This window comes from Burkholderia sp. BC1 (assembly GCF_052683555.1).
In genome coordinates this window covers 1-112,435 of record NZ_JBQYLP010000006.1, presented here as the reverse complement: position 1 = coordinate 112,435, position 112,435 = coordinate 1, and the positions used below count along the sequence as shown (strand labels likewise).

104 protein-coding genes, 1 tRNA gene, 1 rRNA gene and 1 pseudogene are annotated in these 112,435 nt (G+C 67.1%); 65 read left to right on the top strand and 42 right to left on the bottom strand.

Translation table 11 applies throughout. The annotated features are described in order from the left end of the window. Positions 1–137 precede the first annotated feature (137 nt). Positions 138–1,310 carry a lactonase family protein gene (locus ACSHSS_RS05135; protein WP_006398714.1) on the top strand — a complete coding sequence of 391 codons (1,173 nt, stop codon included), beginning with the start codon at positions 138–140 and terminating at the stop codon, positions 1,308–1,310. A gap of 94 nt (positions 1,311–1,404) precedes the next feature. Here ACSHSS_RS05135 and ACSHSS_RS05130 read toward each other — a convergent pair whose 3' ends face one another. Then, complete coding sequence (locus tag ACSHSS_RS05130) at positions 1,405–5,448, bottom strand: DNA translocase FtsK (RefSeq protein ID WP_445544632.1); 4,044 nt, start codon at positions 5,446–5,448, stop codon at positions 1,405–1,407. A gap of 247 nt (positions 5,449–5,695) precedes the next feature. On the opposite strand from ACSHSS_RS05130, the gene ACSHSS_RS05125 reads away from it, so the two are divergent. Further along, complete coding sequence (locus ACSHSS_RS05125) at positions 5,696–5,887, top strand: hypothetical protein (protein WP_181159559.1); 192 nt, start codon at positions 5,696–5,698, stop codon at positions 5,885–5,887. A 35-nt stretch (positions 5,888–5,922) separates the two neighbouring features. Further along, entirely contained in the window at positions 5,923–6,567 is a 645-nt protein-coding gene (locus tag ACSHSS_RS05120) for a hypothetical protein (protein ID WP_445544633.1), read from the top strand. Here the strand turns inward: ACSHSS_RS05120 and ACSHSS_RS05115 are convergent. Continuing rightward, complete coding sequence (locus ACSHSS_RS05115) at positions 6,561–7,106, bottom strand: META domain-containing protein (RefSeq protein WP_105835992.1); 546 nt, start codon at positions 7,104–7,106, stop codon at positions 6,561–6,563. The genes ACSHSS_RS05120 and ACSHSS_RS05115 overlap by 7 nt on opposite strands. Positions 7,107–7,307: 201 nt before the next feature. Here ACSHSS_RS05115 and purT point away from each other — a divergent pair, with 201 nt between their 5' ends. The 4 genes from purT (at position 7,308) to ACSHSS_RS05095 (ending at position 11,044) form a co-directional block, all read left to right on the top strand. Further along, complete coding sequence (gene purT / locus ACSHSS_RS05110; protein ID WP_006398718.1) at positions 7,308–8,522, top strand: formate-dependent phosphoribosylglycinamide formyltransferase; 1,215 nt, start codon at positions 7,308–7,310, stop codon at positions 8,520–8,522. Positions 8,523–8,539: 17 nt separating this feature from the next. Continuing rightward, complete coding sequence (locus tag ACSHSS_RS05105) at positions 8,540–8,725, top strand: DUF6726 family protein (RefSeq protein ID WP_217262822.1); 186 nt, start codon at positions 8,540–8,542, stop codon at positions 8,723–8,725. Between the two features lie 91 nt (positions 8,726–8,816). Then, on the top strand, positions 8,817–9,200 hold the full coding sequence (locus ACSHSS_RS05100; RefSeq protein WP_006415292.1) for an MliC family protein: 384 nt from the start codon (positions 8,817–8,819) through the stop codon (positions 9,198–9,200). Positions 9,201–9,580: 380 nt separating this feature from the next. After that, positions 9,581–11,044, top strand: coding sequence for a DEAD/DEAH box helicase (locus tag ACSHSS_RS05095; RefSeq protein WP_054315670.1), 1,464 nt, complete (start codon positions 9,581–9,583; stop codon positions 11,042–11,044). A 220-nt stretch (positions 11,045–11,264) separates the two neighbouring features. On the opposite strand, the gene gluQRS is transcribed toward ACSHSS_RS05095, so the two are convergent. Continuing rightward, positions 11,265–12,161 carry a tRNA glutamyl-Q(34) synthetase GluQRS gene (gluQRS, locus tag ACSHSS_RS05090; RefSeq protein WP_060182481.1) on the bottom strand — a complete coding sequence of 299 codons (897 nt, stop codon included), beginning with the start codon at positions 12,159–12,161 and terminating at the stop codon, positions 11,265–11,267. A 22-nt stretch (positions 12,162–12,183) separates the two neighbouring features. Beyond that, on the bottom strand, positions 12,184–13,041 hold the full coding sequence (locus ACSHSS_RS05085; RefSeq protein WP_445544630.1) for a sulfurtransferase: 858 nt from the start codon (positions 13,039–13,041) through the stop codon (positions 12,184–12,186). Positions 13,042–13,270: 229 nt separating this feature from the next. Between ACSHSS_RS05085 and dnaE the strand changes: the two genes are divergently transcribed. Both dnaE and ACSHSS_RS05075 read left to right on the top strand, forming a co-directional pair. Continuing rightward, on the top strand, positions 13,271–16,810 hold the full coding sequence (dnaE, locus tag ACSHSS_RS05080) for a DNA polymerase III subunit alpha (RefSeq protein ID WP_048805901.1): 3,540 nt from the start codon (positions 13,271–13,273) through the stop codon (positions 16,808–16,810). A 172-nt stretch (positions 16,811–16,982) separates the two neighbouring features. Beyond that, positions 16,983–18,161, top strand: a complete 1,179-nt coding sequence (locus ACSHSS_RS05075; protein WP_164677961.1) for a glycosyltransferase family 9 protein — start codon at positions 16,983–16,985, stop codon at positions 18,159–18,161. A gap of 106 nt (positions 18,162–18,267) precedes the next feature. Here ACSHSS_RS05075 and ACSHSS_RS05070 read toward each other — a convergent pair whose 3' ends face one another. From ACSHSS_RS05070 to ACSHSS_RS05060, 3 genes are all read right to left on the bottom strand, one after another. Next, positions 18,268–19,548 (bottom strand): O-antigen ligase family protein, encoded by a 1,281-nt coding sequence (locus ACSHSS_RS05070; RefSeq protein ID WP_445544629.1) that lies wholly within the window; start codon positions 19,546–19,548, stop codon positions 18,268–18,270. A gap of 103 nt (positions 19,549–19,651) precedes the next feature. After that, complete coding sequence (locus tag ACSHSS_RS05065; RefSeq protein WP_039219452.1) at positions 19,652–20,494, bottom strand: glycosyltransferase family 2 protein; 843 nt, start codon at positions 20,492–20,494, stop codon at positions 19,652–19,654. 113 nt (positions 20,495–20,607) lie between these two features. Then, entirely contained in the window at positions 20,608–21,360 is a 753-nt protein-coding gene (locus tag ACSHSS_RS05060) for a glycosyltransferase family 2 protein (protein WP_035488749.1), read from the bottom strand. Between the two features lie 224 nt (positions 21,361–21,584). On the opposite strand from ACSHSS_RS05060, the gene msbA reads away from it, so the two are divergent. Together msbA and ACSHSS_RS05050 are read left to right on the top strand one after the other, a co-directional pair. Then, complete coding sequence (gene msbA, locus ACSHSS_RS05055; protein ID WP_233621202.1) at positions 21,585–23,336, top strand: lipid A export permease/ATP-binding protein MsbA; 1,752 nt, start codon at positions 21,585–21,587, stop codon at positions 23,334–23,336. A gap of 89 nt (positions 23,337–23,425) precedes the next feature. Continuing rightward, positions 23,426–23,821 carry an RcnB family protein gene (locus ACSHSS_RS05050; RefSeq protein WP_006398732.1) on the top strand — a complete coding sequence of 132 codons (396 nt, stop codon included), beginning with the start codon at positions 23,426–23,428 and terminating at the stop codon, positions 23,819–23,821. Between the two features lie 46 nt (positions 23,822–23,867). Here the strand turns inward: ACSHSS_RS05050 and ACSHSS_RS05045 are convergent, their stop codons facing one another. The 13 genes from ACSHSS_RS05045 to upp form a co-directional block, all read right to left on the bottom strand. Then, positions 23,868–24,437 (bottom strand): FUSC family protein, encoded by a 570-nt coding sequence (locus tag ACSHSS_RS05045; RefSeq protein WP_006398733.1) that lies wholly within the window; start codon positions 24,435–24,437, stop codon positions 23,868–23,870. A 40-nt stretch (positions 24,438–24,477) separates the two neighbouring features. Then, complete coding sequence (locus tag ACSHSS_RS05040) at positions 24,478–25,740, bottom strand: MFS transporter (protein ID WP_155824468.1); 1,263 nt, start codon at positions 25,738–25,740, stop codon at positions 24,478–24,480. Next, positions 25,737–26,699, bottom strand: a complete 963-nt coding sequence (locus tag ACSHSS_RS05035; RefSeq protein ID WP_445544628.1) for a PRC-barrel domain-containing protein — start codon at positions 26,697–26,699, stop codon at positions 25,737–25,739. The genes ACSHSS_RS05040 and ACSHSS_RS05035 overlap by 4 nt, the downstream gene beginning before the upstream one ends. A 323-nt stretch (positions 26,700–27,022) precedes the next feature. Then, entirely contained in the window at positions 27,023–27,358 is a 336-nt protein-coding gene (locus tag ACSHSS_RS05030) for a YggL 50S ribosome-binding family protein (protein ID WP_006398736.1), read from the bottom strand. 92 nt (positions 27,359–27,450) lie between these two features. Further along, positions 27,451–28,923 carry a ribonuclease G gene (rng, locus tag ACSHSS_RS05025; RefSeq protein ID WP_006398737.1) on the bottom strand — a complete coding sequence of 491 codons (1,473 nt, stop codon included), beginning with the start codon at positions 28,921–28,923 and terminating at the stop codon, positions 27,451–27,453. A gap of 8 nt (positions 28,924–28,931) precedes the next feature. Next, positions 28,932–29,564: a Maf family protein gene (locus ACSHSS_RS05020; protein WP_006398738.1), complete on the bottom strand. Its 633-nt coding sequence runs from the start codon at positions 29,562–29,564 to the stop codon at positions 28,932–28,934. Between the two features lie 51 nt (positions 29,565–29,615). After that, complete coding sequence (rlmH, locus tag ACSHSS_RS05015; protein WP_006415290.1) at positions 29,616–30,086, bottom strand: 23S rRNA (pseudouridine(1915)-N(3))-methyltransferase RlmH; 471 nt, start codon at positions 30,084–30,086, stop codon at positions 29,616–29,618. 9 nt (positions 30,087–30,095) lie between these two features. Beyond that, positions 30,096–30,545, bottom strand: a complete 450-nt coding sequence (gene rsfS, locus ACSHSS_RS05010) for a ribosome silencing factor (protein WP_006398740.1) — start codon at positions 30,543–30,545, stop codon at positions 30,096–30,098. Between the two features lie 4 nt (positions 30,546–30,549). Further along, positions 30,550–31,263, bottom strand: coding sequence for a nicotinate-nucleotide adenylyltransferase (locus ACSHSS_RS05005; protein ID WP_217098901.1), 714 nt, complete (start codon positions 31,261–31,263; stop codon positions 30,550–30,552). 37 nt (positions 31,264–31,300) lie between these two features. Continuing rightward, positions 31,301–32,224, bottom strand: coding sequence for an oxygen-dependent coproporphyrinogen oxidase (gene hemF, locus ACSHSS_RS05000; RefSeq protein ID WP_445544627.1), 924 nt, complete (start codon positions 32,222–32,224; stop codon positions 31,301–31,303). 118 nt (positions 32,225–32,342) lie between these two features. Continuing rightward, complete coding sequence (purD, locus tag ACSHSS_RS04995) at positions 32,343–33,620, bottom strand: phosphoribosylamine--glycine ligase (protein ID WP_105854743.1); 1,278 nt, start codon at positions 33,618–33,620, stop codon at positions 32,343–32,345. Positions 33,621–33,724: 104 nt separating this feature from the next. Beyond that, a complete protein-coding gene (locus ACSHSS_RS04990) occupies positions 33,725–34,453 on the bottom strand; it encodes a YebC/PmpR family DNA-binding transcriptional regulator (RefSeq protein WP_006398745.1) in 729 nt (242 codons plus the stop codon). A 217-nt stretch (positions 34,454–34,670) separates the two neighbouring features. Beyond that, positions 34,671–35,321, bottom strand: a complete 651-nt coding sequence (upp, locus tag ACSHSS_RS04985) for a uracil phosphoribosyltransferase (RefSeq protein ID WP_006398746.1) — start codon at positions 35,319–35,321, stop codon at positions 34,671–34,673. Positions 35,322–35,537: 216 nt separating this feature from the next. Here upp and ACSHSS_RS04980 point away from each other — a divergent pair. The 16 genes and pseudogenes from ACSHSS_RS04980 to ACSHSS_RS04905 all read left to right on the top strand — a co-directional run bounded on the left by ACSHSS_RS04980 (position 35,538) and on the right by ACSHSS_RS04905 (position 52,930). Continuing rightward, positions 35,538–36,318: pseudogene (locus ACSHSS_RS04980) on the top strand (SDR family oxidoreductase). Between the two features lie 70 nt (positions 36,319–36,388). Next, entirely contained in the window at positions 36,389–36,781 is a 393-nt protein-coding gene (locus ACSHSS_RS04975; protein ID WP_006398748.1) for a methylglyoxal synthase, read from the top strand. Positions 36,782–37,106: 325 nt separating this feature from the next. Further along, positions 37,107–38,081, top strand: a complete 975-nt coding sequence (locus ACSHSS_RS04970; RefSeq protein ID WP_217060925.1) for a quinone oxidoreductase family protein — start codon at positions 37,107–37,109, stop codon at positions 38,079–38,081. A gap of 343 nt (positions 38,082–38,424) precedes the next feature. Continuing rightward, positions 38,425–38,517 (top strand): K(+)-transporting ATPase subunit F, encoded by a 93-nt coding sequence (gene kdpF / locus ACSHSS_RS04965; protein WP_012212987.1) that lies wholly within the window; start codon positions 38,425–38,427, stop codon positions 38,515–38,517. Further along, positions 38,514–40,319 carry a potassium-transporting ATPase subunit KdpA gene (kdpA, locus tag ACSHSS_RS04960; protein WP_445544626.1) on the top strand — a complete coding sequence of 602 codons (1,806 nt, stop codon included), beginning with the start codon at positions 38,514–38,516 and terminating at the stop codon, positions 40,317–40,319. Before kdpF ends, kdpA begins: the two co-directional genes overlap by 4 nt. A 37-nt stretch (positions 40,320–40,356) precedes the next feature. Continuing rightward, positions 40,357–42,441 carry a potassium-transporting ATPase subunit KdpB gene (kdpB, locus tag ACSHSS_RS04955; RefSeq protein WP_445544625.1) on the top strand — a complete coding sequence of 695 codons (2,085 nt, stop codon included), beginning with the start codon at positions 40,357–40,359 and terminating at the stop codon, positions 42,439–42,441. Positions 42,442–42,463: 22 nt separating this feature from the next. Next, positions 42,464–43,045 carry a potassium-transporting ATPase subunit KdpC gene (kdpC, locus tag ACSHSS_RS04950; protein ID WP_105854740.1) on the top strand — a complete coding sequence of 194 codons (582 nt, stop codon included), beginning with the start codon at positions 42,464–42,466 and terminating at the stop codon, positions 43,043–43,045. Positions 43,046–43,196: 151 nt separating this feature from the next. Continuing rightward, entirely contained in the window at positions 43,197–46,052 is a 2,856-nt protein-coding gene (locus ACSHSS_RS04945) for a DUF4118 domain-containing protein (protein ID WP_445544624.1), read from the top strand. Next, the gene (gene kdpE, locus ACSHSS_RS04940) at positions 46,045–46,743 is read left to right on the top strand and encodes a two-component system response regulator KdpE (protein ID WP_006398756.1); all 699 of its coding nucleotides are present in this window, start codon (positions 46,045–46,047) and stop codon (positions 46,741–46,743) included. Before ACSHSS_RS04945 ends, kdpE begins: the two co-directional genes overlap by 8 nt. A 145-nt stretch (positions 46,744–46,888) precedes the next feature. After that, positions 46,889–47,176, top strand: a complete 288-nt coding sequence (locus tag ACSHSS_RS04935; RefSeq protein WP_006413175.1) for a putative hemolysin — start codon at positions 46,889–46,891, stop codon at positions 47,174–47,176. Positions 47,177–47,287: 111 nt separating this feature from the next. Further along, complete coding sequence (gene sugE / locus ACSHSS_RS04930; RefSeq protein ID WP_006398760.1) at positions 47,288–47,608, top strand: quaternary ammonium compound efflux SMR transporter SugE; 321 nt, start codon at positions 47,288–47,290, stop codon at positions 47,606–47,608. 214 nt (positions 47,609–47,822) lie between these two features. Then, positions 47,823–48,440 (top strand): DUF4126 domain-containing protein, encoded by a 618-nt coding sequence (locus ACSHSS_RS04925; RefSeq protein WP_006398763.1) that lies wholly within the window; start codon positions 47,823–47,825, stop codon positions 48,438–48,440. 92 nt (positions 48,441–48,532) lie between these two features. Next, a complete protein-coding gene (locus tag ACSHSS_RS04920; RefSeq protein ID WP_445544631.1) occupies positions 48,533–51,028 on the top strand; it encodes an ABC transporter permease in 2,496 nt (831 codons plus the stop codon). Between the two features lie 43 nt (positions 51,029–51,071). Further along, entirely contained in the window at positions 51,072–51,482 is a 411-nt protein-coding gene (locus ACSHSS_RS04915) for a group II truncated hemoglobin (protein WP_006398765.1), read from the top strand. A gap of 102 nt (positions 51,483–51,584) precedes the next feature. After that, positions 51,585–52,316: an alanyl-tRNA editing protein gene (locus ACSHSS_RS04910; RefSeq protein ID WP_006398766.1), complete on the top strand. Its 732-nt coding sequence runs from the start codon at positions 51,585–51,587 to the stop codon at positions 52,314–52,316. Further along, positions 52,313–52,930, top strand: coding sequence for a DUF924 family protein (locus ACSHSS_RS04905; protein WP_059787196.1), 618 nt, complete (start codon positions 52,313–52,315; stop codon positions 52,928–52,930). The genes ACSHSS_RS04910 and ACSHSS_RS04905 overlap by 4 nt, the downstream gene beginning before the upstream one ends. Before the next feature lie 22 nt (positions 52,931–52,952). Here ACSHSS_RS04905 and ACSHSS_RS04900 read toward each other — a convergent pair whose 3' ends face one another. The 11 genes from ACSHSS_RS04900 to ACSHSS_RS04850 all read right to left on the bottom strand — a co-directional run bounded on the left by ACSHSS_RS04900 (position 52,953) and on the right by ACSHSS_RS04850 (position 62,430). Then, positions 52,953–54,848, bottom strand: a complete 1,896-nt coding sequence (locus tag ACSHSS_RS04900) for an ArnT family glycosyltransferase (protein ID WP_445544623.1) — start codon at positions 54,846–54,848, stop codon at positions 52,953–52,955. A 243-nt stretch (positions 54,849–55,091) separates the two neighbouring features. Continuing rightward, positions 55,092–55,853 carry an SDR family oxidoreductase gene (locus tag ACSHSS_RS04895; RefSeq protein ID WP_006398770.1) on the bottom strand — a complete coding sequence of 254 codons (762 nt, stop codon included), beginning with the start codon at positions 55,851–55,853 and terminating at the stop codon, positions 55,092–55,094. A gap of 25 nt (positions 55,854–55,878) precedes the next feature. Further along, entirely contained in the window at positions 55,879–56,460 is a 582-nt protein-coding gene (locus ACSHSS_RS04890) for an LOG family protein (protein WP_445544622.1), read from the bottom strand. Beyond that, on the bottom strand, positions 56,457–57,191 hold the full coding sequence (locus tag ACSHSS_RS04885; RefSeq protein ID WP_012212998.1) for a TetR/AcrR family transcriptional regulator: 735 nt from the start codon (positions 57,189–57,191) through the stop codon (positions 56,457–56,459). Before ACSHSS_RS04885 ends, ACSHSS_RS04890 begins: the two co-directional genes overlap by 4 nt. Positions 57,192–57,379: 188 nt before the next feature. Further along, complete coding sequence (locus tag ACSHSS_RS04880) at positions 57,380–57,916, bottom strand: diacylglycerol kinase (RefSeq protein WP_006398773.1); 537 nt, start codon at positions 57,914–57,916, stop codon at positions 57,380–57,382. After that, positions 57,913–58,947, bottom strand: a complete 1,035-nt coding sequence (locus ACSHSS_RS04875) for a glycosyltransferase family 4 protein (RefSeq protein ID WP_054315690.1) — start codon at positions 58,945–58,947, stop codon at positions 57,913–57,915. The genes ACSHSS_RS04880 and ACSHSS_RS04875 overlap by 4 nt, the downstream gene beginning before the upstream one ends. A gap of 29 nt (positions 58,948–58,976) precedes the next feature. Further along, positions 58,977–59,915 carry a UDP-2,3-diacylglucosamine diphosphatase gene (locus ACSHSS_RS04870; protein ID WP_006412635.1) on the bottom strand — a complete coding sequence of 313 codons (939 nt, stop codon included), beginning with the start codon at positions 59,913–59,915 and terminating at the stop codon, positions 58,977–58,979. Between the two features lie 222 nt (positions 59,916–60,137). Continuing rightward, positions 60,138–60,644, bottom strand: coding sequence for an RDD family protein (locus ACSHSS_RS04865; protein WP_006398776.1), 507 nt, complete (start codon positions 60,642–60,644; stop codon positions 60,138–60,140). A gap of 6 nt (positions 60,645–60,650) precedes the next feature. Beyond that, the gene (locus tag ACSHSS_RS04860) at positions 60,651–61,418 is read right to left on the bottom strand and encodes a DUF3106 domain-containing protein (RefSeq protein ID WP_445544621.1); all 768 of its coding nucleotides are present in this window, start codon (positions 61,416–61,418) and stop codon (positions 60,651–60,653) included. Positions 61,419–61,444: 26 nt separating this feature from the next. Continuing rightward, the gene (locus tag ACSHSS_RS04855) at positions 61,445–61,870 is read right to left on the bottom strand and encodes a DUF3619 family protein (RefSeq protein ID WP_006398778.1); all 426 of its coding nucleotides are present in this window, start codon (positions 61,868–61,870) and stop codon (positions 61,445–61,447) included. Then, positions 61,867–62,430 carry an RNA polymerase sigma factor gene (locus tag ACSHSS_RS04850; RefSeq protein WP_012213003.1) on the bottom strand — a complete coding sequence of 188 codons (564 nt, stop codon included), beginning with the start codon at positions 62,428–62,430 and terminating at the stop codon, positions 61,867–61,869. The genes ACSHSS_RS04855 and ACSHSS_RS04850 overlap by 4 nt, the downstream gene beginning before the upstream one ends. Positions 62,431–62,784: 354 nt before the next feature. On the opposite strand from ACSHSS_RS04850, the gene ACSHSS_RS04845 reads away from it, so the two are divergent. The 6 genes from ACSHSS_RS04845 to ACSHSS_RS04820 all read left to right on the top strand — a co-directional run bounded on the left by ACSHSS_RS04845 (position 62,785) and on the right by ACSHSS_RS04820 (position 69,792). Further along, a complete protein-coding gene (locus tag ACSHSS_RS04845; protein WP_035488715.1) occupies positions 62,785–64,548 on the top strand; it encodes an acetolactate synthase 3 catalytic subunit in 1,764 nt (587 codons plus the stop codon). 111 nt (positions 64,549–64,659) lie between these two features. Further along, a complete protein-coding gene (gene ilvN, locus ACSHSS_RS04840) occupies positions 64,660–65,151 on the top strand; it encodes an acetolactate synthase small subunit (protein WP_006398781.1) in 492 nt (163 codons plus the stop codon). Positions 65,152–65,257: 106 nt separating this feature from the next. Continuing rightward, positions 65,258–66,274 carry a ketol-acid reductoisomerase gene (ilvC, locus tag ACSHSS_RS04835; RefSeq protein ID WP_006398782.1) on the top strand — a complete coding sequence of 339 codons (1,017 nt, stop codon included), beginning with the start codon at positions 65,258–65,260 and terminating at the stop codon, positions 66,272–66,274. A 127-nt stretch (positions 66,275–66,401) separates the two neighbouring features. Then, entirely contained in the window at positions 66,402–67,046 is a 645-nt protein-coding gene (locus tag ACSHSS_RS04830) for a phosphatidylserine decarboxylase (protein WP_006398783.1), read from the top strand. Between the two features lie 15 nt (positions 67,047–67,061). Further along, positions 67,062–67,934, top strand: coding sequence for a CDP-diacylglycerol--serine O-phosphatidyltransferase (pssA, locus tag ACSHSS_RS04825; RefSeq protein WP_006398784.1), 873 nt, complete (start codon positions 67,062–67,064; stop codon positions 67,932–67,934). A gap of 313 nt (positions 67,935–68,247) precedes the next feature. Further along, entirely contained in the window at positions 68,248–69,792 is a 1,545-nt protein-coding gene (locus ACSHSS_RS04820; protein ID WP_006398785.1) for a 2-isopropylmalate synthase, read from the top strand. A gap of 70 nt (positions 69,793–69,862) precedes the next feature. Here ACSHSS_RS04820 and ACSHSS_RS04815 read toward each other — a convergent pair whose 3' ends face one another. The 3 genes from ACSHSS_RS04815 to ACSHSS_RS04805 form a co-directional block, all read right to left on the bottom strand. Further along, complete coding sequence (locus ACSHSS_RS04815; protein ID WP_088925537.1) at positions 69,863–71,413, bottom strand: SulP family inorganic anion transporter; 1,551 nt, start codon at positions 71,411–71,413, stop codon at positions 69,863–69,865. A 32-nt stretch (positions 71,414–71,445) separates the two neighbouring features. Beyond that, the gene (locus tag ACSHSS_RS04810; protein ID WP_039219380.1) at positions 71,446–72,087 is read right to left on the bottom strand and encodes a carbonic anhydrase; all 642 of its coding nucleotides are present in this window, start codon (positions 72,085–72,087) and stop codon (positions 71,446–71,448) included. Positions 72,088–72,467: 380 nt separating this feature from the next. Further along, positions 72,468–72,980, bottom strand: coding sequence for a hypothetical protein (locus ACSHSS_RS04805; RefSeq protein WP_006398789.1), 513 nt, complete (start codon positions 72,978–72,980; stop codon positions 72,468–72,470). 175 nt (positions 72,981–73,155) lie between these two features. On the opposite strand from ACSHSS_RS04805, the gene ACSHSS_RS04800 reads away from it, so the two are divergent. From ACSHSS_RS04800 to ACSHSS_RS04665, 28 genes are all read left to right on the top strand, one after another. Then, positions 73,156–74,415 (top strand): branched-chain amino acid ABC transporter substrate-binding protein, encoded by a 1,260-nt coding sequence (locus tag ACSHSS_RS04800; protein WP_445544620.1) that lies wholly within the window; start codon positions 73,156–73,158, stop codon positions 74,413–74,415. A gap of 108 nt (positions 74,416–74,523) precedes the next feature. Then, the gene (gene rpsO / locus ACSHSS_RS04795; protein WP_006398792.1) at positions 74,524–74,793 is read left to right on the top strand and encodes a 30S ribosomal protein S15; all 270 of its coding nucleotides are present in this window, start codon (positions 74,524–74,526) and stop codon (positions 74,791–74,793) included. A gap of 292 nt (positions 74,794–75,085) precedes the next feature. Further along, entirely contained in the window at positions 75,086–77,233 is a 2,148-nt protein-coding gene (pnp, locus tag ACSHSS_RS04790; RefSeq protein ID WP_006410113.1) for a polyribonucleotide nucleotidyltransferase, read from the top strand. 142 nt (positions 77,234–77,375) lie between these two features. After that, positions 77,376–78,395 carry an NAD(P)H-quinone oxidoreductase gene (locus ACSHSS_RS04785; protein ID WP_012213010.1) on the top strand — a complete coding sequence of 340 codons (1,020 nt, stop codon included), beginning with the start codon at positions 77,376–77,378 and terminating at the stop codon, positions 78,393–78,395. A 132-nt stretch (positions 78,396–78,527) separates the two neighbouring features. Next, positions 78,528–79,283, top strand: coding sequence for a triose-phosphate isomerase (tpiA, locus tag ACSHSS_RS04780; RefSeq protein WP_006398796.1), 756 nt, complete (start codon positions 78,528–78,530; stop codon positions 79,281–79,283). A gap of 72 nt (positions 79,284–79,355) precedes the next feature. Continuing rightward, on the top strand, positions 79,356–79,733 hold the full coding sequence (secG, locus tag ACSHSS_RS04775) for a preprotein translocase subunit SecG (protein ID WP_006398797.1): 378 nt from the start codon (positions 79,356–79,358) through the stop codon (positions 79,731–79,733). A 110-nt stretch (positions 79,734–79,843) separates the two neighbouring features. Continuing rightward, a tRNA-Leu gene (locus ACSHSS_RS04770) sits at positions 79,844–79,928 on the top strand. A gap of 154 nt (positions 79,929–80,082) precedes the next feature. Further along, on the top strand, positions 80,083–80,442 hold the full coding sequence (locus ACSHSS_RS04765) for an NADH-quinone oxidoreductase subunit A (protein ID WP_006398798.1): 360 nt from the start codon (positions 80,083–80,085) through the stop codon (positions 80,440–80,442). A gap of 62 nt (positions 80,443–80,504) precedes the next feature. Beyond that, on the top strand, positions 80,505–80,984 hold the full coding sequence (locus tag ACSHSS_RS04760) for a NuoB/complex I 20 kDa subunit family protein (protein ID WP_006398799.1): 480 nt from the start codon (positions 80,505–80,507) through the stop codon (positions 80,982–80,984). Between the two features lie 19 nt (positions 80,985–81,003). Beyond that, positions 81,004–81,606, top strand: a complete 603-nt coding sequence (locus ACSHSS_RS04755; protein WP_006398800.1) for an NADH-quinone oxidoreductase subunit C — start codon at positions 81,004–81,006, stop codon at positions 81,604–81,606. A gap of 9 nt (positions 81,607–81,615) precedes the next feature. After that, complete coding sequence (locus ACSHSS_RS04750) at positions 81,616–82,869, top strand: NADH-quinone oxidoreductase subunit D (protein ID WP_059787173.1); 1,254 nt, start codon at positions 81,616–81,618, stop codon at positions 82,867–82,869. A 167-nt stretch (positions 82,870–83,036) separates the two neighbouring features. Further along, the gene (gene nuoE, locus ACSHSS_RS04745; RefSeq protein ID WP_006398802.1) at positions 83,037–83,522 is read left to right on the top strand and encodes an NADH-quinone oxidoreductase subunit NuoE; all 486 of its coding nucleotides are present in this window, start codon (positions 83,037–83,039) and stop codon (positions 83,520–83,522) included. Then, the gene (nuoF, locus tag ACSHSS_RS04740) at positions 83,519–84,829 is read left to right on the top strand and encodes an NADH-quinone oxidoreductase subunit NuoF (protein WP_006398803.1); all 1,311 of its coding nucleotides are present in this window, start codon (positions 83,519–83,521) and stop codon (positions 84,827–84,829) included. The genes nuoE and nuoF overlap by 4 nt, the downstream gene beginning before the upstream one ends. An 82-nt stretch (positions 84,830–84,911) precedes the next feature. After that, a complete protein-coding gene (nuoG, locus tag ACSHSS_RS04735; RefSeq protein ID WP_445544619.1) occupies positions 84,912–87,242 on the top strand; it encodes an NADH-quinone oxidoreductase subunit NuoG in 2,331 nt (776 codons plus the stop codon). After that, positions 87,243–88,310 (top strand): NADH-quinone oxidoreductase subunit NuoH, encoded by a 1,068-nt coding sequence (gene nuoH / locus ACSHSS_RS04730; RefSeq protein ID WP_006398805.1) that lies wholly within the window; start codon positions 87,243–87,245, stop codon positions 88,308–88,310. Positions 88,311–88,322: 12 nt separating this feature from the next. Beyond that, positions 88,323–88,811: an NADH-quinone oxidoreductase subunit NuoI gene (gene nuoI / locus ACSHSS_RS04725; protein WP_006398806.1), complete on the top strand. Its 489-nt coding sequence runs from the start codon at positions 88,323–88,325 to the stop codon at positions 88,809–88,811. A 122-nt stretch (positions 88,812–88,933) separates the two neighbouring features. Continuing rightward, positions 88,934–89,584, top strand: a complete 651-nt coding sequence (locus tag ACSHSS_RS04720; protein WP_006398807.1) for an NADH-quinone oxidoreductase subunit J — start codon at positions 88,934–88,936, stop codon at positions 89,582–89,584. Positions 89,585–89,602: 18 nt separating this feature from the next. Then, on the top strand, positions 89,603–89,908 hold the full coding sequence (gene nuoK / locus ACSHSS_RS04715; protein ID WP_004185739.1) for an NADH-quinone oxidoreductase subunit NuoK: 306 nt from the start codon (positions 89,603–89,605) through the stop codon (positions 89,906–89,908). Positions 89,909–89,925: 17 nt separating this feature from the next. Next, positions 89,926–91,968, top strand: a complete 2,043-nt coding sequence (nuoL, locus tag ACSHSS_RS04710; RefSeq protein ID WP_217060912.1) for an NADH-quinone oxidoreductase subunit L — start codon at positions 89,926–89,928, stop codon at positions 91,966–91,968. 16 nt (positions 91,969–91,984) lie between these two features. Beyond that, complete coding sequence (locus ACSHSS_RS04705; protein WP_006398809.1) at positions 91,985–93,475, top strand: NADH-quinone oxidoreductase subunit M; 1,491 nt, start codon at positions 91,985–91,987, stop codon at positions 93,473–93,475. A 36-nt stretch (positions 93,476–93,511) separates the two neighbouring features. Then, on the top strand, positions 93,512–94,975 hold the full coding sequence (gene nuoN / locus ACSHSS_RS04700; RefSeq protein ID WP_175687098.1) for an NADH-quinone oxidoreductase subunit NuoN: 1,464 nt from the start codon (positions 93,512–93,514) through the stop codon (positions 94,973–94,975). Beyond that, positions 94,975–95,271 (top strand): DUF2818 family protein, encoded by a 297-nt coding sequence (locus tag ACSHSS_RS04695; protein WP_006398811.1) that lies wholly within the window; start codon positions 94,975–94,977, stop codon positions 95,269–95,271. The genes nuoN and ACSHSS_RS04695 overlap by 1 nt, the downstream gene beginning before the upstream one ends. 142 nt (positions 95,272–95,413) lie before the next feature. After that, a complete protein-coding gene (locus ACSHSS_RS04690) occupies positions 95,414–96,004 on the top strand; it encodes an NUDIX domain-containing protein (RefSeq protein ID WP_006398812.1) in 591 nt (196 codons plus the stop codon). Between the two features lie 136 nt (positions 96,005–96,140). Further along, the gene (locus ACSHSS_RS04685) at positions 96,141–96,563 is read left to right on the top strand and encodes a DUF1178 family protein (RefSeq protein ID WP_006398813.1); all 423 of its coding nucleotides are present in this window, start codon (positions 96,141–96,143) and stop codon (positions 96,561–96,563) included. Positions 96,564–96,714: 151 nt separating this feature from the next. Beyond that, positions 96,715–97,911 carry an acyl-CoA dehydrogenase family protein gene (locus ACSHSS_RS04680; RefSeq protein ID WP_060041091.1) on the top strand — a complete coding sequence of 399 codons (1,197 nt, stop codon included), beginning with the start codon at positions 96,715–96,717 and terminating at the stop codon, positions 97,909–97,911. A 27-nt stretch (positions 97,912–97,938) separates the two neighbouring features. Then, positions 97,939–99,072, top strand: a complete 1,134-nt coding sequence (locus ACSHSS_RS04675; RefSeq protein ID WP_445544618.1) for an acyl-CoA dehydrogenase family protein — start codon at positions 97,939–97,941, stop codon at positions 99,070–99,072. Between the two features lie 40 nt (positions 99,073–99,112). After that, positions 99,113–99,574, top strand: a complete 462-nt coding sequence (locus ACSHSS_RS04670; RefSeq protein ID WP_445544617.1) for a MaoC family dehydratase — start codon at positions 99,113–99,115, stop codon at positions 99,572–99,574. Continuing rightward, a complete protein-coding gene (locus tag ACSHSS_RS04665; protein ID WP_445544616.1) occupies positions 99,571–100,047 on the top strand; it encodes a MaoC family dehydratase in 477 nt (158 codons plus the stop codon). The genes ACSHSS_RS04670 and ACSHSS_RS04665 overlap by 4 nt, the downstream gene beginning before the upstream one ends. 48 nt (positions 100,048–100,095) lie before the next feature. Here the strand turns inward: ACSHSS_RS04665 and ACSHSS_RS04660 are convergent, their stop codons facing one another. After that, positions 100,096–100,788, bottom strand: coding sequence for a glutathione binding-like protein (locus ACSHSS_RS04660; RefSeq protein WP_006415576.1), 693 nt, complete (start codon positions 100,786–100,788; stop codon positions 100,096–100,098). A 140-nt stretch (positions 100,789–100,928) separates the two neighbouring features. Further along, positions 100,929–101,720, bottom strand: a complete 792-nt coding sequence (locus ACSHSS_RS04655; protein WP_253604956.1) for an oxepin-CoA hydrolase, alternative type — start codon at positions 101,718–101,720, stop codon at positions 100,929–100,931. 197 nt (positions 101,721–101,917) lie between these two features. Here ACSHSS_RS04655 and ACSHSS_RS04650 point away from each other — a divergent pair, with 197 nt between their 5' ends. Beyond that, on the top strand, positions 101,918–102,574 hold the full coding sequence (locus ACSHSS_RS04650) for a glutathione S-transferase family protein (RefSeq protein ID WP_054316045.1): 657 nt from the start codon (positions 101,918–101,920) through the stop codon (positions 102,572–102,574). 92 nt (positions 102,575–102,666) lie between these two features. Here the strand turns inward: ACSHSS_RS04650 and ACSHSS_RS04645 are convergent, their stop codons facing one another. Together ACSHSS_RS04645 and ACSHSS_RS04640 are read right to left on the bottom strand one after the other, a co-directional pair. After that, positions 102,667–103,839: a pyridoxal phosphate-dependent aminotransferase gene (locus tag ACSHSS_RS04645; protein ID WP_069220085.1), complete on the bottom strand. Its 1,173-nt coding sequence runs from the start codon at positions 103,837–103,839 to the stop codon at positions 102,667–102,669. 31 nt (positions 103,840–103,870) lie between these two features. Beyond that, on the bottom strand, positions 103,871–104,368 hold the full coding sequence (locus ACSHSS_RS04640) for a putative toxin-antitoxin system toxin component, PIN family (protein WP_060095452.1): 498 nt from the start codon (positions 104,366–104,368) through the stop codon (positions 103,871–103,873). Positions 104,369–104,425: 57 nt separating this feature from the next. Here ACSHSS_RS04640 and yaaA point away from each other — a divergent pair, with 57 nt between their 5' ends. Continuing rightward, a complete protein-coding gene (gene yaaA, locus ACSHSS_RS04635) occupies positions 104,426–105,208 on the top strand; it encodes a peroxide stress protein YaaA (RefSeq protein WP_006410116.1) in 783 nt (260 codons plus the stop codon). Positions 105,209–105,296: 88 nt separating this feature from the next. Beyond that, positions 105,297–106,451 (top strand): M14 family metallopeptidase, encoded by a 1,155-nt coding sequence (locus ACSHSS_RS04630; RefSeq protein ID WP_445544615.1) that lies wholly within the window; start codon positions 105,297–105,299, stop codon positions 106,449–106,451. Positions 106,452–106,532: 81 nt separating this feature from the next. Here ACSHSS_RS04630 and ACSHSS_RS04625 read toward each other — a convergent pair whose 3' ends face one another. The 4 genes from ACSHSS_RS04625 to ACSHSS_RS04610 all read right to left on the bottom strand — a co-directional run bounded on the left by ACSHSS_RS04625 (position 106,533) and on the right by ACSHSS_RS04610 (position 110,333). Next, on the bottom strand, positions 106,533–107,183 hold the full coding sequence (locus ACSHSS_RS04625; protein ID WP_217104295.1) for a BspC domain-containing protein: 651 nt from the start codon (positions 107,181–107,183) through the stop codon (positions 106,533–106,535). Between the two features lie 128 nt (positions 107,184–107,311). Next, complete coding sequence (locus ACSHSS_RS04620; protein WP_006398826.1) at positions 107,312–107,986, bottom strand: energy-coupling factor ABC transporter permease; 675 nt, start codon at positions 107,984–107,986, stop codon at positions 107,312–107,314. Positions 107,987–108,061: 75 nt separating this feature from the next. Further along, positions 108,062–108,898 (bottom strand): LuxR C-terminal-related transcriptional regulator, encoded by an 837-nt coding sequence (locus tag ACSHSS_RS04615; protein WP_006398827.1) that lies wholly within the window; start codon positions 108,896–108,898, stop codon positions 108,062–108,064. A 217-nt stretch (positions 108,899–109,115) separates the two neighbouring features. Continuing rightward, a complete protein-coding gene (locus ACSHSS_RS04610) occupies positions 109,116–110,333 on the bottom strand; it encodes a DUF2863 family protein (RefSeq protein ID WP_006398828.1) in 1,218 nt (405 codons plus the stop codon). A gap of 568 nt (positions 110,334–110,901) precedes the next feature. Between ACSHSS_RS04610 and ACSHSS_RS04605 the strand changes: the two genes are divergently transcribed. Then, positions 110,902–112,434: ribosomal RNA gene (locus ACSHSS_RS04605) — 16S ribosomal RNA — on the top strand. The last annotated feature ends 1 nt before the right edge of the window (position 112,435 follow it).

The window sequence follows — 112,435 nt, the reverse complement described above, 5'->3', positions numbered from 1 at the left end:
GCGCATGACGGCCGGCGTTTCGTCCTATCTCAACACTTGAAGCGACTCGATGCAAGGAGGATTCAATGCCCAACCGTTTACGCGAGCGTGACGCACACGCTTCGACACGAGGGTTCCCGCTTAGGCTCGCTCACTGGATGAAAGGTTTCGCGTTCGTGCTTTCCTTGTCCGCGACCCATGCATTCGCGCAGCAATCGCCGGCACCGGCCGACGGCGTCTACAACCTGCTCGTCGGCACCTATACCGACACCGGCAGCGACGGCATCTATGTGTACCGCTTCGATACGAGCACCGGTAGTGTCGCACCGGTATCGTCGGCGAAGACGGTGAACCCGTCGTATCTGTTGCCGAGCCGCGACGGTCGCGTCGTGTATGCGGTCAACGAACTGCCCGGCGACAACGGGCCCGCGACGCAGCGCGGCGGCATCAGCGCGTTCCGTTTCGATGCGAAGACGGGTGCGCTCACGTTCATCGATCGCGTATCGTCAGAGGGGAACGATCCTTGCTATTTGAGCCTGTCGCCTGACGGCAAGTATCTGGTGACGGCCAACTATTCGGTCGCGGCCGATCCGGGCGGCAGCTTCGCGCTGTTTCCGGTCCGCGACGACGGCGGTGTCGCACCGGCCGTGCTCAGCGTGCACCACGAAGGGAAGGGGCCCGTCAGAGGGCGGCAGGACAACGCGCACGTCCACTCGACGGTGTTCTCGCCCGACGGCCGCTATCTGTTCGTGCAGGATCTCGGTCTCGACAAGATCTACGGCTATCGCTACACGGTCGACGGCAGCCGCGGGCTGATCAGCCCGACCGACACGCGCTATACGCCGGTGAAGGCCGGCGCGGGGCCGCGCCATCTCGTGTTCAGTGCCGACGGCCGGTTCGCCTACGTGACGAGCGAGCTGAACGCGTCGGTCGAGGTGTTCGGCTATCACGACGGGAAGCTCACGCCGATCGAGACCGTGTCGATGATCGCGCCCGGCTTCAAGGGCAAGGTCGGCGGCGGCGCGATCCACCTGTCGCCTGACGGCCGCTTCCTGTACGTGAGTAACCGCGGCGACGCGAACGAGATCGTGATCTATGCGGTGAACCAGGCCGACGGCAGGCTGAAGACCGTCGGCCGGCAATCGAGCCTCGGCCGGACGCCGCGCGAATTCCTGATCGATCCGACCGGCAAATGGCTGATCGTCGGCAACCAGGACAGCGACACGTTCTACGTGTTCGGCCGCGACGTCGGCAGCGGGCAACTCGCTGCGAATCCGCGCAAGGTGGCGGTCGGCAAGCCGGTCGATTTCAAGCTCGTACCGGTGCAGTAACAACGAACAAGGGCGCTCGCGGCGCCCTTGTTGCTTTCGTGCGGCCGGCCGCGTATGAACCACGCGGCGCGGCCTGCGGTTGCGGCCGAAACGATCAGTCGGCCGCGGCCGGCACCAGTACCTCGCGGCTGCCGTTGATGCCCATCGCCGACACGAGCCCGGCCGCTTCCATCTGCTCGACGAGCCGCGCCGCGCGGTTGTAGCCGATGCGCAGCTGACGCTGCACCGACGAGATCGACGCGCGCCGCGTGCGCACGACGAACGCGACCGCTTCGTCGTAGAGCGGATCGGCTTCCGCGTCGGGCGCTTCGCCGAACAGGTCCTGCGTCGCGCCGTCGGCGGCCGGGCCGTCGAGAATCCCTTCCTCGTACTGCGGCTCGCCGAACTGCTTCAGATATTCGACGATCCGGTGCACTTCCTCGTCGGCGACGAACGCGCCGTGCACGCGTTGCGGATAGCCGGTGCCGGGCGGCAGGAACAGCATGTCGCCCTGACCGAGCAGCGATTCGGCGCCCATCTGGTCGAGAATCGTGCGCGAGTCGATCTTCGACGAGACCTGGAACGCGACGCGCGTCGGGATGTTCGCCTTGATCAGCCCGGTGATCACGTCGACGGACGGACGCTGCGTCGCGAGGATCAGGTGAATGCCGGCCGCGCGCGCCTTCTGCGCGAGACGCGCGATCAGCTCCTCGATCTTCTTGCCGGCCACCATCATCAGGTCGGCCAGCTCGTCGATCACGACGACGATCAGCGGCAGCGTCGACAACGGCTCGGGATCGTCCGGCGTCAGCGAGAACGGGTTGCCGATCTTCTTTTCCTTCGCCTCGGCGTCGCGGATCTTCTGGTTGAAGCCCGCGAGATTGCGCACGCCGACCGCCGACATCAGCCGATAGCGCTTCTCCATTTCGCCGACGCACCAGTTCAGCGCGTTCGCGGCGAGCTTCATGTCGGTGACGACCGGCGCGAGCAGATGCGGGATGCCTTCGTAGACCGACAGTTCGAGCATCTTCGGATCGATCATGATCAGCCGCACGTCGTCGGGTGTCGCCTTGTACAGCAGCGACAGGATCATCGCGTTGATCGCGACCGACTTGCCCGAACCGGTGGTGCCCGCAACGAGCATGTGCGGCGCCTTCGCGAGATCGGTGACGACCGGATGGCCGGTGATGTCCTTGCCCATCGCGATCGTCAGCTGCGACGTCGAGTGCTGGTACTGGCGCGACTCGAGAATCTCGGACAGGCGGATCATCTGGCGCTTCGCGTTCGGCAGTTCGAGACCCATGCAGGTCTTGCCGGGGATCGTCTCGACGACGCGGATCGACGTCAGGCCGAGGCCGCGCGACAGATCCTTCATCAGGCCGACGATCTGGCTGCCGCGCACGCCGAGCGCGGGCTCGATCTCGAAGCGCGTGATGACCGGGCCCGCCGACGCGCCGACGACCGTGACCGGCACCTTGAATTCCTGCAGCCGCTGTTCGATCACCTGGCCGGTCTGCGCGAGATGTTCGTCGGTGATCGGTTCGATCTCGTCGGATGCCGGTTCGAGCAGGTCGAGCGTCGGCAGTTCGACGTTGAACGACGCCGGGGCGTGGAATTCGAACGCGTTCGGACGCGGCTGGCGGGCGGGCGCGGTCGTAGCCGGTTGCGCGGCGGTGTCGGCGGCCGGGGCGGCCGGTTCTGCGGCGGGCGCGGCGACGGATGCGGGCGACGATGGCGGCGCGGTGGCGACGCTCGGCGGGACCGTGGCGATGCCGGAAAGCGTCGCGGCCGGTGCGGTTGCGGTCGGCTGCTGTGACGTCGAGGACGGTGCGGACGACGGAACCGCGGTGTTCGTGGCGGTCCAGTTCGTCTGGGGCGTCGGATTCGTCGTGGCCGGCGGGTTCGTCGGGTTCGGCGACGGCGCAGTTACGCCGACCGTGGTCGCGAACGTCGTCGGTGCAGACGGTGCCGTGACGGTGGCAAGCGTCGGCGTTGCCGGGGCGGTTGCCGGCGCATTCGCGGCAAACGCGGCGAATGCAGCGGTCGCGGGCGGTGCGGCGGTGGTGGCAGCAGAAGACGGACTCGACACGGCCGGCGTGCTCGGCGATGCCGGTTCGGCGGTGCTCGCGGCAGCGCCGCCGGCAGCAGCGCGCGCGTCGCGAATACCGAAAGCGGGTGCGGGCGTCGGAGCGGACTGGCTCGCCGTAGTTGTTACCGATGCGGCAGCGCCGGACGACATAGGCGACGCAGACGTCGGAGCGGACGGGCTCGCCGTCGTCGTCACCGATGCGGCAGCGCCGGATGGCGTAGCCGACACAGGCGTCGAAACGGACGAGCTCGCCGTAGTCGTCAACGATGCGGTGGCGCCGGACGGCATAACCGACGCAGGCGTCGCAGTGGACGGGCTCCCCGTAGTCATCGCCGATGCAGTCGTGGCGGACGGCATAGCCGAAACGGGCACCGGAGCGGAAGGGCTCGCCGTAGTGGTCACCGGTGCGGCAGCGCCGGACAGCATAGCCGAAGCAGCCGTGGGTGCGACGGACGGCGTGCCCGCGACGGCAGCCGTTGTTGCCGCGGGTGCCGGTGTCGTCGTGACGGCGACCGGCACGTCGAAGCAGCTGCTCGACGGTGCGGTCGCGGCCGGTGAGGCGGTCGGACTCTGCGGAGCGGCTGCGGCCGATGCGGTGCTGCCCGACTGCTCGCTCTGCGATGCGGTAGCGACACGCGGCAACGACTGCGTGATGGACGGTTGAGATGCGGTCGGGCTCGACGTTGCGGGCGTTGTCGATGTCGCAGACGGTGCCGACACCGCGGACGACGCGAACGGCTTCATCGGCGTCGATGCAAGCGGCGCGCTCGCAACCGGTTGAGCGGCGGTTGCCGAGCCGATCTGTGCAGGTACCGGCGCCGACGTCCGCGCAACCGCATCTTCCGCATCGACCGCCGTGCCGGTCACGGCCTCGAGGTCGTTCAATGCCGAATTCGCGACGACGGCAGAAGCGGCCGGTTGCGCGTCATCGCGCGGACCGACGACCGGTGCGGACGCAACGGGCGCGGCGCTGGGCACGATATCGCCAGACGGCGGCAACGAAGCGGATGCAGGCGTTGCCGCCGCGTTCGACACAGGTTTCGCCGCGACGGGTGCCGCTGCCTCCCACGGAGCGCTTGCGCGCCCGACCGTCGAAGCGGCTGCCGTTGCCGGCACGGTCGCGGCGACCGATCGTGGATCGAGCGTCACCCGCGGCGATGCTGTATTGCTCGCGGAAGCGGGAAGGGGAGTGGTCGGTTCGGCATCATGCTGCGCGGCAGCGGTGCTCGACGGCGCGATTGATGCTTGCACCGCGCCAACTTGCGCTCCGGACTGCGTTTCGGCCGTGCTCTCGTCGTCGATCGGCGAAGTCGATGCAGAGACCGTATCGACGCGCGCCGTATCGCTTGCCGGCGCGGCGGCCCGCGCCGATGTCTGCGGCTCGGTCGCGGCGATTGTGCCGATCCCGTCTGCGACGCCGGGCGCCAGAGCCCCCGAGCTGCCGATCGACGTACCGACGGCCGCAGCCCGCTGCGCAACGAAATCTTCCCACGGCGCGAGTTCGATCGGCGCGCCTTCCGACGGGGCGGACGCGCTGGCGATTGCCGAAGCGGCCTGCGCGGCTTCGATCTGCGGCGTTTCATCGTCCGCACGCGGCGCGAACGCATGAGCGTCGCGAGTGTGATTTGCCGACGCGTCGTACCCGGCTTTTACGCGCGCTTCGACGTCGGTATCGTCCGTGGAAGCGAGGGGAGCCGGCGCGACATCGACAAACGCGGGGATCGGCGCGTTGTCGTCGTGTGCGGTTGCCGCCGTGTCGTGCTCGATGGCAGGGTCGACCATCGGCGCGACGTCGTCCGTCATCGTCGATGTCACGGCACCCGATGCGGCCGACGGCGCAGCAACGCCCGCGGCCGCGCTTGCGTCGCCAAGGCCAATCACTCCCGCTGCACTCGCCGTCGCGCGCGCAGCATCGACCGACGCAGCGGCGCCGGCCAGCGCCGCCCACTGCGCGGTGCTGGCTTCGATCGAGCGCAGCGTTTCATGCACGCTCGGAGCCGGCGTGATCGGCGCGGCCGGCTTGTCGGCCCACGCATAGAGCGGCGCGCGCTTCTGCGGCGGTGCCGCCACGCGACGGCGCGACGCATCCACGGACGCGCCGATGCCCGCGGTTCCGCCGGCGGGGCGCGCGAGCGGACGCGCCGGCGCGGGCGCCGCAGCGCGCGGCGCGACGGTTGCACGCGGCGCGGCCGGTTGACGGAGTGCGGCGGCCGGGCGCACGGCCGTCGGACGCGGCCGCATCGGCTCGAAGCCGGCCGGCAGCGGTGCCGGGTCGGGGCGCGGCTGCGCATTCGCGGCGGCGCGCGCGAGGCTCGCGGTGCTGCCGATCGTCGGCGGCGGCATTGCGCCGGTCGCCGGCGGCGCGGGCGGCACGGGCATCCGCGTGCCGGACGCGGGCTTCAGCCAGCCCGACGGCGCGACGGGCTCCACCGGCGGACGCGGCGCGGGCTTGCTGCGCGGTTTCGGCCGCGCCTGCGGGTCGGGCTTCCACAGCGTCGGACGCGCATAGCGGCCGTTCTGCCGCGGCGCCATCGGATTGACGGTATGCGCGGTGGTCGGCTGCACGATGTCGTCGTCGCGATACAGCGCGCTGCGCGGCAGGTCCGCGATGCCGTGCGCATCGTCGTCGGCGGTATCGCGCGCCAGCTTCACGCCGAACGACGTGTCGACCCAGGCGGCGAACCGCCGCCAGCCGATACCGGTGAACCACGGCAGCCCGGCGAACAGCAGCACGACCATCGCGACCGGCGTGCCGATCGGGCCGAGCACGTGCGCGAAGCCGCCCGCGAATGCATGGCCGAGCGCGTTCGTGTCGGGACCGGACAGCGCGCTCGTCAGCGTGCAGCTCGCGACGAATACGGCCGCAAAGCCGAGCCACAGGCGAATCGAGCCGGGGCCGGCGAGGCCGCCGCCGCCGGGCAGCATCGCCTGCACGAGACGCCAGAAGAGGAGGAGGAACCAGACGGCGGAGATGCCGAACCAGCCGAAAACAACCGTGTGCATGCTTTGAAACGAAGTAAGGCGGGGAGCGCGATGCGCGACCCGCCGAGTTTAACCGGCCGACAACCCGGACAAGGACCAACAGGACACCCGGACAGCGCGGCGCGAATCCGCCGCGCGACCGGTCATGCGGACGATGCGCGCGGAGAAAGGCGGCCGGTCGGCCATCTCCGCGCGCATCGTCATTGACCGCGGCGCGTGAACGTCAGCGTGTCGCCGGCTTCGGTCACGATCTGCAACTGCTGCGGCGCGCGCATCAGCACGCCGGTCTTCGCGATGTGCGCGAGCGCATCGAGGTACGCGCGTTCGAGCTGTCCGCCGAGCGTGTTCGGACATGCCATCCGCGTACCGGCCAGCGGCCCGAAGCTCAGCAGCCCGTTCTTCACGTTGTACGGACCCATGTAGCGGTTGCAGCCCGAAAACCCGCTCGCGTGCCGGACGCCCGACTGCGTCGACAGCTGAAGCTTGATCGGCTCGCCGTTGTCGCCGTGCGGAATCGTGCGCGGCGTGCCGTCCGCGTTCTGCCAGCGCGTCAGCTCCCAGCTCGTATCGTCGAGCAACTGGACCGCGGCGGGGTTGTACGGATCGGGTGCGGGGGCGGCGGAATCGGGGTGGATCGGCATCGCGCAGGCGGCGAGAAGCGTGGCAAGGGTCAACGCGCAGAGCGGCGCGCGCAGCGGGCGAAGCAGGCCGGCGCGTGCGCGTGCGGTGGCGGACGGGTGGAACATGGGCCTCGTGCCTCATCGGATTCTGAACAAGGCGTAAGAGTAACGCACCCGCGCCGCGCGAGGCGAGCCGACACGCGGCGCGCGAAAACGTTCGCGGCCCGGCCGCGCGCCGCGTGCGACGGCGGCGAAGCGCGCGAAACGGCCCGGCCCGCGTGTTAACATCGGAGCCGTTTTCGTCCTCCACCAGAAGCGGGAAATCACATGCAGATCGGTCAGCGGCTCGGTACGCCGCTTTCGCCGTCGGCCACGCGCGTCATGCTGCTCGGCGCCGGCGAGCTCGGCAAGGAAGTCGTCATCGCGTTGCAGCGACTCGGCGTCGAAGTCATCGCGGTCGACCGTTACCCGGATGCGCCGGGCCATCAGGTCGCGCACCGCGCCCACGTGATCGACATGACGGACGGCGCCGCGCTGCGCGCGCTCGTCGAGGCCGAGCGTCCGCACCTGATCGTGCCGGAGATCGAGGCGATCGCGACCGACGCGCTCGCGCAGATCGAGGCGGCCGGGCTTGCCGAAGTGATCCCGACCGCGCGCGCGACGCAATTGACGATGAATCGCGAAGGCATTCGCCGGCTCGCGGCCGAAACGCTCGGGCTGCCGACGTCGCCGTATGCGTTCGCCGAGTCGTTCGACGAGTTCGCGGCCGCGGTCGCGCAGATCGGCATGCCGTGCGTCGTGAAGCCCGTGATGTCGTCGTCGGGCAAGGGGCAGTCGGTCGTGCGGACCGAAGCCGACGTGAAGCCCGCGTGGGACTACGCGATGGCGGGCGGCCGCGTGAATCACGGGCGCGTGATCGTCGAGGGCTTCATCGATTTCGAGTACGAGATCACGCAGCTGACCGTGCGCGCGATCGATCCTGCCACGCTCGACACGCGTACGTGGTTCTGCGAGCCGATCGGGCATGTGCAGGTCGCGGGCGATTACGTCGAATCGTGGCAGCCGCAGCCGATGCGCGCGGCGGCGCTCGAGAAATCGCGCGAGATCGCGCACAAGGTCACCGAGGCGCTCGGCGGGCGCGGGCTGTTCGGCGTCGAGCTGTTCGTGCGCGGCGACGAAGTGTGGTTCTCGGAAGTGAGCCCGCGGCCGCACGATACGGGGCTCGTCACGCTCGCATCGCAGCGCCAGTCGGAGTTCGAATTGCACGCGCGCGCGATTCTCGGGCTGCCGGTCGACCCGACGCTCGGCTCGCCGGCCGCATCGGCCGTGATCTACGGCGGGCTCGACGCGCGCGGCATCGCATTCGAAGGCGTGCGCGACGCGCTCGCGGTGCCGGGCGCCGATCTGCGGCTGTTCGGCAAGCCGGAAAGCTTCGCGAAACGGCGCATGGGCGTCGCGCTCGCAACCGGCGCGAACGTCGACGAAGCGCGCGAGCGCGCCAAACGTGCGGCCGCGGCCGTCCGGCCCGTCGCGGGCAGCTGATCAACCGGGAGTGCGCCATGGCGCCGATCTGGATGCGTATTGCAAAACTGGTCGCCGCAGCGGCGCTTGCGGCGGGCCTTGCGGGCTGCGGGCTGGCCGCCGCGCCGTGCCGCATCGCGTCGGCCGGGCTCAAGATCGTGCCGGTCGTCGGCCACGTCGCCGCGGCGCCGACCGACGCATGCGCCGACGTGATCGATCCGTGACGTGAACGGACAGCGCACTGCCCATAACCGACAACGACAAGCCGCGCGCCGGCCGGGCGCGCATTTTCACTCGTCTTCCGAGAGGACCTGCATGATTCGTCAAACCGTCGCCGCGCTCGCGCTGGCCGGCCTCACCGTTTCCGTCGCGCATGCGGCGCAGCTGACCATCGAGGAAATCGACGCCGATGCGCGCCAGACGGTCGCGTATCAGTGCGCGAACCAGCCGCAGCCGGTGCGCGTGTCGTACTGGCTCGCGGGCAACGGCCAGAGCTTCGCGCTCGTGCCCGTGAACGGGCAGCGGCTGCTGTTCGTCGATACCGTGTCGGCGTCGGGCGTGCGCTATCAGGCCGGTCGTTATACGTGGTGGACGAAGGGCAAGGAAGGGACGCTGCGCGACGAAATCGCCGACGAGAAAGCGCCGCCGCTGCTTGCGGACTGCGTGCAGATCGACAAGAAGAAAAAGCGCAAGGGTTGAGCGGCGGCCGAGCGGCGCGAAAGCGCGCCGGGCCCGGTCGGATCGCGACTTAATCAGGGCTCGAACGCTGCGCCGGACGCGGGTCGCCCTCCGCCTGCGAAGCCGCCGCAGGCATGCGGCGAACCGCCGTGGCGGCCGTTCGCGGCGTTGTCACGGACAGACGGCCGCACGGTGCTACAATACGGCCCTTTCCGCCGGCATTCGCGCCGAACGGAGTCCGCACGGCCTGGCGTCCGACGTTCGCATCGAACCGGTCCCAAGCGCCAGAGCGGCGCCGCGCGGCGCGCCGCGGCTCCGTCTACTTCCGAAATGTGATGAGCGCAGGCCCGGCCGGCCTGACGCGCGATGTCCCCGCCGCGCCTTTTGAGCGAAACGCCACCATGTCCGATTCTGTCGCCAAGCCTGTCGACGCCACCTTCGATCAATTCGGCCTTGCCGCCGATATCCTGAAAGCCATTGCGGAGCAGGGCTATACGACGCCGACGCCGATCCAGGCGCAGGCCATTCCGGTCGTGCTCGCCGGCCGCGACGTCATGGGCGCCGCGCAAACGGGCACCGGCAAGACCGCGAGCTTCTCGCTGCCGATCATCCAGCGGCTGCTGCCGCAGGCGAACACGAGCGCATCGCCCGCGCGTCACCCCGTGCGCGCGCTGATCCTTACGCCGACGCGCGAACTCGCCGACCAGGTCGCCGCGAACGTGCACGCGTATGCGAAGCACACGCCGCTGCGCAGCGCGGTCGTGTTCGGCGGCGTCGACATGAATCCGCAGATGGCGGAACTGCGCCGCGGCGTCGAAATCCTGATCGCGACGCCGGGCCGTCTGCTCGACCACGTGCAGCAAAAGACCGCGAACCTCGGCCAGGTACAGATCCTCGTGCTCGACGAAGCGGACCGGATGCTCGACATGGGCTTTCTGCCCGACCTGCAGCGCATCCTGAACCTGCTGCCGAAGGAGCGTCAGACGCTGCTGTTCTCGGCGACGTTCTCGCCCGAAATCAAGAAGCTCGCGTCGACGTACCTCCGCAACCCGCAGACGATCGAAGTCGCGCGCAGCAACTCGACGAACGCGAACGTCACGCAGATCGTCTACGACGTCGCCGAAGGTGACAAGCAGGCGGCGGTCGTGCAACTGCTGCGCGATCGCGGCCTCAAGCAGGTGATCGTATTCTGCAACAGCAAGATCGGCGCGAGCCGGCTCGCGCGTCAGCTCGAACGCGACGGCGTGGTCGCATCGGCGATCCACGGCGACAAGTCGCAGCTCGAGCGGATGCAGGCACTCGACGCGTTCAAGCGTGGCGAGATCGAGGCGCTCGTCGCGACCGACGTGGCCGCGCGCGGCCTCGACATCGCGGAACTGCCGGCCGTGATCAACTTCGATCTGCCGTTCAACGCCGAAGACTACGTGCACCGGATCGGCCGCACGGGCCGTGCGGGCGCGACCGGCGACGCGTTGTCGCTGTGCAGCCCGAACGAGCGCAAGCAGCTCGCCGATATCGAGAAGCTGATCAAGCGTCCGCTCGAGATGCAGACGCTCGTGCTCGACAAGCCGGCGCGCCATCGTCATGACGAGCGCGGCGGTGAACGCGGCGGCGAGCGTGGCCCGCGGCGCGATCGCGACGAGCATCGCGGCGCGTCGGGCCGCCGTTCGCCCGGTGCGGAGCGTGGGCATCATCGCCGCCACGAGCCGCCGGTCGACGATTTCTTCCTGAAGCCGTACGAGCCGTCGGCGCCGACCAAGCAGGCCGAAGACACGAAGCCGGCGCAGCCGGAGAAGAAGACGCCGAAGCGTCAGGTTGCCGCGTTGCTCGGCGGGTTCGGCATGCCGCGCAAGCCGACGAGCTGAAGCGGTGCGCCGGTCGCGGATCGGCGCAGCGTGTGGAACGGAACCCAGGCGGGCGCGTGCGACATGGCATGCGCCCGTTTTTGTTGGACGTTCGGGGCTGGAGCGGCACGCGCGGCGGTGCGATGCCGTGCCGCGTGGTGCGTGCTTGCGCTGGCGCGTCGCAAGCGCGAGAAGCGGTGTGTTGCGAAGCGCGCCGGGCGCTCGCTCGGCGTGGCGGCCGTTATTGCGCGTGCGGCCCGAAGCGGCGCGCCCATGCGTCGGTCGCTGCTGCGTAGAACGCATCGAGCGTCGTACCGGGCAGCGGGCGGTCGGGCGTGCTGAGTCCAAGATGTGCGGCAGCCGCCTGCAGCGCCGGCAGCGGATCGTCGCGTTCGAGCGCCGCAGCGCCCGTTTGCTTGCTGAGCTTTTCGCCGTTCGCGTCGACGACGACCGGAACATGCAGGTACGCGGGTGTCGGCACGCCGAGACAGCGCTGCAGATAGATCTGCCGGGCCGTCGAGTCGAGCAGGTCGGCGCCGCGCACGACATGCGTGATGCCGGCGTCGGCATCGTCGACGACGACTGCCAGCTGATACGCCCATTGCCCGTCCGCGCGCTTCAGCACGAAATCGCCGACTTCGGTCGCGAGATTCTGCGATTGCGCACGTTGCCAGCGATCGTCGAACGCGACGATCGCGGCATCGCCGTCCGGCACGCGCAGGCGCCAGGCGCGCGCCGGCTTGCCGTGCAGGCCCGTGCGGCACGTACCGGGATACGCGAGCGTCGTGTGGCGCTCGTGCGCGGCGCGCAGCGAATCGGCGATTTCCTTGCGCGTGCAGCCGCACGGATAGACGAGGCCGGCGGCGACGAGCCGCTCGAGCGCGGCCGCATACGCGGCTTCGCGCGTGCTCTGCCACACGGGCGGCTCGTCCGGCGTCATCCCGAAATGCGCGAGCGTCGCGAGGATGTCGTCGGCCGCGCCGGGGACCGTGCGCGGCCCGTCGATGTCCTCGATCCGCACGAGCCACGCGCCGCCGTGTGCGCGCGCATCGAGCCAGCTCGCGAGCGCACCGACGAGCGAGCCGAAATGCAGCGGACCGGTGGGCGACGGCGCGAAGCGGCCGCGATAGCCGTTCATCGGCAGTGCGCGTGGCGCGCGCTTACGTCGCCGCGTCGGCCGTGTGCGCGCAGGCCGGGCACGACTTGCCGGGCACGTAGCTCGGCGACTGCTGCGCCTCGGGCGTGACGACGGCGCGGCACGCGAAACAGGTGACGTCGCCGGCCGGCTGCAGTTCCGGCGTCAGCGCGGTGCGATAGTCGAACACGAAGCAGTCGCCGTGATAGTGCGCGCCGCCGACTTCCTCGAAGTACTTCAGGATGCCGCCTTCGAGCTGATACACGTTGTCGATGCCGATTTCCTTCATGTGGATCGCGGCCTTCTCGCAACGGATGCCGCCGGTGCAGAACGACACGACCGTCTTGCCTTCGAGGTCGGCGCGATGCGCGTCGATCACGTCGGGAAACTCGCTGAACTTGCCGATCCGGTAGTCGAGCGCGCCGTCGAACGTGCCGACGTCGACTTCGAACGCGTTGCGCGTGTCGAGCATCACGACCGGCCGGCCGTTGTCGTCGTGACCGCGATCGAGCCACGTCTTCAGCGTGCGCGCGTCGACCGACGGCGCGCGGCCGAGCTCCGGCTTGATCGCGGGCTTCTTCATCGTGATGATTTCGCGCTTCAGGCGCACGAGCATCCGGCGGAACGGCTGCGAGTCGGACAGGCTTTCCTTGAACTGCAGCGTCGCGAACTTCCCTTCGAACAGCGGATCGTGGCGGATGTAGTCGATGAACGCGTCGGTCGCTTCGCGCGTGCCGGCGACGAACAGGTTGATGCCCTCCGGGGCGAGCAGGATCGTGCCGCGCAGGCCGAGTTCGTTGCAGCGCGCGGTGACGAGCGGACGCCATTGCTCGTTCGCGTCGAGCGACACGAAATGATAGGCGGCGAGGTTGACGATGGTCATGGTGTTCGGACGGTAAAACGGCCGCGGCCGTGCGAGCGCACGGCGGCCCGCAAAAAAGGGTGCGAAGCCGGGCGGAGATTCGAAAACCCGTATTATCCCGCAAACCGCGTCGTCGCCGACACCCGGCCGAACGGCCAGGCCGCGACGGCGCGCCGCCGGCATCGGCCGAACGGCCGGCACGGGGGATTTTTTGGGCAGCCTGCGCGGCGACGCGGATACAATAGCGCCCATGTCAGATCCTCGCTTCGTCCATCTCCGCGTTCACTCCGAATTCTCGATTGCCGACGGCATCGTGCGTCTCGACGACATCGTCAAGGCGGCGGCCGCCGACGGTCAGGGCGCGCTCGCGCTGACCGATCTCGGCAACGCATTCGGTCTCGTCCGTTTTTACAAGGAAGCCCGCAGCAAGGGCGTGAAGCCGATTGCCGGCTGCGACGTCTGGATCACGAATCCCGACGATCGCGACAAACCGTCGCGCCTGCTGCTGCTCGTGAAGAACAAGCGCGGCTACCTGAATCTGTGCGAGCTGCTGTCGAAGGCGTGGCTCACGAACCAGTACCGCGGCCGCGCGGAGCTCGACGCGAGCTGGCTCGAGGGCGAGCTGTCCGAAGGGCTGCTCGCGCTGTCGGGCGCGCAGCAGGGCGACATCGGCCTCGCGCTCGCGGCCGGCAACGAGGAAGCCGCGCGCCGCCATGCGCAGCGCTGGGCGAAGGTGTTCCCCGGCGGCTTCTATATCGAGCTGCAGCGCTACGGGCAGCCGGGCGCGGAGGCGTACATCCAGCAGGCCGCGACGCTCGCCGCGTCGCTGAAGCTGCCGGTCGTCGCGACGCATCCGACGCAGTTCATGACCGACGACGATTTCACCGCGCACGAGGCGCGCGTGTGCATTTCGGAAGGCGACATCCTCGCGAACCCGCGCCGCCAGAAGCGTTTCACGACCGAGCAGTATTTCCGCACGCAGGACGAAATGGTCGCGCTGTTCGCCGATCTGCCGTCCGCGATCGCGAACACGGTCGAAATCGCGAAGCGCTGCAACCTGACGCTCGAGCTCGGCAAGCCGAAGCTGCCGCTGTTCCCGACGCCGGACGGCATGTCGCTCGACGACTACCTGATCCAGCTGTCGAAGGAGGGGCTCGAAAAGCGCCTCGTGCAGCTGTATCCGGACGAGGCCGAGCGCGACGCGCAGCGCGACACGTATTACAAGCGGCTCGAATTCGAGTGCGGGACCATCACGAAGATGGGCTTTCCCGGCTACTTCCTGATCGTTGCGGACTTCATCAACTGGGCGAAGAACAACGGCGTGCCGGTCGGCCCCGGCCGCGGTTCGGGCGCCGGTTCGCTGGTGGCCTACGCGCTCGGCATTACCGATCTCGATCCGCTGCGCTACAACCTGCTGTTCGAGCGCTTCCTGAACCCCGAGCGCGTGTCGATGCCCGACTTCGACATCGACTTCTGCCAGCACGGCCGCGATCGCGTGATCCAGTACGTGAAGGACAAGTACGGCGCGGACGCCGTGTCGCAGATCGCCACCTTCGGCACGATGGCCGCGAAGGCGGCCGTGCGCGACATCGGCCGCGTGCTCGACCTCGGCTACATGTTCACCGACGGCGTCGCGAAGCTGATTCCGTTCAAGCCCGGCAAGCACGTGACGATTGCCGACGCGATGAAGGAAGAGCCGCAGCTGCAGGAGCGCTACGACAACGAGGACGAGGTGCACCAGCTGCTCGACCTCGCGCAGCGCGTCGAGGGCCTGACGCGCAACGTCGGGATGCACGCGGGCGGCGTGCTGATCGCGCCCGGCAAGCTGACCGATTTCTGTCCGCTCTACACGCAGGGCGACGACGGCGGCGTCGTGAGCCAGTACGACAAGGACGACGTCGAAGCCGTCGGCCTCGTGAAGTTCGACTTTCTGGGCCTCACCACGCTGACGATTCTCGACTGGGCCGAGCGCTACATCCGCCGTCTCGACCCGTCGAAGGCCGACTGGTCGCTGTCGCAGGTGCCGCTCGACGATCCCGCTTCGTTCCAGATCCTCAAGAAGGCGAACACGGTCGCCGTGTTCCAGCTGGAAAGCCGCGGCATGCAGGGGATGCTGAAGGATGCGCAGCCCGACCGCTTCGAGGACATCATCGCGCTCGTGTCGTTGTACCGTCCGGGCCCGATGGATCTGATTCCGAGCTTCTGCGCGCGCAAGCACGGGCGCGAGAAGGTCGACTATCCGGATCCGCGCGTCGAACCCGTCCTGAAAGAGACCTACGGGATCATGGTCTATCAGGAGCAGGTGATGCAGATGGCGCAGATCATCGGCGGCTACTCGCTCGGCGGCGCGGACTTGCTGCGTCGTGCGATGGGCAAGAAGAAGCCCGAGGAGATGGTCAAGCACCGCGAGATCTTCGCCGAAGGTGCGGCGAAGAACGGGCTGTCGCGCGAGAAGTCCGACGAGATCTTCGACCTGATGGAGAAGTTCGCGGGCTACGGCTTCAACAAGTCGCACGCCGCCGCGTACGCGCTGCTCGCGTATTACACCGCGTGGCTGAAGGCGCACCATCCGGCCGAATTCATGGCGGCCAACATGACGCTCGCGATGGACGACACCGACAAGGTGAAGATCCTGTTCGACGACTGCATCATGAACAACCTGGTCGTGCTGCCGCCCGACATCAACCAGTCGCATTACCGGTTCGAGCCCGTCGCGGAGCCTGACGGCAAGCGTTCGCGCACGATCCGCTACGGTCTCGGCGCGGTGAAGGGCAGCGGCCAGAACGCGATCGAGGAGATTCTGCGTGCGCGCGAAGAAAAGCCGTTTACCGACCTGTTCGATTTCTGCGAGCGCATCGATCGCCGGATCGTGAACCGTCGCACGGTCGAGGCGCTGATCCGCGCGGGTGCGTTCGATTCGCTGAACGCGAATCGCGCGCAGCTGCTCGCGTCGGTGCCGCTTGCGATGGAAGCCGCCGAACAGGCCGAGGCGAACGCGCTGCAGGCCGGGCTGTTCGACATGGGCGCCGAATCGCCGCACGCGCACGCGCTCGTCGACGAGCCCGCATGGGACGACAAGCGCCGGCTGCAGGAAGAAAAGGGCGCGCTTGGCTTCTATCTGTCCGGCCACCTGTTCGATGCGTATCGCGACGAGGTGCGCCGCTTCGTGCGGCAGAAGATCGGCGAGCTGAAGGAAGGGCGCGACAAGCTCGTCGCTGGCATCATCGCGTCGCTGCGCACGCAGATGACGCAGCGCGGCAAGATGCTGATCGCACTGCTCGACGACGGCACGGGCCAGTGCGAAATCACGATCTTCAACGAGCAGTTCGAAGCGAACAAGGCGCTGTTCAAGGAAGACGAGCTGCTGATCGTGCAGGGGCAGGCGCGCAACGACGCGTTCACCGGCGGAATCCGCTTTACGGCCGATACGGTGATGGATCTCGAACGCGCGCGCAGCCGCTATGCGCAGGCCGTGCGGCTGACGATGAACGGCAATGCCGACGCGGCCGCGCTGCGCCGCGTGCTGGAGCCGCATGTGTCGAAGCACGACCCGGCGGCCGCGAACGCGATCGACGCGCCTGCGCCGTCGCGCGGCGGCCGCGATCGAGAAGGCGGGCGTCGCCAGCCGGCGCCGCTGCCGAACGGGCTTGCGGTGCAGATCCACTACAGCAACGCGCGCGCGCAGGGTGAGATGCGGCTCGGCGATGCGTGGCGCGTGAAGCCGAGTGATGCGCTGCTCGCGGAACTGCGCGCGACGTTCGGCGGCGGCGCGGTCGAGATCGCGTACTGACCGCGATTCCTGACGATCGTCGCGACGTGCGGCCCGCGTATCGCAGCGTGCGGTACGACGGGCCGTGTTTGTATGGGCTGCCGCTTGCGTCGCACGACCGGTAAACACGCCGGCTGCAGCAAAATCCTGTACATTGCCAGCCTTGTTTAGCCAGCCAGACGGACCGATTGACGTGGCCCTGTTTTCCTCTGCCCGACCGCCCAGAAACATTCTCGTCGCCGCGCCGCGCCGGATCGGCGACGTGCTGCTGACGACGCCGCTCGTGCGTTCGCTGAAGGCCCGCTGGCCGGACGCGCAGATCGACATGCTGGTGTTTCGCGGGACCGAAGGCGTGCTCGAGCACAATCCCGACGTCCGGCGCGTGATCGTCGTCGCGCAGCGGGCCGGATTTCGCGAGCGGCTGCGCGACGCGATGTCGATGTGGCGCCGCTACGATCTCGCCTGTGCGGCGCTGAGCTCCGATCGGCCGCGCTTTTACAGCTGGTTCGCGGGCCGCAAGCGCGTCGGGCTCGTCGATCCCGAGCGCCTCACGTGGCTCACGCGGCTGATGCTGAACGGCATCGCGATCAATCATCACCAGTCCGCGCATACGGTCGTCAGCACGCTCGCGCTCGCGCCCGTCATCGGCATCGATCCGGTGTCCGAGGTCGTGGCGCCGGGTATCGGCGACGATCCCGAGCGTCGCGCGCGTTTCGACGCATGGCTCGCCGAATCGCCGGCCGTGCGCGCAGGCAAGCCGCTCGTCGTACTGCATCCGTATCCGATGTTCCGCTACAAACAATGGCGGCTCGACGGCTGGGTCGAGATGATCGGCTGGCTGCGCGATCGCGGTTTCGCGGTCGCGTTGTCGGGCGGTCCCGCCGATCGCGAGCGCGAGTACGCCGAGCAGGTCGCCGCCGAAGCGGGCGGCGATGTGCTGAATCTCGTCGGGCGGTTGACGTTCGGGGAAAGCGCCGAACTCGTGCGGCGCGCACGGCTCTTCATCGGGCCCGACACGGGCGCCACGCACGTCGCGGCCGCGACCGGCACCGATACGATCGCGCTGTTCGGGCCGTCCGACCCGGTGCGCTGGGGGCCCTGGCCGCAGCACTGGCCGGCCACCGAGAACCCGTGGCCGCTGCGCGGCTCGGGGCGGCACGGTAACGTGTGGCTGCTGCAGGGCGACGGCGATTGCGTGCCGTGTCGGCACGAGGGCTGCGACCGCCACGTCGACAGCCGTAGCGACTGTCTGGAGAATCTCGACGCGCAGCGCGTGAAGAGGGCGGCCGCGGAGATGCTCGGCCTCGAGCGCCCGGACCCGACCGAAGCGGTCGTCGATACGTCACGGTTGCATCGCGCGGGCCGCGCCTGATCCGCGCCGCCGCACGCTCCTTTCACGATTCACGAACGCGCGACGGCCGCTCGAATCACACGGCGGCGCGGGCCATCTCGCGCGAAGGAACGCGCGTGTACCCGAATTACGCGCTGTGCCGAATCGCCGACGTCTCGCGCGGCGGCGCTTCCTTGCGCTCGCGACAGCCGAGCAGAATGCCGGCGAGCAGCATCGTCAGATGCCCTTCGGCGAAATCGAGCAACAGCGAATTGGCGAGACTGCCGATCGTGAAGATCACCAGCCAGCCGAGCAGCAAATGACGCGAGCGCGGGTCGAGCGTGGCGCTGCCGCGGGCGATCTGTACGATCAGGTTCACCAGCAGCAGCACGCCGACCGTGCCGAGCTGCACGGCCATCAGCATGTATTCGTTGTGCGGGTTCGATGTCAGCTGGCCTTCGGCGGCCGTCTTGCCGGCCGCGAGCTTCTGGAATTCGAACTCGAGGCCGCCGGCGCCATAGCCGATGGCCGGGCGCGCCAGATACAGCTGTAGTCCCTTCTTGTACCACTCGAGGCGCAGGCCGGCCGACGTCACCGCGTCGCTTTGCCGATACTGCTGAACTTCGGACACGATCTGCGCGAGGCGGCCGCCGTGGATCGTGGAGGCCGCAACCACGAGCGCCGCAGCCGCGAGCAACAGCGCACCGGCGGCCAACCCCGCCCGCAACGCCGACTGCCGGCGCAGCAGCAGGACGAAACGCACGGCGACGACGAGCATCAGCAGCAGCGCGACGATCTGACCGGTGCGCCCCTGCAGCATCACGAACACGTTGACGAGCGCCCACGCGGCGACGGCCGCATAAGCCGTGCGCGACAGCGCGGTGCGCGCGGCCAGCGCAAGATCGGCTGCCTGGTAGAACAGTAGCGCGCCGAACATGCCGGCCGCGATATGGTTCTTGAATACCCACGCGCGCGACACCGGCAACGAAAACGCATGGGCCGGGCCGATCGCCGTCAAGCCGAGATAATTCGTCGTCGACAGCAACAGGATCACGCACAGCGTGCCGAACCAGCAGCGCCGCACGATCAGGGCCCAGCACGAATGACGAAACGCGAGCATCGTGAACGGCAGCAGCAGCAGCTTGTCGTATTTCGCGACCCAGTTCCACGCCTTGTCGTGCGGCGCGACCGTGTACGTGACGCTCAACGCGAGCGCGGCCAGGATCAGCAGTGCGGCGAGCGACGCGGGTTCGGTGACGAGCGTGCGCAGGTTGCGCCAGAATTCGGGCGAGACGATCAGCGCGACGGCGAACAGCGCGCAGAACACGTTGGTCAGCGCGGTCGACACGGGCACCATGCACAGTGCGATGACGGCGAAGGCGCGGGCCGCGGTCAGGCGTCGCGAGGCGGGGGTGGAGAACGAAAGCATCGGAACCTGTCGATTGGGGCGAAGGCAGCGTCGAGCGCGGTGACCCGAAGCGCGCAGTATACGCGAACCGGTTCCCCCGTCCCGTCCAGTCGCCTGGCGCGGATCAGCTGAACGCCCGTTTGATCCGCGAGCGCAGCAGCGCGCGCTTGAGACGCCCTTCGACGGCCGGCGTGTCGAGCGCGAGGCGCGTGCCGGCCGGTTCGCCGCGATGCAGGTAGTAGCGGTCGAACGTTGCCTGCGTCATGCCCCATTTGTTCAGGAACTGGCGGCGTCCGTCGTTCTTGACGATCTTGCCGGTGCTCTTCTGCTGGAAGTGATAGACGAGACTGTCGCCGACGCCGAGGAAGATCCGGCAGCCGGCGTCCCAGAATTTCATCGAGAAGTCGTTGTCGCTGCTCATCCCGGGCGACAGTTCGCTGCTGTAGCCGCCGATCCGGTTCCACCAGTCGCGGTGCACGAGCGTCGGCGGCCACGTGGAGCCGAGCCAGTCCGCGCGCGCGAGCCGCGGTGCGGCGGCGACGAGCGCAGCCGCGTCGAAGTGTTCGGCATCGCGGCCGAAGTCCGCGACGACGACGCACGGATTGCGCGTATCGACCGGCTCGACCATCGTGCCCGACAGCATGAACAGATCGGTCGGCATCTGCGCGATGCGCCGTGCCAGCGCGGCATCCCAGCCGGGACAGCAGAACATGTCGTCGTTCATGTAGACGACGTAGTCGCGCGTCGCGCGCGCCGCCGCGAGATTCACCGCGTGGCAGATGCCGATGTTGCCGGGCGACGCCGTATGCTCGAGACGCTCGCTGCGCACCCAGTCGAGCGAGCCGTCCGAGCCGTCGTTCACGTGCACGATGATCTGATGCTCGTAGGCGGAATGGCGGCGCAGGCTGTCGACGACGAGCTTGAGGTACGGCAGGTTGTTCCAGGTGGGGATGATGATGGAGAACATGGCGGTCGGATTCGGTGGTCGTCGTGTCGGACGGACGGCGTTGCGCTGGGGCCCGCAGGGCGCGGCCGCGCGGGGCAGCCCGGCATTGTAACGCTGCGGGCGGCGGCGGCCGATCAGCGGGCCGGCGGGTGGCCGAGTTTCAGGAAGCGGTAATAGACGGTTTCCGCGTTGAAGACGGCGATCATGAAGCCCGCGCGGCCGTCGAGAAACCCGCGCCGCAGCACGTAAGTGCGGACGAACGCCCAGGCGCCGCGTGCGAGCGCCTTGCCGAAGCCTCCGCGCTGGCCGGCCGCGCGGCGCTGGCGCGCGCCGGCCGTCGAATAGGCGTCGAGCTTGCGCACGACCGTTTCGAAGTCCTCGTAGGAGTAGTGCATCAGCTTGCCGGACAGCCGCTGTGCCGGCGTGTCGAACACGAGGCGTTCGTGCACGAGATCGTCGGAGAAGCGCGCGGTCCCGCGCCGGAACAGGCGCGGCACCCAGTCCGGATACCAGCCGCTGTGGTGGATCCAGCGTCCGCAGAAGCTCGACAGCCGGTCGAGCGCATAGACGTCGGCGGCCGGCGTGCGGATCGCGTCGCGGATCGACTGCGCAAGTTCGGGGCTGACCACTTCGTCGGTGTCGAGCGACAGGATCCAGTCGGTATCGAGCGCGTCGAGCGCGCGGTTCTTCTGCGGGCCGAAGCCCGGCCAGTCGCGCTCGACGATTACGCGCGCACCGTGCGCCTGCGCGATCGCGACCGTGTCGTCGGTGCTGCCGCCGTCGATGACGACGATGTCGTCGGCGAACGTCAGCGCATCGAGGCACTGCGCGAGCCGCGCGGACGCATTGAGGGCGATGAGAGCGACGCCGAGGGTGGGTTCAGCCATGAAAATCGTCGGAAAGGCGGAGAAAACGTGAGCGGCAGTATACCTGCCGGCCCGCATCGTGCCCGCGGCATCGGCCGCGGGGCGCGACGAGGCGGTGCGGCTATAATGTTGGGCCATTTTCGGCGCCGGCCCGACGGGCAGGATCCCGGGCGGGCGCGCGCCGCGCGCCGCGCCGCGGCTCAAGAAGGATCGCCTTGGAAACCCAGAACACTCTTCGCAAACCGATGAACGGCACGGGCACGTCGCCGGTCACGGTCTTCAAGCGCCTGTGGCCGTATATCCGGCCGCTCGTCGGCATCGTGCTGCTCGCCATCGTCACGATGGGGGTCGTGGCGGGCACCGAAGCCGGCATTCCGGCGCTGCTCAAGCCGCTCCTCGACCACGGTTTCGGCGCGCACGGCAGCGACAGCGCGAAATGGTACGTGCCGATCGCGGTGATCGGCCTCGCGCTCATCCGCGGCGTATCGCAGTACGCGTCGAATTACCTGCTCAACTACGTCTCGAACCGCATCCTGCTGCAGCTGCGGCTCGAGATGTTCCAACGCATGATCCATACCGGCGCGTCGTTCTTCCAGCGCGAAACCGCGAGCACGGTGATCAATGCGATCGTGTTCGAGGTCAATCAGATCCTGTCGGTGCTGACCGGCGTGATGGTCACGCTCGTGCGCGATTCGCTGACGGTCGTGTTCCTGCTCGGCTATCTGTTCTACCTGAACTGGCGGCTGACGCTGATCGTCGCGGTGATCCTGCCGGGCATCGGCTGGCTGGTCAGCAAGATCAACCGGCGCTTGCGCCGCCTGAACCGCGAGCACCAGACGCTCACGAACGAGCTGTCGTACATCGTCGAAGAGACGGTCGGCGGCTACAAGGTGGTCAAGGTGCACAACGGCGAATCGTACGAGATCGACCGTTTCACCGCGATGAGCAAGCGGCTGCGCGGCTACGCGATGCGCATGACGATCTCGGGCGGGCTCGCGCAGCCGCTCACGCAGTTCCTCGCGTCGATCGCGCTCGCCGTCGTGATCACGATCGCGGTCGTGCAGTCGTCGAACGATCAGACGACGGTCGGCGGCTTCGTCGCGTTCGTCACGTCGATGCTGCTCGTCATTTCGCCGCTGAAGCACCTGATCGACGTGAACCAGCCGCTGCAGCGCGGGATGACCGCCGCCGAACTGATCTTCGGGCTGATCGACGAGCCCGCCGAACCGCAGGGCGGCGGCCGGCCGCTTGCGCGGGCACGCGGCGAAATCGAGTTCCGCGACGTGTCGTTCGATTACGGCGCGACCGAGCGGCCGACGCTCGACCGCATCTCGTTCAACGTCGCGCCGGGCGAGATGATCGCGCTTGCCGGGCCGTCCGGCAGCGGCAAGACGACGCTCGTGAACCTGCTGCCGCGTTTCTTCGATCCGACCGGCGGCGCGATTCTGCTCGACGGCGTGCCGATCGCCGAGTTCGACCTCCATGCGCTGCGCGGCCAGATGGCGATGGTGAGCCAGGACGTCGTGTTGTTCAACGACACGATCGCCGCGAACGTCGCATACGGGCAAACGCCCGACCGCGCGCGCGTGCAGGCCGCACTCGAGGCCGCGAACCTCGCCGACGCGGTCGCCGCGATGCCGGACGGGCTCGATACGGTGGTCGGCGGCAACGGGATGCGGCTGTCGGGCGGCCAGCGCCAGCGGCTCGCGATCGCACGCGCGATCTACAAGGATGCGCCGATCCTGATCCTCGACGAAGCGACGTCCGCACTCGATTCGGAATCGGAGCGCCACGTGCAGGCGGCGCTCGAGCGGCTGATGGAAGGGCGCACGACGCTCGTGATCGCGCATCGACTCTCGACGATCGAGCGTGCGGACCGCATTCTCGTGCTCGAAGCGGGCAAGATCGTCGAATCGGGCAGCCACGACGAGCTGCTGCGCCACGGCGGTCTCTATGCGCACCTTCATCGGATCCAGTATCAGCAGCAGGCGGCGTGACGTGCGGAGGCTTGTCCCGCCGATATGCTAGTCTTCCCCGCGCAGTCCCGCTGTTTCCGATTCGACGTGACAACACGGAGGGAACGACAATGAAGAAGACGCACCGGATGGCGCTCGCTGCGCTGATCGCGGCCGGGTTCGCCGCACAGGGAGCCTTCGCGCAGGATCACGGCAACCACGACAATCACGGCGGCCCCGGCATGCAGCGCGGCCATGGTCCGAAGCACGTACCGCCGGGCCAGGCCAAGCGTCGCGGCGACGACCGCGACCACGACGTGCCGCCGCGCTGGGCCGACGAGCCGCGCCGCGACTGGCACAAGGGCGACCGGCTGCCGCCCGAGTTCCGCGAGCGCCAGTACGTGGTCGACGACTGGCGCGGCTATCATCTGAGCCCGCCGCCGCGCGGCTATCAGTGGGTCGGCATCGGCGGCGACTATCTGCTCGTGCAGATCGGTTCGGGCCTCGTGCTGCGCGTCGGTCCGTAACGGCGCGATCCCCATGCGGCTGCCGCGCGTGCGCGCGGCCGCCGTGTCACTTTCCGGCCGCCGCGCGCCGGAACCAGCGCCGTTCGACGCGCGACATCACCCAGCACACGCCGAGCGCGCACAGCGTGCCGAGCGCGACTTCACCGAGCCGCATCAGCGGAATGTCCCAGAGCGGGCCGTTGCCCGGAAACAGCAGCACGATCGTCGCGGTGACGCCGCCGAGCCGTGCCGCGCTGCCCACATTCAGACACCAGCAGCAGACGATCACGACCGCGACCGTCAGCGCATAGGCGAGCATCCGGTCGCCGCCGAGCGCCGCGCCCGCGAAGCCGAGCACGCCGCCGACCATCGCGCCGATGAACTGGTCGCGCGACAGCGACATCGTGTCCGAGTAATTGTGCTGCGTGACCGCGATCGCGGTGATCGCGGCCCACACGGCCTGTTCGGTGTGCAGCGCGCGGCCGATCGCATACGCGAGGCAGGCGCCGCACACGGCCTGGAACGCCATCAGCCCGCCTTGTGCGAGCCGCTCGCCGAACGTCAGGCCCTTGAACAGATCGAAGATCGACTGCTGGATCTGCTGGCGTGCTTCGTTGAGTGTCCGGATCGTATCCATCGTGCGTCGGTCGAGAAACGGAGGACGGCGTGTGCCGCGTTCAGTGCGCCTGTTCCGGCGATGCGGCCGCCGGTTCGTCGGCCGGCGAATCGCCGTTCTCGACGCGCGTCTCCGGCATTCCGAGCCATACCAGCAGCACGGCGAGCGCGCCGGCGCCCGCGAGCCCGAAGAAGCTGACCGCATTGCCGAAATGATCGGCGACGTAGCCGGCCGCCGCGGTGCTGAGCGTCGCGCCGATCCCGGCCGCGAGCCCGAACAGGCCGATGCAGAGGTTGTAGCGCCCCTTGCCGCCCGCGACGTCGGCCGCGATCAGCGGCAGCATCACGCCGAACACGGCCGCGCTGATGCCGTCGAGCATCTGCACCGGCACGAGCAGGTAAGGGCTGCTGACGCCGGCGAACAGCAGCGCACGCACGGGCAGCGCCGAGAAGCCCAGCAGCAGGATCGGCCGGCGGCCCCAGCGCTGCGCCGAACGGCCGACCCACGGGGAGAGCATCGCGACGATCGCCTGCGGCACGATGATGCACGCCGCGATCACGAGCTGCACGTTCTCGCCCATCCCGGCCGTCACTTCGCCGGCCGCGAGGTTCAGCATCGCCGCGTTCGACAGGTGGAACAGCACGACGCACGCCGCGAAGATCAGCATCCGGCGGTCGCGCAGCAGTTCGAGCAGCGTTTCGCGCTCTTCGCTTTCATCGCCCGCGTCGCGTTTCGACGACGATCGCGGGATCACTTCGTGTGTCGGCTGGATCATCGCCAGCGCGAACAGCGCGGGCAAGGCGAGCACCGCGGTCAGCCAGAACACCGCGCGCGCGGAGAAATATTCGCCGGTGAGCCCCATCAGGCCGGCGGCGACCGCGCTGCCGATCGAGGCCCAGCGCGCATTGCGGCCGAGCCGGTCGCCGAGATCGGCGCGACCGACGAGCGAGAAAGAGATCGCGGCCATCGCCGGCACGAGCATGCAGCTCGCGAAGCCGTGGAACACCTCGGCCGCGATCACCGGCACGATCGTCGGGCTCGACGCGAGCAGCACGGCGGACAGGATGATCGCGGCGATCGCCCAGGCGGCCGCGCCTTTCTTGTTCTTGAGCGCGTCGACGGCGGCGCCGCCCGGCACTTGGCTCACCATCGCGCTGATCGTGCCGATCGACAGCACCATCCCGATCTCGCCCTGCGTCCACTTGTGCGACGCGAGGTACGACGCGATGAACGGACCGAACCCGGTTTGAACGTTTGCCACGAAGAAGTTGAGCCAGTCGAGAGCGCGCAGACTGCGGACGCTGACGGAATGCTTGATCGTCATCGGGCAGTACTCGCAGACGAAGCCGGTGCCGGTGCAACGGGCGGGTAGACCGCGACGATCGGCTTGTCGGCCGCGTAGGGCGGCGCGGCCTTGATCTGTGCGTCGCTCAGGTCGAGCTGCGGATGCAGCGCCTTGTCGCGCGTGACGAAGCGCAGCGCGCCCCAGCTCGCGGCGATCGAACGGCGGTCGGTATTGACGAGGCCGCCGAGGTCGAGCACGACGGCCTGCGGCTGGGCGGCGCGGTCGATCAACACGTCGACGACGCGGCCGATCTTCGTGCCGTTCGGGCGCTCGACGTCGCTGTCGAGCATCGGCAGCCGCGTCGTCGGCGAGGCGGCTGCCGAACCCGACAGCGGCACGGGCTTCGGCCGCGCGGCCGGCGGCAGGTCGCCCGACGGCACGTCGAGCACGATCGGTTCCTGTTTGCCGCCCGGCGTGAAGCGGAACACGTTCCACGGGAAGATGACCTTGCGGTCGCCCACGCCCATGAAGCCTTGCAGGTTGACGACCATCTCGCGCGGCTTGCCGCCCGCGTCGACCACCATGTCGACCGCGCGGCCGATCACCTTGCCGTTGCGTCGCGCGACTTCGCTGTCGAGCAGCGCATGGATCTGGGTGCGGTCGAGCGGACGCGTCGCGACGATCGGCGGGGGCGGAGGCGGAGGCGGTGTCGGCGCTTCGGTGCGCTGCACGGGTTTCGGGCGCGCGACCTCGTGGTGCGGTTTCTTCGGCGCTTCCGGTTCCTCCGGGCGCGTCGGCGCGGGTACGGGCGGCATCGTCAGCGGCTCGCCGGCGGTTTCTTCGACCGGCTCGACCAGCGCCTCGCTGATCGGTGCGGGCGGGTTCTGGACCGGCAGCAGCCCGCAGCCGGACAGCAGCGCGGCGGCGGCGAGAATCAGGAAGACCGTCGACGACGGCAACGACATGCGGGATGCGGGAAACGGAAGTCCGCCGCTCATTGACACTCACTCCAAGGGTCGGGGCGGGCCCGGAGGCACGCGGCTGGCGATGGATGGCGGGTGCGGGCGGCGCACCACGCGAGGTGAGAGTTTAACGTGTCTTCCTTTCAGGACCGATTTCGGTTGCGACACGGCGGCGGTTCGCCGCAGCGGTGCCGCGATCGCTGCGCGACCCGCGGCCGCGCGAAGGGTCGCGAAACGGGTGGCGGGCCGCGTCGCGCAGCGGTTCCACGCGCGACGGGCGCGAGAGAGGAGGCGAAGACGGCGTCGCCGTCAGCCACGCGTGCGCACGACGATGCCGGCGCACGCGCGAATGCGCGCGTTTACGCGAGCGGATACCACGCGTCGGTGAATTCGCTGACCTCGACGTCGGTCAGCTCGGGGCGTGCGGCGAGCCATGCGCGCACCGCTTCGCGGTCCGCCTCGGTGGTCGTGCCGCGCGGCGCGCCGGAAATCACGTACGCGCCGATGCCGTCGTCGGCGGACGCGACGGTCAGCAGGCCGTTCGCTTCGACGAAATCGATGAACGCATCGATCAGCTGGCCGCGTTCGAGGTCGCTCAGCTCGCGGCGGTATTGCGCGGTCGCGTTGAACGCGAGTTCCTGGAATTCGCCGATGTGGAGTTTCTTGCGCTGACGGCGGTTGTGGCGTTGGCTCATGATGCGGGATGAATGAGAGTGGGGAACGGAATGCGCCGCGCGCCGCACGATGCGGCGCCGCGGCGGTTGCGCGCACGGACTGCGCGCGGATGCTACATCAGCACGATATCGTACTGCTCCTGACTCAGGTTCGACTCCACCTGCAGCGACACCGGCTTGCCGATGAAGTCGATCAGCATCGCCAGATGCTGCGACTCCTCGTCGAGGAACAGGTCGATCACCTGCTGCGCGGCGATCACGCGGAATTCGCGCGGATTGAACTGGCGCGATTCGCGCAGGATCTCGCGCAGGATGTCGTAGCAGACGGTACGCGACGTCTTCACCTGGCCCTTGCCCTGGCACGTCGGACACGGCTCGCACAGTACGTGCGCGAGCGATTCGCGCGTGCGCTTGCGCGTCATCTCGACGAGCCCGAGCTGTGAGAAGCCGTTGACGGTCACGCGCGTGCGGTCGCGCGACAGCGCCTTCTTCAGCTCGGACAGCACCGCGTCGCGATGCTCGGCGTTCTCCATGTCGATGAAGTCGATGATGATGATCCCGCCGAGATTGCGCAGCCGCAGCTGCCGCGCGATCGTATGCGCGGCTTCGAGATTGGTCTTGAAGATCGTGTCGTCGAAGTTGCGCGCGCCGACGTAGCCGCCGGTGTTCACGTCGATCGTCGTCATCGCCTCGGTCTGGTCGATCATCAGATAGCCGCCCGATTTCAGATCGACGCGGCGCGACAGCGCACGCTGGATCTCCGTCTCGATGTTGTAGAGGTCGAACAGCGGCCGCTCGCCGGTGTAGTGGTGCAGCTTCGGGCTCACGGCCGGCGTGAACTCGGCCGCGAATTCCGCGAGACGCTGATACGTTTCGCGCGAGTCGACCTGGATGCGCGTCGTGTCGTCGTTCGCGAAATCGCGCAGCACGCGCTGCGCGAGATCGAGATCCTGATAGAGCAGGCTCGTCGCCGGCAGCCGCTGCGCCTGCGCGACGATCGTCGCCCAGGTCTTGCGCAGATAGGCGACGTCGGCCGCCAGTTCCTCGGACGTCGCGTCTTCCGCGATCGTGCGCACGATATAGCCGCCTTTCTCGTCCGGCGGGATCACGGCCGTCAGGCGCGCGCGCACGGCTTCGCGCTCGGCCTCGCTCTCGATCTTCTGCGAGATGCCGATGTGCGGCTCCTGCGGCAGATAGACGAGCGTGCGGCCCGCGATGCTCACTTGCGTCGACAGACGCGCGCCCTTCGTGCCGATCGGATCCTTGATCACCTGGACCATCAGCGTCTGGCCCTCGAACACGGTTTTCTCGATCGGCTGGTGGTGGGCCGCGCCCGACGGCGGCTCGCCGGCGATGCGCGGCTGCCAGATGTCGGCGACGTGCAGGAACGCCGCGCGTTCGAGGCCGATGTCGATGAACGCCGATTGCATGCCGGGCAGCACGCGCACGACCTTGCCGAGATAGATGTTGCCGACGCGTCCGCGCGACAGCGTGCGCTCGACGTGAAGCTCCTGCACCGCACCTTGCTGCACGAGTGCGACGCGCGTTTCCTGCGGCGTGAGGTTGATCAGGATTTCTTCGTTCATGGTGCGGTTCAGAAGGCGACGCGCGCGGCGCGCAGCAGCGCGGCTGTCTCAAAAAGGGGCAGACCCATGATACCCGAATGGGAGCCGTCGATTCGCTCGACGAACTCGGCCGCGCGCCCCTGGATCGCGTATGCGCCGGCCTTGCCGAACGGTTCGCCGGTGTCGACGTAGCGCATCAGCGCATCGCGCGGCGCGGCCGCGAAGCGCACCGACGAGCGCGACAGCGCGGGCGGCAGCAGCGCACCGTCCGCGCCGATCACCGCGACGGCAGTCAGCACCTCGTGCGCGCGGCCCGCGAGACGCGTCAGCATCGCGAGCGCGTCGTCGGCGTCGGCCGGCTTGCCGAGGATCGCGCCGTCGATCGTCACCGTCGTGTCGGCGACGAGCACCGGCGCGGCCGGCTTGCCGCTCGCGACGAGCCGCGCACGTGCGGCCTCGGCTTTCGCGACGGTCACGCGCCGCACGTACGTGTCGGCGGCTTCGCCGGGCAGCTCCGCTTCGAGCGCCTCGGCGTCCTCGTCGGCGCGCGGCAGCAGCAGTTCGAAACGCACGCCGATCTGCTGCAGCAGCTCCTGGCGGCGTGGGCTTTGCGAAGCGAGGTAAAGGGTCGGGAAAAGGGCGGGGGACAGGCTGGACGGCATGGTGTCGTTATCTCGTTGAGCGCGCGGGCCGCGCGTCGCGAGGACGACGCGTCATGCGCGGTGATAAGGGTGATTCTGCGTGATGCTCCACGCCCGGTAAAGCTGTTCGGCGAGCAGCACGCGCACCATCCCGTGCGGCAGCGTCATGCTCGAGATGCGCAGCAACAGGTCGGCGCGCGCTTTCAGTTCCGGATCGAGCCCGTCGGCGCCGCCGATCACGAACGCGACGTCGCGGCCGTCCTGCTGCCAGCCGGGCAGCGCCTGCGCGAGCTGCATCGTGGTCCAGTCGCGGCCGCGCTCGTCGAGCGCGACGATGCGCGCACCCTTCGGCAGCGCGGCGTCGATCTTCTGCCGCTCGGCCGCCATCACGCTTTCCGCGCTGCGGCCGCCGGAACGCAGCTCGGGCTTGATCTCGCGCAGTTCGATGCGCAGCTCGGGCGGCATCCGCTTCGCGTATTCGTCGAAGCCGGACGCGATCCAGCCGGGCATCTTGTGGCCGACCGCGAGGATGAAGAGCTTCATCGGCAACGCTTAGCGACGGCGCGCGGGTGCCTTGCGTGCGGGACGGGCGGGTGCGTCGCCGGCTTCGTCTTCGTCCTCGTCGTCGGCGGCCGTCGCGCCGTTCGGGCCCTTGCCGCCGCCGAGCTTCATCCGCACCGGCTTGTCGCCCCAGATTTCCTCGAGGTTGTAGTACTGGCGCAGCGCCGGTTGCAGGATGTGCACGACCGCGTCGCCGCAGTCGACCAGCACCCATTCGCCGGTGTCTTCGCCCTCGGAGCTGACGACGTCGCCGCCGGCTTCCTTGACCTTCTCGCGCACGTTCGACGCGAGCGCCTTGGTCTGGCGGTTCGAGGTGCCCGATGCGACGACCACGCGGTCGAACAGCTCGGTCAGGTGGCTGGTGTTGAACACCTTGATGTCTTGCGCCTTGACGTCTTCGAGAGCGTCGACGATCACGCGCTGCAGTTTGCGGATATCCATGGAGTCAGGAATGGTAGAGACGATGTTGAAGAATATAGGCCCATACGGCGGCCGGCACATGTTCGGCCGGCGCGTCGGGCATGTGCGCGTGCCGCGCGATGCATGCGCGCAGATGCGCGCGGATATCGGTTGCGGCGATGTCGAACGCGAGCGTCGTGTCGATCAGCAGATGGCCGCTCGGCGTGGCCTTCAGCACGTCGGCGCCGGCTTTACGCGCGGCGATCTCGCGCGCGACGGCCGGCGATGCGGTGCCGAGGTCGAAACCGGGCCGCGTCGCCGCGCACACGTGCGCGTAGTCGAACAGCCTGTGCCAGTCGCGCCACGTGTCGAGGCGCACGAGCTGATCCGCACCGATCAGCAGCGACAGCGACGCGTCGGGACCGATCCGTTCGCGCCAGCGCGCGAGCGTCTCGACCGTATAGGTCGGGCCGTCGTGCTCGATCTCGTCGGTTGCGACCTCGACGCGCACGCCGGGCAGCGCAAGCGAGCCGGCCGCGGCGCGCGTCATCGCGAGCCGGTGCTCGGCGGCCGACACGTCGCGCTTCTGGTACGGCTGCCCGGCGGGCAGCAGCACGAGCTCGGTCAGGCCGAGCACGTCGGCGAAGCGTCGCGCGAGCGCGAGATGGCCGTCGTGAATCGGGTCGAACGTGCCGCCCAGCAGGCCGATGCGACGCGATAGCGGGCGCGGCTGCGGGGCGGGGCGGGCGGTGGTGTTCAGAAACGCGTCCTCTCGTAGGGGGCGGCCGGCGACGGGCTCAGACCCAGTCGCGCGGCACGATGAAGTCGTTGTACAGGCGCGCTTCCGGCGAGCCGGGCTCGGGCTGCCAGTTGTAGCGCCAGTTCGCGACGGGCGGCATCGACATCAGGATCGACTCGGTCCGGCCGCCGCTTTGCAGGCCGAACAGCGTGCCGCGGTCGAACACGAGATTGAATTCGACGTAGCGGCCGCGACGGTACGCCTGGAAATCGCGCTCGCGCTCGCCGTACGGCAGCGCCGCGCGGCGCTCGACGATCGGCAGATACGCGGGCAGGAAGGCGTCGCCGACGCTCTGCATCATTTCAAACGAACGTTCGAAGCCGGGCTCGGAGAAATCGTCGAAGAAGATCCCGCCGACACCGCGCATCTCGTTGCGATGCTTGAGGAAGAAATACTCGTCGCACCACTTCTTGAAGCGCGGATACAGCTCGGCGCCGAACGGATCGAGCGCGTCCTTGCAGGTGCGGTGGAAGTGCCGCGCGTCGTCCTCGAAGCCGTAAACCGGTGTCAGATCCATGCCGCCGCCGAACCAGAAGATCGGCGCTTCGCCGGGCTTCGTCGCGATCAGCATCCGCACGTTCATGTGCACGGTCGGGCAGTACGGGTTGCGCGGATGCAGCACCAGCGACACGCCGAGCGCCTCGAAGCCGCGCCCCGCGAGCTGCGGCCGCGCGGCGCTCGCGGACGGCGGCAGCGCGTCGCCGGCCACGTCGGAGAAGCCGATCCCCGCGCGTTCGAACACGCGGCCGCCTTCGAGGATCCGCGTGCAGCCGCCGCCGCGCAGCCGCTCGGCGGGGCCGCGCTGCCAGATGTCGGTCGCAAGCGGCGTGCCGTCGAGCGCGCCGAGCGCATCGGCGATGCGTGTCTGCAGGCCCTGGAGATACGTGCGCACGCGCGCCACGTCGTAGGTCGAATCGGTCATGTCTGAACTGAACGCCCCCGCGCGCGGCGGGGGCCGTAAAAAAGGCTTCTGCCGCGCATTCTAGCGAACCGCGGCAGCCGGCACGACGCACCGCGCGGCGGTGCGCCGGCCGCCGGCGTCATGCGCTCTTGCGGCTGAGTGCGCGGTGGCCGATGTCGCGGCGGTACTGCATGCCTTCGAAATTGATCTGGTTGATCGTGTCGTACGCATGCTGCTGCGCTTCGCGCACCGAATCGGCGAGGCCGACGACGCACAGCACGCGGCCGCCCGACGTGACGAGCTTGTCGCCGTCGAGCGTCGTGCCCGCATGGAACGTCACGGCCTGTTCGGATTCCGCCGGGATGCCGTTGATGCGGTCGCCCTTGCGCGGCGCGTCGGGGTAGCCGTGCGCGGCGAGCACGACGCCGAGCGCGGTGCGGCGGTCCCAGTCGAGCTCGACCGTATCGAGCGTACCCGCGATCGCCTGCTCGACGACCTTCGAGAAATCGCTCTTCAGGCGCGCCATGATCGGCTGCGTCTCCGGATCGCCCATCCGGCAGTTGAATTCGAGCGTGCGCGGATTGCCTTCCTTGTCGATCATCAGGCCGGCGTACAGGAAGCCCGTGAAGCGGATGCCGTCCTTCTCCATCCCGCGCACGGTCGGCATGATGATCTCGCGCATCACGCGCGCATGCATCTGCGGCGTGACGATCGGCGCCGGCGAATATGCGCCCATGCCGCCGGTGTTCGGGCCGCGATCCTCGTCGAGCAGACGCTTGTGGTCCTGGCTCGAGGCGAGCGCGAGCGCGTGCTTGCCGTCGACCATCACGATGAAGCTCGCTTCCTCGCCGTCGAGGAATTCCTCGATCACGACGCGTGCGCCGGCGTCGCCGAGCTTGTTGCCCGACAGCATCATGTCGACCGCTTCGTGCGCTTCCTCGAGCGTCATCGCGACGACCACGCCCTTGCCGGCCGCGAGGCCGTCGGCCTTCACGACGATCGGCGCGCCTTTCGCGTCGATGTAGGCGTGCGCGGCGGCCGCGTCCGAGAAGGTCTCGTAGTCGGCAGTCGGAATGCCGTGCCGCTTCATGAATGCCTTCGCGAAATCCTTCGAGCTCTCGAGCTGCGCGGCTTCGCGCGTCGGCCCGAAGATCTTCAGGCCGCGCGCGCGGAACAGGTTGACGATGCCGGCCGCGAGCGGCGCTTCGGGCCCGACGAGCGTGAATGCGACGCCTTCGCTTTCCGCGAAGTCGGCGAGCGCGTCGAGCGACGTGATGTCGACGTTCTTCAGACGCTCGTCCTGCGCCGTGCCGCCATTGCCGGGCGCGACATAGACCATCTGGACGCGCGGCGATTGCGCGAGCTTCCACGCGAGCGCATGTTCGCGGCCACCGGAACCGACGACGAGTAGTTTCATGGGATTCCCCGCAGACTAGAAAACAGGGCGGCCGGCACGCTCAGGCGCGCCGGCCGCGAAACCGGGCGGGCCGCCGCTGCGACGTGCGCGCGGCGGCCGGCATCTCATTCCTCGACGATGACGGCGTTCGTGTACACCTCCTGCACGTCGTCGAGGTTCTCGAGCGCGTCCAGGAGCTTCTGCATCTTCACCGCATCGTCGCCGGTGAACTCGACTTCGTTTTGCGGCTTCATCGTCACTTCGGCGAGTTCGGCCTTGAAGCCGGCGGCTTCGAGCGCGTCCTTCACCTTCGAGAATTCCTGCCAGTCGCACAGCACTTCGATCGAGCCGTCCTCGTTCGTGCTGACGTCGTCCGCGCCGGCTTCGAGCGCCGCTTCCATCAGCGCGTCTTCCGACGTGCCCGGTGCGAACAGGAACTGGCCGACGTGATCGAACATGAATGCGACGGAACCGTCGGTGCCCATGTTGCCGCCGAACTTCGAGAATGCATGACGCACTTCGGCGACCGTGCGCGTGCGGTTGTCGGTCAGCGTGTCGACGATGATGGCTGCGCCGCCGATGCCGTAGCCTTCGTAGCGGATTTCCTCGTAGTTCGCGCCGTCCGCGCCGCCGACGCCGCGATCGATCGCGCGCTTCACGTTGTCCTTCGGCATGTTCGCGTCGGCCGCCTTGTCGACCGCGAGACGCAGGCGCGGGTTCGAGCTCACGTCCCCGCCGCCGAGACGGGCCGCGACCTGGATTTCCTTGATCAGGCGCGTCCAGATCTTGCCGCGCTTCGCGTCGGCCGCTGCTTTCTTATGCTTGATGTTGGCCCATTTCGAGTGACCAGCCATACCTTTCTCCGTGCCCGGGCGCGCTCGCGCGGGCGATAGTGCCAATGTGTCGTTGAATCGGCGGCCGTGGTGGCGGGCGTGAAGCCGCGGGCCGCGCGTGTCGAGTGGAGCGTGATTTTATCACGCGGCGACCGCCCGAACGGCGCGCCGCGCCTGGCCGAACGGCCGGGACGGCCGCGCCGCGCGGCATGCGCGCGGGCGGCCGGCCGCCGCTGTGTCAGTTCTTGGTGCCGAACAGGCGGTCGCCCGCGTCGCCGAGGCCCGGCACGATGTAGGCGTGTTCGTTCAGGTGCGAGTCGAGCGACGCGACGAACAGCTTCACGTCGGGGTGCGCGTCCTGGAACACCTGTACGCCCTCGGGCGCGGCCACGAGCGCGACGAACATGATGTTCGCGGCCGGCACGTTGCGGCGCTTCAGCACGTCGACGGCGTGCACGGCCGAATAGCCGGTCGCGACCATCGGGTCGCACAGGATGAAGATGCGGTCGTCGAGATCGGGCAGCCGCACGAGATATTCGACCGGCCGATGATCGTCCGCACGATAGACGCCGATATGGCCGACGCGCGCGGACGGGATCAGGTCGAGCAGGCCGTCCGACATCCCGACGCCCGCACGCAGTACGGGCACGATCGCGAGCTTCTTGCCCGCGATCACCGGCGCATCGATCTCGACGAGCGGGGTTTCGACCCGCTTCGTCGTGATCGGCAGATTGCGGGTGATCTCGTAGCCCATCAGCAGCGTGATCTCGCGCAGCAGTTCGCGGAACGTGCGCGTCGACGTGTCCTTGTCGCGCATGTGCGTGAGCTTGTGCTGGATCAGCGGGTGATCGAGGATGAAGAGATTCGGGAAACGGCTGTCCTGTTTCATGACGGGGGAGCGCCTTGCGGCAAAAGGGGATCGGGAGGGCGGCGGCAGGCGCAAGCCGGTCGCGCGCGCATGGTCGCAATTTTACCAAGGCGCGCCGCGCGATCCGGATATTATCGACGTCTCACGACAACCCGCGCGCCGCGCGCGTCCGTGCGGCCGGTGCGCGGCGCGACGGAATCCGCGCCGGCGCGCGTCGCAACCCTGAGGAAATCGACGATGGATCTCGGCATCGAAGGAAAGACCGCGCTCGTCTGCGCGGCGAGCAAGGGGCTCGGGCGCGGCTGCGCGCAGGCGCTGGCCGCCGAAGGCGTGAATCTCGTGATCGTCGCGCGCACGCGCGCGACGCTCGAGGAAACCGCGGAGGAAATTCGCGCGGCATCGAACGTGTCGGTCACGGCCGTCGCCTGCGACATCACGACGCCCGAGGGCCGCGCTGGCCGCGCTGGCCGCGTGCCCGCAGCCCGACATTCTCGTGACGAATGCGGGCGGCCCGCCGCCCGGCGACTTCCGCGATTTCTCGCACGACGACTGGATCCGCGCGCTCGAAGCGAACATGCTCACGCCGATCGAGCTGATCCGCGCGACCGTCGACGGCATGATCGCGCGGCGCTTCGGCCGCATCGTCAACATCACGAGCTCGGCCGTGAAGGCGCCGATCGACGTGCTGGCGCTGTCGAACGGCGCGCGCTCGGGGCTGACCGGCTTCGTCGCCGGGCTCGCGCGCAAGGTCGCGCCGCACGGCGTGACGATCAACAACCTGCTGCCGGGGCTGTTCGACACCGACCGCATCGCCACGACGCTCGCGGCGGCCGCGAAGGCGCAAGGCGTGACGGTCGACGAACTGCGCGCGCGGCGCGCGAAGGAAATCCCGGCCGGCCGTCTCGGCACGCGCGAAGAGTTCGGCGCCGCCTGCGCGTTCCTCTGCAGCGTGCATGCCGCGTATATCACCGGCCAGAACTGGCTGCTCGACGGCGGCGCGTACCCCGGCACGTTCTGACACCGCGCACGCCAGGCGCGTGCCATACCGTCAACGACAATCACAACCCTGAAGGACGAAGGATCTGGAGATGAGCAAACCCCGCATCGCACTGATTGCGCACGACGCGAAGAAGGACGAGATCGTCGCACTCGCGGGCCAATACCGCGCGGTCCTCGCGCAATGCCGGCTGGTCGCCACCGGCACGACGGGCGGCCGGATCGCGGCCGCGCACGGGCTCGAGGTCGAGCGCAAGCTGTCGGGACCGCTCGGCGGCGACCTGCAGATCGGCGCGGAACTGGCGGACGGGCGCGTCGACGTCGTCGTGTTCCTGCGCGATCCGATGACCGCGCAGCCGCACGATCCCGACATCACCGCGCTCGTGCGCGCGTGCGACGTGCACAACGTGCCGGTCGCGACCAACGTCGCGACCGCGCGGATGCTGCTCGACGATCTGGCGCGGACGATGCAGGACGTCTGTTAGATCGACGCGAAGCGCGCCGCGACGGCGGTCTCGCCGGCACGGCTGCCGCGCAAGCCTGCGCGCCGCAGGCCGACGGCGCACCGGTTCCCGCATCGCGGCGCAACGCATGCGGCGAAAGCCCGGCGTCAGCCGCGCGTCGCGCGAAGCGTTCGGCCGTCTGCGCGATGCCCCTGCGCGCATGTAGGGATTGCGAAGACGCGCTGCGAAATCGCGCACGACGCGCGAGAATCGCGCGGTGCGTGCGCGCGTCCGAACCAACGCGTCGCCGTCCGGCCGACGCCGACGCGCTGGCCGCATTGCATTCCACCCAACGAGGAGCGAAACGATGCCGAAAGCAATCCGATACGACCAGCCCGGCGGCCCGGACGTGATGAAGTGGGTCGACGTCGAGGTCGGCGCGCCGCAGGCGGGCGAAGTCCGCATCAAGCAGCATGCGGTCGGGCTCAACTACATCGACGTGTACTTCCGTACCGGCCTCTATCCGCAGCCGCTGCCTGGCGGCCTCGGCATGGAGGCGGCCGGTGAGGTGACGGCCGTCGGCGAAGGCGTCGGCGCGCTGAAGGTCGGCGACCGCGTCGCGTACGTCGCACAGCCGCCCGGCGCCTATGCGCAGGAACGCGTGCTGTCGGCCGAGCGCGTCGTGAAGCTACCCGACGGGATCGGCTACGACGACGCGGCGTCGGTGATGCTGCAGGGCCTGACGGCCCATTACCTGCTGCGCCGCACATATCCGGTGAAGGCCGGCGATACGATCCTGATCCACGCGGCCGCCGGCGGCGTGGGGCTGCTCGTGTGCCAGTGGGCGAAGGCGCTCGGCGCGACCGTGATCGGCACGGTCGGCTCCGACGAGAAGGCCGAGCTCGCGAAGGCGCATGGCTGCGATCATCCGATCGTCTATACGCGCGAGAACTTCACGCAGCGCGTGAAGGAGGTCACGAACGGCGCGGGCGTGCCCGTCGTCTACGATTCGATCGGCAAGGACACGTACATCGGCTCGCTCGACTGTCTCGCGCCGCTCGGCTATTTCGTCAGCTTCGGCAACGCGTCGGGCCCGCTGCCGCCGATCGACTCGAAGGAATTCTCGTCGCGCGGCTCGCTGTTCTTCACGCGGCCGACGCTGTTCTCGTACATCGCGAAGCGCGCCGATCTCGAATCGGCGGCCGCCGAGCTGTTCGACGTGATCCTGTCGGGCAAGGTGAAGACGAGCATCAATCAGCGCTATCCGCTCGCGGAAGTCGGCCGCGCGCATGCCGATCTCGAAGCGCGCAAGACGACCGGCTCGACGGTTCTCGTTCCCTGATCGCTGCTTTTGCCTAGTGCGTGCCGGCGCTGCGCCGGCACGCATCCTCGCGGGCGGCAGTCGCACTGCCGCCCGTCCTGCCCGCCGTTTTCACCGTTTCCACCGTTTCGCATCGCCTCGCGTTCGCCGCGGCGGGCGTTTACGCGTTTTTTATATCCGCGCGATCACCTTTGATCCGTTCTTTACGCGCCTTCCCATAATGTTCGAGTCGTCCGATTTCGACGACGGAGAACACAAAAATGGATGGGGTTTTCATCGGCGCACTGGCGGTCTTTACCGCGCTGATCCTCGGCTTGATCGCCGGTTGCGAGAAGCTCGCGCAATACGGCCGCGGGGGGCGCGCATGACCTGGATGCTGTGGCTCGCGGGGATGTCCGCCGCGCTGTTGTTCGCGTATCTCGTCTATGCGCTGCTGCGCGCGGAGGACATCGAATGAACGCGAACAACCTGTTTCAGACGCTGCTGTTCGTCGTCGTGCTGCTCGCGGCCGCCGTACCGGTCGCGCGCTATCTGACGGCCGTGATGGACGGCAGCTCGCGCGTCGTGCGCGTGTTCGCGCCGCTCGAACGCGTGTTGTATCGCATCGCCGGCGTCGACGCCGGCACCGAGATGAACTGGAAGCAGTATGCGATCGCGACGATCGCGTTCAACGCGCTCGGTGCGCTGTTCCTCTATGCGCTGCTGCGCGTGCAGGGCATGCTGCCCGGCAACCCGCAGCAGTTCGGCGCGATGACCGTCGACGGCGCGTTCAACACGGCCGTCAGCTTCGTCACCAACACGAACTGGCAGGACTACACGCCCGAGCAGACGGTCAGCTATCTGACGCAGATGCTCGGCCTGACCGTGCAGAACTTTCTGTCGGCGGCGACCGGCATCGTCGTCGTGATCGCGCTGATCCGCGGCTTCGCGCGCCACACGGCGCAGACGATCGGCAACGTCTGGGTCGATCTCACGCGCGTGACGCTCTACGTGCTGGTGCCGATGGCCGCGATCGTCGCCGCGCTGCTGATGAGCCAGGGCGTGATCCAGAACCTGAAGGCGTACCAGGACGTGCCGGTGCTGCAGGCGAGCACCTATGCGGCGCCGAAGCTCGACGCGCAGGGCAACGCTCTCAAGGACGACAAGGGCAACGCGGTGACGGTGCCCACGCCGCTCACGAAGCAGACGCTCGCGATGGGCCCGGTCGCGTCGCAGGAAGCGATCAAGATGCTCGGCACCAACGGCGGCGGCTTCTTCAACGCGAATTCCGCGCATCCGTTCGAGAACCCGACGCCGTTCGCGAACTTCCTGCAGATCTTCGCGATCCTGATCATCCCGGCCGCATTGTGTCTCGTGTTCGGCCGCATGATCGGCGATCGCCGGCAGGGCATCGCCGTGCTTGCGGCGATGACGGTCGCGTTCGCGGTCGCGATCGGCGTCGAGGTCAGCGCCGAGCAGGCCGGCTATCCGACGCTCGCTGCACTGCACGTCGACCAGTCGACAAGCGTGCTGCAGCCGGGCGGCAACATGGAAGGCAAGGAAACGCGCTTCGGCATCGCGCAGACGGGCCTCTTCACGGTCGCGACGACGGCCGCGTCGTGCGGCGCCGTCGACACGATGCACGATTCGCTGACGCCGCTCGGCGGCCTCGTGCCGATGCTGCTGATGCAGCTCGGCGAGGTCGTGTTCGGCGGTGTCGGCTCGGGGCTCTACGGGATGCTCGTATTCGCACTGCTCGCGGTATTCGTCGCGGGGCTGATGATCGGCCGCACGCCCGAATACGTCGGCAAGAAGATCGAGTCGTACGAGATGAAGATGGTGTCGATCGTCGTGCTGCTCACGCCGCTGCTCGTGCTGGTCGGCACGTCGATCGCCGTGCTGGCCGATGCGGGCAGGGCCGGCATCGCGAACCCGGGCCCGCACGGCTTCTCGGAAATCCTCTACGCGTTCAGCTCGGCCGCGAACAACAACGGCAGCGCGTTTGCGGGCCTGACGGTCGGCACGCCGTTCTACAACTGGATGACCGCGATCGCGATGTGGTTCGGCCGCTTCGGCACGATCGTGCCGGTACTGGCGATCGCCGGCTCGCTCGCGGCGAAGAAGCGCATCGCCGCGACGAGCGGCACGCTGCCGACGCACGGCCCGCTGTTCGTCGTGCTGCTGCTCGGCACGGTGCTGCTGGTCGGCGCGCTGACCTACGTGCCGGCGCTCGCGCTCGGCCCGGGCGTCGAGCATCTGATGATGTGGCTGGGCGCATGACGCGCGGCCGAAACGACAAGGCATCGAAGAGATCGCAATGACTCAACATTCCGCTACCCGCTCCATGTTCGACCCGGCGCTCGTGCGTCCGGCGATCGTGGCGTCGTTCAAGAAACTCACGCCGCGTACGCAGTTCCGCAACCCGGTGATGTTCTGCGTGTACGTCGGCAGCATCCTGACGACGGTGCTGTGGATCGCCGCGCTCACCGGGCAGGCCGATGCGCCGGCCGGCTTCATCCTCGCGATCGCGCTGTGGCTCTGGTTCACGGTGCTGTTCGCGAACTTCGCGGAGGCGCTCGCCGAAGGGCGCTCGAAGGCGCAGGCCGCGTCGCTGCGCAGCGCGAAGAAGGACGTGATGGCGAAGAAGCTCAACGAGCCGCATCCGAAGTCGCCGATCCGTATCACGACCGCGTCCGATTTGCGCAAAGGCGACGTCGTGCTGGTCGAGGCCGGCGACGTGATTCCGGCCGACGGCGAGGTCGTCGACGGCGTCGCGTCGGTCGACGAATCGGCGATCACCGGCGAATCGGCGCCGGTGATCCGCGAGTCGGGCGGCGACTTCTCGTCGGTGACGGGCGGCACGCGCGTGCTGTCCGACTGGATCGTCGTGAAGGTGACGGCGAACCCCGGCGAAGCGTTTCTCGACCGGATGATCGCGATGGTCGAAGGCGCGAAGCGCAAGAAGACGCCGAACGAAGTCGCACTGACGATCCTGCTCGTGGCGCTGACGATCGTGATGCTGCTCGCGACCGCGACGCTGCTGCCGTTCTCGATGTTCTCGGTCGACGCGATGAAAGCCGGCCACGTGGTGACGATCACGGCGCTCGTCGCGCTGCTCGTCTGCCTGATCCCGACGACGATCGGCGGCCTGCTGTCCGCGATCGGCGTGGCCGGGATGAGCCGGATGATGCAGGCGAACGTGATCGCGACATCGGGCCGCGCGGTCGAGGCGGCCGGCGACGTCGACGTGCTGCTGCTCGACAAGACCGGCACGATCACGCTCGGCAATCGCCAGGCGTCGCTGTTCGTGCCCGCGCCCGGCGTGACGGAGGAGGCGCTCGCCGACGCCGCGCAGCTCTCGTCGCTCGCCGACGAGACGCCGGAGGGCCGCAGCATCGTCGTGCTCGCGAAGGAGCGCTTCAACATCCGCCAGCGCGACATGGCGCAGCTGCATGCGACCTTCCTCGGCTTCTCCGCGCAGACGCGCATGAGCGGCGTCGATCTGCCCGGCCGCGAAATCCGCAAGGGTGCGGCCGACGCGATCAAGCGCTATGTCGAGTCGCACGGCAGCCGCTTTCCCGACGAAGTGCGCCGCGCGGTCGACGACGTCGCGCGCCGCGGCAGTACGCCGCTCGTCGTGGCCGAGCTGCAGCAGGGCACGGCGCGCGTGCTCGGCGTGATCGAGCTGAAGGACATCGTGAAGGGCGGCATCAAGGAGCGCTTCGCGGAGCTGCGCAAGATGGGCATCAAGACCGTGATGGTGACGGGCGACAACCGGCTGACGGCCGCGGCGATCGCGGCGGAGGCAGGCGTCGACGATTTCCTCGCGGAAGCGACGCCGGAAACCAAGCTTGCGACGATCCGCGCGCATCAGGCGGCCGGGCGCCTCGTCGCGATGACGGGCGACGGCACCAACGACGCACCGGCGCTCGCGCAGGCCGACGTCGCGGTCGCGATGAACACCGGCACGCAGGCCGCGAAGGAAGCGGGCAACATGGTCGACCTCGATTCGAATCCGACCAAGCTGATCGAGATCGTCGAGATCGGCAAGCAGATGCTGATGACGCGCGGCTCGCTGACGACGTTCTCGATCGCGAACGACATCGCGAAGTATTTCGCGATCATCCCGGCCGCGTTCGTGACGACCTATCCGCAGCTGAAGGTGCTCGACATCATGCATCTGAGCTCGCCCGCGTCGGCGATCCTGTCGGCCGTGATCTTCAACGCGCTGATCATCGTCGCGCTGATTCCGCTTGCGCTGAAGGGCGTGACGTACCGGCCGCTCGGCGCCGCGTCGCTGCTGCGCCGCAACCTGCTCGTGTACGGGCTCGGCGGCGTGCTGCTGCCGTTCCCGTTCATCAAGCTGATCGACATGACGCTCGCCGCGCTCGGCTGGGCCTGATGCGCCACTCGAAGGAACCATCATGAAATCGTTGATTCGTCCGCTCGTCGTGATCTTTGTCGTACTGACCGCCGTCACGGGGCTCGCGTATCCGGCGGTGCTGACCGCGTTCGGCCAGGCCGTGTTCCCGTCGCAGGCGAACGGCAGCCTGATCGAGCGCAACGGCCAGGTCGTCGGCTCCGCGCTGATCGGCCAGTCGTTCGACGCGCCGAAGTACTTCTGGGGGCGGCTGTCGGCCACCTCGCCGATGCCGTACAACGCGGCCGGCTCGGGCGGCTCGAACCTCGGCCCGCTGAATCCGTCGCTCGCCGAGCAGGTGAAGGCGCGCATCGCCGCGCTGCGCGATGCGGGCACCGACCTGTCGAAACCGGTGCCGGTCGATCTCGTGACGGCGTCGGCGAGCGGCCTCGATCCGGAGATCACGCCGGCCGCTGCCGCCTACCAGATCGAACGCGTCGCGAACGCGCGCCATCTCTCGCGCGAGACGGTCGCGCAGCTCGTCGCCGCGAACACGACGGCGCGCCAGTTCGGCGTGCTCGGCGAGCCGCGCGTGAACGTGCTGAAGCTGAATCTCGCGCTCGACGCGGCGCAGGCCGCACACTGAGCATGCGGCGCGGCACGTGGCGTCCGGCGCGGCACGTGCCGCGCCGGGTGCGGGTTTTTCGACGGCGCGCGCGCCGTCTTTGCCTTTTGCGGCGATTTGGACCGACAATGCCCTCACTTGCGCGCTCCCGGGCGCTCCGCCTTCCGCCAGCATGAACCGCCCCGATCCCGACCAACTGCTCGACAAGCTGCAACGCGACGAGGAAAAGCAGCGGCGCGGCCGGCTCAAGATCTTCTTCGGCGCGTCGGCCGGCGTCGGCAAGACCTATGCGATGCTGCAGGCCGCGCGCCAGCGCAGGCAGGACGGCGTCGACGTCGTGGTCGGCATCGTCGAGACGCACGGCCGCGGCGAAACCGCCGCGCTGCTCGACGGCCTCGACGTGCTGCCGCTCGCGCGCCTCGACTATCGCGGCCGCACGCTCGCCGAATTCGATCTCGACGCCGCGCTCGCGCGCGCGCCGCAGCTGATCCTCGTCGACGAACTCGCGCATTCGAACGTGCAGGGCGCGCGCCACCTGAAGCGCTGGCAGGACGTCTACGAGCTGCTCGACGCGGGCATCGACGTCTATACGACCGTCAACGTCCAGCATCTTGAAAGCCTGAACGACGTGGTCGGCGCGATCACCGGCATCCGCGTCCGGGAGACCGTGCCCGACCGCGTGTTCGATGCGGCCGACGAAGTCACGCTGGTCGACCTGCCGGCCGAGGAGCTGCTCGCGCGGATGCGCGACGGCAAGGTCTATCTCGCGCAGCAGGCCGAGCGCGCGGTGCGCAACTTCTTCCGCAAGGGCAACCTGATCGCGCTGCGCGAACTGGCGTTGCGTCGCACCGCCGATCGCGTCGACGCGCAGATGCGCGAATACCGCGCAGACCGCTCGATCCAGCGCATCTGGCAGGCGCGCGAACGCTTGCTCGTCTGCGTCGGCCCCGGCGCCGAGGCGCCGACGCTCGTGCGTGCGGCTGCGCGGCTCGCCGCGAGCCTGAAGGCCGACTGGATTGCCGTCTATGTCGAGACGCCGCGCCTGCAGCGGCTGCCCGATGCCGAGCGGCAGCGCACGCTCGACGCGCTGAAGCTCGCGGCCGAACTCGGCGCGGAGACGGCCACGCTCGCCGGCAGCGATGCGGTCGCCGCGCTGATCGGCTATGCGAAGGTGCGCAACGTGTCGAAGCTCGTCGCGGGCGGCTCGCAGAAGAGCGGCCTCGCGCGCTGGTTCGCACGGCCGTTCGGCGACAAGCTCGCCGAGTGCGCGGGCGACGTCGACCTGATGTTGATCCGTGCGTCGGCGAGCGACGAGGTGCGCGCGGCACCGCTCGATGCGCGCGTGCGCGACTGGCGCGACACGTTCGCGCGGCTCGGCGGCCATCGTTCGCCGCCGCGCCACTATGCGTACGCGGCCGCGATCTGCGCGGCGATCACGGTCGTCGCGAGCGTCGTCGCCGAGCGGCTCGACCTGACCAATCTCGTGATGCTGTACCTGCTCGGCGTCGTGTTCTCCGCCGTGCGGCTCGGCCGCGGCCCGGGCGTGCTGCAGTCGTTTCTGTCGGTGGCCGCGTTCGATTTCTTCTTCGTGCCGCCGCGCATGTCGCTGTCGGTCAGCGACACGCAGTACCTGCTGACCTTCTTCGGGATGCTCTTGACGTCGCTCGTGATCAGCCACCTGACGTCGAGCCTCACGCGCGAGGCCGACCTCGCGCAGCGCCGCGAACGCCGCACCGGCGCGATCTATGCGATGGCGCGCGAGCTGGGCGCCGCGCTCACGACCGAACAGATCGTCGAGATCGGCAGCCGCCACGTCGGCGAGGTGTTCCGCGCGCGCGTCGCGATCCTGCTGCCGGACAGCGCGGACCAGGTGCAGCAGAAGATCGAGGAACCCGACGCGACCGTCACGCTGACGGGTGCCGAGCTCGACAGCGACGTCGGCCAGTGGGTGTACGACCAGCAGAAGCCGGCCGGCCGCGGCACCGACACGCTGCCCGCGACGACGGCGCTGTATCTGCCGCTGAAGGCGCCGATGCGCACGCGCGGCGTGCTCGCCGTGGCATCGAACGAGCCGCGCGAGCTCGAGATACCGGAGCAACGGCGGATGCTCGACGCGTTCGCCGCGCAGATCGCACTCGCGCTTGAGCGCGTGCATTACGTCGACATCGCGCGCGACGCGCTCGTCAGCATGGAATCCGAGCGGTTGCGCAACTCGCTGCTGTCGGCGATCTCGCACGACCTGCGCACGCCGCTCACGACGATCGTCGGCTTCTCGTCGATGCTCGCGAACGCTCGCGCGGCCGCATCGTCCGGGGACGCGGCCGCTGCCGCGCGCCTCGCGCAGCGCGAGGGCGAGCTCGTCGACTCGATCCACGACGAGGCGCTGCGCATGACCGGCATCGTCACGAACCTGCTCGACATGGCGCGGCTGCAGGCCGGCAGCCTGCAGCTCAAGCGCCAGTGGTCGCTGCTCGAGGAGACGGTCGGCGCGGCGCTGGCCGCCTGCAAGCGCGTGCTCGCGCGCCATCCGGTGCGTGTCGCGCTGCCGTCCGACCTGCCGCTGCTGCAGATGGACGCGGTGCTGATGGAGCGCCTCTTCACCAACCTGTTCGAGAACGCGGCGAAGTACACGCCGCCCGACACGCCGATCGAGATCGGCGCCGAGCGCGCGACCGACGACGGCGCGCCCGACGCAAGACCGTTCGTGCGCGTGCATGTCGACGATCACGGCCCCGGCTTGCCGCCCGGCATGGAAACGCGGATCTTCGACAAGTTCACGCGCGGCGAGAAGGAGTCGGCGACGCCGGGCATCGGGCTCGGCCTCGCGATCTGCCGCGCGATCGTCGAGGCGCACGGCGGTAGAATCGGCGCGCTCAACCGCACCGCGCCCGACGGCCGCGTGACGGGCGCGCGCTTCTGGTTCACGCTGCCGGTCGACACGCCGCCCGACACGCCCGCCGCGCCCGACGACGAACCCGACGCGCTGCCCGCGCCATCCTCCTCCGAACCATCGCCCGACCATGAGTGAACCGAGCCTGACCGTCGTTCTGATCGAGGACGAAAAGCAGATCCGCCGCTTCGTGCGCGCCGCGCTCGAAGAGGAGGACATCGCCGTGTTCGAGGCCGAGACGGGCAAGCAGGGGCTGATCGATGCGGCGACGCGCCAGCCCGATCTCGTGATCGTCGATCTCGGCCTGCCCGACACCGACGGGCTCGACGTGATCCGCGAACTGCGCGGCTGGTCCGAGGTGCCGGTGATCGTGCTGTCCGCGCGCACGCAGGAAGAGGAGAAGGTCGCCGCGCTCGACGCGGGCGCCGACGATTACCTGACCAAGCCGTTCGGCGTGTCCGAGCTGCGCGCGCGGATCCGGGCGCAACTGCGCCGGCGCAACCAGGGCGGCGCGAACGAATCGCCGAAGGTCAGTTTCGGCACCGTGAGCGTCGATCTCGCGCTGCGCCAGGTGTGGCGCGACGGTGAAATCGTCCACCTGACGCCGCTCGAATACCGGCTGCTCGCGACGCTCGTACGGCACGCGGGGCGCGTGCTCACGCACCGTCAGCTGTTGCGCGATGTGTGGGGGCCGTCGCACGTCGAGAGCCATCACTATCTGCGCATCTACATGGCGCACCTGCGCCAGAAGCTCGAGCGCGATCCCGCGCAGCCCGAGCATATCGTCACCGAAACGGGCGTCGGCTACCGGCTCGTCGGCGCCGCGTGAAAGCGGCCCGCGCTGCGGCACGGCGCGGATTTCGTATGACTTCCGCGGCATCGTGTCCGCCGCGCCTCGACACGCGCGGATCCGCACACCGCCGCCCATTCCCCGTTATGCTGACCGTTCCGGAACAATAAACGAGGAGCGTGCCATGCTCGTCCGTTTCGCTGTCTCCTGCGCCTTGGCATTTGCCGTGTCCGGCGCGCTCGCGCAACCGCTGCCGCCCGGGCAGCAGCCGGCGCAGACGTCCCGGCCGGCGCTGGCCAACCCCGCATCGGTCAACTGCGAAAAGCTCGGCGGCCGGCACGTGATCCGCAGCCTGCCGCGCGGGCAGGTCGGCATGTGCGTGTTCAAGGACGGTCGCGTGTGCGAGGAATGGACGCTCTACCGCGACGATCGCTGCGTGGGCGGCGTCGCGCCGAAGCGTGTCGCGCAGTAAGCGCGCGGCCGACGCGCGCGCCGGCGGCTTGCTATACTCGCGCCGCCCGGGGACGACCCCGGGTCATTCGCTTCAACGGGGACGGCCCCATCCGATAGGGAGTGCGTCGAGATGGCGTGGGTATTGTTGTTGATCGCCGGTTTGCTGGAAGTCGCATGGGCGGCCGGCATGAAGTCGTCGGAAGGTTTCACGAAGCTCGGCCCGTCGGTGTTTACGATCGTCACGGCGCTGGCCAGCTTCGGGCTGCTCGCGGTCGCGATGCGTCAGCTGCCGCTCGGCACCGCCTATGCGGTCTGGACGGGCATCGGCGCCGTCGGCGCGTTCGTGTTCGGCATCGTGATGATGGGCGAGGCGCTGACCGTCGCGCGCGTCGCGAGCGCCGCGCTGATCGTCGTCGGGCTGATCGGCCTGAAGCTGTCGTCGGCCGCGTGAGGCCTGCGCCGGCCGCCGCGCCGTGCGCCGCATGGGGGAATTGCGGCGGCCGGACCGATACGCTGTCTATAATGGAACGCATTCGGGTCTGAAAGCCGTTTCGCCGCCGTTCGCGGGCGCGGCGGCATCCTCGGCCGCCACGCGCCGCGCGGCCGCATATATCGATTCGACCCGGCCGATCGGCAAAGGCACGGCACGTGCAAGGGAGAGGGCCATGATCGAAGCCATTTCGCTCGGCGCGGGGCTCGCTTGGGCGAGCGGCCTGCGCCTGTACCTCACCGTGCTGATCGCCGGCGTGCTGGCACGCGTCGGCTGGCTGCATCTGCCCGATACGCTCGCCGTGCTGACCTCGCCGTGGGTGATCGGCGCCGCCGCCGTGCTGGCCGTCACCGAATTCCTCGCCGACAAGATCCCCGCATTCGATTCGCTGTGGGATGCCGTGCATACCTTCATCCGCATCCCGGCCGGCGCCGTACTCGCGGCCGGCGCACTCGGCCACGCCGATCCGACCGTGCTCGCGGTCGCGGGCCTCGCGGGCGGCTCGCTTGCCGGTGCCGCCCATGTCGCGAAGGCCGGCACGCGCGCGCTGATCAACCTGTCTCCGGAGCCGATCTCGAACTGGGTCGCATCGTCGACCGAGGACGGCCTCGTGTTCGGCGGGCTCGCGCTCGCGTTCTTCGTGCCGCTCGTGTTCCTCGTGCTGCTCGTCGCGTTCATCGCGTGCTCGGCCTGGGCGCTGCCGCGGCTGTGGCGCGGCGTGTCGGGCGGCTTTCGCGGGATGGCGACGCATATGGTGTCGCGGCTGAACTCGATCGGAGGCAAGCGCGATTGACCGAGCCGTCGACGCCCGCGCGCACTGATCTGCGCCCGACTGCACCGGCCGGCCGCTTCGGCCGGCGCGACCTGATCCGCCAGGCCGCGCGGATGACGGCGCGCGACTGGCGCGCCGGCGAGCTGACGCTGCTCGTGCTCGCACTGGTACTGGCCGTCGCCGCGCTGACGAGCGTCGGCTTTCTCGCCGACCGGCTGCGCCAGGGGCTCGAGCGCGATGCGCGGCAAATGCTCGGCGCCGACTTCGTCGTCCGCGCCGATCATCCGGTCGATCCGTCGTTCGATCGCGAAGCGCGTGCGCTGGGACTGCGCACCGCGACGACGGCCATCTTCCCGAGCATGATCGCGTCGACGTCGGGCGGCGACGCGGCACCCGCGCGTCTCGCGGCCGTGAAAGCCGTGTCGCCGGCGTATCCGCTGCGCGGCGCGGTCGAGATCGTGCCGGCCGGCGCGACGGCGGCGCGCAAGGCGACCGCCATTCCGGCGCCCGGCACGGTGTGGGCCGACCCGGCGCTGCTCGACGCGCTGCATCTGAAACCCGGCGACGCCGTGCGCGTCGGGCAGCGTACCTTCACGGTGGCCGCCTCGATTTCCCGCGAGCTCGATCGCGGTTTCTCGTTCGTCAATTTCTCGCCGCGGCTGATGATGCGTGCGGACGAACTGGCCGCGACGGGGCTGGCCGGCTACGGCAGCCGCGTCACGTACCGGCTGCTCGTCGCGGGCGCGCAGCAGGCCGTCGCGCGCTTCGAAGCCTATGCGCATGCGCGCGTCGACGGCGGCAAGCTGCGCGGCGTCGGCCTCGAATCGCTGCAGGAGGGCCAGCCTCAGGTGCGGCAGACGCTCGATCGCGCGCGCCATTTCCTGACGCTCGTCGCGCTTTTGACCGCGCTGCTCGCGGCGGTCGCGATCGCGATGGCGGCGCAGCGCTATATGCGGCGCCACCTCGACGGTTGCGCGACGATGCGCTGCCTCGGCGTGAGCCGCCGCACGCTCGGTGCGCTGTTCGCGCTCGAATTCGCGGGTGTCGGCGTCGTGTCGGGCCTCGCGGGCGCGGCGCTCGGCTACGGCGGCCACTGGGTGCTGCTTGCCGCATTGGGCGGGCTGATCGACGTCGTGCTGCCGGCGCCGACGCCGTGGCCCGCGCTCGTCGGCATCGGCGCCGCGCTGGTGCTGCTGCTCGGTTTCGCGCTGCCGCCGCTCGCGCCGCTCACGCGCGTGCCGCCCGTGCGCGTGCTGCGCCGCGACTGGGGCGACGCGTCGCGCACCGCGTGGGCCGCCTATGCGCTCGGCGTCGTGCTGTTCGCCGGGCTGCTGATCGCCGCCGCCGGCAACCTGACGCTCGGCCTGATCGTCGCGGGCGGCTTCGCGGGCGCGCTGGTCGGTTTTGCGCTGATCGCGCGGCTCGCGCTGTTCGCGGCCGCGCGCGCGGTGCGCAACGCGCGCGTGAGCGCGGGCGTCGGCTGGCGCTATGCGCTCGCGTCGCTGCATCGGCGCGGAACCGCGAGCGCGCTGCAGATCACCGCACTTGCGCTCGGGCTGATGTGCCTCTTGCTGATCGCGATCACGCGCAACGATCTGGTCGCCGGCTGGCGCGCGTCGATGCCGCGCGATGCACCGAACCAGTTTCTGATCGACATCCAGCCCGACCAGCGCGACGACGTCGCCGCCTATCTCGCCGCGCACGGCGTGCGCGACGCGGTGCCGGCGCCGATGGTGCGCGGCCGGCTCGTCGCGATCAACGGCAAGCCGGTGAACCCCGACGCCTATCGGTCCGACGAAGCACGCCGGCTCGTCGATCGCGAGTTCAACCTGTCGTATACGACCGTGCTGCCGTCCGACAACCGGATCGTCGAAGGCGAGTGGTTCGGCAGCGCGTCGACGCCGCAGATTTCGATCGAGGCCGGCCTCGCGAAGACGCTGAACGTGAAGCGCGGCGACGTGCTTCGCTTCGACGTGACGGGCCTGACCGTCGATGCGCCGGTCACGAGCGTGCGCAAGCTCGACTGGGGCACGTTCCGCGTCAACTTCTTCGTGCTGATGCCGCCCGCGGTGCTGAAGGATTTCCCGACCGTCTATCTGACGAGCTTCCATCTGCCGGCCTCCGACGCGGCGCTGCTCGATCCGCTGATCGCACGCTATCCGAACCTGACCGCGATCGACGTCGCGCCGATCCTCGCGCAGCTGCAGCGCATGATGCTGCAGGTGGTCGGCGCGGTGCAGTTCCTGTTCGCGTTCACGCTCGCGGCCGGCGTGCTTGTGCTGTACACCGCGCTTGCCGGCTCGCGCGACGAACGCGTGCGCGAGGCCGCGCTGCTGCGCGCGCTCGGCGCGTCGCGTGCGCAGGTCAACGCGGTGCAGCGCGCGGAGTTCGTGGTCGTCGGCGCGCTCGCCGGCGTGCTCGCGGCGGGCGGCGCGATCGCGGTCGGCTGGGTGCTCGCGTCGCGCGTGTTCGACTTCGCGCTCGCCGTCGATCCGTGGCTCGTGCCGGCCGGCATCGCGGCCGGCGTCGCATGCGCCGGTGCGGCCGGCTGGCTGAGCCTGCATAATGTGCTGCGGCGCCCCGCGCTGCAGTCGCTGCGCGACGCGTGAGCGTGGCCGGCGGCTTCCGACGATCCTGATTCAGACTATCCGTATGACCGATGTGAATGACGATGCGCCGTCGCAGCCGACGGCCTTCGAGCTCGTGGGCGGCGAAGCCCGCGTGCGCGAAATGGTGGACCGCTTCTACGACCTGATGGACCTCGAGCCCGAGTTCGCGCAGATCCGAGCGCTGCATCCGGCGTCGCTCGACGGCTCGCGCGACAAGCTGTTCTGGTTCCTGTGCGGCTGGCTTGGCGGCCCCGATCACTACATCAGCCGGTTCGGCCATCCGCGGCTGCGCGCGCGCCATCTGCCGTTCCCGATCGCGTCGGTCGAGCGCGACCAGTGGCTGCGCTGCATGGCGTGGGCCATGGAGGACGTCGGGCTGCCCGAGCCGCTGCGCGAGCGGCTCATGCATTCGTTCTACGACACGGCCGACTGGATGCGCAACCGGCCCGGTTGATCGACCGGTACGCCGCCGCTCTCGCGCGCGGCGATCGGCGCTGGGCCGAGGCGCGCCGCGGCGCGATACTGTCCGCTTTCCCTTGGATACGAGATCTGCCCGATGACGACACAAGCGCTGTTTCGCGACGACGCCTATCTCGCGCACTGCGAAGCGATCGTCGAGGCCGTCGGCGACGACGGCATCCGGCTCGACCGCACGGTGTTCTATCCGCTCGGCGGCGGCCAGGCCGGCGACGCCGGCACGTTGACGCTGCCCGACGGCAGCACGATCGCGATTGCCGACACGCGCAAGGCGAAGTTCGACGGCGCGACACCGGACGACGCGGTCCACGTACCCGCGCCGGGGCAGGACGCAGATGTCGCGGCGCTTGCGCCGGGCACGCGCGTGATCGCGACGATCGACTGGGCGCGCCGCTATCGGCACATGCGGCTGCATACGGCCGCGCATCTGATGTGCGCGGTGCTGCCGTACGCGGTCGACGGCTGCAGCGTGACGGCCGACTACGTGCGGCTCGACTTCGCGACGTCCGATGCGATCGATCGCGACGACGTCGAGCGACGCCTCGCGGAGCTCGTGCGCGGCGCGCATCCCGTCACGACCGAATGGATCACCGACGAAGAGATGGCCGCGCGGCCGGAGCTCGTGCGCACGATGAGCGTGAAGCCGCCGATGGGGCTCGGCCGCGTGCGGCTGCTGCGCATCGACGGTGTCGATCTGCAGCCGTGCGGCGGCACGCACGTGCGCAACACGTCGGAGATCGGTGCGCTGCGCGTCGCGAAGCTGGAAAAGAAGAGCGCGCGCACGCGGCGCCTCGTGCTGGAGTTCGCATGACGCGCGACGCAGCGGCGAACGACACGGCGGCACTCGATCCGCGCGCGCGCGAGGTGCTCGACTTCTGGTTCGGCGAGCCGGGCTCGGCCGAATTCGGCCACGCGCGCAAGATCTGGTTCAAGGGCGGCGCGGCGTTCGACGACGCGCTGCGTGCGCGCTTCGGCGCGCTGCACGATGCCGCCTGCGAAGGCGCGTGCGATCACTGGGCCGCGACGCCGCTCGGCGCGCTCGCGCTGATCGTCGTGCTCGACCAGTTCTCGCGCAACATTCATCGCGGCACACCGCGCGCGTTCGCGGCCGACAAGAAGGCGCTCGCGCTGGCGCGCCGCATCGTGTCGGCAGGGTGGGATGCGCAGTTGCCGAGCGGCCATCATCGCGCGTTTGCGTATCTGCCGTTCGAGCACGACGAAGCCGACGAGAGTCAGCGCGAGGCCGTGCGGCTATGCGCGGGCATCCGCGACGAGGCCGGCTGCGCCGGCTATCACGACTTCGCGCTGCGGCATGCGGCCGTGATCGCGCGGTTCGGGCGCTTTCCGCATCGGAACGCGATTCTCGGCCGCGCGTCGACCGACGAAGAGGCGGCGTTTCTGCGGCAGCCCGGTTCGTCGTTCTGATGGCCGGCGGCGCCGGCGCCGATCACGGCTCGTACTGCTCCTCGGGCGTGCGCACGTAGACGCGCAGCAACTCGGCGTCGTCGCCGGGCCGCGCGCCGGACCAGAACAGTTTCCATTCGCTGCCGGGCGCCGGATCGACGGCCCGCACGCCCTGCACGATCATCCACGTGCAGCGCGTTGCCTTCGCGTCGTCGGTCGGGATGTGCTCGATGCCGGAGAAGTAATAGAGCATCGGCGCTTCCGATTCGCCGAGCCCGTGCAGGCTCGCCATGCAGTCGCCGTCGTTCCATTCGAGCGCGAGATGCGCGTTCAGATCGTCGAACACCGACCGGTAGCTTTTCGCGACGTCGAGCCACGGCAGCAGCAGCGTATAGACGAGCCCCCACGCGACGAGCGCACCGGCGGCCCACGACAGCACGCCGCGCCAGCGGCCGGCCGTGCGCAGCAGCGGCAGGAGCGACAGCCAGCCGAGCGTCAGCGCGAGCGCGCCGGCGACGAGCGCGGGTTCGACCGGGATCGTCCAGTCGAGCGGCAGCCAGCGGCCGAGCGGCGCGAGCCGTTCGCGCGACGCGGACGAATCGGCCATGATCGACCAGATCGCCCACGCGAGCCCGACCACGGTGCCGAACAGCACGCGGCTCAGATAGTCCCACGCGGTATGCAGCCGGTACGGCAGCCGCTCGACGGCCAGCGCGGCGACCAGCGCGAGCGGCGCACAGAACGGCAGGATATAGAGCTGGCGCGACGTCGCGGAGATCTGCAGCACCGTGAGGCCGATGCCGGCGAACAGCAGCGGCAGCGCGATGCGCGGCGCGCGCCAGTCGCGCCAAGCGCCGCGCGCGACGGCCACGAGCGCGAGCGGCGCGACCGGGAAGCCGATCGTCAGGAAGGCGCGCACGATGAAGAGCGGCTTGTCGTTTTCCGCGCCGAGCTCGGGCACCGAGAAGCCGAAGAAGCGGCCGACGTTGTTGTCCCAGAACCAGGCGGCGAACAGCGTCTCGGAGCGCATCAGCAGCGCGGTCGGCCACACGAGCGCGAACGGCGCGAACACGATCGCGGCCACGCCGAGCGCACGTGCGAACGCGCGCGACCGGCAGGCAGGGTAGAGCGCGAGCACTGCGACGAGCGTCGCGGCGAACACGAGCGGCACGAACAGCCCCTTCGCCATCAGCGCGATGCCGACGCCCGCGCCGAACAACGGCGCGGCCCAGCGGTTCGCGCGCCGCGCGGGCAGTCCATGCCGGACGCGGCGCGCGTCGGCGGTATGCGCGATCACGAGTTCGAGCAGTCCGCAGAAGCCCATCGCGGTACCGGCCAGCAGCGCGACGTCGGTCATCATGTCGTGCACGTGCTTGATCACGACGAGCGTGCTCGCGCAGAGCGCGACCGTGCCGATCACGCGCAGGTCGAACACGCTGTCCGCGCGATGGGCGACGCGCGCCGCGCGTGCGACGAATGCGAACGCGAGCGCGACGAACAGCGCGCTCGCGATTCGCGCCGCATCGTGCAGCGGCATCACGCGCTGCAGCAGCCACGCGAGGCTCGTCGCGACCCACGCGTAGAGCGGCGGCTTTTCCATGAACGGCTGGCCCGCATTGGTGGGCACGATGAGATCGCCGGTCTCGAGCATGTGCTGGATGATGCCGAACGTATAGGTCTCGTCCTGCTTCCACGGGTCGTGGCCGAGCACGCCCGGCAGCGCGTACGCACAGAACACGATCGCGGCCAGCAGCCAGGCGCGCCAGCCGAGCCGCGCAAGGCCGCCGCTGCGCGCCGCATCGGTCGCGGCGTGCGCGGTCGCGGCGCCGGCATCGTGCGTGTCGGCGAGGTCGGCGCCGGCGGTGCCGGCCGAACGGACGTGCTGAGCCGGGGCGGGCACGGACGTGCGTCGCCGGCTGGACGTGGCGGTTCCAGACATGGAAAAGGATCTCGGGTCGATCGTGCCGGTCCTGCAGCGGACGGGGGACCGGCAAAGGGCCGCATCGGTGCGGCGAAGGACGGACGGCGCGGCCGTCTGTCTGACTGGCCGCTAGTAGAGCACGAAATTGTTACGGATGTTTACAGGAACCGTCACGGAATTGTGGAGATTTGTGGTGTCGTGACGGATCGGGGCCGCAACGCGCGGCGCGGTTATCGGGCGCGGTACGACGGGCAAGCGCGCCTATCGGCCGCCGCCGACGTCGAGCAGTGTGCCGGTCGTATACGACGCGGCGTCGCTGAGCAGCCAGACGATCGCTTCGGCGACTTCATGCGCTTCGCCGGCGCGGCCGAGCGGCGATTGTGCGCCGAGGCGCGCGGCGCGGCCGGGCTGGCCGCCGCTCGCGTGAATCTCGGTCTCGATCAGGCCCGGACGCACCGCATTGACGCGCACGCCATGCGGGCCGAGTTCCTTGGCGAGGCCGACGGTCAGCGTGTCGACGGCGCCTTTCGAGCCCGCGTAGTCGACGTATTCGTTCGGCGAACCGAGCCGCGCGGCGATCGACGACACGTTGACGATCGCGCCGCCGCGGCCGCCGCGATCGGTCGACAGGCGGCGCGCGGCTTCGCGCGCGCACAGATAGGCACCGAGCACGTTCGTGTCGAACATCCGCGTGAGCCGGTCGAGCGGCATGTCGGCGAGCGGCATCGACGGCGCGACGATGCCTGCATTGTTGACGAGCGCATCGAGCCGGCCGAACGCGGCCGCGACCGCGTCGAACATCGCGACGACGTCGGCTTCGTTCGCGACGTCGCCGGCGACGACGCACGCGCGTCCGCCCGCATCGCGCACGGCCTGCGCGGTCTGTTCGGCCGCTGCTGCGTCGCGCGCATAGTTGATGCCGACGTCCCAGCCGCGTGCGGCCGCGAGCACGGCCGTCGCGCGGCCGATGCCGCGGCTCGCGCCGGTGATGAGAACGGCCTTGCGGTCGGACGGTGCGGTCATCGCGGGCGGCTCCGGGTGGAACGGGTTATTTCGCGGCGTCCTGCGCCCACTTGTCGCGGGCGGGCGGCTGATAGCGGCGCAGCCGGTCGATCAGCCCGGCCGGCTGCGAGTCGATGCAGAGCGCGTCGAAATAGGTCGAGCGCATGAAGCCTTCGTCGACCGTATGACGCAGCAGCGCGATCAGCGGATCGTAGAACGAATCGATGTTGTACAGCGCGACCGGCTTGCGGTGATAGCCGAGCTGCGCCCACGTATAGACCTCGAAGAACTCCTCGAGCGTCCCGGCGCCGCCCGGCATCGCGACGAACGCATCGGCGAGGTCGGCCATCATCTTCTTGCGGTGATGCATGTCGGGCACGACGTGCAGCTCGGACAGCCCCGTGTGGCCGACTTCCTTGTCGACGAGCAGTTCCGGAATCACGCCGACCGCACGGCCGCCGGCCGCCATCACTTCGTCGGCGATCACGCCCATCAGCCCCACGCGGCCGCCGCCGTAGATGAGCGTGAGGCCCGCGTCGACGAGCGCGCGGCCGAATGCGCGTGCCGCTTCGGTATAGACGGGGCGCGCGCCGGACGCGGACCCGCAGTAAACGCAAACAGCCTTCATTGCTTCGTGTCCTTCGCGGCCGCCGACGCCCGCGGCGAACCGTCGCGCGGCGGCAGGTAGTCGGTGAATTCGCGCTTCGGCAGCTTGCCGGACACGAGATCGTCGAACAGCTGGCGCGAGCGCCCGCGCAGATACGGCGCCATCACGGAGATCACGTGCATGCTGACCTGGTGCAGCTCCTCGCGGATCGCGTCCTGGTCGTTGTACTTGCGCGGATGCATGACGTACTGATACGACAGCCAGTACGTCGAGATCACGGCCATGTTGGTTGCGATCACTTCGATTTCGGCGGGCGTCGCGACCATCTCCGCATCGGACACGAGCAGTTCGCACATCTCGCGCGCGAAGCGCACCTTGTGGCTGATGATTTGCTTGAAGTGCGTCTCCAGCGTGCGGTTGCGGGCGAGCAGGTCGTTCAGGTCGCGATACAGGAACCGGTAGGTCCACATGAAATCGGCCATGTACTGCAGATACGACCAGGTTTCGTCGATCGTCGGACGGTGATCTTCGGGGAAGCGCAGACGCCGTTCGATCTGCTGCTCGAACTGCGCGAAGATGCTGTTGATGATGTCGTCCTTGTTGCGGAAATGGTAGTACAGGTTGCCTGGACTGATTTCCATTTCCTCGGCGATCGTCGTCGTCGTGACGTTCGGTTCGCCGATCTCGTTGAAGAGTTTCAACGACAACTCGAGAATCCGTTCGCGGGTGCGGCGGGGAGGTTTCGCTTCCATGTCGTCCGGCCCTGTGTGTGCCGGACTGGCGGGCGCTGCAGATGCTGCGGATTCGTCCGGCGCGGGTTGCTGTGCTGAATCTAGCGGACGATTATAAACCGGGGTTTCGCGACACCGCGCGCATTTCGTGATTCAATGCGCATCGCGCGGATGGTGCAGCGCCGCACGCGGATAGTGCGTGTGCGTGCCTAGAAGCCGAGCCAGCGCGCGACGACCGGCCCGAGCACGAAGCCCCACGTCGTCACGCAGGCGAACAGCGCGACCGTCACGGCCGCGCTGCCGAGGTCCTTCGCGCGTTTGGACAGCTCGTGGCGCTCGAGCGAGATGCGATCGATCGCGGCTTCGACGCTCGAATTCAGCAGCTCGACGATCAGCACGAGCAGCACCGAGCCGATCAGCAGCGCGCGCGACGCGGCCGGCACCGGTGCGAATGCACCGATCGGCAGCATCAGCGCGGCCAGCGTGAGCTCCTGACGAAACGCGCTTTCTTCGCGAATCGCGACGCGAAAGCCGTTCAGCGAATGCTTGAGCGCGTACCATGCGCGCGTGATCCCGCGGTGGCGCTTGTACGGATTCGGCGGCAGCGGCGACAGCGGATCGTCGGGGCCGAGCGGTTCGTGCGCATGCGCGTCCGTGTCGGCATGCGCGTCGTCCTCGTCGAACGGCCCGTGCCGTGTCGGCATCGCGGCGGGCAGCGCGGTCTTGTCGTGCAGGTCTCGTTTCAAACGGCGGCACCTTCGGCAGGCGAGTACGCGGTCTTCGGCAGCGGCTTCAGGTGCGACGCGAACTGCTCGGACGCCGCGCGCCACGAGAAGCGCTCGGCCCACGCGCGCGCGGTCGAGCGCTCGATCTTCAGCGCTTCGAGGCAGGCTTCCTGCAGATCCTCGTGCATCGCGCCGGCGCCGCCGTCGCCGAGCACGTCGATCGGGCCCGTCACCGGATAGGCGGCGACCGGCGTGCCGCAGGCGAGCGCCTCGAGCAGCACGAGGCCGAACGTGTCGGTGCGACTCGGGAACACGAACACGTCGGCCGCAGCATACACCTTCGCGAGTTCGGCCTGCGACAGCACGCCGAGATAGTTCGCCTCCGGATAGCGCGACTTCAGCTCGGCGAGCGCCGGACCTTCGCCGGCGACCCACTTCGAGCCCGGCAGATCGAGACGCAGGAATGCCTCGACGTTCTTCTCGATCGCGACGCGCCCGACGTACAGGAAGATCGGCCGCGCGGTATTGAGCACCTTCGAGTCCATCGGCCGGAAGATGTCGAGGTCGACGCCGCGCGTCCACAGCACGACGTTCGTGAACCCGTACTTTTCGAGATCCTGCCGAACCACGGGCGTCGGCGCCATCACCGCGAGCGACGGGCCGTGGAACCAGCGCAGGAAGCGGTAGGTCGCCGCGAGCGGAATCCCGAAGCGCGCCTGCACGTATTCGGGAAAGCGCGTGTGATAGGCGGTCGTGAACGGCAGCTTGCGTGCGCGCGCGTAGCGGCGCGCGGCGAGGCCGAGCGGGCCTTCGGTCGCGATGTGCAGCGCGTCCGGTGCGAACGCGTCGATCCGTTCGCGCAGCTTGCGGTACGGCAGGATCGACAGGCGGATTTCGGGATAGGTCGGGCAGGGCACCGTGCGGAATTCGAGCGGCGTCAGCAGTTCGACGCGGTGGCCGAGCGCGGTGAGCTCGCGCGACGTGCTCTTCAGCGTGCGCACGACGCCGTTGACCTGCGGTTCCCACGCGTCGGTGACGATCATGATCTTCATCGCGGCATGTGTCCTGTAAGAGGTGGAGGTCAGGCCGCGGCGCGCGTCTTGCGCGCCGGGGCGGCGGACGGTGCGGTGCGCATCACCGTCCAGTAGACGATCTTCAGTTCGCCTTCCAGCGTTTCGACGAGCGCGGACAGACTTTCGACCCAGTCGCCGTCGTTGCAATACAGCACGCCGTCGATGTCGCGGATCTCGGCCTTGTGGATGTGTCCGCACACGACGCCGTCGCAGCCGCGCCGGCGCGCTTCGTCGGTCATCACGCTCTCGAACTGCGAGATGAAGTTCACGGCGTTCTTGACCTGATGCTTCAGGTACTGCGACAGCGACCAGTACTGGAAGCCGAGCCGGCTGCGGATCCGGTTGAACCAGCGGTTCAGCACGAGGATCAGCGTGTAGAGCGTGTCGCCGAGATACGCGAGCCATTTCGCGTGCTGGATCACGCCGTCGAACAGGTCGCCGTGCACGATCCACAAACGTTTGCCTGCGAGCGTCGTATGGAACGCTTCGCCGCGCACCTGGATGTCGCCGAACGCGAGGTCGCAGAACTGCCGCGCGCCCTCGTCATGATTGCCGGGGATGTAGACGACCTGCGTGCCCTTGCGCGCCTTGCGCAGGATCTTCTGCACGACGTCGTTGTGCGCCTGCGGCCAGTACCAGCCCTTCTTCAGTTGCCAGCCGTCGATGATGTCGCCGACCAGATACAGGTATTCCGACTCGTTGTGGCGCAGGAAGTCGAGCAGATACGACGCCTGGCAGCCGCTCGAGCCGAGATGGATATCGGACAGCCAGATGGTGCGGTAGCGGTGCGCGGGCGGCGCCGGATCGTCGTGTCGCGAGACGGGCTCGGCGGGCGCCGTGTCGCGCGACGGCGTGTCGGTCGCGGCGGCGCCGGACAGGAACGCGGTGGCGGCGCGGGCGCCGAAAGGGTGACGGAACAGGGAGGTCGCGGACGTTTTCTGGCCCATGCATGACTCGCGCCGGTTGACATGACAGGCATTGCGCCATGCGGGCGTGACTGCGCCATGACAGTCACAAGACGTTCTTATTACGTGCCGTGCGGCGTGTTTAGCAGTGAATGTCGCGCTGTTGCGCGGCGCGCGCTCGACGTGGGCGCGGCCCGCGCGACCGAGCGGGCCGGCGTTTTCGTCGGACGGATGCGTGCGGCTCGAACGATGTCGCGCGCGGCGTCAGCGCGGCATCGCGACGATGCGCGTGCGCGCGAGCCGGTCGTGCGGAAACTGGCGATCCGCGTGCAGCCGTGCCGCGCCGGCCCAGACGACGATCCATGCGGCCGCGAGCGCGAGCGTGACGGGCACGGACAGCCCGAGCAGCGGGTGCAGCGCGAGCGGCGGCAGGAACCACAGCCAGCCGAGCGCATAGCGGACGATTGCGTGACCGGCGCTCAGCGGCCGGCCGTTCGCGGCTTCGAGCCGCAGCCGCCAGGTCTTCATCGGCAGCGTCTGGCCGCCGTGCGTCCAGAACCAGACGAAATACGCGCCGACGACGAGCGCGATCCAGGCGGCGAGCAGGTTGTGATGGACGAGGCCGTTGCGTTGCTGCGTCGCGAGGCCGAACGCGAGGCCCGCGAAGAATACGACGCCGAACAGCAGCACGGCCTCGTAGAGCATCGCGGCGAGCCGCCGGCGGACGGACGGCACGGCGGCCGCGGCGGGGAGGGCGGACGTGTCGGCCACGGCCGCTCAGGAGCCTTTGAAGAGCGACGGCGCGTCCGCCGGCGACACCGGCGTCACGGTCGCGGGGGCGGACGTCGTACCGGCGCTCGACGACGCGACGGCCGGCGGCGTCGCGGTGCCGGCCGATGCCGACGCCGGCGCCGGCACGACGACCGGGCTGCTGGCCGGCTGCACGCGCCCGTTGACGATCCGGCGCACGTCGCGATCGGCGCCGGTCGGCGGCGCGCTGACGACGCTCGGCCGGCGACGGCGCTCGGCGGCCGCGAGACGTTCCTTCTGTTCCGGCGGCAGCTGCTGATAGGCCTTCCACGCGCGTTCGCGCGCCTGCGCGGACAGCGCCTTCGCGCTCTGGTAGTTCTCGCGCGCGACGCGGCGCTGCTCGGGCGTCATTCGCGCCCATTCGGACATGCGGGCCTGCAGGCGCTTTTGCGCTTCAGGCGTCATTTTCTGGAAACGTGACGCGATCTTCAGCCATTTGCGCTTGCGCGCATCGCTGAAGCCGTCCCACTGATCGGCGAACGGCGCGAGCGCCTCGCGTTGCGCCGCGCTCAGGCGCGCCCACGAGAGCGGGCCGTTGGCGACCGGCAGCGGGAGCGGCAGAGGCGCGATATCGGCGCCGAGCGCGGCGGCCGCCGACGACGGCGCGGGCGTGCTGGTCGCCGCGGCGGTCGTCGCGGCGGGTGTCGGGTGGAATCGCGGATACGTGGCCACGTACGACACGGCGACTGCGATCACGCATCCGAAAAATACGGCCAGGCCGCGCTTCTGACTCACCCGTGCGATCCCCTCGTTGTTGTCTGTTAGCGTGCGTGCGAAAGATACGCGTTGAACCCGTGGTCGAGATAGGCGTTGAGCGGCAGGTCGTCGCTGAGCATGGCCGCGTCGATGTCGGCGAGCTCGGCGGTGCGCTGCATGTCTTCCCAGTACGCGATGCCGACGAGCCCGGCCAGCAGCAGCGCGAGCGGCCATGCGCGCAGCAGGCGGCGCGCGAACGACGCCTGCGGACGGTTCGCGCGGACGGGCGCATGCGCGCCGGCCGCACCGGCGAAGGCGGGGACGAACACCGGTGCGGTAGCCGCTTCGGGTTTCTTGCGCGCGAGCGCGGCGCGGCGGGCCGCGGCCAGCCGCTCGGTGGTGGCGCCGGGCAGCGCGGCCGCGCGCTCGTCGAGCGCGCGACGCACCTTCAGCGCGAATTCGAGTTCTCGGTTTGCGGGAGCGGAGCTCATAGCGTGATTCCTTTGGCCTTGAGCGCTAGCGCCAGGGCGTGGGTGGCTCGCGAGCAATGCGTCTTGACGCTGCCTTCGGAGCATCCCATCGCGGCTGCAGTCTCGGCGACATCCATATCTTCCCAGTAACGCATCAGGAACGCTTCCCGTTGACGCGCCGGCAATTTCTGGATCTCTTCGTCGATCAGGGCCAGAACCTGTTCACGCTCGAGGCGGTGCTCGCTGCTCTCCACGCCGGGATTGTCGTCCGCGGTTTCGAGCGTTTCGAGCGGGTCGAAATCGTCGTCGTCGGTGGTATTGAGCGACGAGAACAGCGTGACCCACGTGTTGCGGACCTTCTGCCGGCGAAACCAGTCGTGGATCGCGTTCTGCAGAATCCGCTGGAACAGCAGCGGCAGCTCGGCCGCCGGCCGGTCGCCGTATTTCTCCGCCAGCTTGATCATCGCGTCCTGCACGATGTCCAGCGACGCATCGTCGTCACGCACCGCGTACGCAGCCTGCTTGAACGCGCGCCTTTCGACGCCCGCCAGAAAGTCGGCGAGTTCCTTGTCTGATGCCATTCCGTGAAGGTATGCGCTGCGGACCGCTGCGTGGTGTGAAAGGTCGAAAAATTTCGTAAAACCCGCGGATGCTAACAAATTTTCGCGCCGCTTGGCACCGACGCGCGGCGTACGCGTTGTGCGCGAGCCGCGCCGGCCGTGCGTGCCCGGCCGCGCATGATGCGCTGCGGGATATTTTGCTTGACGGCGCATCGGCGAGCCGCTATCGTCGGCGATTCGCAACATGAAGTGATGGTCTCATTTGAGGCTGGCCCATGAAGCCCGCCCTTCAACTGGACGCGCCGCTTGAACCCGAGCCACAAGCCCGGCAGAGAGCACCCGATCAATTTTTTGCCGAAAATTCGAAAGGTCAAAATGAACATGCCCAGCGCGGAATTCTCCACGTCGGAACCCCTTTCCCCTCCCGATAGCGACTCCATCGGCGCCACCGTGCTCATGAAGGCACTGGCCGACGAAAACGTCGAATTCATCTGGGGCTATCCCGGCGGCTCGGTTCTCTATATCTACGACGAGCTTTACAAGCAGGACAAGATTCAGCACGTGCTGGTGCGCCACGAACAGGCGGCCGTGCACGCAGCCGATGCGTATGCGCGCTCCACCGGCAAGGTCGGCGTGTGCCTCGTGACGTCGGGCCCCGGCGTGACGAACGCGGTCACCGGCATCGCGACGGCCTACATGGATTCGATCCCGATGGTCGTGATCAGCGGCCAGGTGCCCACCGCCGCGATCGGCCAGGACGCGTTCCAGGAATGCGATACGGTCGGCATCACGCGTCCGTGCGTGAAGCACAACTTCCTCGTGAAGGACGTGCGCGACCTCGCGGAGACCGTCAAGAAGGCGTTCTACATCGCACGCACCGGCCGTCCGGGCCCGGTGCTGATCGACATCCCGAAGGACATCTCGAAGACGCCGTGCCAGTACGAGCCCGTCAAGAGCGTGTCGCTGCGTTCGTATAACCCCGTCACGAAGGGCCACTCGGGCCAGATCCGCAAGGCCGTGTCGCTGCTGCTGTCGGCCAAGCGTCCGTACATCTATACGGGCGGCGGCATCATCCTCGCCGATGCGTCGCGCGAGCTGAACCAGTTCGCGGATCTGCTCGGCTATCCGGTCACGAACACGCTGATGGGCCTCGGCGGCTATCGCGCCTCCGACAAGAAATTCCTCGGCATGCTCGGCATGCACGGCACGTACGAAGCCAACATGGCGATGCAGCACTGCGACGTGCTGATCGCGATCGGCGCACGCTTCGACGATCGCGTGATCGGCGATCCGGCGCACTTCGCATCGCGTCCGCGCAAGATCATCCACATCGACATCGACCCGTCGTCGATCTCGAAGCGCGTGAAGGTCGACATCCCGATCGTCGGCGACGTGAAGGAAGTGCTGAAGGAACTGATCGAGCAGCTGCAGACGGCCGAGCACGGCCCCGACACCGAAGCGCTCGCGCAATGGTGGAAGGACATCGAGAGCTGGCGCGCGAAGGACTGCCTGAAGTACGACCGCGAGAGCGAGATCATCAAGCCGCAGTACGTGGTCGAGAAGGCGTGGGAGCTGACGGACGGCAACGCGTTCGTGTGCTCCGACGTCGGCCAGCACCAGATGTGGGCTGCGCAGTTCTACCGTTTCAACAAGCCGCGCCGCTGGATCAATTCCGGCGGGCTCGGCACGATGGGCTTCGGCCTGCCGGCGGCGATGGGCGTCAAGATGGCGCACCCGGACGACGACGTGCTGTGCATCACGGGCGAAGGCTCGATCCAGATGTGCATCCAGGAACTGTCGACCTGCCTGCAGTACGACACGCCCGTGAAGATCATTTCGCTGAACAACCGCTACCTCGGCATGGTCCGCCAGTGGCAGCAGATCGAATACAGCAAGCGCTATTCGCATTCGTACATGGATGCGCTGCCCGATTTCGTGAAGCTCGCCGAAGCGTACGGCCACGTCGGGATGCGGATCGAAAAGACTTCGGATGTGGAGCCGGCGCTGAAGGAAGCGCTGCGCCTGAAGGACCGCACCGTGTTTCTCGACTTCCAGACCGATCCGACCGAAAACGTCTGGCCGATGGTCCAGGCCGGCAAGGGCATCACGGAGATGCTGCTCGGATCGGAAGATCTGTAACGGCGCGACGCGCGCAGCGCGCGAGGCGGCCGCCTTCACGAAGGGCGGTGCGGCACCGGGCGGCGCGCGGCGCGAGTGAATCGACACGGACACATTCTGGAAGAAGCGAACATGAGACACATCATTTCCGTCCTGCTGGAAAACGAACCGGGCGCGCTGTCGCGCGTGGTCGGTCTGTTTTCCGCACGCGGCTACAACATCGAAACCTTGACGGTGGCGCCGACCGAAGACCAATCGCTGTCGCGGCTCACCATCGTATCCATTGGCTCCGACGACGTGATCGAACAGATCACGAAGCATCTGAACCGCCTGATCGAGGTGGTGAAAGTGGTGGACCTGACCGACGGTGCACACATCGAACGCGAGCTGATGCTGATCAAGGTCCGTGCAGTGGGCAAGGAGCGCGAAGAAATGAAGCGGATGTCGGATATTTTCCGCGGCCGCATCATCGACGTGACCGAGAAGACCTACACGATCGAATTGACGGGCGCGAGCGACAAGCTCGACGCATTCATCCAGGGGCTGGACGCGGGTGCGATCCTCGAGACCGTGCGCACCGGCAGCTCCGGCATCGGACGGGGCGAGCGCATCCTGAAGGTGTGATGCCGGGCGGTACGCCGCACGGCACGCCGGGTGCGCCGTCAGGTCCCGGCCCGCAGTACTCCATTTGAACGAATCGTTGAATTTTTGAATTAGCGAAGGAACCACCATGAACGTTTTCTACGACAAAGACGCCGACCTCTCCCTCATCAAGGGCAAGCAAGTCACGATCATCGGCTACGGCTCGCAAGGCCACGCACACGCACTGAACCTGAAGGACAGCGGCGTGAACGTGACGGTCGGTCTGCGCAAGGGTGGCGCGTCGTGGAGCAAGGCCGAGAACGCGGGCCTCGCGGTGAAGGAAATCGCGGAAGCGGTGAAGGGCGCCGACGTCGTGATGATGCTGCTGCCGGACGAGCAGATCGCCGACGTCTACGCGAAGGAAGTGCATGCGAACATCAAGCAGGGCGCGGCGCTCGCATTCGCGCACGGCTTCAACGTCCATTACGGCCAGGTGATCCCGCGCGCCGACCTCGACGTGATCATGATCGCGCCGAAGGCACCGGGCCACACCGTGCGCGGCACGTACTCGCAAGGTGGCGGCGTGCCGCACCTGATCGCCGTGGCGCAGAACAAGTCGGGCGCGGCGCGCGACATCGCGCTGTCGTACGCGGCAGCGAACGGCGGCGGCCGTGCCGGCATCATCGAGACGAACTTCCGTGAAGAGACGGAAACCGACCTGTTCGGCGAGCAGGCCGTGCTGTGCGGCGGTACCGTCGAGCTGATCAAGGCCGGCTTCGAAACGCTGGTCGAAGCGGGCTACGCGCCGGAAATGGCGTACTTCGAATGCCTGCACGAGCTGAAGCTGATCGTCGACCTGATCTACGAAGGCGGCATCGCGAACATGAACTACTCGATCTCGAACAACGCCGAGTACGGCGAGTACGTGACGGGCCCGCGCGTCGTCACCGAAGAGACGAAGAAGGCGATGAAGCAGTGCCTGACCGACATCCAGACCGGCGAATACGCGAAGAGCTTCATTCTGGAAAACAAGGCGGGCGCACCGACGCTGCAGTCGCGTCGCCGCCTGACGGCCGAGCACCAGATCGAGCAGGTCGGCGCGAAGCTGCGCGCGATGATGCCGTGGATCGCGAAGAACAAGCTCGTCGACCAGACGAAGAACTAAGCACCGCGTGCTGTTCCGGCCCTTCGAACGGAGGGTCGGTGTCAAAAAGCCGCCCGAAGGCAGCAGTGCCCCGGGCGGCTTTTGCTATGCTACGTGCTTTGCAATTCACCGAACACAGAACGAATCCATGAACTATCCTCATCCGATCATCGCGCGCGAAGGCTGGCCGTTCATCGCGATTGCAGCCGTCATCGCGCTGTTGATCCATGCCGTCGGGGGCTTCGGCTTCGCGTGGCCGTTCTGGCTCCTGCTCGTTTTCGTCGTCCAGTTCTTCCGCGATCCGCAGCGCCCGATCCCGGCGCAGCCGAATGCGGTGCTGTGCCCCGCGGACGGCCGCATCGTCGCGGTCGAGACCGCGCACGATCCGTATGCGAACCGCGAAGCGCTGAAGATCAGCGTGTTCATGAATGTCTTCAACGTGCACTCGCAGCGTTCGCCCGTCGACGGCGCGATCACGAAGGTCGAATACTTCCCGGGCGCGTTCCTGAACGCGGCGATCGACAAGGCGTCGACGGAAAACGAGCGCAACGCGGTCGTGATCCAGACGGCAAGCGGCAAGACCGTGACGTCCGTGCAGATCGCCGGCCTCATCGCGCGCCGGATTCTCTGCTACGTGCGTGCCGGCGAGCCGCTGTCGCGCGGTCAGCGCTACGGTTTCATCCGCTTCGGTTCGCGCGTCGACGTGTATCTGCCGCTCGGCAGCCGCGCGAAGGTGTCGATCGGCGAGAAGGTGTACGCGTCGTCGACGATCCTCGCCGAGCTCGAACAGTAAGCGGCGAGGCGCACGATGGCCGCATTCAAACCGCGCCGCCCGCGCAACGGCGTCAACCAGCCGCCGCGCTCGTTCCGCCGCAACAAGGCGCTCACGCCCGAGCCGGCACCGATCGAGAGCCGCCGCGCCGCGCGCCAGCGGTTCCTGAAGACGCGCGGCATCTATCTGCTGCCGAACGCGTTCACGACGGCCGCGCTGTTCTGCGGCTTTTTCGCGGTCGTGCAGGCGATGAACGTGCGGTTCGAAATCGCCGCGATCGCGATCTTCGTCGCGATGGTGCTCGACGGGATGGACGGCCGCGTCGCGCGGATGACGCATACGCAGAGCGCCTTCGGCGAGCAATTCGACAGCCTGTCGGACATGGTGTCGTTCGGCGTCGCGCCGGCGCTCGTGATGTACGAGTGGGTGCTGAAGGATCTCGGCCGCTGGGGCTGGCTCGCCGCATTCGTCTACTGCTCGGGCGCCGCGCTGCGTCTCGCGCGTTTCAACACGAATATCGGCGTCGTCGACAAGCGTTTCTTCCAGGGCCTGCCGAGCCCCGCCGCCGCCGCGCTGATTGCCGGTTTCGTCTGGCTCGCGACCGACAACCGCGTGCCGATGAAGCTCGGCTGGCTGCCGTGGGTCGCGTTCGCGCTGACGATCTACGCAGGCGTGACGATGGTGTCGAACGCGCCGTTCTACAGCGGCAAGGCGCTCGACGTTCGCCACCGCGTGCCGTTCGCGGCGATCCTGCTCGTCGTCGTCGCGTTCGTGCTGGTGTCGTCCGATCCGCCGCTGATGCTGTTCTGCCTGTTCGTGCTGTACGGGCTGTCCGGCTACGTGTTCTGGGCCTACATGGCCGTACGCGGACGCGCCAATCCCGCGCGCTCGTCGCAGCGCGATCACTGACGCATCGCGCTGCATGCAACGGCGGCCTCGAGGCCGCCGTTTTTATTTGTCCCTTTTTCGGTTGCGTGCGCGTCGGGCTTCGGGCGCCGTCCGATTGCGTACGTCGCGGAATGCCGCTATAGTCTCCGGCATGACTGCGTTCTCCCGCCTCTCCCTCCTTCTAGCCGGTGCGCCGCTACGCGCGCTAGCTTCGGCGCGCCTGCCGCGCTGACCGTTCTCGCCCTCCGTCAAGCCTCGTCTGTTGTTGAGCGTCGCCAGCGGTGGCGCGATCTCATTACGTTGACTTCCGTATAAAGAGCCCTGGAGCCTCCCCATGACAGACAAGCTGATCATTTTCGATACGACGTTGCGTGACGGCGAGCAATCGCCCGGTGCGTCGATGACGAAGGAAGAGAAAATCCGCATCGCGAAGCATCTGGAGCGCATGAAGGTCGACGTGATCGAAGCCGGCTTCGCAGCCAGCTCGAACGGCGACTTCGACGCGATCCATACGATCGCCGGTCTCGTGAAGGACAGCACGGTCTGTTCGCTCGCGCGCGCCAACGACAAGGACATCCAGCGCGCCGCCGACGCGCTGAAGCCGGCCAACAGCTTCCGGATCCACACGTTCATCGCGACGTCGCCGCTGCACATGGAAAAGAAGCTGCGGATGACGCCCGAGCAGGTGTACGAACAGGCGCGTCTCGCCGTGCGCTTCGCGCGCAAGTTCACCGACAACGTCGAATTCTCGCCGGAGGACGGCAGCCGCTCCGACATGGACTTCCTCTGCCGCGTGCTGGAAGGCGTGATCGCCGAGGGTGCGACGACGATCAACATTACCGACACGGTCGGTTACGGCGTGCCGGAAATGTACGGCAACCTCGTGAAGACGCTGCGCGAGCGCATTCCGAACTCGGACAAGGCGATCTTCTCGGTGCACTGCCACAACGACCTCGGGATGGCCGTCGCGAACTCGCTGGCCGGCGTGATGATCGGCGGCGCGCGTCAGGTGGAATGCACGATCAACGGTCTCGGCGAGCGCGCGGGCAACACGTCGCTCGAGGAAATCGTGATGGCCGTGAAGACGCGCAAGGACTACTTCGGCCTCGACGTCGGCATCGACACGACGCAGATCGTGCCGACCTCGAAGCTCGTGTCGCAGATCACCGGTTTCGTCGTCCAGCCGAACAAGGCCGTGGTCGGTGCGAACGCGTTCGCCCACGCGTCCGGCATTCACCAGGACGGCGTGCTGAAGGCGCGCGACACGTACGAGATCATGCGCGCGGAAGACGTGGGCTGGACCGCGAACAAGATCGTGCTCGGCAAGCTGTCGGGCCGCAACGCGTTCAAGCAGCGTCTGCAGGAGCTCGGCGTGTCGCTCGACAGCGAAGCCGAGCTGAACGCGGCATTCATGCGCTTCAAGGACCTCGCCGATCGCAAGTCGGAAATCTTCGACGAGGACATCATCGCGATCGTCTCGCAGGAATCGGCGCTCGCGCAGGAGCAGGAGCACTTCAAGTTCGTGTCGCTGTCGCAGCATTCCGAAACGGGCGAGCAGCCGCACGCGAAGGTCGTGTTCTCGGTCGACGGCAAGGAAGTGACGGGCGAGGCACGCGGCAACGGCCCGGTCGACGCGACGCTGAACGCGATCGAGAGCGAGGTGGGCAGCGGTTCAGAGTTGCTGCTGTACTCGGTGAACGCGATCACGACCGGCACGCAGGCGCAGGGCGAAGTGACCGTGCGGCTGTCGAAGAGCGGCCGGATCGTCAACGGCGTCGGCACCGATCCCGACATCGTCGCCGCCTCGGCGAAGGCGTACATCGCCGCACTGAACAAGCTGCATTCGAAGGACGACAAGCTGAACCCGCAGCGCTCCTGAGTCTCGCGTCGAGCGCATGCCGAAACGCCCCGAGCGGCCTCGTGCCGCCGGGGCGTTTTTCATGCGCGCGTCATTCCGCGGCCGGCGCGCGGAACCCCCAGCGTCGCGGTGCGCCGCCCGGCTGCGCGTGCGGGCGGCGGAACTCGACGGCGATCCCGCGTCGCGGCGCATCGGCGATGAACGCGTCGAGCAGTTCGAGCACGTCGTGATCGATGTAGTCGGCGCGCGTCGCGTCGACGATCACGGCCGCGCGGTCCGGAATGTGCCGCAGATGGTGCTTGACCTGAACCTTGCCGAGGAACGACACGTCCTTGCGGAACGACAGCAGGAAGTGGTCGTCATGCTGCGCGAGCGTGACCGGGCTTTTCAGGTTCGCGACCGCGACCGTCAGCACGCTGCACGCGAGACCGGCCGCGATGCCGAACAGCAGATCGACGGCCAGCACGCCGGCAATCGTGGCCGCGAACGGGACGAACGCGGCCGGCCCCTGCTTGAGCACCGCACGAAACAGCGCCGGCTTCGCAAGCTTGAGACCCGTATGGATCAGGATCGCGGCGAGACTCGCGAGCGGAATCAGGTTGATCAGGCCGGTCAGCGCGAACACGCTCACGAGCAGCAGCACGCCGTGCACGACGGCCGACACGCGGCTTTGCGCGCCCGCATTAACGTTGACCGAACTGCGCACGATCACCGAGGTGATCGGCAGGCCGCCGACCGCACCGGCGACGAGATTGCCGACGCCTTGTGCCTTCAGTTCGCGATCGGGCTGCACGGGCCGGCGCTTCGGATCGATCTGCTCGACCGCTTCGAGGCACAGCAGCGTTTCGAGGCTCGCGACGACGGCCAGCGTGATCGCGACGCGCCACACGTCGGGATTGGCGAGCTGCGCGAAGTTCGGGCCGAGCTCCGCGTGCTTCAGCGACGCGGCGAACGCCGCGAACGATTCGAGCTCGGGCAGCGCCACGCGTTGCGCGGCGCCCGGCGCGACGGACGGTGCAAGTGCGCCGAGCACGAGCGTCGCGCCGATGCCGAGCATGACGACCGCGAGCGGGGCCGGCACCGCGCGCGCCCACGCAAAGCGGCGCAGCACGCTCGAATCCCAGGCGACGAGCAGCGCGAGCGACACGACGGCGATCGCGGTCGCTGCCCAGGCGGCGGGCTGAGCGGACCACGACGCAAACGATTGCGCGGATGTGCCGCCGATGCCGAGCGCGAACGGAATCTGCTTGACGATCAGCAGCACGCCGATCGCGGCGAGCATGCCCTTGATGACGGACGACGGCACGTAGGCGGCGAAGCGCCCGGCGCGCAGCATGCCGAATACGAACTGCAGCACGCCGGACAGCAGCACGGCGAGCAGGAACGCGGAGAAGCTGCCGAGCTGCGCGATGCCGTCGACGACGATCACGACGAGGCCGGCCGCCGGCCCGCTGACGGACAGCGACGAGCCGCTCAGCAGCGCGACGACGATGCCGCCGACGATGCCCGACATCAGTCCGGCGAACGGTTCGACGCCGGAGGCGTTCGCGATGCCGAGGCAGAGCGGCAGCGCGACGAGGAATACGACAATGCCGGCGACGATGTCGCGCGGCACGGTAGAGAGACGCTCGTTGAGTTTCATGATGGGCGATGTTGAGGGCGAGGAAAGGGGCATCAGCCGAGCGCGTCGGCCATCGCGGCCGGCGCGGCGGCGGGATCGGCGGTGGCTGCCGCATATCCGGAATCGAGCTCCTTCAGGCGGCCGTCGGCGAGCGAGAAGATCCAGCCGTGTACGAGCGGTGGCCGTTCGCGTTCGCGCACGATCGGCGACGCACGCAGCAGCCGCACCTGCTCGAGCACGTTCAGTTCCGCGAGGCGATCGGCGGCGGCCGCGTCGTCGAGCCCGTCGAGCTCGTGACGATGGCGCCGCGCGAGCGAGCAGAGCGGCGCGATCCGGCGCGCGACGTGCGGCAGATCGGCGGGCGGCGGCAGCAGCGATGCGCGTACGCCGCCGCATCCGTAGTGCCCGCAGACGATCACGTGATCGACTGCGAGCACGCGCACCGCGTATTCGAGCACGCTCGCGGCGTTGTCGTCGTCCGGATGGAACAGGTTCGCGATGTTGCGATGAACGAACAGTTCGCCGGGCGCGCAATGCGTGATCGTCTCGGCCGGCACGCGGCTGTCCGAGCAGCCGATCCACAGCACGCGCGGGTTCTGTCCGCGCGCGAGCGCGTCGAAGAAGCCGGGCGTGCGTTCGCGCGTTTCGCGCGCCCAGGCGATGTTGGCAACCAGCATGCTCTTGGGGCGGTTCATCAGGACTCCTTTTATATCGAGACAGGGAAATATCGCTCAAAGCGACGCATCGACATGCTTTCTGAATTGAAAGGTTGGTTTCGACTGATATTAGGGGTATGCCCTAGCGCTTCGGGTGAGGAGAAACAAATTGTTTCAAATTGACGTATCGAGGTGCATCGGCGCACCAAAGCAACGCATGCAATCGCGACGACGGCGGTCGCCGCGGGAAGCCCGCCATACAAAGCGTCGCGGCCGAACGCGCGGCCGCGAGCACGCGAAAGCTGCGACGCGCGATTGAATCGAGCGGTGAAATAAAGCAAATGGCCATTCACGATCGCTTGTGAATGGCCATTTCGAAAAAGCGGCGGAAAAATCGTCCGGAAATGAATCGGCGCGATTCAGAACAGATTGCGGCGATCGGGGTCGTGCAGCGGATCGGGCGTCTTTTGCGTCATGCGCAGAATGCCCTGCGGATCGAAATAGAAGCTGTACATCAGGTACCAGACGTTGTCCTCGAGATACCGGTACGTCCACACCTCGCGCTTCATCAGCGGGAAATACGACGTCTCGACCGGGCGGCCGAAGTTGACGAGCACGTCCGTCTTCGTCCACTTGCCGATCTCGGCGCGATAGAACTCGCTCGGCTGCAGCACCTGGCGGACGTTGACGATCTTGCCCGCCGCGTCGACGTCGGCCGCGACGGTGATTTCGCCCATCGGCTGCGTCGGCCACATCAGCCGCTTGCCGCCGTCGGGCAGGTCGTAGATCTCGCGCGGCGGGCCCATGCGGGCGACGATCGCCGACGAGTCCTGACCGGCCTGGTATTGCTGCCACGGTTGCGCGCAACCGGCCAGCAGCGCCGCCGCACAGGCGAGCAGGACCGGCAGGCGCGCGGGAATGCGAATGCGCATCGGGATTCTCCAGTACACGGGAAAACAGTCCAGTTGTATCACGGACGGCGCGCGCCGGCGCGCGGCGTTGGAAAAAATCGGTGCGGATCGGCGACGCGGCCGGCCGCTTGCCGGCGCGCGGGCTGCGGGCCTATGATTCGGCGCTTCTCGGAACGGATCGAAGGGCGGAAAACCGATGCACGGATGGAAGCGTTGCGCGCTCGCATGGAGCGCCGGATGGACGATCGCGGCGTCCGCGTTCGCGGGCGGCGAGCCGGTGCGGATCGCGCTGATCGAAGGGATGTCCGGGCCGTTCGCGAATGCGGGGGCGGCGGTCGAGCGCAACCTGCGGTTCGGTGTCGAGCAGGTTAACGCGGCGGGCGGCGTGAAGCTGCGCGACGGCGCGCATCCGCTCGAGCTCGTCGTACTCGACAGCAAGGGCAGCCCCGAAGAGGCGCTGATGCAGCTGCGCGCGGCCGCCGACCGGCACATCGGCTTCGTCGCGCAGGGCAACAGCTCGGCCGTCGCGGCCGCGCTCGTGGCGGCGCTCGACAAGCAGAATGCGCGCGATCCCGACAACCGCATGCTGTTCCTGAACTATTCGGCCGACGATCCGGCGCTGACCGGCGCGCGCTGCAGCTTCTGGCACTTTCGCTTCGACGCGCACGCGGGCATGCGGATGGCCGCGCTGGCCGACGTGATGGCGCGCGACCCGGCGCTGCGCAACGTGTACCTGCTGAACCAGGACTACAGCTTCGGGCGCGACGTCAGCGCGCTCGCGCGGCAGACGCTCGCGGCGCGCCGTGCGGACGTGCGCATCGTCGGCGACGAATTCCATCCGATCGGCCGCATCAAGGATTTCTCGCCGTATGTCGCGAAGATTCGCGCGAGCGGCGCCGACGCGGTCGTGACCGGCAACTGGGGCAACGATCTGACGCTGCTCGTGAAGGCGGCGCGCGAGCAGGGGCTGAACGCGAAGTTCTACACGTTCTACGGCAACAGCCTCGGCGCGCCGGCCGCGCTCGGCGACGCGGGCGTCGCGCGCGTGGTGGCGGTCGCCGACTGGCATCCGAACGTCGGCGGCGCGAAATCCGACGCGTTCTACCGCGCGTTTCGCGCCCGTTTTCCGGCGGCGCAGGACGACTACCCGGTGCGCCGCATGAGCGAGATGATCGAAATGCTCGCCGCCGCGATGAACCGCGCGGGCTCGGCCGACCCGGTCGCCGTCGCGCGTGCGCTGGAGGGCCTGTCGTTCGACGACGGCTTTCATCCGGCGCGGATGCGCGCGCAGGACCACCAGCTGATCCAGCCCCTTTACGTGATGGAAATGGACAAGGCCGGCACGCCGGGCGTGCGCTTCGACAACGAAGGCTCGGGGTACGGGTTCCGGACCGTGCTCGCCGTGCCGGCGGCGCGCACGGAGGCGCTGTCGACCTGCTCGATGAAGCGCCCGTGACCGCAAGCGCTTAGGCGCGACGCGGAGTTGTGCTACAATGCGCGCCGGTTGTAAGTCACGGCACGGCCATTCTTCCGTGTCCGCCTGTTTAGTTTGAAAGGAAATCACATGTCTGTTGCAGATATCAAGAAGTCGGAAGTCGTTGCTCAGTTCGCCCGCGGTACCAACGACACGGGTTCGCCCGAAGTCCAGGTCGCACTGCTGACCGCACGTATCGTCGAACTGACGGGTCACTTCAAGACCCACGCGAAGGATCACCACAGCCGCCGCGGCCTGCTGCGCATGGTGAGCCGTCGCCGCAAGCTGCTCGACTACCTCAAGGGCAAGGACGCCGACCGTTACCGCGCGCTGATCGAGAAGCTGGGTCTGCGTAAGTAATCGCGGGGCGATTGCCGCCAGCAAGATGCCTGTGTCAGTCCGCTGATGCAGGCATTTTGTTTTTGCGCGGTGCGTAGCGTCACGCGCACCGCAGGCAGTCAGGCCGTTCTCGGCGGGCTGCCGCAACGATCGATGCCGGGGTCGGGATTTGTGTCATTCCAGCGCGCCGCTTTGCGAGCGCCGCGCTGGAATGGCATAAAAAACACACCTTGCTCCGGGTGATTCGGTCGGGACGCCGCCGCGCGGGATGACCGGCGCGGCGAACGAAATGCATGAATACAAAGGAGCAACCATGTCCATGTTCAACAAGGTCGTGAAGGAATTCCAGTGGGGCCAGCACAAGGTGCGCCTCGAAACCGGTGAAATCGCGCGCCAGGCGAGCGGCGCGGTGATCGTCGACGTCGAGGACACCGTCGTGCTCGCGACCGTCGTCGGCGCGAAGTCGGCGAAGCCGGGCCAGGACTTCTTCCCGCTGACCGTCGACTACATCGAAAAGACCTATTCGGCCGGCAAGATCCCGGGCGGCTTCTTCCGTCGCGAAGGTCGTCCGTCGGAGCACGAAACGCTGACGTCGCGCCTGATCGACCGTCCGCTGCGCCCGCTGTTCCCGGAAGGCTTCTACAACGAAGTGCAGGTCGTGATCCACGTGCTGTCGGTGAACCCGGAAATCCCGGCCGACATCCCCGCGCTGATCGGCGCATCGGCCGCGCTCGCCGTGTCCGGCCTGCCGTTCAACGGCCCGGTCGGCGCTGCGCGCGTCGCGTACGTGAACGACCAGTACGTGCTGAACCCGACCCGCGAGCAGCTCAAGTCCTCGCGTCTCGACCTCGTCGTCGCCGGCACCGAGCGTGCGGTGCTGATGGTCGAATCGGAAGCCGATCAACTGCCGGAAGAGGTGATGCTCGGTGCCGTCGTGTTCGGCCACGAGCAGATGCAAACCGCGATCGACGCGATCCACGAGCTCGTGCGCGACGGCGGCAAGCCCGAGTGGGACTGGCAGCCGGCGCCGAAGGACGAGGCGCTGATCGCCCGCGTGACGGAAATCGCGCAGCCGGAACTGCTCGCCGCGTACCAGATCCGCGACAAGCAGGCGCGTTCGACGAAGCTGAAGGAAGTGTACGCAGCGACGTCCGCGAAGCTGGAAGAGGATGCGCTGGCGGCCGGCACGGTCGCGGCCGACAAGGCCACGGTCGGCAACATCCTGTTCGATCTCGAAGCGAAGATCGTCCGCGGCCAGATCCTGAACGGCGAGCCGCGTATCGACGGCCGCGACACGCGCACCGTGCGTCCGATCGAGATCCGCACGGGCGTGCTGCCGCGCACGCACGGCTCCGCGCTGTTCACGCGCGGCGAGACGCAGGCGCTCGTCGTCGCGACGCTCGGCACGAAGGGTGACGAGCAGATCATCGACGCGCTCGAAGGCGAATACCGCGAGCGCTTCATGCTCCACTACAACATGCCGCCGTTCGCGACCGGCGAAACGGGCCGCGTCGGCTCGCCGAAGCGCCGCGAGATCGGTCACGGCCGCCTCGCGAAGCGCGCGCTCGTCGCGTGCCTGCCGAGCGCCGAAGAGTTCGGCTACTCGATTCGCGTCGTGTCGGAAATCACCGAGTCGAACGGTTCGTCGTCGATGGCATCGGTGTGCGGCGGCTGCCTCGCGCTGATGGACGCCGGCGTGCCGATGAAGGCGCACGTCGCGGGCATCGCGATGGGCCTGATCCTCGAAGGCAACAAGTTCGCGGTGCTGACCGACATCCTCGGCGACGAAGATCACCTCGGCGACATGGACTTCAAGGTCGCGGGCACCGCGCAGGGCGTGACCGCGCTGCAGATGGACATCAAGATCCAGGGCATCACGAAGGAAATCATGCAGGTCGCGCTCGCGCAGGCGAAGGAAGGCCGCATGCACATCCTCGGCAAGATGACGGAAGCGGTGGCCGGCGCGAACACGCAGCTGTCCGAATTCGCACCGCGCATGATCACGATCAAGATCAACCCGGAAAAGATCCGCGACGTGATCGGCAAGGGCGGCTCGGTGATCCGCGCGCTGACCGAAGAAACGGGCACGACGATCGACATCTCCGACGACGGCGTCGTGACGATCGCGAGCACGAGCAGCGAAGGCATGGCCGAAGCGAAGAAGCGCATCGAGAACATCACGGCCGAGATCGAAGTCGGTCAGGTGTACGAAGGCACGGTGCTGAAGCTGCTCGATTTCGGCGCGATCGTGAACCTGCTGCCGGGCAAGGACGGCCTGCTGCACATCTCGGAAATCGTCAACGAGCGCGTGAAGGACATCAACGACTACCTGAAGGAAGGTCAGCAGGTGAAGGTCAAGGTGATCCAGACGGACGAGAAGGGTCGCGTGCGTCTGTCGGCGAAGGCGCTGCTGAACGAAGCAGCGGCTGCGGCGCAGTCCGATACGCCGCCGCAGCAGTAAGCGGAACGGCGAACGAACGGCCGGCTGCGCGAAAGCGGGCCGGCCGTTTTTTCTGTAGCATCGTTGTGCGGCGCAGCAGCGCCGGCCATGCGTCCGCGGGCGGCGGACGCGCATCCGATCCCGACCCAGGAGCGACGAAACCATGAAAGCGATCGAAATCACCGAATTCGGCGCCCCCGACGTGCTGAAGCTGACGGAGCGCCCGCGCCCCGAACCGCAGCGCGGCGAAGTGCTGATCAAGGTGGCGGCGTCCGGCGTGAACCGGCCCGACGTGTTCCAGCGCAAGGGCGCGTATGCGCCGCCGCCGGGCGCGTCCGATCTGCCGGGTCTCGAGATCGCGGGCGAAATCGTCGGCGGCGATCTGTCCGACGCCGCGCTGAATCCGTTCGGACTCAAGCTCGGCGACCGCGTGTGCGCGCTGCTCGCGGGCGGCGGCTATGCCGAATACGCGACCGTGCCGCTGCTGCAGTGTCTGCCGGTGCCGCGCGGGCTCACCGACATCGAAGCGGCGTCGCTGCCCGAGACGTTCTTTACCGTGTGGAGCAACGTGTTCGATCGCGCGCAGCTCGGCGCGGGCGAGGGCGGCGAGCAGGAAACGCTGCTCGTGCAGGGCGGCTCGAGCGGCATCGGCGTGACGGCGATCCAGATCGCGCATGCGCTCGGCTTTCGCGTGTTCGCGACGGCAGGCACGGCGGAGAAGTGCCGTGCGTGCGAGGCGCTCGGCGCGGAGCGCGCGATCGACTACAAGACCGAGGATTTCGTCGAAGTCGTGAAGTCGCTGACCAACGATCGCGGCGTCGACGTGATTCTCGACATGGTCGCGGGCTCTTACGTGCCGCGCGAACTCTCCGCGCTGGCCGACGGCGGGCGGCTCGTGATCATCGCGCTGCTCGGCGGCGCGAAGGCCGAAGTCAATCTCGGCGAGATCCTGCGCCGCCGGCTGACGATCACGGGCTCGACGCTGCGTCCGCGGCCGGTCGAGTTCAAGGCGCAGATCGCGGCGCAGCTGAAGGCGCGCGTGTGGCCGCTGATCGAGGACGGCCGCATCAAGCCCGTCATCTATCGCGTGCTGCCGGCCGCCGACGCCGCACAGGCGCATGCGCTGATGGAAAGCAGCGAGCACATCGGCAAGATCGTGCTCGATTGGGGTACGAGCGCGTAACGGCCGCGGTTGCCGGGCTTGACATGCGCGGTTTGACCGGTTCAAGCCGCGCGCAGTAAAATCGCGGGTTTGCTTCGCCAGATCAAACCTGACGGCCGGCTCGCACGGCACGTCGATGACGAGACAGACACGATGTCGAAACAGAGAACAAAGCGGGTGATCGGCAACTGGAAGATGCACGGCCGGCTGGCCGGCAACCAGGCGTTGCTGAACGAAGTGGTGCAGGGCGCGGGCGCCGTGGCGGCCGACACGTCGATCGGCGTGTGCGTGCCGTTCCCGTATCTCGCGCAGGTTCAGGCGCAGCTCGGCGGCAGCCGTATCGCGTGGGGCGCGCAGGACGTGTCGGCACACGAGCAGGGCGCGTTCACCGGCGAAGTGGCGGCGGCGATGGTCGCCGAATTCGGCGCGTGCTACGCGATCGTCGGTCACTCGGAGCGCCGCGCGTATCACGGCGAGCGCAACGAGACGGTCGCGGCGAAGACGCAGCGTGCGCTGGCTGCGGGGCTGACGCCCGTCGTCTGCGTCGGCGAGACGCTCGAGCAGCGCGAATCGGGCGCGACCGAGCAGGTCGTCGGCGCGCAGCTCGATGCCGTGCTCGCGGTGTTGAGCGCGGACGAAGCTGCGCGCATCGTCGTCGCGTACGAACCGGTGTGGGCGATCGGCACCGGCAAGAGCGCGACGTCCGCGCAGGCGCAGGACGTGCACGCATTCCTGCGCGCGCGGCTCGCGGCCAAGGGTGCGGCCGACGTGTCGGTGCTGTACGGCGGCAGCGTGAAGCCGGACAACGCGGAAGAACTGTTCGCACAGCCGGACATCGACGGCGGCCTGATCGGCGGCGCGTCGCTGAAGGCGGAAGATTTTCTGGCGATCTGCCGGGCCGCGCGTTGAGCGGTCGGCGATCGAATTGAACCATGACGGCGGCCGGCGAGTCCGGTCGCCCGATCCAATCGGGTGGATGTGATGCTGTTATTCAAGACGCTGATTATTGTCGTGCAAGTGCTGTCTGCGCTGGGTGTGATCGGACTCGTGCTGCTGCAGCACGGCAAGGGTGCCGACATGGGCGCCGCGTTCGGCAGCGGTGCCTCGGGCAGCCTGTTCGGCGCGACCGGTTCGGCGAACTTTCTGTCGCGCACGACCGCCGTGCTCGCAACGGTCTTTTTCGTCGCGACGCTCGCGCTGACGTACATCGGCTCGTACAAGTCGACGCCGTCGGCCGGCGTGCTCGGCGGCGTGGCGACCGCGCCGGCGCCTGTTTCGGCGGCATCGACGCCGGCTGCGCCCGCGTCCGCTGCGGCCGCCTCGACGGCGAGCGCGCCGGGTCAGGACGTCCCGAAATAAAAAATTAAAATTTTTCCGTTTGTGCGTTGAACAATTCTGGAAGTCAGGTTAGAATTTAATTCTTGAAGCGATTCGCGGGTAACAGCAGTCAAACCCGGGTTGCATGCAGTGCCGACGTGGTGAAATTGGTAGACACGCTATCTTGAGGGGGTAGTGGCGAAAGCTGTGCGAGTTCGAGTCTCGCCGTCGGCACCAAAGTTACTCAATGCCAGCCGCTTCTCGTGGCTGGCATTTTTCATTTGTGGGGTGCGCTTTCGGATGTCTTGCGATCGCATGCACTCCGAAATGATCCCTTCCGCCGGATGGTGGTATTCTCCGGACGCTCAGAACCAACCGATAGAGGATTGCCTTGAACCTCGCAGCCTATTACCCCGTCTTGTTGTTCCTTCTCGTGGGCACTGGTTTAGGTATAGCGCTGGTCAGCATCGGCAAGCTCCTGGGTCCCAACAAGCCGGACGTCGAGAAGAACGCACCGTACGAGTGCGGCTTCGAAGCCTTCGAAGACGCCCGGATGAAATTCGACGTCCGGTACTACCTCGTCGCCATCCTGTTCATCATCTTCGATCTCGAAACCGCATTCCTGTTTCCGTGGGGCGTCGCGCTCCGCGACATCGGCTGGCCCGGTTTCATCGCAATGATGATTTTTCTGCTCGAATTCCTGCTGGGCTTTGCCTATATCTGGAAGAAAGGCGGCCTCGACTGGGAGTGATGGGTTAATCGCCGGTTTGCATGGGTGGCCGCGCCCGGTCGCCCGTCTGGAGTGGAAAGCAAATGAGTATCGAAGGGGTCTTGAAGGAAGGGTTTGTCACCACCACGGCTGACAAGCTGATCAACTGGACGCGTACCGGCTCGCTGTGGCCGATGACGTTCGGGCTCGCGTGTTGCGCCGTCGAGATGATGCATGCGGGCGCGGCCCGTTACGATCTGGACCGGTTCGGCGTCGTGTTTCGTCCGAGCCCGCGTCAGTCCGACGTGATGATCGTCGCCGGCACGCTGTGCAACAAGATGGCGCCCGCGCTGCGCCGCGTGTACGACCAGATGGCCGAGCCGCGCTGGGTGATCTCGATGGGGTCGTGCGCGAACGGCGGCGGCTACTACCACTACTCGTACTCGGTGGTTCGCGGCTGCGACCGGATCGTGCCGGTCGACGTCTACGTGCCGGGCTGCCCGCCGACGGCCGAGGCGCTGGTCTACGGCGTGATCCAGCTTCAGGCGAAGATCCGCCGCACCAACACCATCGCCCGTCAATAAGCCCCGAGCGTCCCCCAATATGGCAAGCAAAATCGAGACCCTCAAGGCCAACCTCGAAGCCGCGCTCGGCGCGCGCGTGGTGAGCCTTACCGAAGCGATCGGTGAACTGACGCTCGTCGTGAAGGCGAGCGATTACCTCGACGTCGCGACGACGCTGCGCGACGATCCGAAGCTGCGCTTCGAGCAACTGATCGACCTGTGCGGCGTCGACTACCAGACCTACGGCGACGGCGCCTACGACGGCCCGCGCTTCGCGGCCGTCACGCACCTGCTGTCGGTCACGAACAACTGGCGTCTGCGCCTGCGCGTGTTCGCACCCGACGACGATCTGCCGATCGTTCCGTCGCTCGTCGACATCTGGAATTCCGCGAACTGGTACGAGCGCGAGGCGTTCGACCTGTACGGCATCGTGTTCGAAGGCCACCCCGACCTGCGCCGCATCCTCACCGACTACGGCTTCATCGGCCATCCGTTCCGCAAGGACTTCCCGGTGTCGGGCTACGTCGAAATGCGTTACGACCCGGAAGAGAAGCGCGTCGTGTACCAGCCGGTGACGATCGAGCCGCGCGAAATCACGCCGCGCGTGATCCGCGAGGATCGCTATGGCGGTCTGAAACATTAAGGGGGCGTCATGGCAGAAATCAAGAACTACACGCTCAACTTCGGCCCGCAGCACCCGGCAGCGCACGGCGTGCTGCGCCTCGTGCTCGAGCTCGACGGCGAAGTCATCCAGCGCGCCGATCCGCATATCGGCCTGCTGCACCGCGCGACCGAAAAGCTCGCGGAAAACAAGACCTTCATCCAGTCCGTGCCGTACATGGACCGTCTCGACTACGTGTCGATGATGGTCAACGAGCACGGCTACGTGCTCGCGATCGAGAAGCTGCTCGGCATCACGGTGCCGGAGCGCGCGCAGTACATCCGCGTGCTGTTCGACGAAATCACGCGCGTGCTGAACCACCTGATGTGGATCGGCGCGCACGCACTCGACGTCGGCGCGATGGCGGTGTTCCTGTACGCCTTCCGCGAGCGCGAAGACCTGATGGACGTGTACGAAGCGGTGTCCGGTGCACGGATGCACGCGGCGTACTATCGTCCGGGCGGCGTCTATCGCGATCTGCCGGACGCGATGCCGCAATACAAGGCGTCGAAGATCCGCAACGAGAAGGCGCTCGCGAAGATGAACGAAGCGCGCAGCGGCTCGGTGCTCGATTTCATCGACGACTTCTTCACGCGCTTCCCGAAGTGCATCGACGAGTACGAAACGCTGCTGACCGACAACCGGATCTGGAAACAGCGTCTGGTCGGCATCGGCGTCGTGAGTCCGGAGCGTGCGCTGCAGATGGGCCTCACCGGCCCGATGCTGCGTGGCTCGGGCATCGCGTGGGATCTGCGCAAGAAGCAGCCGTACGAAGTGTACGACCGCATGGATTTCGACGTGCCGGTCGGCGTGAACGGCGATTGCTACGACCGCTATCTGGTGCGCGTCGAGGAAATGCGTCAGTCGGTCCGCATCGCGAAACAGTGTATTGAGTGGCTCCGCAAGAATCCGGGCCCCGTGATGACGGACAATCACAAGGTTGCGCCGCCGTCGCGCGTCGGCATGAAGACCAACATGGAAGACTTGATTCACCACTTCAAGCTCTTCACCGAAGGTTTCCATGTGCCGGAAGGCGAAGCGTACGCGGCGGTCGAGCATCCGAAGGGCGAGTTCGGCATCTATCTCGTGTCCGACGGTGCCAACAAGCCGTATCGTCTCAAGATTCGCGCACCGGGCTTCGCGCACCTGGCGTCGCTCGACGAAATGGCGCGCGGTCACATGATCGCCGACGCCGTCACCATCATCGGTACGCAGGACATCGTGTTCGGCGAAATCGATCGCTAATGGTCGCGCCGCCTGCGCGAGCGGGCGGCGAGCAGTAAGTCACACGCGATGCGCGCTGAACCGGCGCGGCTTCGCAAGCTGTCAACAGTGAGCGCCAGGTCTGCCGTCCACGCACGCCGTGCGGCAGGTTGTTCGTTCGGTAGGAATTGAAAGAGTCGTGTCTGAAAATGATCTCAGCTGAAGGCCTGAAGGAAATCGATCGAGCGTTGACGAAGTATCCCGCCGATCAGAAGCAGTCCGCCGTGATGTCGGCGTTGGCCGTCGCTCAGGAAGAGCATGGCTGGCTGTCGCCCGAACTGATGCAGTTCGTTGCGGACTATCTCGGCATGCCGGCCGTCGCCGTGCAGGAAGTCGCGACGTTCTACACGATGTACGAGCTCAAGCCGGTCGGCAAGCACAAGATCACGCTCTGCACGAACCTGCCGTGCCAGCTCGGACCGCACGGCGGTGCGGAGGCGACGGCCGACTACCTGAAACAGAAGCTCGGCATCGACTTTGGCGAGACCACGCCCGATGGCAAGTTCACGCTGAAGGAAGGCGAGTGCTTCGGCGCGTGCGGCGACGCCCCGGTGCTGCTGGTGAACAATCACAAAATGTGCAGCTTCATGAGCCGCGAGAAGATCGACCAGCTGCTTGAGGAGCTCTCGAAATGACGTCCCTCCACGACCGTCACATCAAACCGCTGATCCTCGCTGGTCTGAACGGCGAGAACTGGCATCTCGAAGACTACGTTGCGCGCGGCGGCTACAAGCAGCTGCGCCGCATTCTCGAAGAAAAGATTCCGCCCGAGCAGGTGATCGCCGACGTCAAGGCGTCGGGCCTGCGCGGCCGCGGCGGTGCGGGCTTCCCGACCGGCCTGAAGTGGAGCTTCATGCCGCGTCAGTTCCCGGGGCAGAAGTACCTCGTCTGCAACTCGGACGAAGGCGAGCCGGGCACGTTCAAGGATCGCGACATCCTGCGCTGGAATCCGCACGCGCTGATCGAAGGGATGGCCATCGGCGCCTACGCGATGGGCATCACGGTCGGCTACAACTACATCCACGGCGAGATCTTCGAAGTGTATCGACGCTTCGAGGCGGCGCTGGAAGAGGCACGCGCGGCCGGTTTCCTCGGCGACAACATCATGGGCTCGGAATTCTCGTTCCAGCTCCATGCGCACCACGGCTACGGCGCGTACATCTGCGGCGAGGAAACGGCGCTGCTCGAGTCGCTCGAAGGCAAGAAGGGCCAGCCGCGCTTCAAGCCGCCGTTCCCGGCGAGCTTCGGCGTGTACGGCAAGCCCACGACGATCAACAACACCGAGACGTTCGCCGCGGTGCCGTTCCTGCTCGCCGTCGGCCCGCAGAATTACCTCGAGCTCGGCAAGCCGAACAACGGCGGCACGAAGATCTTCTCGGTGTCGGGCGACGTCGAGCGTCCGGGCAACTATGAAGTGCCGCTCGGTACGCCGTTCGCGACGCTGATGGAGCTCGCCGGAGGGATGCGCGGCGGCAAGAAGATCAAGGCCGTGATTCCGGGCGGCTCGTCCGCACCGGTGGTGCCGGGCGACATCATGATGCAGACCGACATGGACTACGACTCGATCGCGAAGGTCGGCTCGATGCTTGGTTCGGGTGCGGTGATCGTGATGGACGAGACGCGCTGCATGGTGCGCTCGCTGCTGCGCCTGTCGTACTTCTACTACGAGGAATCGTGCGGTCAGTGCACGCCGTGCCGCGAAGGTACGGGCTGGCTGTATCGCGTCGTCAACCGTATCGAGCACGGCGAAGGCCGCCAGGAAGACCTGGATCTGCTCAATTCGGTCGCCGAGAACATCATGGGGCGCACGATCTGCGCGCTGGGCGACGCGGCTGCGATGCCGGTGCGCGGGATGCTCAAGCACTACTGGGACGAATTCGCGTACCACGTCGAGCACAAGCGCTGCATGGTCGGCGGTCACGCGCACGCGGCGGCGGCCTGACGCGAAACCGGTTGCGGAATTTGAGCGCACGGTCGGGCGAACGCGCGAACGGGCGGAAATAGGTTAAGGACCATTCACCATCATGGTTGAACTTGAAATAGACGGCAAGAAGGTCGAGGTGCCCGAAGGCAGCATGGTGATCCAGGCTGCGCACAAGGCGGACACGTACATTCCTCACTTCTGCTATCACAAGAAACTGTCGGTTGCGGCCAATTGCCGGATGTGTCTCGTCGAAGTCGAGAAGATGCCGAAGGCCGTGCCTGCCTGCGCGACGCCCGTGTCGGCCGGCATGATCGTGCGCACGCAGTCCGACAAGGCCGTGAAGGCGCAGCAGTCGGTGATGGAATTCCTCCTCATCAACCACCCGCTCGACTGCCCGATCTGCGATCAGGGCGGCGAATGCCAGCTGCAGGATCTCGCGGTCGGCTACGGCAAGTCGTCGTCGCGCTATTCCGAAGAAAAGCGCGTGGTGTTCCACAAGAACGTGGGCCCGCTGATCTCGATGGAAGAGATGTCGCGCTGCATTCACTGCACGCGCTGCGTCCGCTTCGGCCAGGAAATCGCCGGCGTGATGGAGTTCGGCATGCTCGGCCGCGGCGAGCATTCGGAAATCACGACGTTCGTCGGCAAGACCGTCGATTCCGAGCTGTCGGGCAACATGATCGACCTGTGCCCGGTCGGCGCGCTGACCAGCAAGCCGTTCCGCTACAGCGCCCGTACCTGGGAACTGTCGCGCCGCAAGTCGGTGAGCCCGCACGATTCCGTCGGCGCGAACCTCGTCGTGCAGGTGAAGAACAACCGCGTGATGCGCGTGCTGCCGTTCGAGAACGAAGCGATCAATGAGTGCTGGATTTCCGACAAGGATCGTTTCTCGTACGAAGGCCTGAACAGCGAAGAGCGCCTGACCAAGCCGATGCTCAAGCAGGGCGGCCAGTGGATCGAGACCGACTGGCAGACCGCGCTCGAATACGTCGCGAAGGGCCTGAAGGGCATCGCGGCCGATCACGGCGCGAACGCGCTGGCGATGCTGTCGAGCGCGCACAGCACGGCTGAAGAACTGTTCCTGCTCAAGCAGCTCGCAGACGAACTGAAGACGCCGAACGTCGATTTCCGTCTGCGTCAGCTCGATTTCTCGGCGCCCGTCGACGGCGCGCCGTGGCTCGGCATGCCGATCGCCGATCTGTCGAACGTGAACGCCGCGTTCGTCGTCGGTTCGGATCTGCGCCGCGATCACCCGCTGTTCGCAGCGCGCCTGCGTCAGGCCGCGAAGAACGGCGCGAAGATGCATTTCCTGCACGCGACCGGCGACGACGCCCTGATCCCGACCGCGCAGCGCATCGTCGCCGCGCCGTCCGCCTGGCTCGACGAACTCGCCGGCATCGCCGCGGCGGTCGCGCAACTGCGCAGCGTTGCGCTGCCGGACACGCTTGCGGGCGTCACGGCGTCGGCGGCCGCGCAGGCCGTCGCACAGTCGCTCGCGAACGGCGAGCGTCGCGTGCTGCTGCTCGGCAACGCGGCCGTCCGTCATCCGGAATTCGCGAAGCTGCACGCCGTCGCGCAGTGGATCGCCGACAACACCGGCGCAACCTTCGGCTTCCTGACCGAAGCGGCGAACACGGTCGGCGCGCACGTCGTCGGCGCACTGCCGGGCCACGGCGGGCTGAATGCGCGCGAAGCGTTCGCGCAGCCGCGCAAGGGCTACGTGCTGCTGAACGTCGAGCCGGAATTCGACACGGCCGATCCGGTGCAGGCGCTCGCCGCGCTGAACCAGGCCGAGATGGTCGTCGTGATGTCGCCGTTCAAGCACGGTCTCGACCATGCGGACGTGCTGCTGCCGATCGCGCCGTTCACCGAAACGGCCGGCACGTTCGTCAACGCGGAAGGCACCGTGCAGAGCTTCAACGGCGTCGTGCGTCCGCTCGGCGAAACGCGTCCGGCGTGGAAGGTGCTGCGCGTGCTCGGCAGCCTGCTCGGCCTGCCGAACTTCGAATACGAAACGGCGGAAGAAGTGCGCCTCGCCGCACTCGGCGAAGCAGGCGTCGCGAACCGTCTGTCGAACAAGACGTCGGTCGCGCCGGCGCGCGTCCCGGCGAAGGCCGCGAACGGCAGCTTCGAGCGCCTCGCCGACGTGCCGATCTATCACGCCGACGCACTCGTGCGCCGTGCGGGCGCGCTGCACCTGACGGCGGCCGCGAAGGCGGCGAACACCGTCGGCCTGCCGGCCGCGCTGTTCGACAAGCTGGGCTTGAAGGAAGGCGACGCGGTGCGCGTGCGCCAGGGCGAGCGTGCGGTGCAGTTGCCGGCCGTGCGCGACGCGAATCTTGCGGAGACGGTCGTTCGCGTGTCGGCGGCGACGCCTGCCGGTGCAGCGCTCGGCAGCCTGTCCGGTGAACTGGTGGTGGAGAAGGCGTAAATGAGCTTGTTCGATACGATCAACGCGGGCGGAGCCCAGCTTCTCGGCGTCGCATGGCCGACGGTGTGGGCGCTCGTGCGCATCCTCGTCGTCGCCGTCGTGATCCTGCTGTGCGTCGCGTACCTGATTCTGTGGGAGCGCAAGCTGATCGGCTGGATGCACGTGCGTCTCGGCCCGAACCGCGTCGGCCCGGCCGGTCTGCTGCAGCCGATCGCCGACGTGCTGAAGCTGCTGCTGAAGGAAGTGATTCAGCCGACCGCCGCGAGCCGCTGGCTGTACCTGATCGCGCCGATCATGACCGTCGTGCCGGCGTTCGCGGTGTGGGCGGTGATCCCGTTCCAGGCCGAAGCGGTGCTCGCGAACGTGAACGCGGGCCTGCTCTACGCGATGGCGATCTCGTCGATCGGCGTGTACGCGGTGATCCTCGCCGGCTGGGCGTCGAACTCGAAGTACGCGTTCCTCGGCGCGATGCGCGCCGCGGCGCAGATGGTGTCGTACGAAATCTCGATGGGCTTCGCGCTCGTGCTCGTGCTGATGACGGCCGGCAGCCTGAACCTGTCGGAAATCGTCAATTCGCAGCAGCACGGCTTCTTCGCCGGCCACGGCGTGAACTTCCTGTCGTGGAACTGGCTGCCGCTGCTGCCGGCCTTCGTCGTCTACTTCATCTCGGGCATCGCCGAAACGAACCGTCACCCGTTCGACGTGGTGGAAGGGGAATCGGAAATCGTCGCCGGTCACATGATCGACTACTCGGGCATGGCGTTCGCGCTGTTCTTCCTCGCCGAGTACATCAACATGATCGTGATCTCGGCACTGGCCGCGACGCTGTTCCTCGGCGGCTGGGACGCACCGTTCGAATTCCTGTCGTTCATCCCGGGCATCTTCTGGCTGGTGCTGAAGGTATTCGCGCTGCTGTCGGTGTTCATCTGGGTGCGCGCGACGTTCCCGCGCTTCCGTTACGACCAGATCATGCGCCTCGGCTGGAAGGTGTTCCTGCCCGTCACGGTGATCTGGGTGGTCGTGGTCGGCTTCTGGATGATGTCGCCGCTCAACATCTGGGTGAAGTAATCGGACGAAATCATGACGGCAATCCAACACTTCTTTAAGACCTTCTTCCTGACCGAACTGCTGAAGGGGCTCGCGCTGACCGGCCGTTACACGTTCCGGCGCAAGTTCACCGTGCAGTTCCCGGAAGAGAAGACGCCGATTTCGCCGCGTTTTCGCGGGCTGCACGCGCTGCGCCGCTACGAGAACGGCGAAGAGCGCTGCATCGCATGCAAGCTGTGCGAGGCCGTGTGCCCGGCGCTCGCCATCACGATCGAATCGGAAACGCGCGCGGACAACACGCGCCGCACGACGCGCTACGACATCGACCTGACCAAGTGCATCTTCTGCGGTTTCTGCGAAGAAAGCTGCCCGGTCGATTCGATCGTCGAGACGCAGATTCTCGAGTACCACGGCGAAAAGCGCGGCGACCTGTATTTCACGAAGGAAATGCTGCTCGCGGTGGGCGATCGCTACGAGAAGGACATCGCCGCGGCGAAGGCTGCCGACGCGCCGTATCGTTGATTGTGTTTGCAGTGCCGGCCCGCGCATCGGCGATGTACGGGCTGTGCCGCCGCGACGGGTGCGGCACGCGAGAGCGTCCCGCAAGCCGCGCCTGACTATGGCCTAACGATGAACCGGTAATCATGGAATTCACGACCGTACTGTTCTACATCTTCGCGCTGCTCCTGGTGGTATCAGGGCTGAAGGTGATCACTTCGCGCAACCCGGTGGCGTCTGCGCTTTTCCTTGTGCTGGCGTTCTTCAACGCCGCCGCGATCTGGATGCTGCTCGAAGCGGAGTTCCTCGCGATCCTGCTGGTGCTGGTCTACGTGGGCGCCGTGATGGTGCTGTTCCTGTTCGTCGTGATGATGCTGGACATCAACATCGACTTCCTGCGACGCGACTTCAAGCGCTTCGTGCCGATGGCGACCGTCGTCGGCGCGATCATCGTCATCGAAACGGCGCTGATCCTGTGGCGCGGCTACGGCGACACGCATGCCGTGCACGCGATGACGTCGGGTGCGACCGAAGGCTGGTCGAACACGCGCCTGATCGGCAAGGTCATCTACACCGACTACATCTTCGCGTTCGAAATCGCCGGCCTCGTGCTGCTGGTCGCGATCATCGCCGCGATCGGGCTGACCTCGCACAAGGGCAAGGACAGCAAGCGCCAGCGCGTGTCGGATCAGGTCAAGGTGCGTCGCAACGATCGCGTGCGCCTCGTGAAGATGGAAGCGGACAAGCCGCAGCCGGAAACGGCGCAGAGCGAAGCCGGTACGGGCGCGAACGGCTAAGCGGAGGAAAGGAAAACCATGTTGACTCTTGCTCACTACCTCGTGCTCGGCGCGATTCTGTTCGCGATCGCGATCGTCGGGATTTTCCTGAACCGCCGCAACATCATCATCATCCTGATGGCGATCGAACTGATGTTGCTCGCGGTGAACACCAACTTCGTCGCGTTCTCGCACTACCTCGGCGACGTGCACGGCCAGATCTTCGTGTTCTTCGTGCTGACCGTCGCCGCAGCGGAAGCCGCGATCGGTCTCGCGATTCTGGTGACCCTGTTCCGTAAGCTCGACACGATCAATGTCGAGGATCTCGATCAGCTCAAAGGTTAATTTCAGGCAACGCTGTTATGTCAACGACACTCAATGAAAACCTGCTGCTGGCGATTCCGCTCGCTCCGCTGGCCGGCTCGCTGATTGCGGGGCTGTTCGGGAACGCAGTCGGGCGCAAGGGCGCACACCGGATCACGATCCTCGGCGTATTGATCGCGTTCCTGCTGTCGGCGAAAGTCTTCGTCGACGTGATGGGCGGCGCAAGCTTCAACGCGACCGTCTACGAATGGATGCACGTCGGCTCGCTGAAGCTCGAAGTCGGCTTCCTCGTCGATTCGCTGACGGCGATGATGATGGTCGTCGTGACCTTCGTGTCGCTGATGGTGCACATCTACACGATCGGCTACATGTCGGAAGAGGACGGCTACCAGCGCTTCTTCTCGTACATCTCGCTGTTCACGTTCTCGATGCTGATGCTCGTGATGAGCAACAACTTCCTGCAGCTGTTCTTCGGCTGGGAAGCGGTGGGTCTGGTGTCGTACCTGCTGATCGGCTTCTACTTTACGCGTGAGAGCGCGATCTACGCGAACATGAAGGCGTTCCTCGTGAACCGCGTGGGCGACTTCGGCTTCCTGCTCGGCATCGGCCTGCTGCTCGCGTTCGCCGGCTCGATGAACTACGGCGAAGTGTTCGCGAAGCGCGCGGAACTCGCGAGCCTGCATTTCCCGGGCACCGACTGGGGCCTGCTGACGGTCGCCTGCATCTGCCTGTTCATCGGCGCGATGGGCAAGTCGGCGCAGTTCCCGCTGCACGTCTGGCTGCCTGACTCGATGGAAGGCCCGACGCCGATCTCGGCGCTGATTCACGCGGCGACGATGGTGACGGCCGGCATCTTCATGGTGTCGCGCATGTCGCCGCTGTTCGAGCTGTCGGATACCGCGCTGTCGTTCATCACGGTGATCGGTGCGATCACGGCGCTGTTCATGGGCTTCCTCGGGATCGTCCAGAACGACATCAAGCGTGTCGTCGCTTACTCGACGCTGTCGCAGCTCGGCTACATGACGGTCGCGCTCGGCGTGTCGGCCTACCCGGTCGCGGTGTTCCACCTGATGACGCACGCGTTCTTCAAGGCGCTGCTGTTCCTCGGCGCCGGCTCGGTGATCATCGGCATGCACCACGATCAGGACATGCGCAACATGGGCGGCCTGCGCAAGTACATGCCGATCACCTGGATCACGTCGCTGATCGGTTCGCTCGCGCTGATCGGTACGCCGTTCTTCTCGGGCTTCTACTCGAAGGACTCGATCATCGACGCGGTGAAGCTGTCGCACCTGCCGGGTTCGGGCTTCGCGTACTTCGCGGTCGTCGCGAGCGTGTTCGTCACGGCGCTGTACTCGTTCCGCATGTACTTCCTCGTGTTCCACGGCGAAGAGCGCTTCCGCCATCCGAAGCATCCGGAATCGCCGATGGGCATGGCGGCCGCGCACGGTCACGACGATCACGGCCATGGCGACCACGCGCACGAGCCGCACGAGACCCCGTGGGTCGTGTGGGTGCCGCTCGTCCTGCTCGCAATTCCGTCGGTGATCATCGGTGCGATCGCGATCGGCCCGATGCTGTTCGGCGATTTCTTCCAGCACGGCGTCGCGTTCGACAAGGTGATCTTCATCGGCGAAAACCATCCGGCGCTGGCCGAGATGGCCGAGGAGTTCCACGGCTGGGTCGGCATGGGCCTGCATTCGGTGTCGGGCCTGCCGGTGTGGCTCGCGCTGGCCGGTGTCGTCGTCGCGTGGTTCCTGTATCTGAAGCGTCCGGATCTGCCGGCGTCGATCCGCCGCGCGTTCGGTCCGATCTACACGCTGCTGGATAACAAGTACTACATGGACAAGATCAACGAAGTGGTGTTCGCCCGCGGTTCGGTGGCGATCGGCCGCGGCCTGTGGAAGGAGGGCGACGTCGTGGTGATCGACGGCCTCGTCAACGGCAGCGCCAAGTTCATCGCCTGGTTCGCCAGCGTGATCCGCTTCCTCCAATCCGGTTACATCTATCACTACGCGTTCGCCATGATCATCGGCATGCTGGGGCTCCTGACCCTGTTTGTAACGCTCGGCGGCAAATAAGGCGGGGGGACAACTAATGCACGCTTTTCCGATTCTCAGTACCGCGATCTGGCTGCCGATCGTTTTCGGCCTCCTCGTGCTCGCGGTCGGTAACGACAAGAACCCGGGGCCGGCACGCTGGATCGCGCTGATCGGCTCGCTGCTCGGTCTCGCCGTCACGATCCCGCTGATCACGGGCTTCGATGCGAGCACCGCCGCACTGCAGTTCGTCGAGCAATCGACGTGGATCGAACGCTTCCAGATCTCGTATCACCTCGGCGTCGACGGCATCTCGATGTGGTTCGTCGTGCTGACCGCGCTGATCACGGTGATCGTCGTGATCGCCGCGTGGGAAGTGATCACCGAGAACGTCGCGCAGTACCTCGCCGCGTTCCTGATCCTGTCCGGCATCATGATCGGCGTGTTCTCGGCGGCCGACGGCCTGCTGTTCTACGTTTTCTTCGAGGCGACGCTGATCCCGATGTACATCATCATCGGCGTGTGGGGCGGCCCGAACCGCGTGTACGCGGCGTTCAAGTTCTTCCTGTACACGCTGGCCGGCTCGCTGCTGATGCTGGTCGCGCTGATCTACCTGTACACCGAGACGCACTCGTTCGACCTCGCGACGTGGCAGAACGCGAAGATCGCGATGACGCCGCAGATCCTGCTGTTCATCGCCTTCTTCCTCGCGTTCGCGGTGAAGGTGCCGATGTGGCCGGTCCACACCTGGCTGCCGGATGCGCACGTGGAAGCGCCGACGGGCGGCTCGGTCGTGCTGGCGGCGATCATGCTGAAGCTCGGCGCGTACGGTTTCCTGCGTTTCTCGCTGCCGATCACGCCTGACGCGAGCCACTTCCTCGCACCGGTCGTGATCACGCTGTCGCTGATCGCGGTGATCTACATCGGCCTCGTCGCGATGGTGCAGGCCGACATGAAGAAGCTCGTCGCTTATTCGTCGATCGCGCACATGGGCTTCGTGACGCTCGGCTTCTTCATCTTCAACCAGCTCGGCGTCGAAGGCGCGATCGTGCAGATGATCTCGCACGGTTTCGTGTCGGGCGCGATGTTCCTCTGCATCGGCGTGCTGTACGACCGCGTGCACTCGCGCCAGATCGCCGACTACGGCGGCGTCGTCAACGTGATGCCGAAGTTCGCGGCGTTCGCGATGCTGTTCTCGATGGCGAACTGCGGCCTGCCGGGCACGTCCGGTTTCGTCGGCGAGTTCATGGTGATTCTCGCGGCCGTCCAGTACAACTTCTGGATCGCCTTCGGCGCGGCGTTCACGCTGATCCTCGGCGCGGCCTACACGCTGTGGATGTACAAGCGCGTCTACTTCGGTGCGGTCGCGAACGATCACGTCGCGAAGCTGAAGGACATCGGCCGCCGCGAATTCCTGATGCTCGCCGTGCTTGCCGCGTTCACGCTGCTGATGGGCCTGTATCCGAAGCCCTTCACCGACGTGATGCACGTTTCCGTGGAAAACCTCCTCTCCCATGTCGCGCAGTCGAAGCTGCCGCTGGCCCAGTAATCGCGAGCGGAGGAAATCAAGATCATGAACGCTCCTATGAATGTCCTGTTGCCTGACGCGCTGGTGATGGCCGCCATCATCGTCGCTTGGCTGAACGACACCTTTACCGGTGCATCCGGCCGCCGCCTCACGTATCTGATCGCGGTGGTCTCGTCGGTGGTCGCCGGCGTTTGGTTTGCGGTGCAGGCGCTCGATCCGCAGCATTACTACTTCTTCTCGCGGATGGTCGTCGTCGATGCGTTCGCGAGCGCGATGAAGGCGGTCGTGTCGCTCGGTTTCGCCGTGTCGCTGATCTATTCGCGCAAGTACCTCGAAGATCGCGACATGTTCCGCGGCGACGTGTTCCTGCTCGGCATGTTCTCGCTGCTCGGTCAGCTCGTGATGATCTCGGGCAACAACTTCCTGACGCTGTACCTCGGCCTCGAGCTGATGTCGCTGTCGCTGTACGCGGTGATCGCACTGCGCCGCGACGGTGCGGTGTCGAGCGAAGCCGCGATGAAGTACTACGTGCTGGGCGCGCTCGCTTCGGGCTTCGTGCTGTACGGGATCTCGATGCTGTACGGCGCGACGGGCGGCTCGCTCGATCTCGCCGACGTGTACAAGGCCGTGAGCAGCGGCGGCACCGAAGACGCGGTGCTGATGTTCGGCGTGATCTTCATCGTGGCCGGTATCGCGTTCAAGCTTGGCGCCGTGCCGTTCCACATGTGGGTGCCCGACGTCTATCAGGGCGCGCCGACCGCGATGACGCTGTTCGTCGGCGGCGGTCCGAAGGTCGCGGCGTTCGCCTGGGGGCTGCGTTTCCTGGTGATGGGCCTGCTGCCGCTCGCGCAGAACTGGCAGACCGCGCTCGTGATTCTCGCCGCGCTGTCGCTGATCGTCGGCAACATCACCGGTATCGTCCAGCGCAACATCAAGCGGATGCTCGCGTACTCGGCGATCTCGAACATGGGCTTCGTGCTGCTCGGCCTGCTCGCCGGCATCGTGAAGGGCGACGCGGCCGCACCGGCAAACGCGTACAGCTCGGCGATGTTCTACGCGATCGTCTACCTGATCACGACGCTCGGCTCGTTCGGCGTGGTGATGCTGCTCGCGCGCCGCGACTTCGAAGCGGACACGATCGACGACTTCAAGGGCCTCAACAAGCGCAGCCCGGTGTTCGCGTTCGTGATGATGGTGATGATGTTCTCGCTGGCCGGCATTCCGCCGACCGTCGGCTTCTACGCGAAGCTCGCGGTGCTCGAGGCGACCGTCAACGCGGGCCTCACGTGGCTGGCCGTGCTGGCCGTGATCACGTCGCTGTTCGGCGCGTTCTACTACCTGCGCATCGTCAAGCTGATCTACTTCGACGCACCGCAAGACTCGACGCCGATCGGCGGCGATTTCTGCAAGCGCACGATCCTGGTGCTCAACGGCATCGCGGTCGTCGTGCTCGGCCTGATCCCGAGCCCGCTGCTGACGGTGTGCCTGGACGCACTCCGTCACTCGCTGCCGACGCTGTAATGTCGGCCGCGGGCTGGTTTATCGTGCTGTTGGCGCTCGCGGGCGCCAACCTGCCGTTTCTGAACCAGCGCCTGTTCGCCGTCGTGCCGATCGGCGCGGCGAAGAAGGGCGCGTGGATCCGGATCGGCGAACTGATCGTGCTGTATTTCGTCGTCGGCGCGCTCGGCTTCTGGCTCGAATCGCGCGCCGGCAACCGCTTCGAACAAGGCTGGCAGTTTTACGCGATCACGTTCAGTCTGTTCGTCGTGTTCGCGTTTCCCGGCTTCACGTTCCAGTATCTCGTCAAACGACGCTGACAACGTCCCGGCCGCGCTCGTCGCGGCTTCGCACACGCGTGCGGCCGGGCGCAGTCCTTGCGCCCGGTTCGCATGACGGCCGGCGCAAGCACGTTTCCGGCGTGCCGGCCCTTCGTCGTCACGCCTCATCACGGAGCCGCCGATGGCCGAATTGCCCAATCACGACGCCGCACTCACCGAAACCTGCCTCGAAAGCGAATCGATCTTCGAAGGCGCGTTCCTGAAACTGAAGCGCGACACCGTCAGTCTGCCCGACGGCAAGCGCGCAACGCGCGAATACGTCCAGCACCCGGGCGCGGTGATGGTGATCCCGCTGTTCGACGACGGCCGCGTGCTGATGGAAAGCCAGTACCGCTACCCGATCGGCAAGGTAATGGCCGAATTCCCGGCCGGCAAGCTCGATCCGGACGAGGGCGCGCTCGCGTGTGCCGTGCGCGAACTGCGCGAGGAAACGGGCTATACGGCCCGCGAATACGTCTTCCTCACGCGGATTCATCCGATCATTTCCTACTCGACCGAATTCATCGACCTGTATCTCGCGCGCGGGCTGACCGCCGGCGAGCGCAAGCTCGACGACGGAGAATTCCTCGAAACCTTCACGGCGACGCTGCCCGACCTGCTCGAATGGGTGCGCACGGGCCAGATCAGCGACGTCAAGACGATCATCGGCACGATGTGGCTCGACCGCGTGCTGTCCGGCGCATGGCCGCTGGGCCCCGTTCTGACGCCTTGAACACAGCGTCAGCGGCGCGCGGAGCGGCGCGTTACAATTCGGTCACATGCGCGTCATCGCGCGCCCGATCGTGATTTAGCACGACCGTTCACAAAACCGTTTTTTGCGCTACACTCGTCACACGCCCTGATTCAGCATGAAGGTCCTCGATTTACAGTGCCCGCATGGTCATCGGTTCGAAGGCTGGTTCGCTTCGGCCGATGAATTCGAATCGCAGTTGTCCCGCAAGCTGGTCGAATGTCCGGTGTGCGGGACGACCGAGGTCAGCCGTATGCCGTCCGCGCCGCGCCTGAATCTGTCGGGGGCGACGCAGGCGCAGCCGGTCGATCCGCGTGCGCTGCAGGCGCAGGTGATGCGTGCGTTGCGCGAGGTGCTGGCGAAGACCGAGAACGTGGGCGAGCGCTTCGCCGAGGAAGCGCGGCGCATCCATTACAACGAAGCGCCGGCGCGCAGCATTCGTGGCGTCACGACGCCGGAAGATGCGCAAGCCTTGGTCGAAGAAGGCATCGATGTGATGCCGCTGCCGATTCCTGCCGCGCTGAAAGAACCGCTGCAATAACGTACGCAGTGTGTCCTTGCCCGGCCGGACGGCCGCGGCAAGCCTTGCCCGGGCCCGGTCCGCGCGTATGCGCCGCATCGGGTGGATCGCGAAGCATGGGCCAGTGCAGTACCGCCTCGGGTACGCGCGCTGGCGACAGGAGACACTGCGCATGGATCTGGATTATTCCCCCGCCGACGACGCATTCCGCGCCGACATCCGCGCGTGGCTCGAGGCGAACCTGCCTCGAACGCTGCGCGCGAAGGTTCTCGATCACAAACGACTCGATCGCGAAGACTACGCGAGCTGGCACCGCATTCTCGGCCGGCGCGGCTGGTCTGCGCCCGCATGGCCGGCCGAATACGGCGGGCCGGGCTGGAACGCGACGCAGCGACACATCTGGGACGAAGAGTGCGCGCGCATCGGGGCGCCGACCGTGCTGCCGTTCGGCGTATCGATGGTCGCGCCCGTGCTGATGAAATACGGCAGCGAGGCGCAGAAGCGCCATTACCTGCCGCGCATCCTCGACGGCACCGACTGGTGGTGCCAGGGCTACTCGGAGCCGGGTTCCGGGTCGGACCTCGCCTCGCTGCGCACGCGCGCCGAACGTCGCGGCGATCATTACGTCGTCAACGGCCAGAAGACGTGGACGACGCTCGGCCAGCATGCGGACATGATGTTCTGCCTCGTGCGCACCGATCCGTCGGCGAAAAAGCAGGAAGGCATTTCGTTCCTGCTGATCGACATGAAGACGCCCGGCATCACGGTGCGGCCCATCATCACGCTCGACGAAGATCACGAAGTCAACGAAGTGTTCTTCGAGGACGTCAAGGTGCCGGTCGAGAATCTCGTCGGCGACGAGAACCGCGGCTGGACCTACGCGAAATACCTGCTCGGCCACGAGCGCACGGGGATCGCGCGCGTTGGCGCATCGAAGCGCGAACTCGCGTTCCTCAAGCGCATCGCCTCGAACCAGCGCAAGAACGGCAAGCCGCTGCTCGCCGATCCGGTGTTCGCCGCAAAGGTCGCGGCGCTCGAAGTCGAGCTGATGGCGCTCGAGGTCACGGTGCTGCGCGTCGTGAGCCGCGAGACGAGCGGCAAGGGGCCGGGGCCGGAAGCGTCGATGCTGAAGATCAAGGGCACCGAGGTGCAGCAGGCGCTCACCGAGCTGATGTTCGAAGCGATCGGGCCGCTTGCCGCGCCGTTCGACGTGCCGTTTCTCGAAGGCGAGCGCGAGCACAGCATCGCGAATGACGATGATGCGGCGCCGCTTGCCGCGTACTACTTCAATTACCGGAAGACGTCGATCTACGGCGGCTCGAACGAAATTCAGAAAAACATCATCGCGCAGATGATTCTCGGGCTCTGAGCCGGGCTCACGCGATCGGAGACAACGATGGATTTCACCTTTACCGATGAGCAGCAGCAGTTCGCCGAGGCGCTTCGCCGTTATCTCGGCGAGCAGTACGGCTTCGATGCGCGTCAGGCGATCGTGCGCAGCGACGCGGGCGTGTCGGAAACGCAATGGCAGGCGTTCGCGGAACTCGGGCTGACCGCGTTGCCGGTGCCCGAGGCGCAAGGCGGTTTCGGCGGCGGCGCAGTCGACATGCTGGTCGCGATGCAGGAGCTCGGGCGTGCGCTCGTCGTCGAGCCTTACTGGGCGACCGCGGTCGGCGTCGAAGCGCTGCGCATCGCGGGTTCCGGCACCGGCGACGACGCGGCGCTGCTGGAAGCGGTCGCGCAGGGCCGCAAGCGTCTTGCCGTGGCATTTCACGAGCCGCATGCACGCTACGACCTGTTCGAGCTCGCGACGCGCGCGCACGAGCAGGGCGGCACGGTGCGACTGTCCGGCACGAAGTCGGTCGTGCAGCACGGTGCGCAGGCGCATGCGTGGATCGTTCCGGCGCGCGTCGACGACGGCGCGATTGCGCTGTTCGTCGTCGACCGCGAGACGGCCGGCGCGAAAGTCGTCGACTATCGGACCATCGACGGCCAGCGTGCGGCGACGATCGTATTCGACGATACGCCTGCGCGGCGGCTGACGGGCGGCGCGCGCGATGCGGCCGCACTCGAGCAGATCGCCGATTACGCGACGTTCCTGCTGTGCGCGGAAGCGGTCGGCGCGCTCGACGAGCTCAACCGTGCGACGGTCGACTACACGAAGACGCGCGAACAGTTCTGCATGCCGATCGCGCGCTTCCAGGTGCTGCAGCACCGGATGGTCGACATGCTGATTCACGCGGAGCAGGCGCGTTCGCTCACGTATCTCGCGGCCGTGCGTTATGCGAGCAGCGATGTCGATGCGCGACGCAAGGCCATCTCGGCCGCGAAGGCGCGTGTCGGTGCGGCGGCGCGCTTCGTCGGCCAGCAGGCCGTTCAGCTGCATGGCGGGATGGGCGTGACGAACGAAGTGGCGGCCGCACATCTGTTCAAGCGGCTGTCGATCATCGAAACGACACTCGGCGATACCGATCATCATCTTGCGCGCATCGCGGCGCTGCCCGACTTCGCGCAGACCGACGCGGCATGACGTCGGCGCGCCGGGCGCGCCAATCACCAGGAGACCCGCAGTGGGCATCAGCTACGAAGATCTCGAAGCCGGCAGTTCCGTCGAAATCGGCCGCTACACGTTCGAGGCAGACGACATCAAGACATTCGCATCGCGCTACGATCCACAGCCGTTCCACGTCGACGAAGCGGCCGCGCAGGCTTCGCCGTTCGGGGGCCTCGTCGCGAGCGGCTGGCATACATGTTCGGTCTTCATGGGCCTGCTCGTCCGACATCTCGGCACCGATTCGACGAGCATGGGCTCGCCCGGCATCGACGAGATCCGCTGGATCAAGCCCGTGCGCGCCGGCGACACGATCACGATGCATCAGAAGATCCTCGACAAGCGCGTGTCGGCGAGCAAGCCCGATCGCGGCATCGTGTCGACGGAATGGATCGGTGTGAACGGCAGCGGCGAGACCGTGATCACCGTGCGCTCGAAGGTGATCTTCGGGCTGCGTCATCCGGGAGGCGAGCAGGGATGACCGACGTTACGTTGCCGCTGATCGCGTCGGCGCAGGCGCTGCGCGCGCGGGTCGGCGAAGCGCCGCTCGTGAGCGGCTGGATCGAGATCGACCAGCGACGCGTCGACGGTTTCGCCGACGCGACCGGCGATCATCAATGGATCCACGTCGACCCCGAGCGCGCGCGACGCGAGTCGCCGTTCGGCGGCCCGATCGCGCACGGCTTTCTGACGCTGTCGCTGACTCCGGCGCTGATGACCGACGCGATGCGCTTCGAACAGAAGATGGGTGTGAACTACGGGCTGAATCGCGTGCGGTTTCTGAAGCCGGTGCCGGTCGGCGCACGCGTGCGCGCGTCGTTCGCGGTGAAGGAAGCGGCCGATGCGGCGCGAGGCGGCGTGCAGGTCACGTGGTCGGTCTCGATCGAAGCGGAGCGGCCCGACGGACCGCTCCCGGTCTGTGCGGCGGAATTCATCACGCTGCACTACTTCTGACGTGCTGACGCCGCACGGCCGCTGCCCAGCCGTGCGGCGGCGTGCCGCTCAGCGCTTCGCGTACTGCGTCGCGCCGAACAGCACCTCGCGCGCCTTGTCGTCCTGCAGCGCCTTGCGCAGCGACGCGAGCACCTCGACGCCGCGCTGCACGGCAGGGCGTGCGGCGATCGCTTCGTGCCAGCGCTTGACGTTCGGGAATGCGTCGAGCTCGATGCCCTGGTTCTGCCACGAACGCGTCCACGGGAACGTCGCGATGTCCGCGATCGTGTACGCGTCGCCGGCCAGATACTCGGATTCGCCGAGGCGCTTGTCCATCACGTTGTACAGCCGCTTCGCCTCGTTCGTGTAGCGGTTGATCGCGTACTCGATCTTTTCCGGCGCATAGATGCGGAAGTGATGCGTCTGGCCGAGCATCGGGCCGACGCCGCCCATCTGGAACATCAGCCACTCGAGCGTCGCATAGCGCGCAGCCGGATCCGTCGGCAGGAATTGGCCGGTTTTCTCCGCGAGATAGATCAGGATCGCGCCCGATTCGAACAGCGAGATCGGCTGCCCGCCCGGGCCTTCGTCGTCGACGATCGCGGGGATCTTGTTGTTCGGACTGATCTTCAGGAACTCGGCGTTGAACTGGTCGCCCGCGCCGATATCGATCGGATGCGCGCGATACGCGAGGCCGGTTTCCTCGAGCATGATGTGCACCTTGTGACCGTTCGGGGTCGCCCAGCTGTAGACGTCGATCATCGTCAAACTCCTTCGGTTCATCAACGGAAGCGGAAGCGGCGCGCGCGCCGCGGCAGGCGGTCATTACAGCACGGATCGATGCGCGCTGCAGGGCATGCCTCGACGCGCGCAGGGGCGCCGCGTGCACAGGCGGCGTGGCGTCAGCGCTTGTAGTGCGGCTGACGCTTATCGAGAAACGCGGTGATGCCTTCGAGCGCGTCCGGATGATGCAGCGACGCGACGAAATGATCGCGCTCCGTGCCGAGGTGCGACTCGAGCGGCTGCGCGAGCGCATCGTCGAGCAGCGTCTTGATGCGCGTCAGCGCATTCGGCGAGATGCCGGCGAGCGTGTCGGCCCACGCGAGCGCATCGCTCAGCGCGGCGCCCGGTGTCGCGAGCCGGTTGACGACGCCAAGCGCATGCAGGCGTTCCGCGGCGACCGGCTTGCCTTCGAGCAGAATCTCGGCCGCCAGCGCGCGCGGCAACGCACGGGCGAGGAACCACGAACCGCCGCCGTCGGGCGTGAGGCCCACCCGCGCGTATGACATCGCGAACTTCGCGTCGTGCGCGGCAACGATCAGGTCGCAGGCGAGTGCGAGCGAGAAGCCCGCGCCGGCCGCCGCGCCTTCGACTGCGGCGATCACCGGTTTCGTCGACGCGTGGAGCGCGGCCACCCACGCGGCGAGCTGATCGATGCTGGCGGCCTGGAACGACGGGTCCTTCGATCGGTTGTCGAGCAGCCGGTTCAGGTTGCCGCCGGCGCAGAAGAAACGATCGGCACCCGTGAGCACGACCGCGCGAATGCTCGGGTCGCGCTCGGCGGTCGCGAGCGCTTCGACGCCGGCCGCGTACATGTCGGGATGCAGCGCGTTGCGTGCGCCGGGATTCGAGATCGTGAGGACGAGCGTCGATTCGCTCTCGGGCGGGCGCGTGGCCAGCAGTTCGGCACTCATGCGAGCGTGTCTCCATCGGATGGCGAGGCGGCCGCGCCGCGTTCGGTGCGGCGGCAGACGAAGCGGCTGCTTCGGCGGATGCAATGTTGTCGTGACGGCGTGAAACTGCTTTAGACTAGCACGAACGTGCTTTTTCAGCGCGACATCCCCGGCGCGGCGAACCGTGTGCGACCGTGCCGACAACGAAGGAGACTCCGATGCTACAGCTGTGCGGTATTCCGTTGTCGAACTACTACAACAAGGTGAAGTTCGTGCTGCTGGAGCACGACATTCCGTTCGAGGAATGCGCATGCAGTCTGCCGATCACGGATCCGGCGCGGCTCGCCGATTCGCCGCTCGGCAAGATTCCGTTTCTGAAAACCGAAGAAGGCGCGCTGTTCGAGTCGCAGGCGATCGTCGAGTATCTGGCGGCGCGCTATCCCGAGAAGCCGATTTTTCCGTCGGGCGCATTCGCGGCCGCGAAGGTGCGCGAACTCGTCCAGACGCTCGAGCTGTACATCGAGTGGACCACGCGCGAGGTCTATGCGGAAGCGTTTTTCGGCGGCAAGGTCAGCGACGGCACGAAAGCGCACGTCGAGAAGCGGCTGCCGCGCGCGATCGACGCGTTCAAGCGGATGACGCAGTTCTCGCCGTACGTACTCGGCGATTCGTTCGGTCTCGCCGATATCGCGGCATCGATCCATTTGCCGATCGTCGCGATGGCGACGAAGACGATCTTCGGCCGCGATTTCGTGCTCGATGCGGGCATCGACTGGAAGGCGCATGCGAAGAAGGTCGGCGAGCGACCGGCTGCGCAGCGCGTCGCGGCGGACCGCAAGGCCTACATGGAGGCTGCGAGCGCCGCGCGCGCGTAAGCGGCGCTCGAGCGGTGCCGGTGGCCGCGTCGCATGCGGGCGCGGCATCGCCAGGCGCCGCGCGCCGACGAGTGCCGCGCCCGGCCGGCGCGTTACAGGCGCGCGAGCCGCTCGAGCGCGGTCGCGAGCGTGCTCTCCTGCTTCGCGAAGCAGAAGCGCACGACGCCCGACTCGTGCGGCTCGTGATAGAACGCCGACACCGGAATCGCGGCCACGCCGATTTCCGACGTCAGCCACTTCGAGAATTCCGCTTCCGGCAGATCGCTGATCGCCGAATAGTCGACGCACTGAAAGTACGTACCCGAGCACGGCAGCAGCTTGAAGCGCGTGCGTTCGAGGCCCGCGCGGAAGAAGTCGCGCTTGTTCTGATAGAAGCCCGCGAGCGTCAGGTACGGCGCCGGATCGCGCAGATAGTCGGCGAGGCCGATCTGCATCGGCGTATTGACCGTAAACACGTTGAACTGATGGACCTTGCGGAATTCGGCAGTCAGCGCGGCCGGTGCCGCGACGTAGCCGACCTTCCAGCCCGTCACGTGATACGTCTTGCCGAAGCTCGACACGATGAAGCTGCGTGCGGCGAGTTCCGGATAGCGCGCGACGCTTTCGTGACGCTCGCCGTCGTAGACCATGTGCTCGTACACCTCGTCCGACAGGATCAACACGTTGGTGCCGCGCACGATGTCCTCGAGCTTGCGCATGTCCGCTTCGCGCCACACGGTGCCGGTCGGGTTGTGCGGCGTGTTGATCAGGATCATCCGCGTGTTCGGCGTGATCGCGGCCGCGAGACGGTCGAATGGAATCGCGTAATCCGGCGCTTCGAGCGTGACGAAGACGGGCTTGCCGCCGGCGAGTTCGATCGACGGCAGATAGCTGTCGTAGGTCGGCTCGACGACGATCACTTCGTCGCCCGGATGCACGGCGCACAGGATGGCCGTCAGCAGCGCCTGCGTCGCGCCGGCCGTCACGGTGATTTCGGTGCTGGCATCGTAGCGGCGGCCGTAGAGTTGCGCGATCTTGTCCGCGATCGCTTCGCGCAGCGGCGCGACGCCCGCCATCGGCGGGTACTGGTTGTGGCCGCTGCGCATCGCGGCCGCCACTGCGTCGACGATGCGCGGGTCGCAGTCGAAATCCGGAAAGCCCTGCCCGAGATTCACCGCGCCTTTTTCGGCGGCGAGCGCGCTCATGACCGTGAAGATCGTCGTGCCGACGTTCGGCAGGCGCGACGGGAAAACGGGGGACGTTGGCATGTCGGAGGGAGCGTTCATCGGTACGGTCGAAGTGGTGATGCCGGCAGCGTCAGGCCGGCGTGACAGTGGCGGCCGTTGCGGCGGCGAGCGCGCAGGCCTCGGTAAACGGTGCGGGTTGCGCGATGCGGAAGCCGAAATCGCGCGCCGTGCGCTTCGCGAGCTTCAGCAGCGCGCGGTCTTTCGACACGAGCCACTCGGCCTGCGCGGCGCGGGCGAGCTCGAGAAATTTCTGGTCGTCGCGGTCCTTGCATTTCGGCAGCGGCGGCGCGTCTGTGTCGGCCGGCGCAGGTTCTACGACGTGCGCGAGGCGCGCGACCGTCGCGAGCGCGGCCGCCTTGTCGATCGCGCGCGCGCGAAACTGCGGATAGTCGAGCACATGCTCGAGCTCCGTCAGGCACCGCCCGTCGATGACGGCCGCGAGCGTGCCGCATTCGAGCGCGGCGAGAATCGGCCGCGTGGCCGGATCGTCGAACACGAGGATGTCGATCCACACGTTCGAGTCGAGCACGACGCGGCGCGCGGCGGGCGGGGCGAGGGAGCTGGGCATTCGTTACAATCGGTGGTTTTCGTCTGACCGCACGGCACGGCGTGCCAGCGAGCCTCTATGATAATCGTTCTCTCTCCCGCCAAATCCCTCGACTACGAGACGCCCGCCCACGTGCAGTCTTACACGCAGCCTGCATTTGTCGACGACGCGTCGGAACTGATCGCGGGCCTGCGCAAGCTGTCGCCGCAGGACATCGCGACGCTGATGGACATCTCCGATCCGCTCGCGCGGCTGAACTACCAGCGCTACGCGGACTGGTCGCCGATCTTCACGCCCGCCAATTCGAAGCAGGCCGTGCTGGCGTTCAACGGCGACGTGTACGAAGGATTCGACGCGAAATCGCTGTCGGCCGCCGATCTCGACTATGCGCAGCAACACGTGCGCGTGCTGTCGGGCTTGTATGGCCTGCTGCGTCCGCTGGACCTGCTGCAGCCGTACCGGCTCGAGATGGGCACGCGCTTCGCGAATACGCGCGGCAAGGACCTGTACGCGTTCTGGGGCGACCGCATCACGCGCGCGCTGAACGAGCAGCTCGAGACGCGCCGTGGCGCATCGCGCGTGCTGATCAACTGCGCATCGACCGAGTACTTCAAGTCGGTCAAGCCGAAGCTGCTGGCCGCGCCGGTCATTACGCCGGTGTTCGAGGACTGGAAGGGCGGCCGCTACAAGATCATCAGCTTTCACGCGAAGCGCGCGCGCGGGCTGATGGCGCGGTATGTCGTCGAGAACCGCATCGCCGAGCCGAAGGCGCTGCAGGCGTTCGCGATGGAAGGCTATGCGTTCGACGCGGCCGCGTCGAACGACTCGACTTACGTATATCGCCGGCGTGTCGGCGAGTGACCCTGCCGGCCGTTCACGAGACGGCCGGCGCATGCATGAGGCGCGGCGCGCGGCACACCGCGCGTGACGGCCGCTCAAGGAGAAACGGATGGCTCTTTCGATCACCAGCAACTTCGACGCGGGCGCAATCGACGTCGTATCCTGCGACAGCCCGGACGCGATCCGGCTGCGCGTGCGCGGCGACAATCGCTCGGAATTCGCGCAGTGGTTCTATTTCCGCCTGACGGGCGCGCGCGGCGAGCGCTGCGTGATGACGTTCGAGAACGCCGCGCAGTGTGCGTATCCGTCCGGCTGGCGCGACTACCGCGCGGTTGCGAGCTACGATCGCGTCGACTGGTTCCGCGTGCCGACGACGTTCGACGGCCGCACGATGACGATCGACCATACGCCCGAATTCGACAGCATCTACTACGCGTATTTCGAACCGTATTCGGAAGAGCGCCACGCCGCGTTTCTCGGTGCGGTCCAGCAGTTGCCGCAGGCGAGCGTCGTCGAACTCGGCCGTACGGTGGAAGGCCGCCCGATGTCGCTGCTGACGCTCGGTACGCCGGAAACCGATGGCGCGCCGAAGAAGAAGGTGTGGATCATCGCGCGGCAGCATCCGGGCGAGACGATGGCCGAATGGTTCGTCGAAGGGCTCGTGAAGCGGCTGGCCGGGTGGGGCGACTGGGCCGGCGATCCGGTCGCGCGCAAGTTGTACGATCGCGCGATCTTTCATATCGTGCCGAACATGAATCCCGACGGCAGCGTGCACGGCAATCTGCGCACCAATGCGGCTGGCGCGAATCTGAATCGCGAATGGATGGCGCCCGATACCGAGCGCAGCCCCGAGGTGCTCGCGGTGCGCGATGCGATTCATGCGATCGGCTGCGACATGTTTTTCGACATCCACGGCGACGAGGATCTGCCGTACGTGTTCGTCGCCGGCTCCGAGATGCTGCCGAGCTTTACCGAGCAGCAGCGCAAGGAGCAGGACGCCTTCATCGAAGCGTTCAAGGTCGCGAGCCCCGACTTCCAGACCGAGCACGGCTATGCGGCGAGCAAGTACAAGGAGGATGCGCTGAAGCTCGCGTCGAAGTACGTCGGACACCGGTTCGGCTGTCTGTCGCTGACGCTCGAGATGCCGTTCAAGGACAACGCGAATCTGCCGGACGAACGCGTCGGCTGGAACGGCGAACGTAGCGCGGCGCTCGGCGCGGCGATGCTGGCGGCGATCCTGAAGCAGATCGAGACGTTCGCGTAAACGCATTGTCGGTAACGAAAAAGCCGGCCGCATCGAACGATGCGCCGGCTTTTTCGCTTCTGTCGTTGCCGCTCCGTCGCGTCAGTACTTCTTCGCGGTCTTTTTCTTGACGGCTTTTTTCGTCGCGGTCGATTTTTTCGTGACGGCCTTTTTCGCGGGACGCCCGGTCGCCTTGGCCTTCACCTTGCCCTTGTGCGACTTGCCCTTGAATTTCTTCGTCGACGGTGCCGGGCGCTCGACGCGCGGCTTGAGCGGCGGAACGGGATCGTTCCAGCTGAACGCGAGCATCTGCTGACCGACATAGCCACAGCGAAACTTCAGCGGTTCGGGATCGCCACCGTTCGTGCGAATGCCGAGCCCGTCGACGGTGACGATGTTGTCGACCTTCACGCGCTGCTTGCCTTGATCGAACGAATCGTTCCACGGCGTGATCGTCGCGTTGCCGTTTTCGAATGCATTCGGCGCAAAGTCGACGCGATCGAATGCGGTCGACGTGCTTGCGATGAAGCTGCCGTGCGCGGCGCAGTCGGCGACGAGCGGATCGGCGTGCATTTCGTTGACGAATTTGTTGATCAGCTCGGAACGCTGGTCGAGAAGGTCGGCGAAGACCGGTGCCGGAAGTGCAAGCGACAAGCCCGCGACACAGGCCGCCAGCTTGCCGAGCGTCCGGACGATCCGGAGCGAGGCAGTTGAGCTGTCCATCTGGTTATTGGTGAGGAGCGAATGAGGCATCGGGCAGGTATAGAGGCCCGATGAAGAACAGGAGTTCAATCTTAGCGTAAAAAAGTAGCGCGGCAGTAGACGGGCGACTCGCCCGCCCTGCGCAAGCGATACGCGCCGGCGCCGCGGGCGCGGCACGTTCACGCGCGCGGGCCGCCCAGACGATAACGGCGGACGTCGAACGTGGTGACCCACGCGGGACGATAGACGGCGATCAACGCGGTCGTCATGCCGGTGAACCAGGCTTCGCCGAGCGCGAGCAGTGCCGTGTTGAACAGGTAGCCGCCCGGAATCACGACAGGCGCGCCGTTGGCAAGCGCGAGCTGCACGCCGGCCGCCGCGGCCGCAGCTGCAACGATCGCGACGGCCGGCGACACGAAACCCTGGCCCGCGATGAACGACAGCAGATTGTGCGGCAACCATGCGATGGCCGCGCGCTGCAGCAACGCGGATACCGCGACGGGCAGCGCGCCGTAGACGAGGTAGGTCAGACCGACCCCTTGCCACGATGCATCGAAGATGACTGCGGCGATCGCCGTGACGGCGCCCATCGCGACCAGCGCGAGCGTCCAGTCGAACAGCGTGACGAGCAGCGTCGCGCCGAGCAGATGCATGACGACACCGTCCTCCAGCCATGCGTTGGACGCCCAGAGAACGGTGATGGCCGTCACGAGTGCGAGCCAGACATGCTGCAGCGTCGCATCGTGCAGGCGGACGAACGGGCGCTTCCAGAACGCGAGCGCGAGCAGCGCCGCGGCGGCGATCCAGCCACCGATGCCAACCCAGAGCGGAAGCGGTGTGAAAAGAAAACCCATGCGTCCATATTACTCGTTGAGCATCAAAGGTGGGAATCCGCACACGTCGACCGTCGCAATATCGAGACTGTTCGTCTAGTGGCTGCGCCGGAAACGGGGCAGCGCCTCGGCGGCGAGCGGCAGTTCCGGATCGTCGACGGTCGCGCTCGGCAGCGGGTACGGGCGCGTGTTCCGTTGTGCGCGCAGCGGGACCGGGCCGCGTTCCCCGAGCACAGGCTTGCGCGCGCGATCGCGGTCCGCGAGCAGCACCTCGAGGTGCGGCGACAGCCAACCGTTGTAGATGGCGACCGCGGCGGCGCGGTTCGCGGCGCCGAGCTGCTGGAAGATGCTCGCGAGATGGATCTTCACGGTGCCTTCGCTGATGCCGAGCGTGCGCGCGATCATCTTGTTCGTGCTGCCCATATGGACGAAGCGCATGATCTGCGCTTGTCGCGGCGACAGCAGACCGGCCGGCGAGCGGCGCGGCAACGCGTTCGCGAGTGTCTGGAAACGCGCATCGTGACGGGTGACGGCCGCGGACGGCAGCAGCCGCAGGGCGATCGGCGGAATATAGTGACCGCCGAGCAGCACCATCTCGAGCGCGCGAACCAGCAGATGCGGACGCGTGGCGTGCGGTATCACGCCCGCGACGCCATAGTCGAAGAAGTTCTGAACCGCTTCCGGGGTCGTGTCGCCGATCAGCATCGCGACGGGCGTCGGCGAACAGGCCGTGCACAACGCCTGGAGTTCGCTGACCTTTCCGACGTCCAGCCAGTCGATCGCGACGAGATCGAAGCGCTGCGTGCGCAGCAGGCGGCGCGCCTGGAAACCGTCCGGCGCGTCGTTGATACGCGCGTGACGATCGATCTGCCGCAACAGGGCCTTCAGCCCGTCACGCCGCTCGGCATCCGAATTGACCACCAGGAACCGCATATTCAGCCTCCTTACGAATGTGTCGTTGATCTGTCGGCAAGCATGTCGAGCGCCGATCATGACAAATACCTTACACGTTGTCTGCTTGGCTGAATGGCTTAGGAGAAGTTCGAAATTTGGCGGCAGAGGAGGCAGACAAGAAAAAAGCCGCTTCCGCACGGGGCGGAAGCGGCTTACGCGATGGCTCGTTGCGGGTCGTGGCGGCCCGCGCCGGCGATCAGTGGAAATGCGGCTGCGCAGGCGACGCGTCTTCCGGCATCTCGGCATGGACGATTTCGCCGAGCGGATCGGCATAGAGCGGCACGCCGCAATCGTCGCAGTATTCCGGCTCGAAACGCCCGGCGTGCCGGCGGATGTCCGTGACGCCGCATTCCTTCAGCAGGCTCACGATTTCCTCGAGCGGGCCGTCGATCGGCGCTTCGCCCTCGAGCGTCGCGCTGTCGATCGACACGTCGCCGTTCTCGCGGCCGTACAGCGGCCACACGACGCCATAGATCACGTCGTTGCTGCCGCGCCGCGTGAAGCCGACGCGGTATTCGTCGATGCGTCGGTCGCCGAAGCCGGCGACGACCGCGCGCAGTTCCTGCGGCGCTGCACCAAGTGTGTCGAAAAGATAACGAATCGCGGTACGGACCGTGTGAGGACGTATGCGTTCGTCCGCATCGCGGCATGCCGAATAGTACGCGTCCGGAAGCAGGCACTCGAACTCGCAGCCGGGCAGTGCGAGCGACAGGTTCGGGCCGCCCTGGGCCGTCCATTGCTCGAGACACTGGCCGCGCTCGATGCGGTTGCCGTGCTCTTCTTCCTGCCAGCGGAACAGCGGTGCGCCGGCGGGTGCGGCGACGACCGCGAGCAGGAAGCGCGGGTCGGCCAGGATCGGGGACGTTTCCGGCAGGTCGCCGAAATTGAGCTTGGCCGCATGCTGGCCGAGGGCCGCATGCGCGAGCTGCTGCGCGAGCCGGTAGGTTTCGACGTGGTGCCGCGGCAGTTGATCGATGCTGTACATGAACGGCGCGAGCCCGACCAGCGTACCGTTGGCGAGCACGTGGGCCTGCAGGTGCGCACGCAGTGCGTCGGCGATGTCGCTCTTGAGCGGACCCGACGGAATCACATAGCGCGTCCAAGCGAGCACGGGCACCGCGACGAGCAGCGCATCGTACGGCTGGCCGTCGTGCTCGATCACCATCGACTCGCTGTGCGTTTCGGCCATGTCGGCGAGCGCACCGTAGGCGTCGGGATGATTCTGTTGCAGATGGTCGAGCGCTGCGTCGAGCGTGGTCTGGTTGCCGTTGCGAACGATCTTGGCAAGCAGGGCATCGAGCTTCGCTTCCCAGAAGCGGTCTTCGATGCGGCTGCCCGAAGCGAAGAGCGCAAGCGACAGGCCGACGAGTTTGTCGGCATCGGGGGGAAGACGTTTGGCGATTCGCTGGCGCATATTAAATACGTATAGAAAGAGGCGAAGAACCTCACATTCTAGTCCGTTCTGCGCGCCATAAGCGCTGTCGTGCTACTCGGCGGTCTCGGTGCGATGAAATCGCGGGGATCAAAAAAAGTGCGTCGACCCCCTTGCGCATCCCGCGTGGGCTGCATAGAATCACGCCTCTTTCGCGCTAACGGAAACGCGGCGCGGAAGGGGAAGCGGAGTCGGACGTGCGCTGCAGCATAGAGCGCCGGCCCGATGAAGGAAGAAGAACCCCGCAGTCGCAACGATGTAGTGAAAAAAGTTGTTGACGAGCTGCGAAACAGTGTTCATAATCTCGCTTCTCTGCTGCTGACAACGCAGCGCTGCTGAGCAAGACGATCTGCTCGCAGACATGTTCTTTAAAAACTAACAGCCGATAAGTGTGGGCGCTTGATGTGAGCGAGACCTGATCTTCGGATCGGGATAGCAAAAGTATCAAGAGTCTCACACTAAAGTAAGTCAGGTTTATGAAGCAATTCATATGACCTGTCAGCTTTGAGTGAGCGACCGGTTCGCAAGAACCGAAAACAGTAACAGGTTTGAACTGAAGAGTTTGATCCTGGCTCAGATTGAACGCTGGCGGCATGCCTTACACATGCAAGTCGAACGGCAGCACGGGTGCTTGCACCTGGTGGCGAGTGGCGAACGGGTGAGTAATACATCGGAACATGTCCTGTAGTGGGGGATAGCCCGGCGAAAGCCGGATTAATACCGCATACGATCTACGGATGAAAGCGGGGGACCTTCGGGCCTCGCGCTATAGGGTTGGCCGATGGCTGATTAGCTAGTTGGTGGGGTAAAGGCCTACCAAGGCGACGATCAGTAGCTGGTCTGAGAGGACGACCAGCCACACTGGGACTGAGACACGGCCCAGACTCCTACGGGAGGCAGCAGTGGGGAATTTTGGACAATGGGCGAAAGCCTGATCCAGCAATGCCGCGTGTGTGAAGAAGGCCTTCGGGTTGTAAAGCACTTTTGTCCGGAAAGAAATCCCTGGCTCTAATACAGTCGGGGGATGACGGTACCGGAAGAATAAGCACCGGCTAACTACGTGCCAGCAGCCGCGGTAATACGTAGGGTGCGAGCGTTAATCGGAATTACTGGGCGTAAAGCGTGCGCAGGCGGTCTGTTAAGACAGATGTGAAATCCCCGGGCTCAACCTGGGAACTGCATTTGTGACTGGCAGGCTAGAGTATGGCAGAGGGGGGTAGAATTCCACGTGTAGCAGTGAAATGCGTAGAGATGTGGAGGAATACCGATGGCGAAGGCAGCCCCCTGGGCCAATACTGACGCTCATGCACGAAAGCGTGGGGAGCAAACAGGATTAGATACCCTGGTAGTCCACGCCCTAAACGATGTCAACTAGTTGTTGGGGATTCATTTCCTTAGTAACGTAGCTAACGCGTGAAGTTGACCGCCTGGGGAGTACGGTCGCAAGATTAAAACTCAAAGGAATTGACGGGGACCCGCACAAGCGGTGGATGATGTGGATTAATTCGATGCAACGCGAAAAACCTTACCTACCCTTGACATGGTCGGAATCCTGAAGAGATTCGGGAGTGCTCGAAAGAGAACCGGCGCACAGGTGCTGCATGGCTGTCGTCAGCTCGTGTCGTGAGATGTTGGGTTAAGTCCCGCAACGAGCGCAACCCTTGTCCTTAGTTGCTACGCAAGAGCACTCTAAGGAGACTGCCGGTGACAAACCGGAGGAAGGTGGGGATGACGTCAAGTCCTCATGGCCCTTATGGGTAGGGCTTCACACGTCATACAATGGTCGGAACAGAGGGTTGCCAACCCGCGAGGGGGAGCTAATCCCAGAAAACCGATCGTAGTCCGGATTGCACTCTGCAACTCGAGTGCATGAAGCTGGAATCGCTAGTAATCGCGGATCAGCATGCCGCGGTGAATACGTTCCCGGGTCTTGTACACACCGCCCGTCACACCATGGGAGTGGGTTTTACCAGAAGTGGCTAGTCTAACCGCAAGGAGGACGGTCACCACGGTAGGATTCATGACTGGGGTGAAGTCGTAACAAGGTAGCCGTATCGGAAGGTGCGGCTGGATCACCTCCTTTC

Coding starts and splice junctions, on each gene's coding strand:
- ACSHSS_RS05135 (WP_006398714.1), top strand. CDS start 138: ATGAAAGGTTTCGCGTTCGTGCTTTCCTTGTCCGCGACCCATGCATTC.
- ACSHSS_RS05120 (WP_445544633.1), top strand. CDS start 5,923: ATGCGCGGTGGTCGGCTGCACGATGTCGTCGTCGCGATACAGCGCGCT.
- ACSHSS_RS05115 (WP_105835992.1), bottom strand. CDS start 7,106: ATGTTCCACCCGTCCGCCACCGCACGCGCACGCGCCGGCCTGCTTCGC.
- purT (WP_006398718.1), top strand. CDS start 7,308: ATGCAGATCGGTCAGCGGCTCGGTACGCCGCTTTCGCCGTCGGCCACG.
- ACSHSS_RS05105 (WP_217262822.1), top strand. CDS start 8,540: ATGGCGCCGATCTGGATGCGTATTGCAAAACTGGTCGCCGCAGCGGCG.
- ACSHSS_RS05100 (WP_006415292.1), top strand. CDS start 8,817: ATGATTCGTCAAACCGTCGCCGCGCTCGCGCTGGCCGGCCTCACCGTT.
- ACSHSS_RS05095 (WP_054315670.1), top strand. CDS start 9,581: ATGTCCGATTCTGTCGCCAAGCCTGTCGACGCCACCTTCGATCAATTC.
- gluQRS (WP_060182481.1), bottom strand. CDS start 12,161: ATGAACGGCTATCGCGGCCGCTTCGCGCCGTCGCCCACCGGTCCGCTG.
- ACSHSS_RS05085 (WP_445544630.1), bottom strand. CDS start 13,041: ATGACCATCGTCAACCTCGCCGCCTATCATTTCGTGTCGCTCGACGCG.
- dnaE (WP_048805901.1), top strand. CDS start 13,271: ATGTCAGATCCTCGCTTCGTCCATCTCCGCGTTCACTCCGAATTCTCG.
- ACSHSS_RS05070 (WP_445544629.1), bottom strand. CDS start 19,548: ATGCTTTCGTTCTCCACCCCCGCCTCGCGACGCCTGACCGCGGCCCGC.
- ACSHSS_RS05065 (WP_039219452.1), bottom strand. CDS start 20,494: ATGTTCTCCATCATCATCCCCACCTGGAACAACCTGCCGTACCTCAAG.
- ACSHSS_RS05060 (WP_035488749.1), bottom strand. CDS start 21,360: ATGGCTGAACCCACCCTCGGCGTCGCTCTCATCGCCCTCAATGCGTCC.
- msbA (WP_233621202.1), top strand. CDS start 21,585: ATGAACGGCACGGGCACGTCGCCGGTCACGGTCTTCAAGCGCCTGTGG.
- ACSHSS_RS05050 (WP_006398732.1), top strand. CDS start 23,426: ATGAAGAAGACGCACCGGATGGCGCTCGCTGCGCTGATCGCGGCCGGG.
- ACSHSS_RS05045 (WP_006398733.1), bottom strand. CDS start 24,437: ATGGATACGATCCGGACACTCAACGAAGCACGCCAGCAGATCCAGCAG.
- ACSHSS_RS05040 (WP_155824468.1), bottom strand. CDS start 25,740: ATGACGATCAAGCATTCCGTCAGCGTCCGCAGTCTGCGCGCTCTCGAC.
- ACSHSS_RS05035 (WP_445544628.1), bottom strand. CDS start 26,699: ATGAGCGGCGGACTTCCGTTTCCCGCATCCCGCATGTCGTTGCCGTCG.
- ACSHSS_RS05030 (WP_006398736.1), bottom strand. CDS start 27,358: ATGAGCCAACGCCACAACCGCCGTCAGCGCAAGAAACTCCACATCGGC.
- rng (WP_006398737.1), bottom strand. CDS start 28,923: ATGAACGAAGAAATCCTGATCAACCTCACGCCGCAGGAAACGCGCGTC.
- ACSHSS_RS05020 (WP_006398738.1), bottom strand. CDS start 29,564: ATGCCGTCCAGCCTGTCCCCCGCCCTTTTCCCGACCCTTTACCTCGCT.
- rlmH (WP_006415290.1), bottom strand. CDS start 30,086: ATGAAGCTCTTCATCCTCGCGGTCGGCCACAAGATGCCCGGCTGGATC.
- rsfS (WP_006398740.1), bottom strand. CDS start 30,545: ATGGATATCCGCAAACTGCAGCGCGTGATCGTCGACGCTCTCGAAGAC.
- hemF (WP_445544627.1), bottom strand. CDS start 32,224: ATGACCGATTCGACCTACGACGTGGCGCGCGTGCGCACGTATCTCCAG.
- purD (WP_105854743.1), bottom strand. CDS start 33,620: ATGAAACTACTCGTCGTCGGTTCCGGTGGCCGCGAACATGCGCTCGCG.
- ACSHSS_RS04990 (WP_006398745.1), bottom strand. CDS start 34,453: ATGGCTGGTCACTCGAAATGGGCCAACATCAAGCATAAGAAAGCAGCG.
- upp (WP_006398746.1), bottom strand. CDS start 35,321: ATGAAACAGGACAGCCGTTTCCCGAATCTCTTCATCCTCGATCACCCG.
- ACSHSS_RS04975 (WP_006398748.1), top strand. CDS start 36,389: ATGAGCAAACCCCGCATCGCACTGATTGCGCACGACGCGAAGAAGGAC.
- ACSHSS_RS04970 (WP_217060925.1), top strand. CDS start 37,107: ATGCCGAAAGCAATCCGATACGACCAGCCCGGCGGCCCGGACGTGATG.
- kdpF (WP_012212987.1), top strand. CDS start 38,425: ATGACCTGGATGCTGTGGCTCGCGGGGATGTCCGCCGCGCTGTTGTTC.
- kdpA (WP_445544626.1), top strand. CDS start 38,514: ATGAACGCGAACAACCTGTTTCAGACGCTGCTGTTCGTCGTCGTGCTG.
- kdpB (WP_445544625.1), top strand. CDS start 40,357: ATGACTCAACATTCCGCTACCCGCTCCATGTTCGACCCGGCGCTCGTG.
- kdpC (WP_105854740.1), top strand. CDS start 42,464: ATGAAATCGTTGATTCGTCCGCTCGTCGTGATCTTTGTCGTACTGACC.
- ACSHSS_RS04945 (WP_445544624.1), top strand. CDS start 43,197: ATGAACCGCCCCGATCCCGACCAACTGCTCGACAAGCTGCAACGCGAC.
- kdpE (WP_006398756.1), top strand. CDS start 46,045: ATGAGTGAACCGAGCCTGACCGTCGTTCTGATCGAGGACGAAAAGCAG.
- ACSHSS_RS04935 (WP_006413175.1), top strand. CDS start 46,889: ATGCTCGTCCGTTTCGCTGTCTCCTGCGCCTTGGCATTTGCCGTGTCC.
- sugE (WP_006398760.1), top strand. CDS start 47,288: ATGGCGTGGGTATTGTTGTTGATCGCCGGTTTGCTGGAAGTCGCATGG.
- ACSHSS_RS04925 (WP_006398763.1), top strand. CDS start 47,823: ATGATCGAAGCCATTTCGCTCGGCGCGGGGCTCGCTTGGGCGAGCGGC.
- ACSHSS_RS04920 (WP_445544631.1), top strand. CDS start 48,533: ATGACGGCGCGCGACTGGCGCGCCGGCGAGCTGACGCTGCTCGTGCTC.
- ACSHSS_RS04915 (WP_006398765.1), top strand. CDS start 51,072: ATGACCGATGTGAATGACGATGCGCCGTCGCAGCCGACGGCCTTCGAG.
- ACSHSS_RS04910 (WP_006398766.1), top strand. CDS start 51,585: ATGACGACACAAGCGCTGTTTCGCGACGACGCCTATCTCGCGCACTGC.
- ACSHSS_RS04905 (WP_059787196.1), top strand. CDS start 52,313: ATGACGCGCGACGCAGCGGCGAACGACACGGCGGCACTCGATCCGCGC.
- ACSHSS_RS04900 (WP_445544623.1), bottom strand. CDS start 54,848: ATGTCTGGAACCGCCACGTCCAGCCGGCGACGCACGTCCGTGCCCGCC.
- ACSHSS_RS04895 (WP_006398770.1), bottom strand. CDS start 55,853: ATGACCGCACCGTCCGACCGCAAGGCCGTTCTCATCACCGGCGCGAGC.
- ACSHSS_RS04890 (WP_445544622.1), bottom strand. CDS start 56,460: ATGAAGGCTGTTTGCGTTTACTGCGGGTCCGCGTCCGGCGCGCGCCCC.
- ACSHSS_RS04885 (WP_012212998.1), bottom strand. CDS start 57,191: ATGGAAGCGAAACCTCCCCGCCGCACCCGCGAACGGATTCTCGAGTTG.
- ACSHSS_RS04875 (WP_054315690.1), bottom strand. CDS start 58,947: ATGAAGATCATGATCGTCACCGACGCGTGGGAACCGCAGGTCAACGGC.
- ACSHSS_RS04870 (WP_006412635.1), bottom strand. CDS start 59,915: ATGGGCCAGAAAACGTCCGCGACCTCCCTGTTCCGTCACCCTTTCGGC.
- ACSHSS_RS04855 (WP_006398778.1), bottom strand. CDS start 61,870: ATGAGCTCCGCTCCCGCAAACCGAGAACTCGAATTCGCGCTGAAGGTG.
- ACSHSS_RS04850 (WP_012213003.1), bottom strand. CDS start 62,430: ATGGCATCAGACAAGGAACTCGCCGACTTTCTGGCGGGCGTCGAAAGG.
- ACSHSS_RS04845 (WP_035488715.1), top strand. CDS start 62,785: ATGAACATGCCCAGCGCGGAATTCTCCACGTCGGAACCCCTTTCCCCT.
- ilvN (WP_006398781.1), top strand. CDS start 64,660: ATGAGACACATCATTTCCGTCCTGCTGGAAAACGAACCGGGCGCGCTG.
- ilvC (WP_006398782.1), top strand. CDS start 65,258: ATGAACGTTTTCTACGACAAAGACGCCGACCTCTCCCTCATCAAGGGC.
- ACSHSS_RS04830 (WP_006398783.1), top strand. CDS start 66,402: ATGAACTATCCTCATCCGATCATCGCGCGCGAAGGCTGGCCGTTCATC.
- pssA (WP_006398784.1), top strand. CDS start 67,062: ATGGCCGCATTCAAACCGCGCCGCCCGCGCAACGGCGTCAACCAGCCG.
- ACSHSS_RS04820 (WP_006398785.1), top strand. CDS start 68,248: ATGACAGACAAGCTGATCATTTTCGATACGACGTTGCGTGACGGCGAG.
- ACSHSS_RS04815 (WP_088925537.1), bottom strand. CDS start 71,413: ATGAAACTCAACGAGCGTCTCTCTACCGTGCCGCGCGACATCGTCGCC.
- ACSHSS_RS04810 (WP_039219380.1), bottom strand. CDS start 72,087: ATGAACCGCCCCAAGAGCATGCTGGTTGCCAACATCGCCTGGGCGCGC.
- ACSHSS_RS04805 (WP_006398789.1), bottom strand. CDS start 72,980: ATGCGCATTCGCATTCCCGCGCGCCTGCCGGTCCTGCTCGCCTGTGCG.
- ACSHSS_RS04800 (WP_445544620.1), top strand. CDS start 73,156: ATGCACGGATGGAAGCGTTGCGCGCTCGCATGGAGCGCCGGATGGACG.
- rpsO (WP_006398792.1), top strand. CDS start 74,524: ATGTCTGTTGCAGATATCAAGAAGTCGGAAGTCGTTGCTCAGTTCGCC.
- pnp (WP_006410113.1), top strand. CDS start 75,086: ATGTCCATGTTCAACAAGGTCGTGAAGGAATTCCAGTGGGGCCAGCAC.
- ACSHSS_RS04785 (WP_012213010.1), top strand. CDS start 77,376: ATGAAAGCGATCGAAATCACCGAATTCGGCGCCCCCGACGTGCTGAAG.
- tpiA (WP_006398796.1), top strand. CDS start 78,528: ATGTCGAAACAGAGAACAAAGCGGGTGATCGGCAACTGGAAGATGCAC.
- secG (WP_006398797.1), top strand. CDS start 79,356: ATGCTGTTATTCAAGACGCTGATTATTGTCGTGCAAGTGCTGTCTGCG.
- ACSHSS_RS04760 (WP_006398799.1), top strand. CDS start 80,505: ATGAGTATCGAAGGGGTCTTGAAGGAAGGGTTTGTCACCACCACGGCT.
- ACSHSS_RS04755 (WP_006398800.1), top strand. CDS start 81,004: ATGGCAAGCAAAATCGAGACCCTCAAGGCCAACCTCGAAGCCGCGCTC.
- ACSHSS_RS04750 (WP_059787173.1), top strand. CDS start 81,616: ATGGCAGAAATCAAGAACTACACGCTCAACTTCGGCCCGCAGCACCCG.
- nuoE (WP_006398802.1), top strand. CDS start 83,037: ATGATCTCAGCTGAAGGCCTGAAGGAAATCGATCGAGCGTTGACGAAG.
- nuoF (WP_006398803.1), top strand. CDS start 83,519: ATGACGTCCCTCCACGACCGTCACATCAAACCGCTGATCCTCGCTGGT.
- nuoG (WP_445544619.1), top strand. CDS start 84,912: ATGGTTGAACTTGAAATAGACGGCAAGAAGGTCGAGGTGCCCGAAGGC.
- nuoH (WP_006398805.1), top strand. CDS start 87,243: ATGAGCTTGTTCGATACGATCAACGCGGGCGGAGCCCAGCTTCTCGGC.
- nuoI (WP_006398806.1), top strand. CDS start 88,323: ATGACGGCAATCCAACACTTCTTTAAGACCTTCTTCCTGACCGAACTG.
- ACSHSS_RS04720 (WP_006398807.1), top strand. CDS start 88,934: ATGGAATTCACGACCGTACTGTTCTACATCTTCGCGCTGCTCCTGGTG.
- nuoK (WP_004185739.1), top strand. CDS start 89,603: ATGTTGACTCTTGCTCACTACCTCGTGCTCGGCGCGATTCTGTTCGCG.
- nuoL (WP_217060912.1), top strand. CDS start 89,926: ATGTCAACGACACTCAATGAAAACCTGCTGCTGGCGATTCCGCTCGCT.
- ACSHSS_RS04705 (WP_006398809.1), top strand. CDS start 91,985: ATGCACGCTTTTCCGATTCTCAGTACCGCGATCTGGCTGCCGATCGTT.
- nuoN (WP_175687098.1), top strand. CDS start 93,512: ATGAATGTCCTGTTGCCTGACGCGCTGGTGATGGCCGCCATCATCGTC.
- ACSHSS_RS04695 (WP_006398811.1), top strand. CDS start 94,975: ATGTCGGCCGCGGGCTGGTTTATCGTGCTGTTGGCGCTCGCGGGCGCC.
- ACSHSS_RS04690 (WP_006398812.1), top strand. CDS start 95,414: ATGGCCGAATTGCCCAATCACGACGCCGCACTCACCGAAACCTGCCTC.
- ACSHSS_RS04685 (WP_006398813.1), top strand. CDS start 96,141: ATGAAGGTCCTCGATTTACAGTGCCCGCATGGTCATCGGTTCGAAGGC.
- ACSHSS_RS04680 (WP_060041091.1), top strand. CDS start 96,715: ATGGATCTGGATTATTCCCCCGCCGACGACGCATTCCGCGCCGACATC.
- ACSHSS_RS04675 (WP_445544618.1), top strand. CDS start 97,939: ATGGATTTCACCTTTACCGATGAGCAGCAGCAGTTCGCCGAGGCGCTT.
- ACSHSS_RS04665 (WP_445544616.1), top strand. CDS start 99,571: ATGACCGACGTTACGTTGCCGCTGATCGCGTCGGCGCAGGCGCTGCGC.
- ACSHSS_RS04660 (WP_006415576.1), bottom strand. CDS start 100,788: ATGATCGACGTCTACAGCTGGGCGACCCCGAACGGTCACAAGGTGCAC.
- ACSHSS_RS04655 (WP_253604956.1), bottom strand. CDS start 101,720: ATGAGTGCCGAACTGCTGGCCACGCGCCCGCCCGAGAGCGAATCGACG.
- ACSHSS_RS04650 (WP_054316045.1), top strand. CDS start 101,918: ATGCTACAGCTGTGCGGTATTCCGTTGTCGAACTACTACAACAAGGTG.
- ACSHSS_RS04645 (WP_069220085.1), bottom strand. CDS start 103,839: ATGAACGCTCCCTCCGACATGCCAACGTCCCCCGTTTTCCCGTCGCGC.
- ACSHSS_RS04640 (WP_060095452.1), bottom strand. CDS start 104,368: ATGCCCAGCTCCCTCGCCCCGCCCGCCGCGCGCCGCGTCGTGCTCGAC.
- yaaA (WP_006410116.1), top strand. CDS start 104,426: ATGATAATCGTTCTCTCTCCCGCCAAATCCCTCGACTACGAGACGCCC.
- ACSHSS_RS04630 (WP_445544615.1), top strand. CDS start 105,297: ATGGCTCTTTCGATCACCAGCAACTTCGACGCGGGCGCAATCGACGTC.
- ACSHSS_RS04625 (WP_217104295.1), bottom strand. CDS start 107,183: ATGCCTCATTCGCTCCTCACCAATAACCAGATGGACAGCTCAACTGCC.
- ACSHSS_RS04620 (WP_006398826.1), bottom strand. CDS start 107,986: ATGGGTTTTCTTTTCACACCGCTTCCGCTCTGGGTTGGCATCGGTGGC.
- ACSHSS_RS04615 (WP_006398827.1), bottom strand. CDS start 108,898: ATGCGGTTCCTGGTGGTCAATTCGGATGCCGAGCGGCGTGACGGGCTG.
- ACSHSS_RS04610 (WP_006398828.1), bottom strand. CDS start 110,333: ATGCGCCAGCGAATCGCCAAACGTCTTCCCCCCGATGCCGACAAACTC.